Here is a 114901-nt window from a genome sequence, read left to right on the forward strand (position 1 = left end):
TAAGCCGTCACGCCTGACGCGAAACGCAAAGTGAACGGAATTTACCACTGAACCAAACATTCCACCAAACCGAACTCACTGCGCCACCGCTGCCACCACCACCCCTGGCGCCTCCACCGTCGCACTCACCACCCGCTGGCTGCTCGCATTCTGTACCTTAATCACCTCCCCCTGATGCCCGCTTTTCAGCGCCACCCCGCTGGTCTGCGCGGTGATCTCCCCGTTGCGCGACACCAGCGTCACCGCCTGATCCCGCTTCACCCACAGCGGCCGATCCACATCATTCGCCTTCACCGGCGTATTCACCCGCAGCGCATGGCGGGCCGTCAGGCCGAGCACATCTTCCACCTTCATCACCAGCTCACCACGTTGGTTGCTGATATTGAATTTTTTCAGCGTCAGCGCGTCAGCGGTCAGGCTTTCGCCACGCGCGATCTCACGCGCGGGCATCACTACCGGCAGGTAAATATCGGCTTTCACGGTCAGGGTAAAGCGCCAGCCCGCAGCGCCAGGACAGAGCACGCTGTAGCCGAGGCGCGGCAGCGTTTTCGCGCTGGCGGTAAAGATCGGCGGTTGCGGGCAGGGGGCCGCGCTGGCGACGGCGGCGGGCATAAAGACGTTGAAGCGGGAATGGTAATCGGGCCACTGCTTTTGCGCGGCCAGGTTCTTTACCGTCTGCTCAGCAAGCCGGATCGCGCCCTGGTTAATTTGCTGTCGCGCGCTGTCGGTTATCACCGCGCAGGCGGGGAATGTCAGCAGCAGCAGGGCCGCCGTCAGGGCTTCCGCCAGCGGAAAAGGAAGGCGGAAAAAGGCTTTCCGCGGCGACGGGGTATTCTTCATAAAAACTTTACCTTTCAATAAATTAAAAAATTGGCACGCCAATTGCTTTAAGGGCCAGCCAGTCAGAATTTAGTGAAGGAGAGTTGCAGAAGAATGGGCATCAGTTTTCAGCAAGCATTTGGTGTACATCCGCAGGCAGTGGCGTTACGTCTTGAGAGGACCGAGCTAATCACCGCCAACCTGGCAAACGTGGATACGCCAAATTTCAAGGCTAAAGATATTGATTTTGCCGCCGAGATGCAACGGGCAAATTTTCACCAGCCTGCGGCAAAGGCGGTGGCGATGTACCGCGTGCCCCTGCAACCGAGTCAGGACGGTAATACCGTCGATCTGGACGCGGAGCAGGCGCGGTTTTCGCAAAACAGTATGGATTATCAGAGCAGCCTGACTTTTTTAAATCTGCAAATCAGCGGCCTGCGCGCCGCTATTGAAGGGAAGTAACCATGTCTTTTGCTGACATTTATCAGATTTCGGGTTCGGCGATGAGCGCCCAGACGGTGCGTCTGAACACCGTCGCCAGCAACATCGCTAACGCCGATTCGCCTGCCGCCAGCGAGGCCGCCACCTACAAAGCCCGCAGCCCGGTGTTTGCGGCGGAGTACCACAGCAGCCTGGCGGCGGCGGGGCATCATGAGATGACCGGCGCCAGCGTGCGGCTGGAGGATGTGGTGGAAACCGGCACCGCCGTGCGTCGCTACGAGCCGCATCATCCGATGGCGGATGAGAACGGCTACGTCTGGTATCCGGACGTGAACGTCGTCGAACAGATGGCCGACATGATGTCCGCGTCGCGGGATTTTGAAACCAACGTCGATGTGCTCAATAACGTGAAAAGTATGCAGCAAAGCCTGCTGCGTCTGGGAGAAAACGCATGAGCGCCACGGCGGTAAGCAGCACCCAACCGGGCGCAACGACGCAGGAAAGTGCTGCAACGGTGAGCAGTAACCCTGGTGACCAGACCACCACCTCCACCAGCAGCTCGATGGCGGACACCTTTCTGACCCTGCTGGTGGCGGAGATCCAGAACCAGGATCCGACCAATCCGACCGACCCGACGGAATACATCACCCAGCTGTCGTCGATGGCGCAGGTGGCGATGGCGGAGGAGATGTCGGTGCAGATGAATACTAACGCGGTGCTGATGAGCAACATCCAGGTGATGGCCCTCGGCAATCTGGTGGGCGATCCGATCATGGTGCAGACCTCCACGCTGAGCGTTGACGACAGCGCCATTCACGGTCGCGTAACCATTGATGATGCCTGTACCACCGTCGATCTCCATTTCACCGACGAAGCCGGTAACGACTACGTGGTGCCACTCGGCACGCAGTCGCCGGGCCAGGTGAGTTTCGATATCGATCCGGCGGATTACGGCATTCCTCCCGGTGATTACGAAGTCTCGGTGGTGACCAACACCGGCGAAGAGGAAGTGCCGATTGAGGTGGCGGGCGTGGTCAACGATGTGCGCATTCCGCTCGACGGCAGCACGCCGGTGCTCAACGTCAGCGGCATCGGCGAGGTGCCTTTCACCATGATCAGCCAGTTCGGCGTGCCGGATGATGTCGCGCCTGCCGACGACGTTTTGGTTTAACCCTTAGGAACACAGGATTATTTTATGAGTTATGAAATTGCAGCAACCGGGCTGAACGCGGTTAACGAACAGCTGGACGGCATCAGTAACAATATCGCCAACGCCGGGACGGTGGGCTACAAATCCATGACCACCGAGTTCTCGGCGATGTATGCCGGCAGCCAGGCGATGGGCGTCAGCGTCAGCGGTACGGCGCAGAGCATCTCCCGCGGCGGTTCGATGGTGTCCACCGGCAATGCGCTGGATCTGGCGATTAATAACGACGGCTTTTTCGTCACCTGCGACAGCGCGGGCAACGTCTGTTACACCCGCTCCGGCTCATTTACCACCGATAAAGACGGCTATATCGTCAACACCTCCGGCGACTATTTGCAGGGTTGTCCGGTGGATGACAGCGGCACGCTGCAAACAGGTACGGTAACCGATCTGCAAATCCAGACCGGCAATATCCCGGCGAAAGCTACTGACAGCGTGAGCTTCGGCGCGAACTTCGACGCCAGCGACGAGGCCATCGACACCGCTGCGGTGCCCTTTGATGCCACCAATGCCGCGTCTTACAACGACACCTACACCACCACGGTTTACGACTCGCTGGGCAACGAGCACACCGTCAGCCAGTACTTCACCAAAACGGCGGATAACACCTGGCAGGTGCATTACAGCTTTGATGGCGAAACGCAAAGCACCACCACCGAACTGGCCTTCGACAGCGCCGGTAAGCTCACCAGCCCGACCACGCCGGTGGCACTGAGCTTTGACGTGCCGGGTGCGGATCCGCTGACCCTGACCATGGATTACGGCACCTGTACCCAGTTCGGTTCGGAATTCGCTGTCAGTACCAACAGCGCCAACGGTTACGCCTCGGCGGAGCAGAACGGCGTGCAGGTGGACAGCGACGGCAAAGTTTATGCCACCTACAGCAACGGCGAGCGCATGTTGCAGGGGCAGGTGGTGCTGGCGACCTTCCCGAACGAAAACGGCCTTGAAGCGGTGAGCGGTACCTCATGGGTACAGACCGGCGAATCCGGCACCCCGCTGCTGGGCGTGCCCGGATCCGGGGCCTGCGGCACGCTGAGCACCGGCATGCTGGAAGGTTCGAACGTCGATATTACCGGCGAGCTGGTGGCGCTGATGTCGGCGCAGCGTAATTATCAGGCCAACACCAAAGTGATCTCCACCAGCACCCAGCTGGATCAGGCGCTGTTCCAGGCGATGTAAGACATGGACCGTTTACTTTTTACCGCCATGAGCGGAGCGACCCATGCGTTGCAGGGGCAGGCGATCAGCGCCAATAACCTGGCGAACGCCAGTACCACAGGTTTTCGCGCCGATCTGGCGCTGTCGCAAAGCCTGCCGGTGAACGGCAACGGTTTCGCCACTCGCGTGATGAGCCAACAGACGCCCGGCGGGGTGAACAGCGCCACTGCCGATGCTCAGGAAACCGGTCGGCCGCTGGACGTGGCCATTCAGGGCGATGGTTACATCGCCGTGCTGGATGACGACGGCCAGGAGGTCTACACCCGCAACGGCAATATCCAGCAGAACGACCAGGGCGAGCTGACCATCGACGGACATCCGGTGCTCGGCGATGGCGGCCCCATTGTGCTGCCGCCGAACGCCATCGCCTCCTTTGGCAGCGACGGCACCCTGTCCATCACTCCGGACGACGGCGATGTTACCGCCACCATGGATATCGACCGCCTGAAGCTGGTGACCATTGCGCAAAACAACCTCAGCAAAAATGAGCGCGGCATGATGATCACCCGCGACGGCCAGCCCGCGCAGCCCGATGAAAACGTCAGGGTCAGCGGCGGCTTTCTGGAGGGCAGCAACGTCTCCGCCGTCGCGGAAATGCTGGCCTCCATTTCCTTAAACCGCCAGTTCGAAGCGCAGATCAAAATGATGAAGGCGGCGGAAGAACTGAGCGAATCCGGTAACCGTTTACTTCGTGGCTCCTGAGGGGCCGCGTGATCAGGATAAAAAATGAACGCAGCTTTATGGATCAGTAAAACCGGTCTGGCGGCGGAAGACGCCGAAATGAGCGCTATCGCCAACAACATCGCCAACGTCAACACCAACGGCTTCAAGCGTGACCGGGTGATGTTTCAGGATCTGTTTTATCAGAATCAGCGTGCGCCGGGGGCAATGCTCGATCAGAACAACATTGCGCCCACCGGCATTCAGTACGGCAGCGGCGTGCGCGTGGTCGGCACGCAGAAAACCTTCACCGAAGGCAATATCCAGACCACCGAAAATCCGCTGGACGTCGCCATTATGGGGCAGGGCTTTTTCCAGGTGCAGAAGGCCAACGGCGACAGCGCTTACAGCCGTGACGGTAATTTGCAGGTTAACGCCGACGGCGTGCTGACCAACGCCCAGGGCCTGCCGATCCAGCCGGAAATCGACGTGCCCGCCAACGCCACTGACATCACCATCGCCGAAGATGGCACGGTGATGGCGATGATGCCGGGCGAAGCCGAGCCGACCGAACTGGGGCAGATCACGCTGGTGAACTTTACCAACCCGGCGGGGCTGATGGCGGAAGGGGACAACCTCTATCTGGAAACTGCCGCCAGCGGCCAGCCTACGGAAGGCACGCCGGGCGAGGACGCGCTGGGCACCCTGAAGGCCGGGGCGCTGGAAGGCTCTAACGTCGACATCGTTAACGAAATGGTGGCGATGATCACCGTCCAGCGGGCCTATGAGATGAACGCCAAAATGGTCTCCGCCGCCGACGAGATGTTGCAGTACATCAATCAGAACATGTAGGGCTAAGGGCCGCCTGCACGCGGCCCGTCTGAAGTAACAGGAACGAAAGTGAAAAAATATTTGTGGTTAATCATGGCATTGCCGCTGTTAAGCGGCTGCGAATCGCAGGCGATGCTGGTCAGCAAAGACGACGCCGCCTTTGCGCCGCCCGACGCGGCGGTAGCGCCGACGCCGGAAGGGCGCGCGGGCGGGGTCTTTCAGGCGGGCTATAACTGGTCGCTCACCGCGGATCGCCGCGCTTACCGGGTGGGGGATATTCTGACGGTGATCCTCGATGAGTCCACCCAGTCCAGCAAACAGGCGAAAACCAATTTCGACAAGAGCAGCAGTCTGGATATCGCCGCCCCCACGATTTTTGGCAAAACCAAAGACAACCTGGAAAGCGCCGCTGACGCTGACCGCAGCTTTGATGGCGGGGCCAGCTCACAGCAGCAAAACAGTCTGCACGGCTCCATTACCGTGTCGGTTCATCAGGTTTTGCCAAATGGCGTGATGGAGATCCGCGGCGAGAAGTGGCTAACCCTCAATCAGGGGGATGAGTACATCCGCCTGAGCGGGCTGGTGCGTGCCGACGATGTGCAGAACGACAATACCGTTTCCTCGCAGCGGATCGGCAATGCACGCATTTCTTACGCCGGGCGCGGGGCGCTCAGCGATGCCAATGCCGCAGGCTGGCTGACGCGGCTGTTCAACCACCCTCTGTTCCCGCTGTAATCCGGAGTTGTTTATGAAGTGTTTTACATGTCCACAGGGGCGCTGGCTGCTGTTCATCACCCTGATGCTGACGCTGTTTACCGTCCATGCTCAGTCGCTGGAGTCGCTGGTGGATATTCAGGGCGTGCGCGGCAACCAGCTCATCGGCTACAGCCTGGTGGTCGGTCTTGACGGCACCGGCGATAAAAATCAGGTGAAGTTCACCAACCAGACCATCACCAACATGCTGCGTCAGTTCGGCGTGCAGCTGCCATCGAAAATCGATCCGAAGGTGAAAAACGTCGCCGCCGTGGCGGTGAGCGCCACGCTGCCGCCGATGTACGCCCGCGGACAGAATATTGATGTGACGGTGTCGTCCATTGGCGATGCAAAAAGCCTGCGCGGCGGCACGCTGCTGCTGACGCAGTTGCACGGCGCGGATGGCGAAGTTTACGCGCTGGCGCAGGGTAACGTGGTGGTCGGCGGCATGAACGCCAGCGGCGCCAGCGGATCCAGCGTCACGGTCAACACGCCCACCAGCGGGCGCATCCCTAACGGCGCGTCGGTGGAGCGGGAGATCCCCAGCGACTTCGGCATGAGCAATGCGGTGATGCTTAACCTCAAGCGTCCGAGCTTTAAGGATGCCAATAACATCGCGGCGGCCATCAACCGCGCTTTTGGCGGCGGTCTGGCGACGGCGAAAAGCTCCACCAACGTGGAAGTCATTGCCCCTATGGACGCGGGCGGGCGCGTGGCCTTTATGTCGCAGCTCGAGGATGTGCAGGTACAGGCGGAGCGGGTACGGGCGAAAGTGGTGTTTAACGCCCGTACCGGCACGGTGGTGATGGGTGACGGCGTGGCGCTGCATGCGGCGGCGGTGTCTCATGGCAATCTGACGGTGTCGATTTCGGAAACCACCCGCGTCAGCCAGCCGAACGCCATGTCCCGTGGCCGCACCGTGGCGTCGCCGGACAGCAACGTCAACGTCGATCATGCGCGTGCGCAAATGGTGACGCTGCCGGAGTCCACCAGCCTGAAAACCCTCGTCAGTGTGCTGAACGGTCTTGGCGCGTCGCCGGACGATGTGATGTCGATTTTGCAGGCGCTGCATGAAGCGGGCGCGCTGGATGCCGATCTGGAGGTGATTTAAATGGAAAACCTAAACGCCATTACCCACGCCCTGCGCGCCCCGGTCAGCCGCGATGCGGCGGCGGTGCGTGACCATGACATAAAAGAAGCGTCAGCCCAGTTTGAAGCGATTTTTATGCGCAGCCTGATGAAAGAGATGCGCAAGGTCAACGAACTGTTCGACTCGAAAGATAACCCCTTTAACAGCGATGCGGTGCGCACTATGCAGGGTTTTTACGACGACGCCCTGTGCGACGAACTGGCTAAACACCAGGGGATCGGCATCGCGGAGATGCTGGTCAAGCAGCTGTCGGCACAGCATCACGATTAAGGTTTAAGAACAGGCGCGGTCCGGTCGCTTTAGGTAGCAAACGCGAAATTTTTAGCCGGGCCTGACCCGACGAGGAGTACCAGATGGACATGATAAATATTGGTTACAGCGGGGCATCCGCCGCCCAGGTGCAGCTGAACGTCACGGCGCAGAACACCGCCAACGCCATGACGCCGGGCTATACCCGGCAGGTGGCGATGACCAGCACCATTGGCGCAAGCGGCGGCGCGGTAAACAGCGCGGGCAACGGCGTGCAGGTGGACAGCATCTGCCGTGTGTCGAATCAGTATCTGGTGAATCAGGTCTGGTATGCCGCCAGCGATAACGGCTTTTACAGCACCCAGCAGCAGTACCTGACGCAGCTGGAAACCGTGTTAAGCGATCCGAACAGCAGCCTGAGCGCCGGATTCGATAACTTTTTTGCCGCGCTTAATGAGGCGTCCGCCAACCCGGACGACTCCGCCCTGCGCCAGCAGGTGATCAGCGAAGCCGATGCGCTGGCGCTGCGCTTTAACAACACCTGCGACTACATTCAGTCCCAGAGCGATGAACTGCTCAGTCAGGAGCAGGCGACCATCGCGCAGATCAACAGCCTGACCTCCGGCATTGCGGGTTACAACCAGCAGATCGCCGAAGCAGAAGCTAATGGCGACAACGCCTCCGCGCTCTATGACGCCCGCGACCAGATGGTGCAGCAGCTGAGCGGCCTGGTGGACGTGCAGGTGCAAATTGACGATCGCGGTAATTACAACATCTCTCTGCCGAACGGCCAGCCGCTGGTCAGCGGCCAGGACTGCTCGACCATTGCGATGAGCAGCAATGCAGACGGCACGCCCTGCATGGAGCTGACCTTCGCCGGCACCACCTACACCATGACGGAGGAGACCGGCGGCGCGCTGGGGGCGCTCTTTACCTACCAGAGCGACGTGCTGGATCCGCTGACCGCCACCATCAACAGCATCGCCGAACAGTTTACGAATGCGGTCAACAGCCAGCTGGCGGCGGGTTACGATCTGAATGGCAATCCCGGCGCGCCGCTGTTTATTTACGATCCCACCAATCCGGACGGCCCGCTGCTGGTTAACCCGGACATCAGCGAAGACGAGCTGGCGTTCTCCGGCTCGCCGGACGAATCCGGCAACAGCGATAACTTACAGGCGCTGATAAACATCTCCACTGAACCGATGGAGATCGAGGGTCTCGGCAACGTTACCGTCGGCAACGCCTGCTCGACGCTGATCAGCAATATCGGTATCTACAGCCGTCAGAACCAGACGGAGGCACAGTCTGCCAGCAATGTTTACAACGAAGCGCAAAACCAGCAGATGAGCGTCAGCGGCGTCAGCATGGATGAGGAGGCCGTCAACCTCATCACCTATACCCAGATTTATCAGGCCAACCTGAAAGTGATTTCTACCGGTACGGAGATTTTTGATTCCGTACTTGAGATGTTCTGAGCAACCGGAAACGACAGACTATGCGCGTAAGCACTCAACAATCCTACAGCACCATGACCACCCGCTTCACTAACCTGTCGGCGCAGCTGGAGCATGTGGTGACGCAGATGGCCACCGGGCAACGCATTATATTGCCGTCAGACGATCCCATCGCCGCCGCGCGTATCACCCAGCTCGATCGCCAGCAGGCGGCCATCGAACAGTATCAGAGCAATATCAACAGCGTCTCAGCCAGTATGAGCCAGCAGGAGAGCGTGCTGGACGGCGTCAACAACAGCCTGCTGGCGATCCGCGATGATTTGCTGGAAGCGGCCAACGGCACCAATACCGCCGAATCCCTGGCGGGTTACGGCCAGGAGATCCAGTCGCTGACCGAATCCATGGTGGCGGCGCTCAACTATCAGGATGAAGACGGTCACTATATTTTTGGCGGCACGGTGAACGACACCCCGCCTATCACGTATGACGATACCGATGGCGACGGGGAAGGGGATGAATACGTCTATCACGGCAATATGAATCACCGCACCGCCACCGTCTCGAACGGCGTGGTGATGGACACTAACGTCTCGGTGGGGGAGATTTTTGGTCAGGGGCTGGCGCTTTTCAACACCCTTGATGACCTCGCGAAGGAGATGCAGGATCCCACGGTCGATCCCGTGGCGATGCAGGATGATATATCCCACGCCATCAACGTGATTGATGAAAGCGCTGACTCGCTGAACACCGCCATCGCCAGCCTCGGCGAGCGGCAGAACACCATGAGTATGCTGAGCGACGCCCAGACCGGCATTTCCGATGCCAATGCCGATTTGATTGGTCAGCTTGGCGATCTGGATTACGGCCCGGCCAGCATCACCTTTACCGGACTGGAAATGGCCATGGAAGCTACCATGAAGACTTACTCGAAAGTGAGTGAGCTGAACCTTTTTAGCGTTATTTAACGAATTCCACGCCCAGGATCATCATGCAGGTTGGTTTACAAACTTCAACGCATACCCGTACCGGCGGACTGACGTCTGCCGTTCGTCAGCCGGACGTCGTGCGCACCGCGCCCGTCAGCGATAAAGCGCCGTCTGGCGACTACCCGGCGTCGCCGCTCATCGCCACCCGTCCGCAGCGCTACAGCGTACAGCTTAACGATCAGCTCACCACGTTACAGCAGGCGGATCACTGGCTGGGGCAACTGGAGCGCGCGCTGGTGGATTATCGCCACGGCGGGCAGCGGGATCCCGCGACCGTGCAGTCGCTGCTCGACGGTCGTCTGGCGCTGACCGGCGGCGCGGTGGACCGGGAACTGCAACCGGTGCTACAGGGGCAGGCGCAGGTGCGCTTTCATGCGCCGCAGCTGAGCCAGGCGCTGGCGGCGGATGGCCCGCAGAAACTGCTGTTCAGCGTACAGCACGGGCGGAAAACCCTGCTGTCCGGGCTAAATATTAACGGCGACGGCGATGCCGGGCAGCGGGCGACGAAAATCAGCACCGCATTACGCCGCGTCGGCGTGCAGCCCCTGAAAGGACAGGAGGGCTTTACTGCCAGTGAGCAGCACTGGGCGCAGCTGCAAAACAGCTTCGCCGTGCAGCGGGAAGGGGCGGGGCAGAAAATCGCCATTGCGGTGGCGGCGCATCCGGCGCAGACGGAAACCCTTGCCGCCGCGCTCGCCAGCGGACAGCAGGCGCAGCGCGTGGTGCAGGAGACGCTCAGTCAGGTAAGCGCACAGCGTCAGCAGCTGGCGCTCCAGCAGGAGAAAGTCCGCCAGCGTATTGACGATATGTCGCGTTTTGCGCAGTCGCAGAGTGCGGTGGAGGCCTCCGCGCGGCTGGCGGGAACCCTGGATGCGGCCAGCCATAATTATGAGGTGCTGGCGCAGGCGATTAATGGCCAGGCGAATCTGTCGAAGCTGACGGTGCGCAGCCTGCTGGATTAACGTTTCGGGCAGGGCTGCCCGTCAGGTTGCAGCAGGCCTTTTTCGGTGATCAACATGGTGGCGCTGTCCTGATTAAACAGCAGCTGGCGAGCGTCGCCCAGCGGCACGCTCACACTTTGCAGATCGTTATCATTGATAAAGCCCAGCACCGGGAACAGCGTGGCGTCCGTGCCGGTGACATGAGCATTCTGCAGACGTAAAAACGATTCGCCGCTCTGCTCGCCGCCGGGGGCGGTACAGGCGATCAGCTGCATCTGCAGGGCAAAAGCCTCATCCCCTGGCCGGGTCAGGACCAGGCGCGCTCCCCGCTCCGCGGGGGCGGTGGTCAGGTTATAAACCGCGTGTTCAGCCGTTGCCAGATCGTAAATCCCGACCTGGGTGCGGGCAATAACGGGCGCGGCCTGAAGGCTACCGGCGATACCGGCGAGCAGCAGACCCGCGATAACATTACGAACAGGCAGGCATTTCATTAAGCGTGCGCTCCGTTTCCTTGTGAATTAATTGACCCAGTTTTTTAACATCCTGTTGCCAGCTGCGAATTTCCATTAACAACTGATATTCTTTACCGCACTGATTTTGCACCAGCAGGATCACCGACATTTTTTGTACCGCCCCGTAATAATAAATCGTCAGCGTTGCCTTATGCGCCGTAAGCAGCATATTGATGCCTTCCAGCGACTCCGCAATATGCGACGACAATACCGCGCCTGATGTATTCACCCCCGTGCGGTGCAGTCGAAATAATTTAATTTTGTCATTTTGCGGCGACAGCTCTTCTTTAATCGACAGACGGGAAGTGGCAAGCGGCGCAGAATTCTGACCCCCGGGGTAAATCAGCCAGATAAGCCCGCAGCCAAGCAGCAGCAACAGCGCCGCCAGGACAATCAGGCGGTGTTTATTGCGCGGCGCAGGCGCGCTGGCGGGCGGGGCATCCGTCACGTCGGCAACCGGTTCAGGATCGGGCTGAGTCAGGGGCTGGGACGCAGAGAGCGGCTCATCCGGCAGCAGGACGACAAAGTCTTTATTCAGCAGATAGCCTTTTTTCGGGATGGTTTTGATGATCTCCTGTACCCGGCCGTCGTCCCCCAGCGCTACCCGCAGAGCATAGACAGCGGTCAGCAGGCTGTTATTTCCGACGACGCGGTTTTTCCATACTTCGCTCATCAGAAAATCACGCGACACCACCTCCCCGGCATGATTAACCAGCGTTTCGAGCATAATAAAATGGAATTCACCAAGGCGGCGGATCTCCCCCGTTTCCCGGTGTACCAGACCGTTTAACGACGGCTCAACTTTCCAGTTATTAACAATGATCTGCATAGTGATTTGTTAATAAATTGGTGAGTATTAATTTATTTTTCACAACGTAAGCTTCCACTTAGCCGCAGGGAGGGTAAATGTATCGGATGATTATCACCCCATCAATCTAAGAATAGTCTTAACTCATAAATTAATAATTAATTAATTTCTAAGCTAACGGATTGATAAAGCTTGCCGTCAGCGCCTGGGGGTATTAACGTCGCTGGTAATTGTAGACGATCGGCCCGCAAAGGCCGTCGCGACTGGCAAGTTTGATTAATGTAATGAGGTCATCATGTTTAAAGCCATTCAGATTGATAAAGCGGAAGGACAGTATTCGGCATCCCTGGTGGAGCTGGACGAGCAGGCGTTGCCGGAAGGTGACGTCACCGTCGCGGTGGAATACTCCTCCATTAACTATAAAGATGCGCTGGCTATTACCGGTCGCGGCCCGATTGTGCGCCAGTTCCCTATGGTGCCGGGTATTGATTTCGCCGGGACCGTAACCGCCAGCGACAGCGCGGCGTTTGCCGTGGGCGACCGCGTGCTGCTGACCGGCTGGGGCGTGGGCGAACGTCACTGGGGCGGACTGGCAGGCAAGGCGCGGGTCAAAAGCGAATGGCTGACGAAAATGCCGTCCGGCGCGGATGCAAAACAGGTGATGGCTATCGGTACGGCGGGCTTTACCGCCATGCTGTGCGTGCAGGCGGTGCTGGATCACGGCGTGAAGCCTGAAGACGGCCCGGTGCTGGTGACCGGCGCGGGCGGCGGCGTGGGCAGCTGCGCGGTGATCATTCTTTCTGCCATGGGCTATCAGGTGGTGGCGTCGACCGGCCGTCCGCAGGAAGCCGGATGGATGCGCGAACAGCTGGGGGCCAGCGACATTATCAACCGTGATGAGCTGAGCGCGCCGGGTAAACCGTTACAGAAAGAGCGCTGGGCGGCGGCGATCGATACCGTCGGCAGCCATACGCTGAGCAACGTCTGCGCCAGTGTCCGTTATGACGGCATAGTCGCGGCGTGCGGCATGGCGCAGGGTATGGATCTCCCGGCGACAGTGGCGCCTTTCATTCTGCGCGGCGTTACGCTGCGCGGTATCGACAGCGTGATGGTGAGCAGCGAAAAACGTCCGGCGATCTGGGAGAAAGCCTGTCAGTATTTAACGCCTGCGGCGCTGGAAAAACTGAGTGCCACTTATCCGCTGAGCGATGCCATTGACGTGGCGGAAAAACTGCTGAACGGGCAGATCCGTGGCCGTGCGGTGATTGAGATTTAATTCTGGCGGGGTTGCCGGGTGGCGCTGACGCTTACCCGGCCTACAATATAACGCAGGCCCGGCAAGCTTGCGCCGTCGGGCAATGTGCAGCAACGTTATTTGCGAATATCGTGTGCGGTGTCGTTTTCGCGGCAATCGCCTTCAGCGCAGTGGCCGTAGAGGTAAAGGCTGTGGTTGGTCAGGCGGATCCCGTGCTGAGCGGCGATTTCACGCTGACGTAATTCAATAGAATCATCGCTGAATTCAATCACTTTGCCGCAGTCGAGGCAGATCAGGTGATCGTGGTGATGCTGCTGCGTCAGTTCAAAAACAGATTTACCGCCTTCGAAATTATGACGGGTCACAATACCGGCGTCATCGAACTGGTTAAGCACGCGGTAGACCGTCGCCAGGCCAATCTCTTCGCCCATGTCGATCAGTCGTTTGTATAAATCTTCCGCACTGACATGGTGGTTGTCAGGTCCCTGGAGTACCTCAAGGATCTTTAACCGAGGAAGCGTGACTTTCAGGCCAGCCTTCTTTAGTGCGGTGTTATTGTCAGTCATGCGGAATCTGTCCTGTAGCTAAACGATTCACTTCCAAAATGGAAGTTAATGAGAATGACGTTGAGTTAATGCGTCTCATTATAGAACTGCCATGCCTAAATGAAAACTGCAAGTCCTCAAGCAAAGTATGCGTATAAAACGTGGTGTCACTAACAAACCCGTAAGCAATCACGTTCAATCAGGGGATATTGTACAGGTATGCGTGCGAAAGTTAAAAAATTGTAGCAATTATTTTGATTGGTTATATCTATTAATGCGGCGCAGCCAACAGGTTACGCCGCACAAAAATCAGGCGTTGATGATCTCATCTAAATGAAGTTCTTCAGAAATCTGCTTCACCCATTTTTCCACGCGCTCAGCGGTCAGTTCCGGCTGGCGGTCTTCATCAATGGCCAGACCGACGAAGTGGTCGTCGTCCGCCAGACCTTTGGAGGCTTCGAAATGGTAGCCCGCGGTCGGCCAGTGACCGACGATAGTCGCGCCGCGCGGCTCAATGATGTCGCGGATGGTGCCCAGCGCATCGCAGAAATATTCCGCGTAGTCTTCCTGGTCGCCACAGCCGAACAGGGCGACTAATTTGCCGTTAAAATCGACCTCTTCCAGCGTCGGGAAGAAATCGTCCCAGTCGCACTGCGCTTCACCATAGTACCAGGTCGGGATGCCCAGCAGCAGAATATCGTAACCTTCGAGATCTTCTTTGCTGCTTTTGGCGATGTCATGCACGTCCGCAACATCTTTACCAAGCTGCTTTTGGATCATTTTCGCGATATTTTCGGTATTACCCGTGTCGCTGCCGAAAAAAATGCCTGTGATTGCCATGAGTAAAATAACCTCTTGAAACTTAATGATATGGTGGTGGCGCAATGCCCACGGATAAGGGCAATCATAGCAGAACAGAGAAGGACGCGGAAACTGCAAACGCCTCAGACTGCACTCTGTGCTACATGAAAGTGATATTTAGCGGGATTTTCAGACTATCCCCTGGCCGCGCAGCAGCGCGAGCTGGGCCATTAAAAGCTCCTCAATCAGCTCGCTACGGCTGATGTCACGATCCTCGGCCAGTTCATTTAAGGCTTCGACGGCGTCCGCGTTCAGTTTTAGCTCGACGCGTTTGAGTCCACGAACCTTATCGCGTTTCAGCTGATTCCGCTTATTAATGCGCAACTGTTCGTCACGCGAATGCGGATTCGTTTTCGGTCGTCCTGGGCGACGATCATTCGCGAACAGATCGAGTGTCGTGCGGTCCGTTTGTTCTTTAGCCATGATTTTGAGTGACGTCGGGGGAAAAACAAGCTGCCTGGTGGAGGCCCTGCGCAATTAGCGCGCCATCATACATCAGGGAGAGGGGCACGCCAACGACCGGGCGCGTCGCGGCGCTCGGTCGCCGGGTTTTTAATCAACTGGCATTATCAGCAAGATAGCGACGGATCGCCCGCAGTACGGCATCGGGTTTTTCCGCATGCACCCAGTGCCCGGCACCGGCGACCACATGCGCCCGCGCCTGCGGGAATTGCGCCAGCAGCGCATTACGGTACGCATCGGTCACGTAAGAGGAATTGCCGCCGCGAATAAACAGGGCTGGTTTATCGAAGGCAGGGACGGTTGTCCAGCCGATGATGTTCTCATACTGGTCCCAGAGTACCGGCACGTTAAAGCGCCACCCGCCGTCGGCCCAGGATTTAAGCAGAAACTGGATCACGCCTTCTTCATCCAGATGTTCGCGCATCACGGCGGCGGCCTGCTGGCGGGTACTCACCTGCGCCTGTGTCACCGCATTGATAGCGGTAAAAATCTCGTCGTGGCGGCGCACCTGGTAATCCACCGGGGCAATATCAATCGCCACCAGCCTGTCGATGCGTTCGGGGGCCAGCGCGGTCAGCGCCATCACCGCTTTACCGCCCATGGAGTGACCAATAAAGGTGGCTTTTTCGATCCCTGATTCGTCAAGGGTATCCAGCAGATCCTGCGCCATCGCCGGGTAGGTCATCTCCGGCGAACGCGGGGAAAGACCGTGGTTGCGCATATCCACCTGTACCACGTCGTGGTCGCTAATCAGATCGCGGGCTAAGATCCCGAGGTTATCCAGGCTGCCAAACAGGCCGTGAACAAGGACGATGGGAGAATTGTTGTGCGATTGTTGTGCAGTTTGCGCGCGGGCATTCAATTTCATGGCAAAGTTCTTTTTTTCGCTCTCTCAGGTTAGGGTATCATGTTGACCATTCTGCCGCCCGGCTGCAAGGGATCATCTTTATCTGACTTTTGCGTCAGAAAAGCCTGGCCGCTATCCGCTGTTGAGATTTGCCCCTATAATCTCAATGACTTGTATTCAGAAAAGTGACCTCACTGGATTAAGATGAAAACGATCGAAGTTGATGATGAACTCTATACCTACATTGCCAGCCACACGAAACACATTGGCGAGAGTGCATCCGACATTTTAAGGCGCATGCTGAAGTTTTCAGCCGCCGCGCAGTCTGCGGCCCCTGTGACCAAAGCCGCGCCGGCTGCCGCTGTCAGCCCTGCCCCTGATGTCGTCTCCAACCCGGTAAAAGATAAAGTCCGCGCCATGCGTGAACTGCTGCTCTCTGACGAATATGCCGATCAGAAGCGCGCGGTTAATCGTTTTATGCTGGTGCTGTCTACACTGTATTCACTGGATGCAAAAGGTTTCGCCGACGCCACCGAGTCATTACATGGCCGTACGCGCGTCTACTTTGCAGCAGATGCGAAGACGCTGCTGCAAAGCGGAAACCAGACCAAACCCAAAGAAGTGCCAGGCACACCTTACTGGGTGATCACTAACACTAATACGGGCCGTAAATGCGGCATGATCGAACACATCATGCAGTCGATGCAGTTCCCGGCGGAATTGATCGAAAAGGTTTGCGGCACAATTTAATCCTTGCATAAGAAGGACCAGGCAATGGCTAACCACCCCCGTGCAGGACAACCTGCACAGCAGAGCGATCTGATTAACGTCGCCCAACTTACCTCTCAGTACTATGTGCTGAAACCGGAAGTGGGTCATGCAGAACATGCGGTCAAATTCGGCACATCAGGCCACCGTGGCAGCGCTGCCCGTCACAGCTTTAACGAGCCGCACATTCTGGCTATCGCCCAGGCGATTGCGGAAAACCGCGCGAAAAACGGCATTACCGGTCCCTGCTATGTGGGTAAAGATACCCACGCGCTGTCAGAGCCTGCGTTTAACTCCGTGCTGGAAGTGCTGGCAGCCAACGGCGTGGACGTGGTGGTGCAGGAAAATAACGGCTATACGCCGACGCCTGCCGTATCCAATGCGATCCTGGAGCATAACAAAAAGGGTGGCGCTCAGGCCGACGGCATCGTCATCACCCCGTCGCACAACCCGCCGGAAGATGGCGGCATCAAATACAATCCGCCTAACGGTGGCCCGGCCGATACCAACGTCACCAAAGTGGTGGAAGATCGCGCCAACCAGCTGCTGGCCGATGGCCTGAAAGACGTGAAGCGCCTGTCGCTGGATGCGGCGATGGCGTCCGGTCATATTAAAGAACAGGATCTGGTGCAGCCGTTTATCGAAGGGCTGGCGGAGATCGTGGATATGGCGGCGATCCAGAAAGCGGGCCTGACGCTGGGCGTCGATCCGCTGGGCGGCTCCGGTATCGAATACTGGAAACGCATCGCCAGCCACTACAATCTGAACCTGACCATCGTGAACGATCAGGTCGATCAGACCTTCCGCTTTATGCACCTTGATAAAGACGGCGCGATCCGTATGGACTGCTCCTCTGAGTGCGCGATGGCGGGCTTGCTGGCCCTGCGCGATAAGTTCGATCTGGCGTTTGCCAATGACCCGGACTATGACCGTCACGGTATCGTCACGCCTGCTGGCCTGATGAACCCGAACCATTATCTTGCTGTCGCCATCAACTACCTGTTCCAGCATCGCCCGCAGTGGGGCCAGGATGTTGCCGTCGGTAAAACCCTGGTCTCTTCGGCGATGATCGACCGCGTGGTGGACGCGCTGGGCCGTAAGCTGGTGGAAGTGCCGGTGGGCTTTAAGTGGTTCGTGGATGGTCTGTACGACGGCAGCTTCGGCTTCGGCGGCGAAGAGAGCGCGGGCGCGTCCTTCCTGCGCTTCGACGGCACGCCGTGGTCGACGGATAAAGACGGCATCATCATGTGCCTGCTGGCGGCGGAAATCACCGCGGTAACGGGTAAAAACCCGCAGCAGCATTATGACGAGCTGGCCGCGCGCTTTGGTGCGCCGAGCTACAACCGTTTACAGGCGTCTGCCTCTTCAGCGCAAAAAGCGGCATTGTCGAAGCTGTCGCCGGAAATGGTCAGCGCCGACACCCTGGCAGGCGATCCGATCACTGCGCGTCTGACCGCGGCGCCGGGTAACGGCGCGTCCATCGGCGGGCTGAAAGTGATGACCGAAAACGGCTGGTTTGCGGCGCGTCCGTCCGGTACGGAAGATGCGTACAAGATTTACTGCGAAAGCTTCCTCGGTGAAGAGCACCGTAAGCTGATCGAGAAAGAAGCGGTAGAGATTGTCAGCGAAGTTCTGAAAAACGCGTGATCCTGTTGCCGGGTGGCGCTGCGCTTACCCGGCCTACATGGCTGAAAAACGCGTGATCTTGTTGCCGGGTGGCGGCTTCGCCTTACCCGGCCTACATAATTACGACGACATCCCGTAGGCCCGGCAAGCCTGCGCCGCCGGGCGAACAACACCAAAGCCTCCCTTTACCGGGAGGCTTTTTTTCAGCCGTGCTTATCTTTGAGCTCAAAGCGCGGCGACACCAGCCCGTACAGCGTCCAGCCCATAAAGGTCACGATCGCGCCATACAGCATCGCTTCCGGCCCGGAGGAGTAGAGCGCATAGAAGCTGTAGAGCGCGCCCATCAGCGCCACCACGTTAGCGGCCTTCGCTTTACGCGGATCCACCTTCGCCACCTTCTGAATGATCACCAGTGCCGCCATCGACAGAATATACGGAATGATGTTGGTCACCACCGCCAGATTCACCAGCACGTTGAACTGTTTGTTCAGCGACGGGCTGATGGTCATCAGCGACAGTCCACTCTGAATAATGACAATGGTCAGCATTCCTTTTACCGGCGCATCCGCTTTACTCACCTTCGAGAAGATTTTCGGGAAATAGCCTTCATCAGCGGAAGATTTGAACACCTGCGCGATAGTGAACTGCCAGCCAAGCAGCGAACCGCAGCAGGACATCACCATCAGCCCCATGATCACTTTCCCGACGCCGGGCGTGAACATCTGCGAAAAAGCCAGCCCGAACGGGGCAGTGGAGTTTGCCAGATCCATATTCGGCACAATTCCCGCGATGACGTTGGTGGAGACGACATAAATTACCGCCGCCCCCAGGGTGCCGCCCATCACCGCGATGGGCACGTTGCGCTCCGGGTTTTCCACCACCTCGGTATTAGCGCAGGCGGATTCCAGCCCCAGAAAAGCCCACAGCGTCATGGCAATGGACGACCCCACGGCATCAAAGAACGGCACCTGATGCGGGTTCCAGGACTGAGCGTACATCTCCGGGCTGAACCAGAACCAGCCGATCACCGACAGACCGATCACCGGAATGATCACTCCCCAGATGGTGATACTGCTGAGCTGCCCGGTAATGCGCGCGCCGCCAAAGTTCGCCACCGTGCAGATCCACAGTACGCAAATGGTGGCGATACCGATCTGCACCGGGCTGAGCGTGGCGCCGAGCAGTTCGCTGCCGTAGCCGACGGCGGAAATAGCGATGGCGACGTTAGCAATCAGCAGCGATACGCCATAGGTGTAGTTCGCCATAAAGTTGCCGGACTTGCCGAAAGCGTACTCCGCGTAACCGCCCATTCCCCCGGACTTGCGGCTGAACATCCCGCATTTGGCGAACGCCCACGCCAGCGCCGTGGAGCCGACTGCCGTCACCAGCCAGGAGATAATCGAGATGGTGCCCACTTCCGCAAGCTTGGTGGGCAGCATAATAATGCCGGAGCCCATCATATTGACCATCGTCAGAATGGTGAGCGGCACAACGCCCATCTTGTTGGATTTGCTCATAATGTTTCCCCTTTCAACAGCGCCGGTTCAGCGGTTTGCGGCTTAATGACGTAGCACCACACCTGTTTACGTCCGTCGATCTCTTTGATGTAGACACCCTGGAGTTCCGGCGCAAAGCCAGGCAGCAGATTGATGCCTTCTTCCAGCGCGGCGAAGTAACGCAGCACCGCGCCGCCCCAGATCTCGCCAGGCACCACGCACAGCACCCCCGGCGGGTAGGGGAGCGCCCCTTCCGCGGCGATCCGCCCCTCGGCATCGCGCAGCGTCACCAGCTCCACTTCGCCACGGATATAGGCGTAGTTTGCCGCCTGCGGATTCATCTTCACCGGCGGGAAGTGATCTTTTCGGAACATCTCTTTTTGCAGCTGTTTGACGTTGTTACGCGCATAGAGATCGTGCATCTCCTGACACAGCTGGCGCAGCGTATAGCCTTCATAACGCTGCTGATGCTGGCGATAGAGCGACGGCAGCACCTCCTGCATCGGCGCATCGTTTTCCAGCAGTTTCTCGAACTGCACCAGTTGCGATACCAGTTGCTGAAGTTTGCCCATGCCTTCCGCCGGGGTGAGCAGGAAGAGGATCGAGTTCAGATCGCACTTCTCTGGCACGATGGCGTTCTCACGCAGATAGTTCGCCAGAATGGTGGCCGGGACGCCAAAGCTCTCGTACTCGCCGGTACGGGCGTTGATGCCCGGCGTGGTGAGCAGCAGTTTGCAGGGATCGACAAAATACTGATGCGGCGCGTAGCCTTCGAAGGCGTGCCAGTTTTCCCCCGGCACGAAATGGAAGAAGCGCAGATCGCGGCAAATGTCGTGCGTCTCGAAGGTTTCCCACGGACGGCCATCGACGGTGGCGGGCACAAAGGGGCGGATGAACTTGCAGTTTTGCAGGATCATTTTGCGCGCTTCCACGCCCTGTTCGACGCAGCGCATCCACATCCGCCTGCCGCTTTCGCCTTCATGCATCCGGGCGTTAACGTCCAGCGCGGCAAACAGCGGATAAAACGGGCTGGTGGAGGCGTGCATCATAAAGGCGTTATTGAGGCGCTTATGGGGCACATAGCGCGGCTGGCCTTTGATATGGCTGTCTTTTTTATGGATCTGCGAGGTCTGGGAAAATCCGGCCTGCTGTTTATGCACCGACTGGGTAACGAGAATGCCCGGATCCTTTTCATTCAGTTCCAGCAGCAGCGGCGAGCAGTCGGCCATCATCGGGATAAACTGCTCGTAGCCGACCCAGGCCGAATCAAACAGGATGTAATCGCACAGATGCCCGATCTTATCCACCACCTGACGCGCGTTATAAATGGTGCCGTCATAAGTGCCAAGCTGGATCACCGCCAGGCGGAACGGGCGGGGCGTATTCCTGTGTTGCGGGGCAACTTCCGCAATCTGCTCGCGCAGATAGTTTTCTGCAAAACAGTGGGCGTCTATGCCGCCGATAAAACCGTAGGGGTTACGCGCCGTTTCCAGATACACCGGCGTCGCCCCGGCCTGCAACAGCGCGCCGTGGTGGTTGGATTTGTGGTTATTACGGTCGAACAGCACCAGATCCCCCGGCGTCAGCAGCGCATTGAGCACCACTTTATTCGCCGATGAGGTGCCGTTAAGCACGAAATAGGTTTTATCGGCATTAAAGACTTTTGCCGCGTGCTGCTGGGCAATGCAGGGTGCGCCTTCATGGATCAGTAAATCGCCCATAGCCACATCGGCATTACAGAGATCCGCGCGGAACAGCGTCTCGCCGAAGAAATCGACAAACTGATTACCGGCAGGATGGCGGCGAAAGAATTGTCCGCCCTGATGGCCGGGGCAATCAAAGGCGCTGTTTCCCTGTTTTACGTAATCCACTAACGCGCTGAAAAACGGCGGACGTAAGGCGCGCTCATATTTTTGCGCGGCGGCTTCGAGCTGGCGGCCATAATAATCATGGCAGGCATCCTGATATTCAAATACCCCCTGAATGCGCGCCAGATACTCCGACGGCACAAATTCCCCTTCATGGCTGACGACAAAAAGCGGAATACCAAAACCGGTTTCCTCTATTTCTTCGACGAACCCTTTATAAATATCGTTAATGGATAATACGACCGCGGCGACATCCATATAATCGGTGTCGTTAACATTTACTATTTCACGCTGGGTGGTAAAACAGTCCGGACAGGCGCGGCTGACCGCAATTTTTAAGCGTTGCATAATCTTTCCTTGTTTAAATGGACAGGGCGTCCAGCAACTCCCGTAAGGGGAATTGATATGATTTTTAAATAAGCGTCAGCGCCGGAAAATAAACTCCGGGGAAAACGTTATTTTTATTTATGTTGGGTATGCACGAAACCAGACGTCAGCTAACTCGCTGAAATCAGGAAAAGAAGGCAGACCCGAAACCAGAACGGTTATCGGGCGTTAAAGAAATGGAAGTCGAAGCTGTTACGGTGGGCAAACATCATAATATGGGTGGTGCGTCTTATATGGGGCATCAGCCTGCTGTTGTTTTCCATAATAAAATCCTTTTGCTGTTTGAAAGCGCGGTCATTTTATCCTGGAAATACGGGTAGTCTGTGAGGGCGATCAACAAAAACAGCGCAGATCAGAAATATTTAGTCGGTAAAAGTGAATAATGCAGTACGGATCGCCTGGTGGCATTAGAAAGTTAATTAGATGTTATAAAGCTGCTTTTAATATATTTTTGCTTTTTTATTCAGTTGCTGGAAATAAATGGCCTGTGGGCCACAGATAAATGAATAAAGCGGGCAGGATTGCGTCTTTTTATTCAAACGCAAGAGAAGACGTGTTAACAGGGACGCTTACAGCATAAAACGATAGCCGATGCCGGTTTCCGTTAACAGGTGACGCGGGCGCGCCGGATCGCTTTCCAGCTTCTGCCGCAGGTGGCCCATATAGATGCGCAGATAGTGGCTGTGCTCAACGGCATTCGGCCCCCACACCTGGCTTAGCAGCTGGCGCTGGGTCAGCACTTTGCCGTGATTATTTAACAGCACCGCCAGCAGGCGAAACTCAATGGGCGTGAGGTGGATCTCTTCGTCATTACGGGTAATGCGCCGCGCCGCCAGATCGACCTGAATATCGGAAAAACTGACCAGCGGATCGCTTTGCCGCGCCCCGGCATGACGGCGCAGCGCCACCCGCAGGCGCGCCTGTAACTCGCCAATGCCGAACGGCTTGCTGAGATAATCGTCGGCACCGGCATCGAGGGCGGCGATCTTGTCGCTCTCCTCAATGCGCGCCGACAGCACCAGTACCGGCACCTGGCTCCACTGGCGCAGATCGCGAATAAAATCAATGCCGTCGCCGTCCGGCAGGCCGAGGTCAAGGATCACCAGGTCGGGCTTGCGCGTGGCGGCTTCGAGCAGACCGCGCTGTAAGGTTCCGGCATCGTAAACGCGCAGGCCATCGGCCTCCAGCGCGGTGCGCAGAAAGCGGACAATGGCCTGTTCATCTTCAACAATGAGTACGCTTATCACAGATCCTCGGGGAGTTCAGTCAGGGCCGGGGGCGATCCCTGCGGCAGTGTAACACAGAAGCAGGCCCCGCCTTCCGGGCGGTTAGCGGCGGTAATAGTGCCGCCGTGCACGCTGACAATCGCCTGGCAAATGGCCAGCCCCAGCCCGACGCCGGGAATAGCCGACTCTTTATGACCACGGGCAAATTTATCAAAAATACTCGCCTGTTGCCCCTCCGGAATGCCGGGGCCGTTATCCCATACCGCCAGCCGGAATTCCTCTTTTTCGACACGGGCGGAAATGCCGATCTGCGCCGTCGGCCCGGCGTATTTCAGGGCGTTTTCCAGCAGATTGATCAGCACCCGCTCAAACAACGGCCCGTCGATATGCACCAGCATCAGCGGATCCGGCATCTCAAGGGCGATCTGCCGGCTGCCGGGCAGCGCCTCCATGGTGCGTAGCGCGCTGCCGATCACTTCTTCCAGCGTCAGCCACTCCTTTTTAAGATTAAAGCCGCCGGACTGAATACGCGCCATATCCAGCAGATTATTCACCAGCCGCGTGGTGTTCAGCACATGCTGACGGATTTCACTGGCCTGGGTGGCGTGGGGCGAGCCTTCGCTGGCCAGATCCAGCGTCAGGATCTCCGCCTGGCCGAACAGCACCGTCAGCGGCGTACGCAGGTCATGGGACAGCGCCGCCAGCAGCGCATTGCGCACGCTCTCCCGCTCGCTCGCCAGCCGCGATTGCTGTTCGCTGGCGGTGAGCGCCAGCCGCTCCAGGGCGTTCGCCACCAGCAGGGTGAAGGTTTCCAGCAACCGCTGCTGTTCAGGGATCATCAGCTGGCGCAGGCTGGTGGGCTCCACCACCACCAGGCCGCGGGTTTTATCGGCGCTGTTCAGCGGCAAAATTTGATAGGGCACGCCGGGCAGCGTATCGGTGCCCGCGCCCGCAGGCTGGCCTTTGGTAAAGCTCCACTGTGCGATGGCGTCATCCCAGGGCGTCAGCCCCGGCTGGCGGGTGAGGGCGGTCAGCGCGCCGTCCGGTCCGGCGATCAGCAGCTGGCTTTGCGCGTGAAAGGTGGAGCGGATAAAGGCTTCGCTGGTGGCGGCGATATCTCGCTCGTTACGTCCGGCGGCCAGCGCTTTCGACAGCTCATACAGATGCCGGGTACGCTGCTCGCGGTAACGCGCCACCCGCGCCTGGTAACGCACGCCCGCGGTGAGATTACCGATCACCAGCCCGACGGTGAGCATGACGCCGAAGGTCAGCAGATACTGCACGTCCGACACCGCCAGGGTGCCGCGCGGGGCGATGAAAAACAGATCGAAGCTGACCACGTTAATCACCGTCGCCAGCACCGACGGCCAGCGGCCATAAAACAGCGCGACTATCACCACGCCCAGCAGGTAGAGCATCACCAGGTTAGCGGCGTCAAAGGCCATCAGCCACTGGCTGGCGATCAGGGTGATCAGCGCGCACAGCCCGACGGCCACCAGCGTACCGGTGAGCTGCACGCGCCAGCGATCCAGCCACGGCCGGGTGTCCGTCGTACGGGCGGCGGCAGGGGCGGGTTTATCTTCCAGCGCGACGATCATCAAATCCAGATCGGGAGCCAGCCGCGCCAGCCTTTCGGCAAAGGTTTCATGCTGCCAGAAACGGCGCGACGCGCGGCGGCCGGTGATAATTTTGCCGAGATTATGCTCACGGGCGTAGCGGACAATCGCTTTTTCCTGCTGCGGATCCGCAAGGGTGGCGGTTTCCGCGCCCAGTTCCTGAGCTAAACGTAACGCGCTGAGAATAGCGCGGCGCTGCGCTTCCGGCAGTTTGTGCAGAGTGGGGGTTTCAACATATACCGCATGCCATTCGCTGCCGAGTTTGGCCGCCAGACGCGCGGCAGTACGCACCAGTTTTTCATTGCCGGTACCGTGACCGATGCACAGCAAAATGGCGTCCCGCGTATGCCAGACTTTCTCCTCGCCGGGGCGACCGCGAAAGGCGCGCATCTGCGAATCCACCCGGTCGGCGGTGCGGCGCAGCGCCAGCTCGCGCAGGGCGATCAGATTGCCTTTACGGAAAAAGTGTTCGATGGCGCGCTCGGCCTGGCCGCCGAAGTAGACTTTGCCGTCGTGCAGGCGCTGGCGCAGATCGTCCGGCGGCAGATCCACCAGCACCACTTCGTCGGCGGCATCAAAAAAGGGATCCGGCACGGTTTCCCGCACCTGGATCCCGGTGACGCCGCTGACCACATCGTTAAGGCTTTCCAGATGCTGCACATTGACGGTGGTGAACACATCGATGCCCGCTTCCAGCAGCTCCTCGACATCCTGCCAGCGTTTTGGATGGCGTGAGCCGGGCGCATTGGTGTGCGCCAGCTCATCCATTAAGATCAGCGCCGGACGCCGCGCCAGGGCGGCATCCAGGTCAAACTCATCCAGCTCCCGCCGACGGTGAGCGATACGGCGGGGCGGCAGCGTCGCCAGCCCCGTCAGCATCGCCGCGGTTTCCGGGCGGCCGTGGGTTTCCACCACGCCGATTAAAATATCCAGCCCCTGCGCCCGCAGGCGCTGCGCTTCCGCCAGCATGGCGAAGGTTTTGCCGACCCCGGCGCAGGCGCCAAAAAACACCTTCAGCTTGCCGCGATGGGGGGCAGCAGCCTGCTCCAGCAGGCGGTCGGGATCCGGGCGCAACGGCTCGTCTGTCATTCAGGATTATCCTTAAGCGCGTCCAGCGCGAGGTTTAACTCAACGATATTCACCACCGGCTCGCCGCTAAACGCGATGAGCGGCTGCTGCGTATGGCGTTCGACCAGCTGCGACAGCACCTGTGCCGACAGCCCACGGGCCTGCGCCACGCGCGGGATCTGCCAGCGCACCGCCGCAGGGCTGAGACCATAATCCAGCCCGCTCGACGAGGCGGTGACCAGCTCTACCGGCACGCGCTGATCCGCCTGCGGGTTGGCCGCCCGCAGCGCGGCGACGCGCTCACGGATCGCCGTATCCAGCGCCGGATTGCTGGCCGCCAGATTACTGCCGCCGGACGCCAGCGGATTATAAGGCGAATCTGAAGTTACAGAAGGGCGACCGTGAAAATATCCCGGCGCGCTAAAGTTTTGCCCGATCAGCCGCGAGCCACGAACCTCATCTTCCACGCGGATCAGCGAGCCGTTCGCCTGGTCGCGGAACCACCACTGGCCCAGCACGGTAGTGACCAGCGGGTACAGCCCGCCGGTGATCAAGGTTAAGAATAACAACAGCAGAACAGCAGGACGTAAAACAGCCATTTTCAGGATCCTTACACCAGACCGGTGAGCGACAACAGCAGGTCAATCAGCTTGATGCCGATAAAGGGCACCACCAGGCCGCCGAGACCGTAAATCCACAGGTTACGGCGCAGCATGGCGGAGGCGCTCAGGGGCTTATAGCTCACGCCTTTCAGCGCCAGCGGAATGAGAAACACGATGATCAGCGCGTTAAAGATCACCGCGCTTAAAATCGCCGACGCCGGGGAGTGCAGGTGCATCACGTTCAGCGCGTTCAGCTGCGGATAGGTCACCGCGAACGCCGCCGGGATAATGGCGAAATACTTCGCCACGTCGTTGGCGATACTGAAAGTGGTGAGCGAGCCGCGCGTCATCAGCATCTGTTTACCGATATGCACCACTTCGATGAGCTTGGTGGGGTTGGAGTCCAGATCCACCATGTTACCCGCCTCTTTCGCGGCCTGGGTACCGGAGTTCATCGCCACCGCCACATCTGCCTGCGCCAGCGCCGGGGCGTCGTTGGTGCCGTCGCCGGTCATCGCCACCAGGCGGCCATCGGACTGATACTGACGGATCAGCGCCAGTTTCGCTTCCGGCGTCGCTTCCGCGAGGAAATCATCGACGCCCGCTTCGGCGGCAATAGCCGCAGCGGTCAGGCGGTTATCGCCGGTGATCATCACCGTTTTGATACCCATGGCGCGCAGCTGGGCGAAACGCGCCTTGATGCCGCCTTTGACGATATCTTTCAGGGCGATGACGCCGAGCACCGTGGCGCCGTCTGCCACCACCAGCGGCGTGGAGCCCTGACGGGCGACGGTTTCCACCAGCGCGTCGACATCCGGCGGAAAGTGGCCGCCGTTAGCCTCGATATGGCGGCGCAGCGCATCCACCGAGCCTTTACGGATCAGGCGATCCTGAATATTGATGCCGCTCATGCGCGTCTGGGCGGTGAAGGGCACGAAAGTCGCATTCAGGCTCTGAATATCCCGCTCGCGCAGATTAAAGCGCTGACGGGCGAGGATCACGATGCTGCGGCCTTCCGGCGTTTCATCCGCCAGCGAGGAGAGCTGCGCGGCGTCTGCCAGCGCCCGTTCTTCCACCCCTTTTACCGGCAGGAAGGCGGAGGCCTGACGGTTGCCGAGGGTGATGGTGCCGGTTTTATCCAGCAACAGCACATCGACATCGCCCGCCGCTTCCACCGCGCGCCCGCTGGTGGCGATCACGTTTGCCCCCAGCATACGGCTCATCCCCGCCACGCCGATGGCGGATAACAGCCCGCCGATGGTGGTCGGTATCAGACAGACCAGCAGCGCCACCAGCACCGTCACGCTGACCGCCGTGCCGCCGTAAGCCGAGAACGGCCACAGGGTCGCCGTCGCCAGCAGGAAGACGATGGTCAGCGCCACCAGCAGAATGGTCAGCGCGATTTCGTTCGGCGTTTTGCGGCGTTGCGCGCCTTCCACCATGGCGATCATGCGATCAAGGAAGGTTTCGCCAGGGTTAACGCTGCACTGGATCACCAGCCAGTCAGAAAGAATGCGTGTGCCGCCGGTCACCGAGGCAAAATCGCCGCCGGATTCGCGGATCACCGGCGCGGATTCACCGGTAATGGCGCTTTCATCCACCGACGCGCCGCCTTCGATCACTTCGCCGTCGCAGGGGATAATGTCACCGGCTTCCACCAGCACAATATCGCCCTTGCGCAGATCGGCTGCGGGCACTTGATCCTGCTGCGCATCGTGACGCGGGGCGCGCAGCTTGCGGGCAAACGCCGTTTTCTGCACCCCTTTCAGGCTGTTGGCCTGGGCTTTACTGCGGCCCTCCGCCAGCGCTTCGGCAAAGTTGGCGAACAATACGGTAAACCACAGCCAGAGGCTGATGGTGCCGGTAAATCCGGCGCTGCCCGACATCTGCCCGGTGGCCATCGCCACACACAGCAGGGTGGTGAGCAGACTGCCCAGCCAGACCATAAACATCACCGGGTTGCGCCACTGCGCACGCGGGCTTAATTTGCGGAAAGAATCTAAAAGTGCCTGACGAACCAGCGCGGGTTCGAGCAGGGCAAGTTGCTTGCGGCTCATTGTGTGCGCCTTAACGTAAGGAAAGATGTTCTGCGACCGGGCCTAAGGCCAGCGCGGGAATAAAGGTCAGCGCACCCACCAGCAGCACGGTGCCGATCAGCAGACCGACAAACAATGCGCCGTGCGTGGGCAGGGTGCCGTTACCGGCGGGCTGGCGTTTTTTCATCACCAGCGATCCGGCGATAGCCATGACCGGGATGATCACCCCGAAGCGCCCGGCGAACATGCAGACCGCCAGCAGGCAGTTCCAGAACGGGGTGTTGGCGCTCAGTCCGGCAAAGGCGCTGCCGTTGTTGTTCGCGGCAGAGGATACCGCATACAGCACTTCGCTGAAGCCGTGGGTGCCGGGGTTTAACATGCCTGCGCGTCCGGCCTCGGTCATCATCGCCAGCGCGGTGCCGAGCAGCACCAGCAGCGGGGTGACGAGGATTGCCAGCGCGGTCATTTTCATCTCGCGGACATCGATTTTTTTGCCGAGGTATTCCGGCGTGCGGCCAATCATCAGCCCGGCGATAAACACCGCCAGCAGGACGAACAGCAACATGCCGTACAGACCGGATCCGACGCCGCCGAACACCACTTCGCCGATCTGCATCAGCCACAGCGGGATCATGCCGCCCAGCGCAGTGAAAGAGTCATGCATGGCGTTCACCGCGCCGCAGGAGGCCGCCGTGGTGACCACTGCATACAGGCTGCTCGCCAGAATGCCGAAGCGACTCTCTTTGCCTTCCATATTGATATGACTGTCTGCGCCGAACGCCGTAAGGTTTGCGTTACCGTGCAGCTCGGCCCACATCACCAGCGCAACGCAGACCACGAAGATGATCGACATCGCCCACAGGATCATATGACCCTGGCGTTTATCGCCGACCGCGTCGCCAAAGGCGAAGCAGAGCGCGGCGGGGATGATAAAGATCGCCAGCATCTGCACCAGGTTGGTCAGCGCGGTGGGGTTTTCGAACGGATGCGAGGAGTTGGCGTTAAAGAAACCGCCGCCGTTGGTGCCCAGCAGTTTAATGGCTTCCTGCGAGGCCACCGGCCCCATCGGCAGCATCGACTTCGCCCCTTCCAGCGAAGTAAAGGGGTGATAGGCATCGACGTTTTGCAGCACGCCCTGTTGCATAAAGAACAGCGCCAGCAGCAGCGAGAGCGGCAGCAGGATCCACAGGGTAATGCGCGTCAGATCGACCCAGGCGTTACCCAGCGTATTAACGCTTTGTCGGGCGAACGCGCGGATCAGCGCAAAAAGCACCGCGATGCCGGTAGCGGCAGAGAGGAAGTTCTGTACCGTCAGCCCGACCATCTGGCTGAAATAGCTGAGCGTGCTTTCACCGGCATATGACTGCCAGTTGGTGTTAGCCACAAAACTCACTGCGGTATTCAGCGCCAGATGCCATGACAGGCCAGGCAGTTGCTGCGGGTTCAGCGGCAGATGATCCTGCACCATCAGCATCGCGAACAGCAGCGCCAGCCCGCAAATATTGATCGCAAGAATGGCGAACAGATATTGCCGCCAGTTCATCGGCGAGGGATTAATGCCCAGCCCGCGCCACAGCAGGTTTTCAACGCCCCCTGTGCCTGCAAGGGGCGCACCGCGCACCATTTTTGCCAGTACGCCGCCCAGCGGTCGTGCCAGCACCATCAGCACCAGCATAAAGCTGGCGATCAGTAAAAACGCCTGAGCCGCCATCAGAAGGCCTCCGCGTTTATCAGGGCGTAAACCAGATAGCCCAACAACAGGAAAACCAGTACCACACCGGTTATTACGCCTGCACTCACAATCCACCTCCAGGTGTCTTTTGTTAACGCAGTGAAGGTAGGATTTTCGGTGCAAAGATTTCGCAAAAATCAGGCGGGCGGGTGTAAAAAAAGTATAAAAATGAAAAATGGCACAATTTAACTAAGGGTTAGTATTTATTTAACTATTTTGTAACTTAATTACGGCGGGTTCTGTAAATATTGTCTAAACAGGTGAAAAATAGTGGTCGGATGAGTAGTAAAATTACAAACAAAACGGTACTATTTTAACCAGTTCAGCAGATTCATTTTTACGGTGAATGTTACCGACCAACAAAAGGGGGAAGCTTATGTCTTTATATCGGGAATATCCTGCACACGTCATTTTCGTACGCCGCGCTTTCGCCGTTGCGGCAGGCATCATCGCATTACCGGTGATGTTGTTCTGGAAAGATCGTGCACGTTTTTACAGCTATCTGCATCGCGTCTGGGCGAAAACCAGCGATAAGCCGGTGTGGATGGATCAGGCCGAGAAAGTCGCCTGCGATTTCTACTAAGAAGCAAAGCGCACACAGCAAACTATAAGCCCATGCGGCAAAAAAAGAAAAACCGCCAAATCTGATTTGGCGGTTTTTTTATGCCCCGGGGATTCGCGGTCCGTTGGGGCGGTACAAGCACTATTCCGTGCGAAGATTGTTGCGTAAGCAGGCCGCTGGATCAAGGCGCAAACTCTAAATGAATTCCTAAAAAGCTGCTCACTCCCTTACCGATACATGTGACGTTCATTATGATTCGTCGTCCCTTTCCGCCATCTCGCAAATGGGCACCGATCCAGGGAAAGGATTAACCACAACCGTTGACAGGCATCTCTCGTGCTTGCATCCGCCGAACGATCATCGGTGGTGAGACGGTGGAGCGGTTATCAGCAAGGACCGCATGATGAAACGTTACTTTTGTATCGTGTTCATTGTTACCAGCGTGCTGGTGGTAAAAGGCGATAAGCAACCTGACATGGTTATCGCTGCCACTATCTCGCAGGTCAAGTAGCGCCCAGGGCCGCCTCGTGCGGCCTTTTTTATCTGGCAGAAGACATAAAAAAACCGCCAAACAGAATTTAGCGGTTTTTTGCGCCCCCCGGGATTCGCGGTCCGTTGGGGCTCTGACAAGCATCTCTCTGCCGCAGATTTTCGCGCATAAAGCCTCCATAATCAAACCTCTTTGGCCTGAATGAATTCCTAAAAACCACGATCATGCTTTCGCCGGGCGATGCAGTTGCTGCTTTTACCAGCAGTCAGCTGTTCATCACGTGTTCCACGCAAACCGGCGCGGTATTTTTTGATGTTCTCAGGCTACACTCATTTTACGGGCTAAAAGGAGTCGTTATGAGTGAGAAAATCCCTGTTGGCATCAGCGCCTGTCTGTTAGGGGAACAGGTGCGTTTTGATGGCGGCCATAAGCGTCTGGCGTTTGCGGTTGAAGAGTTATCGCCGCTGATGAAATTTGAGCCGGTATGCCCGGAAATGGCGATTGGCCTGCCGGTGCCGCGTCCGGCGCTGCGGCTGGTAAAAAAGGATACGGGTGACCTCTCGCTGCGCTTCAGCGACGGGCGCGAAGGCGACCTGACGCAGGACATGATCGACTTTGCGGAAAAACGCATCAGCCAGTTTGACCGCCTGTGCGGTTATATCGTCTGCGCCAAATCCCCCAGCTGCGGCATGGAGCGGGTGCGCGTCTACGAACCGGAAAACAATAATAACCGTAAAGCCGGGCGCGGCATCTATACCGACGTGCTGATGAAAACTTTCCCCTGGCTGCCGGTGGAAGAAGACGGGCGGCTGCACGATCCCATGATCCGCGAAAACTTCGTCGAGCGCGTTTATGCGTTGCATGAGCTGAACAGCGTGCGCGAGCGCGGCCTGTCGCGCGGCGAGCTTATCGCCTATCACAGCCGCTACAAACTCCTGCTGCTGGCTCATTCACAGCCCAAATACCGCGAACTCGGACGCTTTGTGGCGGCTATACATGAATGGTCATCACTGGAGGAGTGGTTTGTCGAATATCGTCTGCGGCTGATGGATCTGCTTTCCCATCAGGCCACGCGCCGCAACCACACAAACGTGCTGATGCACGTGCAGGGCTATTTCCGCAAACAGCTTAACGCGCGCCAGCGCGAAGAGCTCTCCTCGCTTATTGACCGCTACCGTCAGGGCACGCAGCCGCTGCTCGCCCCGGTCACCTTGCTTAAACATTATATGGCTGAATACCCGGACGCTTATCTGTCGGGACAGCGCTATTTTGATCCCTGGCCGGAAACGCTTCGTCTTCGCTACGGACATTAATTCAGGAGAGTTATGACCACGCATCTGGTCTGGTTTCGCGCGGATCTCCGCGTGAACGATAATTTTGCGCTCGCGGCGGCCTGCCGCAATCCCCATGCCCGCGTACTGGCACTCTTTATCGCCACGCCACAGCAGTGGGAAAATCACCTGATGGCGCCCCGTCAGGCAGCCTGTATGCAGGCGCAGTTAAACGATCTGCAACAGTCGCTGGCGGAGCGCGGCATTCCGCTGATTTTTAAAGAAGTGGATGACTTTGCTGCCAGCCAGCAGGTAGTAAAAGAACTCTGCGAGGCGCAGCAGGTCACGCATCTTTTTTATAATTATCAGTATGAAATCAACGAGCACCAGCGCGACCGCGCGATGGAAAAACTGCTGCCGGAGGTAGTGTTTCAGGGCTTCGATGACAGTGTGCTGCTTGCTCCGGGCAGCGTCGTCACCGGCAATCATCAGATGTACAAAGTCTTCACGCCCTTTAAGAACGCCTTTTTACGGCGGCTGCGTGAGGATCTCCCCGAATGCGTCCCCACGCCAAAAGTACGTGAAGGCGGCGCACTCAGCGACCCTCTCACGCCTATCGAGCTGAACTATCCGCAGCAGGATTTTGATCGTGAGCTGTTCCCGTGCAGCGAAAAAGCCGCCATCGCCCGTTTGCGGGAATTCTGCCAGCAGGGGGCAGGGGAATATGAGGCGCGGCGGGATTTTCCGGCTATCGACGGCACCAGCCGCTTATCCGTTTGTCTGGCGATTGGCTCGTTATCGCCGCGCCAGTGTCTGCATCGCCTGCTGAAAGAGCAGCCCGATGCGCTGGGCGGCGGCGCGGGGGCGGTATGGCTCAGCGAGCTGATCTGGCGCGAGTTTTACCGCCATCTGATGACCTTTCACCCGGAGTTGTGCAAGCACCAGCCCTTTATCGACTGGACGCGTCGCGTACAGTGGCAGGATAACGACGCGCATTTCCGGGCGTGGCAGGAGGGTAACACCGGTTACCCGATTGTCGATGCCGCCATGCGTCAGATGAATGAAACCGGCTGGATGCACAACCGGCTGCGCATGATCACCGCCAGTTTCCTGGTCAAAGACTTACTTATCGACTGGCGCGCCGGAGAGCGGTACTTTATGTCTCAGTTGATTGACGGCGATCTGGCGGCCAATAACGGCGGCTGGCAGTGGGCGGCCTCCACCGGCAATGATTCCGCGCCGTACTTTCGTATTTTTAACCCCACGACGCAGGGCGAGCGATTCGATAAAGACGGTGAATTTATTCGCCGCTATATTCCGGCGCTGGCGAAGGTGCCCGCCACCGCGCTGCATGAGCCGTGGAACTGGGCCGATAAACAGGGCGTGACCCTCGATTATCCTCGCCCCATTGTCGATCATAAAAAGGCCCGCGTTGCCACGCTGGCGGCGTACGAAGCCGCGCGAAAATCGTAAAGGAGAGGCACGATGAAAAATAGCGATCTGGAAAAACTGATCAACGACAAACTCAACAGTGGCGCGTTCAGCGATTACGGCCCGAACGGACTCCAGGTTGAAGGGCGCGACAGCGTACAAAAAATTATTACCGGCGTCACCGCCAGCCAGGCGCTGCTGGATGAAGCCGTGCGCCTGGGCGCGGACGCGGTGATCGTGCATCACGGCTATTTCTGGAAAAACGAAGCGCCGATCATTCGCGGCATGAAGCGTAACCGCCTGAAAACCCTGCTGGCCAACGACATCAACCTCTACGGCTGGCACCTGCCGCTGGACGCGCACCCGGAGCTGGGCAACAACGTGCAGCTGGCGAAGCTGCTCGGCATCACGGTGATGGGTCAGGTGGACGATCTGGTGCCCTGGGGCGAGCTGGCGATCCCGGTGCCTGGCCCGGAGCTGGCGTCGTGGATCGAAGCGCGTCTGGGGCGCAGGCCGCTGTGGTGTGGCGACACCGGGCCGGAGGAGATCCGCCGTGTCGCATGGTGCACCGGCGGCGGTCAGGGCTTTATCGACAGCGCCGCGCGTTTTGGCGTGGATGCCTTTATCACCGGCGAAGTTTCGGAGCAGACCATTCACTCCGCCCGTGAGCAGGGCCTGCATTTCTATGCGGCGGGTCATCACGCCACCGAGCGCGGCGGTATTCGCGCCCTGAGCGAATGGCTGACGGAAAATACCGATCTGGACGTCACCTTTATTGATATTCCTAATCCAGCCTGATGCGAGGAGCGAAAGTGCAGCGAGCGCGTTGTTATCTGTTAGGTGAAACGGCTGTCGTGCTTGAACTTGAGCCGCCGGTCACGCTGGCCAGCCAGAAGCGGATCTGGCGACTGGTTCAGCGGGCGATGACCATCCCCGATGTGGTGGATGTCATTCCCGGTATGAATAATGTCACCGTGGTATTGCGCGATCCCCAGGGAAACGCGCTGGATGCCATTGAGCGTTTACAGCGCTGGTGGGAGGAGAGCGAGGCGCTGGAGCCGGATCCGCGCTTGATTGAAATCCCGGTGATCTACGGCAAAGCGGACGGTCCCGATCTGCCGCACGTCGCCAGCCACTGCGGCCTGAGCGAAAAACAGGTGGTGGAGCTGCACGCGTCGGTGGATTACCAGGTCTGGTTTCTCGGTTTTCAGCCGGGCTTTCCCTATCTTGGCAGCCTGCCCGCACAGTTAGCGACCCCGCGCCATGCGGAGCCGCGTCTTAGCGTGCCTGCCGGATCGGTGGGCATCGGCGGCGAGCAGACCGGCATCTATCCGCTGCCGACGCCCGGCGGCTGGCAGCTGATTGGCCGCACGCCGCTGGCGCTCTTTGATCCGCACAGCGCTGAACCTGTTCTGCTGCGCCCCGGCGACACCGTGCGTTTTGTGCCGCAAAAGGAGGGCATATGCTGAAGATTATTCGCGCGGGGATGTATACCTCCGTACAGGCCGGAAAACGCAAAGGGCTGCGCCAGTCCGGCATCAGCTATAGCGGCGCGATGGACGGCCCGGCGCTGGAAATCGCCAATGCGCTGGTGGGCAACGAGGCCGACGCCGCCGCGCTGGAAATTACGCTCGGCCAGTGCGAAATTGAATTCACCCACGACGGCTGGTTTGCGCTGACCGGCGCAGGCTGCGACGCGCAGCTTGACGGCAAAGCGGTGTGGACCGGCTGGCGTCAGGCGATGAGCGCAGGGCAGCGTTTGACCCTGAAAAGCCCGCAGCGTGGTATGCGCAGTTATCTGGCCGTGGCGGGCGGGATCGATGTTCCGGAAGTGATGGGATCGCGCAGTACCGATTTAAAAACCGGCACCGGCGGCTTTCAGGGCCGGTTGCTGAAAGAGGGCGACGTGCTGCCGGTGCTGCCCGCGTCGCGGCAGTTCAGCGGTCCGCAGGGCGTCAAACAGTTACTCTGGGGCAACCGCATCCGCGTGCTGCCGGGGCCGGAATATCACTCCTTCGATAAAAACTCCCTTGAGGCGTTCTGGCGCTTACCCTGGCAGTTAAGCCCGCAGAGTAACCGCATGGGCTATCGTTTACAGGGGGCGCAGCTGACCCGCACCGACACCCGCGAGCTGCTGTCCCACGGGCTGATCCCCGGCGTCATTCAGGTGCCGCATAACGGTCAGCCGATTGTGCTGATGAACGACGCCCAGACCACCGGCGGCTATCCGCGTATCGGCTGTGTGATCGAAGCGGATATGTATCATCTGGCGCAGATCCGCCTCGGCGATCCGATCCATTTTGTGCCCTGCACGTTAGAAGAAGCGCTGAAGGCGCGACGCGAGCAGCGGCTGTTCCTTGACCAGCTGGCTTACGGAGTGCGCGGTGATCGTTGATCTTAATGCCGATCTGGGGGAGGGCGCGGGCTGTGACGCCGCGCTGCTGCAACTGGTTTCTTCTGCCAACATCGCCTGCGGTTTTCACGCCGGTAACGCGCAGATGATGCAGGACGCGGTACGGGAAGCGCTGAAAAACGGCGTCGCCATTGGCGCGCACCCCTCCTTCCCGGATCGGGAAAACTTTGGCCGCACGGCGATGACGCTGCCTGCGGACACCGTTTATGCGCAGACGCTGTATCAGATCGGCGCGCTGGCGGCCATTGCCAGGGCGCAGGGCGGGCAGGTGCAGCACGTCAAACCCCACGGCATGCTCTATAACCAGGCGGCGCAGGACGCGGTGCTGGCGGATGCCATCGCCCGCGCGGTGCACGATCTGGATCCGACGCTCATTCTGGTGGGGCTGGCGGGCAGCAAGCTCATCGACGCGGGCAGGCACTATGGCCTGCCAACGCGCGAAGAAGTCTTTGCCGACCGGGGATATCAGGACGACGGCACTCTGGTGCCGCGCTCGCAGCCCGGCGCGCTCATCAGCGATGAAGAGCAGGCGCTGGCGCAGACGCTGACCATGATCCAGCAGGGCCGGGTGAAAAGCATTCGCGGCAATTGGGTGAAGGTGAACGCGCAAACCGTCTGTCTGCATGGCGACGGCGATCATGCGCTGGCCTTTGCGCGCCGCCTGCGGCAGGCGTTTGAGGCGCAAAACATTACCATTTCGGCGGTGCATCATGCCTGAAGGTCCGGAGATCCGCCGGGCGGCGGATACCCTTGAAGCAGCTATCGGCGGGCAACCGCTGACCGATGCCTGGTTCGCCTTTGATCGTCTGCAACCCTACGCCGCTGATCTTATCGGCCAGCATGTGACCCATATGGAGACGCGCGGCAAAGCGCTGCTGACGCATTTTTCCGGCGGCCTGACGCTGTACAGTCACAATCAGCTGTACGGCGTCTGGCGCGTGGTAAAAGCGGGGGAAACGCCGCAGACGACGCGCATTCTGCGGGTGAAGTTGCAGACCGCTGAGCGCGCGATCCTGCTCTACAGCGCCTCGGACATTGAGATGCTGACCCCGGAGCAGCTGGCAAGCCATCCGTTTTTACAGCGCGTCGGCCCTGACGTGCTGGACATGAGCCTGACGGCGGAGGAGGTGAAAGCGCGGCTGTGCTCGCCGAAATTCTGCCGCCGACAGTTTTCCGGTCTGCTGCTGGACCAGGCGTTTCTCGCCGGGCTGGGAAATTATCTGCGGGTGGAGATCCTCTGGCACAGCGGGCTTGCGCCAACGCATAAAGCGGCGCAATTAAGTGACGCGCAGCTGGACGTGCTGGCGCAGGCGCTGCTGGATATTCCCAGGCTCTCGTACCAGACGCGCGGCAAGGCTAAAGAAAATAAACATCACGGGGCGCTGTTTCGCTTTAAGGTGTTTCATCGGGCCGGGAAGAAATGTGAGCGGTGCGGGGGGATCATTGAGAAAACCACGCTGTCGTCGCGGCCGTTTTACTGGTGTCCGGGGTGTCAGGTTTGATGTGAAAAGCCGGGTGGCGCTGACGCTTACCCGGCCTACGTCTACGTTTTTCCGCAATGCCGGGTGGCGGCTGCGCCTTACCCGGCCTGTGGTTACTGGCTGAATTCGTAGGCCCGGCAAGCGAAGCGCCGCCGGGCGCCACAAACCTTAGCGGTTCGTCAGTTCCGATTTGAAATCACGCTGCTCGTAACCGGTGTACAGCTGGCGCGGACGGGCGATCTTGATGCCGTCGTCGTGCATTTCGTTCCAGTGAGCGATCCAGCCAACGGTACGGGCCATCGCGAAGATCACCGTAAACATGGAAGACGGAATACCCATCGCTTTCAGGATGATACCGGAGTAGAAATCCACGTTCGGATAGAGTTTACGCTCGATGAAGTACGGGTCGTTCAGCGCGATGTGTTCCAGCTCCATCGCCACTTCCAGCAGATCATCTTTGGTGCCCAGCTCTTTCAGCACTTCGTGGCAGGTTTCACGCATTACGGTGGCGCGCGGATCGTAGTTTTTGTAAACACGATGCCCGAAGCCCATCAGACGGAACGAATCGTTCTTGTCTTTGGCGCGACGCACGAATTCCGGAATGTGCTCAACGGTGCTGATCTCTTCCAGCATTTTCAGCGCAGCTTCGTTCGCGCCGCCGTGTGCCGGTCCCCACAGGGAAGCGATACCTGCCGCGATACAGGCAAACGGGTTCGCGCCGGAGGAGCCTGCGGTACGTACGGTAGAAGTGGAAGCGTTCTGCTCATGATCCGCGTGCAGCACGAGGATACGATCCATAGCGCGTTCCAGCACCGGGTTCACTTCGTACGGCTCGCACGGCGTGGAGAACATCATATGCAGGAAGTTACCGGCATAGGAGAGATCGTTACGCGGATAAACAAACGGCTGGCCGATAGAATATTTGTAACACATAGCGGCGACCGTCGGCATTTTGGACAGCAGACGGAATGCAGCGATGTCACGGTGGCGCGGATTGTTGACGTCCAGCGAGTCATGATAGAAAGCCGCCAGCGCGCCGGTCACGCCGCACAGCACGGCCATCGGGTGTGAATCACGACGGAAACCGTGGAACAGTCGGGTGATCTGCTCGTGGATCATAGTGTGACGGGTGACGATGGTGCGGAAATCGTCATACTCTTCCTGGCTCGGTTTTTCACCGTACAGCAGGATGTAGCACACTTCCAGATAGTTGGATTCAGTGGCTAACTGATCAATCGGGAAACCGCGATGGAGCAGGATACCTTCGTCACCGTCGATAAAGGTGATTTTGGATTCGCAAGATGCGGTAGAGGTGAAACCAGGGTCAAAAGTAAATACCCCTTTCGAACCCAGACTACGAATATCAATAACATCCTGACCGAGCGTGCCTTTTAGCACATCCAGTTCAATAGCATCTTCACTATTGTAAGTGATGGTTGCTTTCTTATCAGCCATTTACGGTCTCCTTAGCGCCTTATGCTTAAGACTGCACAGAAGCCGGATTTGCATTCATAGCGAAAATCAATGTTACCAATTTGTTATTTGGCACGACACTCTGCAGAGAGGTGGTACCAGGGTACAGAGCGATGGGCGCTGGCAGGCAAACATTGAAAAACCAGTGAAACAACAGCAAATCAGGGTCTTAGCAGTCCGAATTTGTCAAATCTGTCTATCACTAATAACTGTACTGATAACGTCGGTCAATCCTTCTCACTCTTACATAACTAAATCTCAGGTGAAAGAGAGACCCCATAACTTTTACGAATTATATGCCTTTTCGGCTGTCGTTTGTAACAATAATGTTTAACTATTGTCAAATCCCATGGTTAAAAATTAAAAATATGTTGTTATCGTGATGACGGTCACTGTTCCGCATAAAACCCGACAAACTATATGTAGGTTAATTGTAATGATTTTGTGAACATCCTATACTGCCGCCAGGTCTCCGGAATCCTCTGCCGTCCCGAGCCACCCAGCGTTGTAACGTGTCGTTGAGCATCTGGAAGCGATGTTATTTGCATAACGTGCGGTTATTGAAAGGACGCTGTCTGACCCGCCTGCAGACCGGAGGAAAGGAACTATAAGAACAGCATGTGGGCGTTATTCATGATAAAAAATGTCAAAAAACAAAGACCTGTCAATCTGGATCTGACAACGATCCGGTTTCCTGTTACGGCTATAGCGTCCATTCTGCACCGTGTTTCTGGCGTCATCACTTTTGTGGCGGTCGGGATCCTGCTGTGGTTGCTGGGCCTGTCGCTCTCCTCTCAAGAAGGCTTCCAGTCAGCCGCCGCCATCATGGACGGCTTCTTCGCTAAATTCATCATGTGGGGCATTCTCACCGCGCTGGCGTATCACGCCGTCGGTGGTATTCGTCATGCATTGATGGATGTGGGCTATCTTGAAGAGACCTTCGAAGCCGGGAAACGCTCTGCCTGGGTCGCTATTGGTATTACTGTCGTGCTTTCAATTCTCGCAGGAGTCCTCGTATGGTAAGCAACGCCTCCGCATTCGGACGCAACGGCGTACATGACTTCATTCTGGTTCGTGCTACCGCCCTCGTTCTGACGCTTTACATCATCTATATGGTCGGTTTTTTCGCCATTTCCGGCGAGATCACTTATGACGTCTGGACGGGTTTCTTCTCATCCGCCTTTACCAAAGTCTTCACCCTGCTGGCGCTGTTCTCCACGTTAATTCATGCCTGGATTGGCATGTGGCAGGTGCTGACCGACTACGTTAAATCAACGGGCCTGCGTCTTGGTCTGCAACTCGCCATTGTGGTTGCGCTGCTGGTTTACGTTATTTATGGATTTGTTGTGGTGTGGGGTGTGTGATGAATTTACCAGTCAGAGAGTTTGATGCAGTCGTCATTGGTGCCGGCGGCGCAGGTATGCGCGCGGCGCTGCAAATTTCCCAGAGCGGCCAGACCTGTGCGCTGCTCTCCAAAGTATTCCCGACCCGTTCCCACACCGTATCTGCGCAGGGCGGTATTACCGTTGCGCTGGGTAACACCCATGAAGATAACTGGGAATGGCACATGTATGACACGGTGAAAGGTTCCGACTATATCGGTGACCAGGACGCCATTGAATATATGTGTAAAACCGGCCCGGAAGCGATTCTGGAGCTGGAACATATGGGTCTGCCGTTCTCCCGTCTGGAAAACGGCTCCATTTATCAGCGTCCGTTTGGCGGCCAGTCGAAAAACTTCGGCGGCGAGCAGGCGGCACGTACCGCCGCAGCGGCTGACCGTACCGGCCACGCGCTGTTGCATACCCTTTATCAGCAGAACCTGAAAAACCACACCACCATTTTTTCCGAATGGTATGCCCTTGACCTGGTGAAAAACCAGGATGGCGCGGTGGTAGGTTGTACTGCGCTGTGCATCGAAACCGGCGAAGTGGTGTACTTCAAAGCTCGCGCTACCGTGCTGGCGACCGGCGGCGCAGGCCGTATTTACCAGTCCACCACTAACGCTCACATCAATACCGGCGACGGAGTTGGCATGGCGCTGCGCGCTGGCGTGCCGGTGCAGGATATGGAAATGTGGCAGTTCCACCCGACCGGCATCGCCGGTGCAGGCGTTCTGGTGACAGAAGGCTGCCGTGGTGAAGGTGGTTATCTGCTGAACAAACACGGCGAGCGCTTTATGGAGCGTTATGCGCCGAACGCCAAAGACCTGGCGGGTCGTGACGTGGTGGCGCGTTCCATCATGATCGAAATCCGTGAAGGTCGCGGCTGCGACGGTCCGTGGGGTCCGCACGCGAAACTGAAGCTCGACCACCTGGGTAAAGAAGTGCTGGAATCCCGTCTGCCGGGCATTCTGGAACTTTCCCGCACCTTTGCGCACGTCGATCCGGTGAAAGAGCCGATCCCGGTGATCCCGACCTGTCACTATATGATGGGCGGTATTCCGACCAAAGTGACCGGCCAGGCGCTGACCGTTAACGCCCAGGGCGAAGACGTGGTGATCCCGGGCCTGTTCGCGGTAGGCGAAATCGCCTGCGTATCGGTACACGGCGCTAACCGTCTGGGCGGCAACTCGTTGCTGGACCTGGTGGTATTTGGTCGCGCGGCCGGCCTGCACTTACAGGAGTCTATCGCTGAGCAGGGCGCACTGCGCGATGCCAGTGATTCTGATATTGAAGCTTCCCTGACGCGCGTGAATCGCTGGAACAACACCCGCAGCGGTGAAGATCCGGTGACCATTCGTAAAGCGTTGCAGGAATGTATGCAGCATAACTTCTCGGTATTCCGTGAAGGGGATGCGATGGCGAAAGGGCTGGAGCAGCTGAAAGAGATCCGCGAGCGTCTGAAAACCGCGCGTCTGGACGATACCTCCAGCGACTTCAACACCCAGCGCGTCGAGTGCCTTGAACTGGATAACCTGATGGAAACGGCTTACGCCACGGCGGTATCGGCGAACTTCCGTACCGAAAGCCGTGGAGCGCACAGCCGCTTTGACTTCCCGGATCGTGACGACGAAAACTGGCTGTGCCACTCCCTGTATCTGCCTGAATCGGAATCCATGACGCGCCGTAGCGTCAATATGGAACCGAAACTGCGTCCGGCATTCCCGCCGAAGATTCGTACCTATTAATGCGGAGACAGGATAAATGAAACTCGAATTTTCGATTTATCGCTATAACCCTGATGTCGACGACGCGCCGCGTATGCAGGATTACACCCTGGAAGGCGAAGAAGGCCGCGACATGATGCTGCTTGATGCGCTGATGCAGCTGAAAGAAAAAGATCCGACGCTGGCGTTTCGTCGCTCCTGCCGTGAAGGCGTGTGCGGTTCCGACGGCCTGAACATGAACGGCAAGAATGGCCTCGCCTGCATCACGCCGATTTCGGCTTTGGGTAACGGCACGAAGAAAATTGTCATCCGCCCGCTGCCCGGTTTGCCGGTCGTCCGCGATCTGGTGGTGGACATGGGGCAATTCTATGCCCAATATGAGAAGATTAAGCCTTACTTGTTGAATAATGGACATAATCCGCCAGCTCGCGAGCATCTTCAGTCGCCAGAGCAGCGTGAAAAACTGGATGGGCTGTACGAGTGTATTCTCTGTGCATGCTGTTCCACATCCTGTCCGTCATTCTGGTGGAACCCGGACAAGTTCATCGGCCCGGCGGGTCTGCTGGCTGCCTATCGCTTCCTGATCGACAGTCGCGATACCGAAACCGATCAGCGCCTCGAAGGGCTGAGCGATGCTTTCAGCGTATTCCGCTGCCATAGCATCATGAACTGCGTCAGTGTGTGTCCGAAGGGGCTGAACCCGACGCGCGCCATCGGCCATATTAAGTCGATGCTGCTGCAACGTAGTGCATAAGTAAGATTGCCGGATGGCGCTGCGCTTATCCGGCCTACAGTTTAGTAGGCCCGGTAAACGCAGTGCCACCGGGCAAACCGAGTGAAAATGCAGGAAACCTCTAAAAACTGCCCTGACAGAGAGACAGTTTTTAAAGGTTCCTTCGCGGGCCAACTCAGTGAAAAGAGCTCGCAAGTGAACCCTGGTACGTGCGCCTGGCGGTGTACGGTGTAGTTATCCACGGCGAATAAGCATACCAATGCTTAAGGGATCACGATGCAGAACGGCGCAATGAAAGCCTGGCTGGACTCTTCTTACCTCTCTGGCTCCAACCAGAGCTGGATAGAACAGCTCTATGAAGACTTCTTAACCGATCCTGATTCGGTAGATGAAAACTGGCGCTCTATGTTCCAGCAGCTACCGGTGACCGGTATCAAACCGGACCAATTCCATTCCAAAACACGTGATTATTTCCGTCGTCTCGCGAAGGATGCCTCACGTTATACCTCTTCAGTTTCTGACCCTGACACCAACGTGAAGCAGGTTAAAGTCCTGCAATTGATCAACGCCTACCGCTTCCGCGGCCACCAGCATGCGAATCTCGATCCGCTGGGACTGTGGAAACAAGAGCGCGTGGCCGATCTCTCCCTTGATTATCACGACCTGACCGAAGCCGATCTGGAAGAAAGTTTCAACGTGGGATCTTTTGCCATCGGCAAAGACACCATGAAACTGGGCGAGCTGTTAGAAGCGCTGAAACAAACCTATTGCGGTTCGATTGGCGCGGAGTACATGCACATCACCAGCACCGAAGAGAAGCGCTGGATCCAGCAGCGTATCGAATCGGCAGCGGGTCATGGCATTTTCAGCGCCGAAGAGAAAAAACGCTTCCTCAGCGAACTGACGGCGGCGGAAGGGATGGAGCGCTATCTGGGCGCGAAATTCCCTGGCGCGAAACGCTTCTCGCTGGAAGGCGGCGACGCGCTGGTGCCGATGCTCAAAGAGATGATCCGTCATGCCGGTAAGAGCGGCACGCGCGAAGTGGTGCTGGGTATGGCGCACCGCGGACGTTTAAACGTGCTGATCAACGTGCTGGGCAAAAAATCCCAGGATCTGTTTGACGAATTCGCCGGTAAGCATAAAGAACATCTGGGCACGGGCGATGTGAAATACCACATGGGCTTCTCCTCGGATATCGAAACCGAAGGCGGCCTGGTGCACCTGGCGCTGGCGTTCAACCCGTCGCACCTGGAGATCGTCAGCCCGGTGGTAATGGGCTCTGTGCGCGCCCGTCTGGATCGTCTGGACGAGCCGAGCAGCAACAAAGTTCTGCCGATCACCATTCACGGCGATGCGGCGGTAACCGGCCAGGGCGTGGTGCAGGAAACCCTGAACATGTCCAAAGCGCGGGGCTACGAAGTTGGCGGTACCGTGCGTATCGTGATCAACAACCAGGTGGGCTTCACCACCTCTAACCCGCTGGATGCCCGTTCCACGCCGTACTGTACTGACATCGGTAAAATGGTGCAGGCGCCGATTTTCCACGTGAATGCGGACGATCCGGAAGCCGTTGCTTTCGTCACCCGTGTGGCGCTGGATTTCCGTAACACCTTTAAGCGCGACGTATTTATCGACCTGGTGTGCTACCGCCGTCACGGCCATAACGAAGCCGACGAGCCAAGCGCAACCCAGCCGCTGATGTACCAGAAAATCAAAAAACATCCGACGCCGCGCAAAATCTACGCCGACAAGCTGGAGCAGGAAAAGGTCGCCACCCTGGAAGATGCCACCGAAATGGTCAATCTTTACCGCGACATGCTCGATGCGGGTGAATGCGTGGTGAAAGAGTACCGTCCGATGAACATGCATTCGTTCACCTGGTCGCCGTATCTGAACCACGAGTGGGATGAAAGCTACCCGAACAAGGTAGAGATGAAACGTCTGCAGGAGCTGGCGAAGCGCATCAGTACGGTGCCGGACGCCATCGAAATGCAGTCCCGCGTGGCAAAAATTTACGGCGATCGTCTGGCGATGGCGGCAGGCGAGAAGCTTTTTGACTGGGGCGCGGCGGAAAACCTCGCTTACGCGACCCTGGTTGATGAAGGCATCGCGGTGCGTCTGTCCGGCGAAGATGCCGGTCGCGGCACCTTCTTCCACCGTCATGCGGTGATCCATAACCAGACCAACGGCTCCACCTGGACGCCGCTGCATCATGTCCATAATTCACAGGGCTCTTTCCGCGTCTGGGACTCCGTGCTCTCTGAAGAAGCGGTGCTGGCGTTCGAATACGGCTACGCGACTGCAGAACCTCGTACCCTGACCATCTGGGAAGCGCAGTTCGGCGACTTCGCTAACGGCGCGCAGGTGGTGATCGACCAGTTCATCAGTTCCGGCGAGCAGAAATGGGGCCGTATGTGCGGTCTGGTGATGCTGCTGCCGCACGGCTATGAAGGTCAGGGTCCGGAGCACTCTTCCGCCCGTCTGGAGCGTTACCTGCAACTCTGTGCAGAACAAAACATGCAGGTCTGCGTACCGTCTACACCGGCGCAGGTGTACCACATGCTCCGCCGCCAGGCGCTGCGCGGTATGCGCCGTCCGCTGGTGGTCATGTCGCCGAAATCGCTGCTGCGTCATCCGCTGGCGGTATCCAGCCTTGACGAACTGGCGAACGGCACCTTCCTGCCTGCCATTGGCGAGATCGACGATATCGATCCGCAGGGCGTGAAGCGGGTCGTGCTCTGTTCTGGTAAGGTTTATTACGACCTGCTTGAGCAACGTCGTAAGAACGACCAGAAAAACGTCGTCATCATCCGTATCGAACAGTTGTATCCGTTCCCGCACCAGGCGGTGCAGGAAGCCTTAAAACCTTATGCCCATGTGCATGATTTTGTCTGGTGCCAGGAAGAGCCGCTGAACCAGGGCGCATGGTATTGCAGTCAGCATCATTTCCGCGAAGTGATCCCGTTTGGGTCCGCTCTGCGTTATGCCGGTCGTCCGGCCTCCGCCTCTCCGGCGGTAGGGTATATGTCCGTTCACCAGAAACAGCAGCAAGATCTGGTCAATGACGCGCTGAACGTCGATTAATTAAAGGATAAATAATGAGTAGCGTAGATATTCTTGTTCCCGACCTGCCTGAATCCGTTGCAGACGCGACTGTAGCGACCTGGCACAAAAAACCAGGCGATGCGGTTACCCGTGATGAAGTGCTGGTAGAAATCGAAACTGACAAAGTGGTACTGGAAGTACCGGCGTCGGCCGACGGCATTCTGGACGCGGTGCTGGAAGAAGAGGGGACAACCGTCACCTCCCGCCAGATCCTGGGCCGTCTGCGCGAAGGCAACAGCGCAGGTAAAGAGAGCAGCGCGAAGTCTGACAGCAATGAGTCCACCCCGGCTCAGCGCCAGCAGGCATCCCTGGAAGAACAGAATAACGAGGCCTTAAGCCCGGCGATCCGTCGCCTGCTGGCTGAACATGGCCTTGAAGCGGGTGCAATCAAAGGCACCGGCGTGGGTGGCCGTCTGACCCGCGAAGATGTTGAAAAACATCTGGCGAAAGCGCCTGCCGCGAAAGAAGACAAAGCGCCGGCTGCACCGGCACCTGCCAGCGCGCCGTCCCAGTCTGCGCCAGCGCTGGGCAACCGCTCCGAAAAACGCGTGCCGATGACCCGTCTGCGTAAGCGCGTGGCCGAGCGTCTGCTGGAAGCGAAAAACTCAACCGCCATGTTGACCACGTTCAACGAAGTCAACATGAAGCCGATTATGGATCTGCGTAAGCAGTACGGTGACGCCTTCGAAAAACGTCACGGTATCCGTCTGGGCTTTATGTCCTTCTACGTGAAAGCCGTGGTGGAAGCCCTGAAACGCTTCCCGGAAGTGAATGCCTCCATTGATGGCGATGATGTGGTGTACCACAACTATTTCGACGTCAGCATGGCGGTGTCCACCCCGCGTGGTCTGGTAACGCCAGTACTGCGTGACGTTGACGCGCTGGGCATGGCCGACATTGAAAAACGCATCAAAGATCTGGCGGTGAAAGGTCGCGACGGCAAACTGACCGTTGAAGATCTGACCGGCGGTAACTTCACCATCACCAACGGTGGTGTGTTCGGTTCCCTGATGTCCACGCCGATCATCAACCCGCCGCAAAGCGCCATTCTGGGCATGCATGCCATCAAAGATCGCCCGATGGCGGTGGATGGCAAGGTTGAGATCCTGCCGATGATGTATCTGGCGCTGTCGTACGATCACCGCCTGATCGATGGCCGTGAATCGGTGAGCTTCCTGGTGGCCATTAAAGAGCTGCTGGAAGATCCGACGCGTCTGCTGCTGGACGTGTAGTAATAAGAAGATCACCTGCTCCGTAGGCCTGATAAGACGTGACAACGTCGCCATCAGGCGTTGCACCATCGCCGGATGGTGGCGTTACCGCCTTATCCGGCCTACGGATCTAAAAAACGATTACCTGAAAAGTGGATAGAACACATGAACTTACATGAATACCAGGCAAAACAACTTTTTGCCCGCTATGGTTTGCCCGCGCCGGTAGGCTATGCCTGCAACACTCCGCGCGAAGCCGAAGAAGCCGCGTCTAAAATCGGTGCCGGTCCGTGGGTGGTAAAATGTCAGGTTCACGCCGGTGGCCGCGGTAAAGCGGGCGGTGTGAAAGTGGTGAAGAGCAAAGAAGAGATCCGTGCTTTTGCTGAGCACTGGCTGGGCAAGCGTCTGGTGACCTACCAGACAGACGCCCACGGTCAGCCGGTTAACCAGATCCTTGTGGAAGCCGCAACCGACATCGATAAAGAACTGTATCTCGGCGCGGTAGTGGATCGCAGCTCCCGTCGCGTGGTGTTCATGGCGTCTACTGAAGGCGGCGTGGAAATCGAAAAAGTGGCGGAAGAAACCCCGCACCTGATCCATAAAGTGGCGCTGGATCCGCTGGCCGGCCCGATGCCGTACCAGGGACGCGAACTGGCGTTCAAACTGGGTCTGCAGGGCAAACAGGTTCAGCAGTTCACCAAGATCTTTATGGGTCTGGCGAACATCTTCCTGGAGCGCGATCTGGCGCTGATCGAAATCAACCCGCTGGTGATCACCACCCAGGGCGATCTGATTTGCCTCGACGGCAAACTGGGCGCTGACGGCAACGCGCTGTTCCGCCAGCCGGATCTGCGTGAAATGCGTGACCACTCTCAGGAAGACGCCCGTGAATCTCAGGCGGCACAGTGGGAACTGAACTATGTGGCGCTCGATGGCAACATCGGCTGCATGGTGAACGGTGCGGGCCTGGCAATGGGCACCATGGACATCGTTAAGCTGCACGGCGGCGAACCGGCTAACTTCCTTGACGTGGGCGGCGGCGCGACCAAAGAGCGCGTAACCGAAGCGTTCAAAATCATCCTCTCTGACGACAAAGTGAAAGCCGTTCTGGTTAACATTTTCGGCGGCATCGTACGTTGCGACCTGATCGCTGACGGCATCATCGGTGCGGTTGAAGAAGTGGGCGTGAACGTGCCGGTCGTGGTTCGTCTGGAAGGTAACAACGCCGAACTGGGCGCGAAAAAACTGGCTGACAGCGGCCTTAATATTATCGCAGCGAAAAGTCTGACGGATGCAGCACAGCAGGTTGTTGCCGCAGTGGAGGGGAAATAATGTCCATTTTGATCGATAAAAACACCAAAGTGATCTGCCAGGGCTTCACCGGCAGTCAGGGCACGTTCCACTCTGAGCAGGCGATTGCCTACGGTACGCAGATGGTTGGCGGCGTGACGCCAGGCAAAGGCGGTACCACGCACCTCGGCCTGCCGGTGTTCAACACCGTGCGCGAAGCAGTAGAAGCCACCGGCGCGACCGCGACCGTGATCTACGTTCCGGCGCCGTTCTGCAAAGACTCCATTCTGGAAGCTATCGACGCAGGCATTAAGCTGATCATCACCATCACCGAAGGCATCCCGACGCTGGATATGCTGACCGTGAAAGTGAAGCTCGACGAAGCGGGCGTGCGCATGATCGGCCCGAACTGTCCGGGCGTGATCACGCCGGGCGAATGCAAAATCGGCATCATGCCGGGCCACATTCACCAGCCGGGTAAAGTGGGCATCGTTTCCCGCTCCGGTACCCTGACCTATGAAGCGGTTAAGCAGACCACCGACTACGGCTTCGGCCAGTCCACCTGTGTGGGCATCGGCGGCGATCCGATCCCGGGCTCTAACTTCATCGACATCCTGAAGCTGTTCCAGGAAGATCCGCAGACCGAAGCGATCGTTATGATCGGTGAGATCGGCGGCAGCGCAGAAGAAGAAGCGGCGGCGTACATTAAAGATCACGTCACCAAACCGGTTGTCGGCTACATCGCAGGCGTGACCGCGCCGAAAGGCAAACGTATGGGCCACGCAGGCGCGATCATCGCGGGCGGCAAAGGCACGGCGGATGAGAAATTCGCAGCGCTGGAAGCAGCAGGCGTGAAAACCGTACGCAGCCTGGCAGACATCGGCGAAGCGCTGAAAAGCATCATCTGATCTTACTGAAGTAAGACAATAATAACGTTCGACATGGTTGGCCATCGCAAGATGGCCTTTTTTATTGCCGCCGTTTTGCCACCAGCGTGAATTTATAGTCGTCGCTTTTGAACAGATTGCGGCTGTACTCGAACACTTCCCCGCTTTTCAGAAAACCGCGTGAGATCTTCTCAAGGATCGGTCTGGCAGGATCAATCCCCAGCGCGGCGACCGCCTCCTCGTCGGGCATCACCGGCACGATCTCCTGCTCGCTGCGATCGATAACCCGCTTTTTCACCTGCTCGATAAAATGGTATTTGGAGTTTTCCATCACCTCCCAGGTGAGATCAGGAAAGAGCGCAAGCGGCATCCAGGTCTCTTCCAGCGCCACCGGCTTTTGCCTGATAAAACGCACCCGCTTCACATGCCAGGCTTTATCACCCACGGTAATATGCAGCCGCGCCGCCAGTGTTTCATCGGTCTTAATCACTTCGAACACCTGCACTTCGCTGTGCGTATCGGCATGGCGATCGCCGAGCTTTTCCGAAAAGCTGGTCAGCTGATAGATGTCGTAATTCACGCGCTCCTCTTTCACATAGGAGCCGCTGCCCTGAATGCTTTCAATAATTCCCTGTTCCGTGAGCTGTTTCAGCGCCTGGCGTACCGTGACCCGGCTGACGCTAAACTGCGCCTGTAGCGCCGACTCGGTAGGCAGCGCATCCCCCGGCTTCAGTTCGCCGCTTTCGATTTGTGTACGGATCGCCCCGGCGATCTGGCGATACATCGGTTGTCTGCTCATCAGCGCCTCGTGTTGTACCAGACAAATATCGTCGATTATGCCCGTCGTCACAGGGATGTAAATGATACAAATGCAATACAACTATTCATTAAGTTGAATTTGATCGCAAAATTGTATGGTTATATCCCGCAGAATGCCTTCGTCTGAAGCCGTCATGGTGGCGGCTTACCCAGGACTCAATGAGGAAGAGATGAACCTGACGGCATTAACTCACCCGGACGCCTGCCTGATCCAGACGCAGTTCGCCTGCCGGGACGACGCCATTCATGCGCTGGCGGCGCGGCTGCATCAGTTGGGCAAACTGCGCAATCTGAATGATTTTGTGAAGGAAGTGCTGCATCGTGAAGCCGATGGCCCAACCGCTCTCGGCGAAGGGCTGGCGGTGCCGCACGGCAAAACCGACGCGGTTGTAGAGGCGGCCTTCGCTGTCGCCACCCTGCGCGAGCCGCTGCTGTGGGAGGGCATCGATGGCCCGGAACCGGTGACGCTGATTGTTCTGCTTGCCATTCCCTGCGCCGAAGCCGCTACCACCCATATGCAACTGCTGACCCGGCTGACCAGTCTGCTGGCGGATGACGCCCTGCGCGAACAGGTGCAGGGGGCAGACAACGCCGGTGAACTGCTGGCGCTGCTGGCAGAGGCACCCGCAGAGAAAACGCCGCTAACCCTGCGCGATGCGCCAACGGTGGTCTGCGTCACCGCCTGTCCGGCGGGCATCGCCCACACCTATATGGCGGCGGAATATCTGGAAAACGCCGGGCGCAGGCGCGGCATTCAGGTGTATGTCGAAAAGCAGGGGGCGAACGGCATTGAGGGGCGCTTAACCAGCGAGCAGCTGAAAGCCGCCCGCGCCTGTATCCTGGCGGCTGATGTGGCGGTAAAGGACGCCGAACGCTTTCAGGGTATCCCGACGCTGGCGGTACCGGTGGCGGAACCCATTAAACAGGCCGATGCGCTGCTTACCCGGGCGCTGGCGCTTGATGCCAGCACCGAACCCCGGACGGCGGCACCCCTTAGCGTTAAAACCGAGCTGAAGCAGGCGCTGCTGAGCGGTATTTCCTTTGCCGTGCCGCTCATCGTCGCGGGCGGAACCGTGCTGGCGGTGTCGGTGCTGCTGGCGCAGATTTTCGGTCTGCAACACCTGTTTGATCTGGAGAACTCCTGGCTGTGGCTGTACCGCAAACTGGGGGGCGGCATGCTCGGCACCCTGATGGTGCCGGTGCTGGCGGCCTACACCGCGTATTCGCTGGCGGATAAACCGGCGCTGACCCCAGGCTTCGCGGCGGGGCTGGCGGCCAATATGATAGGCGCGGGCTTTCTGGGCGCGGTGGTGGGCGGGCTTATCGCCGGTTATCTGATGCGCCAGGTGAAAACCCATATCCGGCTCGGCAGTCACTACAACGGCTTTCTGACCTTTTATCTCTATCCGGTGCTCGGCACGCTGGGGGCGGGCAGCCTGATGCTGTTTGTCATCGGCGAGCCGGTGGCCTGGCTGAACCAGAGCCTGACCGTCTGGCTGAACAGTTTGTCCGGCGCGAATGCGCTGCTGCTCGGCGCGATCATTGGCTTTATGTGCTCCTTTGATCTGGGCGGCCCGGTCAATAAAGCCGCCTATGCCTTCTGTCTGGGGGCGATGGCGAACGGCGTTTACGGGCCTTATGCCATTTTCGCCTCGGTAAAAATGGTTTCGGCTTTTACCGTCACCGCCTCGACCCTGCTTGCTCCCCGCCTGTTCAGAGCATTTGAAATCGAAACCGGTAAATCCACCTGGCTGCTGGGGCTGGCGGGGATCACCGAAGGCGCGATCCCGATGGCGATTGACGATCCGCTGCGGGTGATCGGTGCTTTTGTGATCGGATCGCTGGTGACAGGGGCGCTGGTGGGTAGCGCGGGCATCGGGCTGTCGACGCCGGGGGCGGGAATATTCTCGCTGTTTTTACTGCATGACAACGGGCTGGGGGGCGTGCCCGCCGCCGCCATCTGGTTTGCCGCGGCGCTGCTGGGCGCGGCGATTTCCACCGCTATTTTGCTGGCATGGCGTGCTCACGCGGTGCGTAGCGGCGCATATCTTACCGATCGCCATTAAAGGACAGGACAATGAAAAAGATTTCGCGCGTGCACATCACGCCGCATATGCACTGGGATCGTGAATGGTACTTCACCAGCGAAGAGTCGCGCATTTTACTGGTCAACAATATGGAGGAAATCCTCACCCGCCTGGAGCAGGATGCAGAGTACAAATACTACGTGCTCGACGGGCAAACGGCGGTGCTGGAAGATTATCTCGCCGTTAAACCGCAGAACGCGCCGCGCATAAAAGCGCAGGTCCAGGCGGGAAAATTGATCGTCGGCCCCTGGTATACCCAGACTGACACCCGTATCGTGGCGGGGGAGTCGACTGTGCGCAATCTGTTGTACGGCATGCGCGACTGCCGGGCCTTTGGCGAGCCGATGAAAATTGGCTATCTGCCGGACTCCTTCGGCATGTCCGGCCAGCTGCCGCACATCTATAACGGTTTTGGCATTACCCGCGCCATGTTCTGGCGCGGCTGTTCAGAGCGCCACGGCACCGATAAAACCGAATTTATCTGGCAAAGCCGCGACGGCAGCGAAGTCATCGCCCAGGTGCTGCCGCTGGGCTATGCGATCGGCAAATATCTGCCGGAAGACGAAGCGGGTCTGCGCGAGCGGCTGGAGAGTTACTTTGCGGTACTGGAAAAGGCCTCGCTGACCGGGGAGATCCTGCTGCCAAACGGCCATGACCAGATGCCCATCCAGCAGAATATTTTTGCCGTGATGGAAAAAATGCGCCAGCTCTGGCCGCAGCGTGAATTTGTGATGAGCCGCTTCGAAGAGGTTTTTGAACTGATCGAACAGCAACGGGAGAGGCTGCCGCGACTGCATGGCGAGTTTATCGACGGCAAATACATGCGCGTGCATCGCACCATTGGTTCGACGCGCATGGACATTAAACTGGCGCACGCGCGTATCGAAAATCGCATCGTTAACCTGCTGGAGCCGCTGTGCGCCATCGCCTGGCGGCTGGGCTTTGAGTATCCGCACGGGCTGCTGGAGATGATGTGGAAAACGATTTTAAAAAATCACGCCCACGACAGCATTGGCTGCTGTTGCAGCGATAAGGTGCATCGCGAAATCCTGGCGCGCTTTCAGCAGGCGGAGGACATGGCAGAAAATCTGCTGCGCTTCACCCAGCGCAAAATCGCCGACGGCCAGCCCGGCGATGGCGACAAGCTGGTGCTCTTCAACCTGATGCCGTACCCGCGCGAAGAGGTGATCAACACCACCCTGATTTTACGCGCCAGCCAGTTCCGCCTGCGGGATGTCGACGGGCGTGAGGTGGCGTATTTTATTCGCGGTAAGCGGGAGATCGATCCGGGGCTGATTGACCGGCAAATCGTCCATTATGGCAATTACGATCCCTTTATGGCCTTTGACATACAGCTGATACAGACGCTGCCCGCCATGGGCTACAGCACGCTGTTTATCGAGCCTGACGTGCCCGGCATGCTGGCCGCGCCGCTCGCATCCCCGCGCACGGCGCTTATGGAAAACAGCTTCTGGGAAATCAGCCTGAATGACGATGGCACGCTGCATCTGCGCGATAAAGCGAACGGGCAGGTTTATGACCGGGTGCTGACCCTTGAAGAAAGTTCTGACGACGGCGATGAATATGACTACTCCCCGGCGCGCAAAGAGTGGCTGCTCACCTCTTTACAGTCGACACATACCCATGAGGTGATCCACGAGGCCTGGCAGAGCAGGGCGGTTATTCGCGTCGCGCTGGCGGTTCCACTTAACCTGGACGAGCGGGCGGCGCGTCTTACCAGCGGGTCGCTCGGGGCGGAATTCCATGTCACGTTAAGTCACAACAGCCGCCGTATCGACATTGAGGTACAGCTGGATAACCAGGCGGATGACCACCGCGTGCGGGTGCTGATCCCCACACCTTTCGTCACCGATCACGTGCTGGCGGATACGCAGTTCGGTACGGTTTCACGCCCGGTCAATGACAGCGCGATGGCGGACTGGCAGGCGCAGGGATGGAAAGAAGCGCCGGTGCCGGTGTGGAATATGCTCAGCTATACCGTGCTGCAACAGGCGGAGCACGGGCTGGCGCTGTTCAGCGAAGGGCTGCGTGAATTTGAAATTGTCGGGGAAGGGGAGAAAACCTTCGCCCTGACGCTGCTGCGCGGCGTGGGAATGCTTGGCAAAAGCGATCTGCTGCTGCGCCCCGGCAGACCGTCGGGCATTGGGCTGCCGGTCCCCGACTCTCAGCTGCGCGGGCGGCTGCAAAGCCGGTTCAGCCTGTGGAGCTTCAGCGGCGATCCCCTTGATGCCGGGGTGGCGCAGCAGGCGCGCCGCTGGCTGACGCCGGTGCAGTGCTACAACAAAATCCCGAGGAACGCGATGAAGCTCAACCCTTCGCCGCAGGTGACGCCGGCGCATTACAGCCTGCTGACTCTGCCGCCGCATAGCTGCCAGCTGAGCGCGCTCAAAAAAGCAGAAGATCGGGACAGGTTAATCATCAGGCTGTTTAACCCGTCCGCGACCACCCGCTGCGGGACGCGGCTGGCCTTCAGCGATCCGGTTAGCCTGCGCGAAACCGGTATGGATGAGCATCCCCGTGAGCGGGGTGAAGAGGAATGGCAGCGCTTATCGCCGGGACAGTCCGTGACGCTGGAGGTGGCATTTCCTGAATAAGCTCATTCTCATCTCGTATTAATTATCGGTTTTTTAACATTCATCCCTTTATAAAAGTCGCGCCCCGGGAAATTATTTTCGTGGCGCGAACACCTCGTTGTGAAATTAAAAATTACGTTGTGCGAAATTTATTATTAAAATGCAGGAATCAGGTAAATATTGACTCCTTTTATAAACATAATTTTAACATGGTTTTTACCAATACATTCATTGGTGACACAACGTTAACAAACGCGCCAAAAATTGATTTAAATCAATATTTAAATCGTGGAAAAAGACTTCAAAAAACGTTAAATTGCTCCCGATCAAATTGGTTGAAAAGTAGTAGAATGCCGATAAATTGATCCCCGTCGAAAAACTCAAAAGAGCATCAATAAAAACCTGTTTATTGTAAGGGTTTTGCGGCGTAATATATTGCGGGATCAATTTAGGGTGTTTTTTAACGTATCTTTAACTTTTCTTTGCGCCTGTCACTTTCATTCGAATAACAGCGACAAAGAACAGCGCGGATATTTTTGTAATGGGGCATGTGTGTAAATCCGTTTGCCGGGTTTACTCCCGAAGTCTTCATGCGTTGAGCAAGGAGTCATGATGTTAGATATAGTCGAACTGTCGCGCTTACAGTTTGCCTTGACCGCGATGTATCACTTCCTTTTTGTGCCACTGACGCTCGGTATGGCGTTCCTGCTGGCGATCATGGAAACGGTGTACGTCCTCTCCGGCAAACAGATTTATAAAGATATGACCAAATTCTGGGGCAAGTTGTTTGGTATCAACTTTGCGCTGGGTGTGGCAACCGGCCTGACCATGGAGTTCCAGTTCGGGACTAACTGGTCTTACTATTCCCACTATGTGGGCGATATCTTCGGTGCGCCGCTGGCCATTGAAGGTCTGATGGCCTTCTTCCTCGAATCCACCTTTGTAGGTCTGTTCTTCTTCGGTTGGGATCGTCTGGGTAAAGTTCAGCACATGGCCGTTACCTGGCTGGTGGCGCTGGGCTCTAACTTATCCGCATTGTGGATCCTTGTTGCTAACGGCTGGATGCAAAACCCTATCGCGTCGGATTTCAACTTCGAAACCATGCGTATGGAAATGGTGAGCTTCTCCGAGCTGGTGCTGAACCCGGTCGCGCAGGTGAAATTTGTTCACACCGTAGCCTCGGGTTACACCTGCGGCGCCATGTTCATCCTCGGCATCAGCGCCTACTACCTGCTGCGCGGCCGCGATGTCGCCTTTGCCAAACGCTCTTTTGCCATTGCAGCGAGCTTCGGTATGGCGGCGATCCTCTCTGTGATCGTGCTGGGTGATGAATCCGGTTACGAAATGGGCGACGTGCAGAAAACCAAACTGGCGGCGATTGAAGCCGAGTGGGAAACGCAACCGGCTCCGGCGGCATTTACCCTGTTTGGTATTCCCGATCAGGAAACCCAGGAAAATAAATACGCCATCCAGATCCCGTATGCGCTGGGCCTTATCGCCACGCGTTCCGTTGATACGCAGGTTATCGGCCTGAAAGATCTGATGGTGCAGCATGAAGAGCGTATCCGTAACGGGATGAAAGCCTACCAGCTGCTGGAAGAGCTGCGTGCGGGTTCAACCGATCAGAACGTTCGTGACCAGTTCAACAGCATGAAGAAAGACCTGGGTTACGGCATGCTGCTTAAGCGCTATACCGAGAACGTCACTGACGCCACCGAAGCGCAAATTCAGCAGGCAACCAAAGATTCTATTCCGCGCGTTGCGCCGCTCTATTTCGCCTTCCGTATCATGGTAGGTAGCGGCATTCTGATGCTGTTTATCATTGGCTTCTCTTTCTGGACCGTCTGCCGCAACCGTATCGGTTCTAAACCCTGGCTGCTGCGCGCTGCCCTGTACGGTATGCCGTTGCCGTGGATTGCCATCGAAGCAGGCTGGTTTGTCGCAGAATATGGCCGTCAGCCGTGGGCGATTGGTGAGGTGCTGCCGACTGCCGTGGCGAACTCCTCGCTGACCATCGGCGATCTGCTGTTCTCGATGATCCTGATTTGCGGTCTGTACACGCTGTTTATGGTGGCGGAAGTATTCCTGATGTTCAAATTCGCTCGCCTTGGGCCGAGCAGTCTGAAAACAGGTCGTTACCATCACGAGCAGCCTACCGTGGCTTCTCAGCCGGCACGCTAAGACAGGAGTCGTCAAATGATCGATTATGAAGTATTACGTTTTATCTGGTGGCTGCTGGTTGGCATTCTGCTGATTGGTTTTGCGGTCACCGACGGCTTCGACATGGGCGTGGGGATGTTAACCCGCGTGCTGGGTCGCAGCGACACGGAACGCCGTATCATGATTAACGCCATCGCCCCGCACTGGGATGGCAACCAGGTGTGGCTCATCACCGCTGGCGGCGCGCTGTTCGCCGCCTGGCCGATGGTCTACGCCGCTGCGTTCTCTGGTTTTTATGTGGCGATGATCCTCGTACTGGCGTCGTTATTCTTCCGACCGGTTGGTTTTGACTACCGCTCGAAGATCGAAGACACCCGCTGGCGCAACATGTGGGACTGGGGCATTTTCATCGGCAGCTTCGTACCGCCGCTGGTCATTGGTGTGGCGTTCGGCAACCTGTTACAGGGCGTGCCTTTCCATATGGATGAATACATGCGCCTGTTCTACACCGGCAACTTCTTCCAGCTGCTGAACCCGTTTGGCCTGCTGGCCGGTGTGGTGAGCGTGGCGATGATCGTCACCCAGGGGGCAACCTATCTGCAAATGCGTACTGTCGGTGAACTGCATCTGCGTGTACGTGGCGTGGCGCAGATCGCCGCGCTGGTAACCCTGGTGTGCTTCGCGCTGGCAGGCGTGTGGGTAGTGTATGGTATTGACGGTTACGTGGTGACCTCGGTTATCGATCATCATGCCGCCTCTAACCCGCTGACCAAAGAAGTGGCGCGTCAGGCTGGTGCCTGGCTGGTGAACTTCAACAACACGCCGATCCTGTGGCTGGTGCCAGCGCTGGGCGTCGTGCTGCCGCTGATGACCACCCTGATGTCACGTCTTGAGAAACCGGCGTTTGCCTTCGTCTTCTCATCACTGACGCTGGCGTGCATCATCCTCACCGCGGGCATCGCCATGTTCCCGTTCATTATGCCGTCCAGCACGATGATGAACGTGAGCCTGACCCTGTGGGATGCGACCTCCAGCCAGATGACGCTGAATCTGATGACCTGGGTTGCGGCGGTGTTTGTACCTGTCATTCTTCTCTATACCGCATGGTGTTACTGGAAGATGTTCGGTCGCATCACCAAAGAAGACATTGAAAGCAACACTCACTCTCTGTACTAAGTAAGGAGCATACAATGTGGTATTTCGCATGGATTTTAGGAACGCTTCTTGCCTGCGCATTCGGAGTGATCACCGCCCTGGCGCTTGAGCACGTAGAAGCGACTCAGGCAGGTAAAGAAGAACACTGATGAACGCTATTATCGCAAAACTCTATGCGGTAATGGATAAGGGCCCGCTTCGGGCCCTTTCCTTAGTGATGGCGCTGGTGCTGGCAGGCTGCGTATTCTGGGATCCTGCCCGCTTTGCCGCGAAGACCAGCGACTACGAAATCTGGCAAGGTTTCCTGATGATGTGGGCCGTCTGTAGCGGCGTGATCCACGGGGTTGGTTTTCGTCCTGCTGCCGTTCACTGGCAGGGCATATTTTGCCCGCTCATCGCAGACATCGTGCTGGCTGCCGCGCTGTTTTATTTTTTCTTTTGACTAAGAACTGTCCGTTAACGTCATGGGCTTGTAAAAGCCCATAAATTTTTACTCTCCGTTCACCTGAACCCATTCCAAAGCAACATTCCCGCGCGTATAGTAGCAACGTTTTTGAGCGCTAACTTTTATTGCATTACCGGGATGTAAAGTGAATACAACGCTGTTTCGATGGCCGGTTCGTGTCTATTACGAAGACACCGATGCCGGTGGTGTGGTTTACCACGCCAGCTACGTCGCTTTTTATGAACGGGCACGCACAGAGATGCTGCGCCACCACAACTTTAGTCAGCAGGTTTTGCTGGCAGAGCGCGTCGCCTTCGTGGTGCGTAAAATGACGCTGGACTATTTTGCGCCCGCCAGACTCGACGATATGCTCGAAGTCCAATCGGAAATTACATCAGTGCGTGGAACCTCTCTGGTTTTCACGCAGCGGATCGTCAACGCAGAGAACACCGTGCTTAATGAAGCTGAAATACTGATTGTTTGCGTTGATCCACTCTTAATGAAGCCTCGTGCGCTTCCCAAGTCTATTGTCGCGGAGTTTAAGCAGTGACTGACATGAACATCCTTGATTTGTTCCTGAAGGCAAGCCTTCTGGTCAAACTTATCATGTTGATTTTGATTGGTTTTTCAATCGCATCCTGGGCCATCATCATTCAACGCACGCGCATACTTAACGCAGCCGGGCGTGAAGCGGAAGCCTTTGAAGACAAATTCTGGTCAGGCATCGAGCTGTCTCGTCTGTATCAGGAAAGTCAGGGCCGCCGCGAAACGCTCTCCGGTTCAGAACAGATGTTCTACAGCGGATTTAAAGAGTTTGCCCGTTTACATCGCGCCAACAGCCATGCGCCGGAAGCGATAGTGGAAGGGGCATCCCGCGCGATGCGCATTTCCATGAACCGCGAACTGGAAGCGCTGGAAACGCATATTCCGTTCCTGGGCACGGTCGGGTCCATCAGTCCTTATATCGGCCTTTTCGGTACGGTATGGGGGATCATGCATGCCTTTATCGCACTGGGTGCCGTTAAACAGGCCACGCTGCAAATGGTTGCGCCAGGTATCGCCGAAGCGCTGATTGCCACGGCAATCGGTCTGTTTGCGGCTATTCCGGCTGTTATGGCGTATAACCGCCTGAACCAGCGCGTGAATAAACTGGAACAGAATTACGACAACTTTATGGAAGAGTTTACCGCTATTCTGCATCGTCAGGCGTTTACCAGCAGCGAGAGCAACAAGGGGTAAGCCATGGCCAGAAAGCGTGGACGAGGAAGTCGCGAACTCAAGTCCGAAATCAACATTGTACCGCTGCTGGACGTCCTGCTCGTGCTGTTGCTGATCTTTATGGCAACCGCCCCGATCATCACCCAGAGCGTTGAGGTTGATCTGCCGGATGCGACAGAATCACAGAGCGTCAGTACCAATGATGATCCTCCGGTCATTATCGAGGTCTCTGGCGTGGGGCAGTACAGCGTGGTGATTGAAAAAGATCGTCTGGATCAACTGCCGCCTGAACAGGTCATTGCCGAAGCGCAGCGTCACCTGCAGGCGAATCCGAAAACGGTCTTCTTAATCGGTGGTGCGAAAGAGGTGCCATATGATGAAATCATCAAAGCGCTGAACCTGTTACACAGCGCGGGTGTGAAGTCGGTTGGCTTGATGACGCAGCCTATTTAATCCTGCATAACAGGCGAACAGTTTTTGGGAACCGATAGTGTCAAAGGCAACCGAACAAAACGACAAGCTTAAACGGGCGATAACCATCTCGGCGGTGCTGCATGTGATTTTATTTGCACTGCTGATCTGGAGTTCGTTCGATGAGCACATAGACGCCTCTGCTGGCGGCGGCGGTGGTTCGTCCATCGACGCCGTTATGGTCGATCCCGGCGCCGTTGTACAGCAGTACAACCGTGAGCAGCAGCAACAGGCGAGCGCGAAACGCGCTGAAGAACAGCGTGAAAAGCAGGCGCAACAGCAGGCGGAAGAGCTTCGCGAGAAGCAGGCCGCCGAGCAGGAGCGCTTAAAACAGCTCGAAAAAGAACGTTTGCAGGCGCAGGAAAACGCCCGCGAACAGGCACAACAGCAGAAACAGGCAGAAGAAGCGGCGAAGAAAGCGCAGGAGCAGCAAAAGCAGGCTGAAGAAGCCGCTGCCAAAGCTGCCGCCGATGCGAAAGCGCAGGCTGACGCCCAGGCGAAAGCCGCCGCGGATGCCGCGAAGAAAGCAGAAGCCGAGGCTGCCAAAGCCGCTGCCGCCGCCGCGAAGAAAGCGGAAGCAGAAGCCGCCAAAGCCGCCGCCGATGCTGCGAAAAAAGCCGAAGCAGAAGCTGCGAAAAAAGCGCAGCAGGACGCCGAGAAGAAAGCACAGGCTGAAGCCGCTAAAAAAGCTGCTGCGGCGAAAGCAGCCGCTGCTGAAAAGGCTGCCGCTGAGAAAGCTGCTGCCGCCGCCGAAAAAGCCGCGGCCGCGAAAGCTGCCGCTGCTGAAAAGGCCGCCGCTGATAAAAAAGCTGCAGCTGAGAAAGCCGCTGCCGATAAGAAAGCAGCCGCCGACAAAGCCGCAGCAGCAAAAGCCGCCGCTGCGAAAAAAGCCGCGGCAGAGAAAGCCGCCGCGTCTGATGTTGATGACCTGTTTGGCGACCTCAGCTCCGGTAAGAATGCGCCGAAAACCGGCGGTGGAGCGAAAGGAAGTAATGCAGCGCCAGCAGGAAGTGGTAACACTAAAAACAATGGCGCTTCAGGGGCTGATATCAGCAACTATGCTGGTCAGATAAAAGCAGCCATCGAAACCAAGTTCTATGATGCCGCATCCTATACTGGCAAGGTATGTACGCTGCGCATCAGGCTTGAGCCAGATGGTACGTTGAAAGATATTCAGTCTGAAGGGGGCGATCCCGCGCTTTGTCAGGCCGCACTTGCTGCAGCCCGTCAGGCGAAGCTCCCGAAACCGCCGACGCAGGCGGTGTATGAAGTGTTTAAAAATGCGCCACTGGACTTCAAACCTTAAGATACACTTTTCCACATAACGCCGGAAAAGGGACTATTTTAGTCACGGGGTTTCGATAGTTTTGTCTATTTGAGTTTGTTAACATTCTGCTAAATTATCGCAGGTTTTCAGCCTGGATAAGGGAGATATGATGAAGCAGGCATTACGTGTAGTGTTTGGTTTTCTGGTACTGTTTGCAGCGGCGCTGCATGCAGAAGTGCGCATTGAGATCACCCAGGGTGTCGACTCTGCGCGTCCTATTGGCGTGGTCCCGTTCAAATGGGCAGGTCCGGGCGCAGCGCCGGAAGATATCGGCGGTATCGTTGCCGCTGACCTTGCGAACAGCGGTAAATTCAATCCGCTGGATCGTTCTCGTCTCCCGCAGCAACCGGCTTCCGCTCAGGAAGTTCAGCCAGCCGCCTGGTCTGCGCTGGGTATTGACGCGGTTATCGTAGGACAGGTTACGCCTACTCCGGACGGCGGCTACAGCGTGTCTTATCAGCTGGTGGACACCGGCGGCGCGCCGGGTACCGTGCTGTCGCAAAACACCTTTAAGGTTAACAAACAATGGCTGCGCCTTGCGGGTCACACCGCCAGCGATGAAGTCTTTGAAAAGCTGACCGGGATTAAAGGCGCCTTCCGTACGCGTATCGCCTATGTGGTGCAAACCAACGGCGGTCAGTTCCCGTATGAAGTGCGCGTGTCCGACTACGACGGTTATAACCAGTTTGTTGTGCATAAATCACCGCAGCCGCTGATGTCCCCGGCCTGGTCACCAGATGGCAACCAGCTGGCTTACGTGACCTTCGAAAGCGGTCGTTCTGCGCTGGTGGTGCAGAATCTGGCAAGCACCGCAACGCGTCAGATTGCCTCTTTCCCGCGTCACAACGGGGCACCGGCTTTCTCGCCTGACGGCAAAAAACTGGCTTTCGCTCTGTCTAAAACCGGCAGTCTGAACCTGTACGTGATGGATCTTGCTTCTGGTCAGATCCGCCAGGTGACTGATGGTCGCAGCAACAACACTGAACCGACCTGGTTCCCGGATAGCCAGAACCTGGCGTTCACCTCCGATCAGGCTGGTCGTCCGCAGGTTTATAAAGTGAATATCAACGGCGGTACCCCGCAGCGTATTTCCTGGGAAGGTTCGCAGAACCAGGATGCTGACGTGAGTTCCGACGGCAAATTTATGGTAATGGTGACCTCTAACGGCGGTCAGCAACACATTGCCAAACAAGATCTGGTAGCGGGTGGCGTGCAGGTTTTATCGTCAACGTTCCTGGATGAAACGCCAAGTCTGGCACCTAACGGCACTATGGTTATCTACAGCTCTTCTCAGGGGATGGGATCCGTGCTGAACCTGGTTTCTACAGATGGGCGTTTCAAAGCGCGTATTCCGGCAACTGATGGACAGGTCAAATTCCCTGCCTGGTCGCCGTATCTGTAATAATAAATAATTGATTATTAAAGGAATCAAAGAAATGCAACTGAACAAAGTGCTGAAAGGGCTGATGCTCGCTCTGCCGGTTATGGCAATCGCAGCGTGTTCTTCTAACAAGAACGCAAGCAACGACCAGAGCGGCGAAGGCATGCTGGGTGCCGGCACTGGTATGGACGCTAACGGCGGCGGCAACATGTCTTCTGAAGAGCAGGCTCGTCTGCAGATGCAGCAGCTGCAACAGAACAACATCGTGTACTTCGATCTGGACAAGTACGACATCCGTTCTGACTTCGCTGCAATGCTGGACGCGCACGCTAACTTCCTGCGTAGCAACCCGTCTTACAAAGTCACCGTAGAAGGTCACGCTGACGAACGTGGTACCCCGGAATACAACATCTCCCTGGGTGAGCGTCGTGCTAACGCTGTTAAAATGTACCTGCAGGGTAAAGGCGTTACCGCTGACCAGATCTCTATCGTTTCTTACGGTAAAGAAAAACCTGCAGTACTGGGCCATGACGAAGCGGCTTACGCTAAAAACCGTCGTGCCGTACTGGTTTACTAAGAGAATTGCATGAGCAGTAACTTCAGACATCATCTGATGAGTCTGTCGTTACTGGTTGGCATAGCGGCCCCCTGGGCCGCTTTTGCTCAGGCGCCAATCAGTAGTGTCGGCTCAGGCTCGGTCGAAGACCGTGTCACCCAACTTGAGCGTATTTCTAATGCTCACAGCCAGCTTTTAACTCAGCTTCAGCAGCAACTTTCTGATAACCAGTCCGATATTGATTCCCTGCGCGGTCAGATCCAGGAAAGCCAGTATCAGCTGAGCCAGATGGTGGAACGCCAGAAGCAGATGCAGTCGCAGCTTGATGGTCTGAGCAGCGGTGGTGCCGCCGCACAGCCAGCGACAGGCGATCAAACAGGCGCAGCGACCGCGACGCCGGACGCCGGGGCGCAAACGCCATCAGCGCCGGTACAGAGCGGTGATGCCAATACGGATTACAATGCTGCTATTGCGCTGGTGCAGGATAAGTCCCGTCAGGATGAAGCCATTACCGCGTTCAGCAACTTCGTTAAAAATTACCCGGATTCCACTTACCAGCCGAACGCGAATTACTGGCTTGGTCAGCTGAATTACAACAAGGGTAAAAAGGATGATGCGGCGTTTTATTTTGCCTCCGTGGTGAAAAATTACCCGAAATCACCGAAAGCGCCGGACGCGATGTTTAAAGTCGGCGTGATCATGCAAGACAAAGGGGACACTGCGAAAGCCAAAGCGGTTTATCAGCAGGTGATCAGCAAGTACCCCGGCACTGAAGGCGCAAAACAAGCGCAAAAACGACTTAGCGCGATGTAATGAATGCTGCATGACCAGAAATCGCGGAATTTCTGGTCTTGTCGCATGAATCATAAGCAGTTAAGTGATCTATATCGAAATTTTTGTTGCGCCAGATTCATAAACCAGTAATATATGCCGCCGTTGCCACGGGATATGAGACATACCTGAAGCAGCGCAAAAAAGCGTTATAGTGGGTCGTTAGCTCAGTTGGTAGAGCAGTTGACTTTTAATCAATTGGTCGCAGGTTCGAATCCTGCACGACCCACCAATCTTTCGATTGAACGCAGTAGTAACAGAATGATGAGTAATTTGAGTGGGTGATTAGCTCAGTTGGTAGAGCATCTCCTTTACACGGAGGGGGTCGGCGGTTCGAGCCCGTCATCACCCACCACTCGGGTCGTTAGCTCAGTTGGTAGAGCAGTTGACTTTTAATCAATTGGTCGCAGGTTCGAATCCTGCACGACCCACCAATACTCAGGTGGAAAGCAGTAGTTAAACGTGAAGGATAACGTTGCGACAGCAACGGCCCGAAGGGCGAGGCGAAGCCGAGTCATCCTGCACGACCCACCAATCATTCTTGCCTGATTTAAATCTTCGAAGTCAACACCCTGAATGGGTCGTTAGCTCAGTTGGTAGAGCAGTTGACTTTTAATCAATTGGTCGCAGGTTCGAATCCTGCACGACCCACCAATTCATCGGTGGACCATGATAGTGAGACGTGAAGGATAACGTTGCGACAGCAACGGCCCGAAGGGCGAGGCGAAGCCGAGTCATCCTGCACGACCCACCACTTCGAAGAAAATCCCCTAAGGGGTCGTTAGCTCAGTTGGTAGAGCAGTTGACTTTTAATCAATTGGTCGCAGGTTCGAATCCTGCACGACCCACCACTCTTTAAGCAACAAAACAGTAATAAAGCGTGAAGGATAACGTTGCGACAGCAACGGCCCGAAGGGCGAGGCGAAGCCGAGTCATCCTGCACGACCCACCAATGTAGAAAGGCGCCCTAAAGGCGCCTTTTTGCTATGCGCGAAATGCAGGTTTTTTGCCGGGTGGCGCTGCGCTTACCGGGCCTACAGCGTACGTGTAGGCCCGGCAAGCTTGCGCCGCCGGGCGTATACCTCTTCCCGCAAAAAAACGTCCGCCAGCATCGTTATCTCTGTGACTTTCCCCTGCGAATCGGCTATCTTGTTTAGCATATAAAACACAGCTGGTTTTTGATAAGCAATTTATCGCTTTATGAACCGATATTTGTTAAGTCAGCAAAACGAGAAAGCCACATGAGCGTGATGTTCGATCCGGAAACCGCGATTTATCCCTTTCCGCCAAAGCCTGCGCCCTTAAACCATGATGAAAAACAGGCGTACCGCGAAGAAATTAAACGTCTTCTGAAAGCGCGGGATGCAGTGATGGTGGCCCATTACTACACCGACCCGGAAATCCAGCAGCTGGCGGAGGAAACCGGCGGCTGTATTTCTGATTCGCTGGAGATGGCGCGCTTTGGCGCAAAACATCCTGCCTCAACGCTGCTGGTCGCGGGCGTCCGCTTTATGGGTGAAACCGCCAAAATTCTCAGCCCGGAAAAAACCATCCTCATGCCAACCCTTCAGGCAGAATGCTCGCTGGATCTAGGCTGCCCTGCGGATGAATTCAGCGCCTTCTGCGACGCCCATCCGGATCGCACCGTGGTGGTGTATGCCAACACCTCTGCCGCCGTCAAAGCACGCGCCGACTGGGTGGTGACCTCCAGCATCGCCGTTGAGCTGATCGAGCATCTCGACAGCCTCGGAGAGAAAATCCTCTGGGCGCCGGACCGGCATCTCGGCAACTATGTACAAAAACAGACCGGCGCAGATGTGCTGTGCTGGCAGGGGGCCTGTATCGTACATGATGAGTTTAAAACTCAGGCGCTGGCGCGCATGAAAGGATTGTATCCGGATGCGGCGATCCTTGTGCATCCGGAATCCCCGCAGGCGGTGGTGGAGATGGCTGACGCGGTGGGATCTACCAGCCAGCTGATTGCCGCTGCGAAAACGCTGCCGCAAAAACAGCTGATTGTGGCCACCGATCGCGGGATCTTTTATAAGATGCAGCAGGCCGTGCCGGAAAAGGAACTGCTGGAAGCGCCGACCGCAGGCGAGGGGGCAACCTGCCGCAGCTGTGCGCACTGTCCGTGGATGGCGATGAACGGCCTGAAGGCTATCGCTGACGGCCTCAGAAGCGGTGGCGCTGAGCATGAGATCCATGTTGACGCCGCGCTGCGTGAAGGCGCTCTCAGGCCGTTAAACCGCATGCTGGATTTTGCAGCTACACTACGTTCATCAACGTAAACAATCATTTGGGGAAAAGATGGATTTTTTTAGCACGCAGAACATTCTGGTTCACATCCCGATTGGCGCGGGTGGCTATGATTTATCATGGATCGAGGCGGTGGGCACCCTGGCGGGATTGCTCTGTATCTGGCTCGCCAGCCTGGAAAAAATCAGCAACTACGCGTTTGGTTTAATCAACGTCACGCTGTTTGCGATTATTTTCTTCCAGATCCAGCTCTACGCCAGCCTGTTATTACAACTGTTTTTCTTCGCCGCCAATATTTACGGATGGTACGCCTGGTCACGGCAAACCACGCAAAACGAAGCCGTACTGCAAATCCGCTGGCTACCGCTGTCGAAGGCTATCACGTGGCTTGCGGTCTGCGTCGTCGCAATCGGTCTGATGACAGTGTGGATCAACCCGGTCTTCGCGTTCTTAACGCGTATCGCCGTGGCGCTGATGCAGAGCCTTGGGCTTAACGTGGCGATGCCTGAACTTCAGCCGGACGCCTTCCCGTTCTGGGATTCCTGCATGATGGTGCTGTCCATCGTGGCAATGATCCTGATGACGCGCAAGTACGTGGAAAACTGGCTGCTATGGGTGGTAATCAACGTCATAAGCGTGGTCATCTTCGCCCGCCAGGGCGTCTATGCCATGTCGCTGGAATATCTGCTGCTGACGTTTATTGCCCTGAACGGCAGCCGGATGTGGATCAAAAGCGCACGCGAGCGAGGCTCACGCGCGCTCAGCCACTAATGATGATGATGTGAATGGCCGGACTGCTGCGTATTCAGCTGGCAGTCCGGTCCGCTACAGGGCTGATACTCCATCTGCACGGTAGCGTGCTCAATCTCATAATGATGCGCCAGAAAGTGCTGAATACGCGACAGCAGCGCATCATGATCGTGCGGCGGTATCACCTGCACGTGCAGCGTCATCACCGTCTTTTCACCAATCGTCCACACATGCACATGGTGCGCGTCGCGAACTTCCGGTATATCCCGGCGCAGATGGCGCTTGAGGGCATTAATATCCAGCGACACCGGCGCGCCTTCCAGTAATTCATTGACGCTTTCCCGTAACAGCTGCCACGCGCTGCGCAACACCAGACAGGACACCAGCACCGACAGGATAGGGTCGGCAGGCGTCCAGCCCGTCCACAGGATCACCACCGCGGCAACAATTGCCCCGACCGAACCCAGCAGATCGCCCAGCACATGCAGGGCAGCGGCCCGCACATTCAGATTTTTTTCCGAACTGCCCCGGTGCAGGATCCAGAATGCCAGCAGATTGGCGACCAGACCGGCGACAGCAATCGCCATCATGGTGACGCCCGCTACCGGCTGCGGATGACGGAAACGCTGGTATGCTTCCCAGACAATAAGCAGAGTGATCACCACCAGCGCAATGGCGTTCACAAAGGCCGCCAGGGTGGTCAGCCGCAGCCAGCCAAAGGTGTGTCGGCCGCTGGGTGGCTTACGGGCAAATCCCACTGCCAGCAGGGCGAAGAGCAGGGCGGCGGAGTCGGTCAGCATATGCCCGGCGTCGGCAAGCAGCGCCAGCGAGCCGGAAACCAGGCCACCCACGACTTCAATGATCATAAACAGGGTGGTGACGCCAAACGCCAGCAGTAAACGGCTTCCGTTTTCATCGGCAGGCGGGTGAGAATGAGAGTGCGAATGCGCCATTTTTATAATTCCGGCATGGTTAATAATCAGCGCCTTACATCATTACAGATTTTTTTGTTTTCAGCACAAAAAAGGAGAGCCGAAGCTCTCCTCTTTATCAACTTATGGCTGTCAGTTACTGGGACGTGCCATCAGTTTTGGTGTTGGTATCGTTATTCACACCGTCGCCGGTCTGAACTTTTTCATTAATGTCCGGGCATTTGCCGTCTTTACACTGGGTATTTTTGTGGATGTCGTCTTTACTCATCGTCTCGCCAGAGGCGCTGGTGTTGCCGCCAGTCATACCCGGCGCTGTAGTACCGGTGGTGGTATTGGTGCCAGTTGCAGTATTGGTATTGCCGGTGTTGATGTCTTTATTACCCACACTGTTTGGCGCAACATTCTGATGAGCATCCGGGGCAACCTGACCCGCGCTCGCTGCCGCATTCGCGTTGCCGTTGTTATCGGAAGAAGCAGCATCCGCCGCCAGTGCTGCGCCGCTGGCCAGCGTTAATGTCGTCGTCAGGAAAAGTGCAGTTAATTTAGTCATTTTCATCATATTGCTCCTGTGCTCGTCATTTGATTGGACAATGGGTCCAACAGTGCAGATGTGATACGAATTCATCGCCCAGTGGTGAAAGATGCCAAATCCAGCCGGTAAGGCAGAATGGGATCTCGTTAAAACAAACAAATAAAGTGCTTACAGTAAAAAAGTTTAGCTACGAACCCGATGTTCGCTACTATCTGGAGCTTTTTAGCTGGTTTTCAGGAATTATCCGTATCAAGTGTAAAAGCGCGTTTACACTTTAATGCCGAGCAGTTAGATTGGGAGTATTGCAATCACTTCTATTTGTATGGCAAAGCTGGGATCCCCATGAATTATCAGAACGACGACTTACGTATTAAAGAAATCAACGAGTTATTACCCCCGGTTGCACTCCTTGAAAAATTTCCTGCGACAGAAACGGCTGCCAATACCGTCTCCCACGCCCGTAAAGCGATCCATAACATCCTTAGCGGTCACGATGACCGTTTGCTGGTGGTGATCGGCCCCTGTTCCATCCACGATCCCCAGGCTGCGAAAGAGTATGCCGCCCGCCTGCTGGCGCTGCGCGATGAACTGAAAGGCGAGCTGGAAGTGGTGATGCGTGTTTATTTTGAAAAACCGCGTACCACAGTGGGCTGGAAAGGGCTGATTAACGATCCGCATATGGACAACAGCTTCCAGATCAACGACGGCCTGCGTATCGCCCGTAAGCTGCTGCTGGATATTAACGACACCGGTCTGCCGGCGGCGGGGGAGTTTCTGGATATGATCACGCCGCAGTACGTGGCGGATCTGATGAGCTGGGGCGCTATAGGCGCGCGTACGACGGAATCCCAGGTGCACCGTGAGCTGGCATCGGGTCTTTCATGTCCGGTGGGCTTCAAAAACGGCACCGACGGTACCATTAAAGTGGCCATTGACGCCATTAATGCCGCCGGTGCGCCGCACTGCTTCCTGTCTGTGACCAAATGGGGTCATTCGGCGATCGTGAACACCAGCGGTAACGGCGACTGCCATATCATTCTGCGCGGCGGCAAAGAGCCGAACTACAGCGCGCGCCATGTGGCTGAAGTGAAAGAGGGGCTGGTTAAGGCCGGGCTGCCGCCGCAGGTGATGATCGACTTCAGTCACGCCAACTCCAGCAAGCAGTTTAAACGTCAGATGGACGTGGGTGCAGACGTCTGCCAGCAAATTGCGGGCGGTGAAAAAGCCATTATGGGCGTGATGATCGAAAGCCATCTGGTGGAAGGGAATCAGAGCCTGGAAAGCGGCGAACCCCTGGTATATGGCAAGAGCGTTACCGATGCCTGCATCGGTTGGGAAGATACCGGCGTGGTGCTGCGTCAGTTAGCGGAAGCGGTGAAAGCGCGTCGCGGCTGATCGGCCAATCTGCACTCTGCAGACCCGGCGCCTGCCGGGTTTTTTATATTCGCACCCCAAGCACGGGTGGGCGAAAAATGATAATTGTGAAAATTATCATATTGCCATGTCAAAGAATGATAATAGCCGTGCCCCAGTGATTATCACCTTTTGCTGCCTTCAGATACTCTTGAGTTAATTCACAGGAAGGGACACGCCATAAATATCCTTTCTGCTGAATGACCGCATTAATTACTGTTTCCGGTATCAGGGATCTTATAAGGATATTTATGATGAGCGGTGCAATGAGTGCTTTAGAAAAAGTGATATTGCCGGTGGCGATAAAGCTGGGAAAACAGGTTCACGTTAACGCCATAAAAAATGGTTTTATTCGCTTAATGCCGTTAACGCTGGTGGGGGCGATGTTTGTCCTGATTAATAATGTGTTACTGAATTTTGGCGAAGGGTCGTTTTTCTGGTCGCTGGGGATCCATCTGGATCAGGAAACGATAACCCGGCTTGATGCATTTAAGGTGATCGGCGGCAGCGTTTATAACGGTACCCTGGGCATTATGTCGCTGTTAACGCCGTTCTTTATCGGCATGGCGCTGGCGGAGGAACGAAAGGTGGATGGACTCGCCGCCGGGTTGTTATCGATTGCGGCGTTCATGACCGTAACGCCTTACCAGGTCGGTGACGTGGCTGCGATTGGCCCGGGCTGGCTCGGTGGCGCGAATATTATTTCCGGGATGATTATCGGCCTTGCGGTTGGCGAAATGTTCGCTTTTATCATTCGCCGCCAGTGGGTTATCACCCTGCCGGACAGCGTTCCGGCTTCCGTGGCGCGGTCGTTCACGGCGTTGGTGCCCGGATTTATCATTTTACTGATCATGGGGCTGATAAGCGGCGGATTATCGCTGGCGGGTACGCATTTTCACCAGATCATTATGAGTATGGTTTCCACGCCTCTGGCCTCTCTGGGCGGCATAGTCGGCTGGGCATATGTCATCTTTAACTCTTTGCTGTGGTTTTTCGGTGTTCACGGTGGGCTGGCATTAACTGCGCTGAACAGTGGTATTCTTGGGCCGTGGGGTATGGAAAATATGGCCATTTATACCGAATATGGTTCTGTAGAGGCGGCACTGGCGGCGGGCAAAACCTTCCATTTCTGGACAGGGCCGATGATGGAATCCTATGTTTATCTGGGCGGTACGGGGGCCACGCTGAGCCTTATTTTTGCCATCTTTATTGCATCGCGGCGGGCAGATTATCGGCAGGTAGCGAAACTGGCATTACCTTCCGGCCTGTTCAATATCAACGAGCCTATTCTCTTTGGTCTGCCGATCATTATGAATCCGGTTCTGATGCTGCCTTTTGTGCTGATCCAGCCGTTGCTGGCGGGGATTACGCTTGCCGCTTATTCGCTGGGTTTGATCCCGCCCTCAACCAATTTTGCACCCTGGACGATGCCGCCAGGCTTAGGCGCTTTCTTTAATTCCAATGGCAGCATAGCGGCATTAATTCTCGCGCTGGTAAACCTGGTGTTGGCCACGCTGGTGTATTTACCTTTTGTTATTATCGCCAATAAGGCGCAGGGCGTGATTGCCGAAGAAGAAAGCGAGACCGACATCAGGGCAGCGCTGCAATTTTGAGGAAACGGTGATGGAAATTAATACCGTACAGGAAAGCCAGTTTTTGAAGGGTAATGATTTTTATTTTTTTATCCTTGATAAATCGACAAGCGTGAGCGGGCTGCACCAGCATGATTATTATGAATTTACGCTGGTACTGACTGGCCGCTGCCGTCAGGTCATTAATGGCAAATCAGTTTCTTTAAAGCGTGGTGACGTGGTTTTTATCCCGGTCGGATCGTCACATCAGACATTTTATGATTACGGCGTCGCGCGCATTTTAAATATGGGGATTGGTCGGCGCTATTTCGAAGCGCACTATTCCGCGATGCTACCGGTGTGTTTTGTGGCCTCGCAAAGTTATGCCATTGCACCAGCTTTTTTAACTTATATCGAATCCACGTTATCGTCTTTAAGTTTACAGCCGGGTGAATGTGATGAATTTAATAAGTTGTTGACCTATTACGTAGTGAATCATTTGCATCATTATGAACATCCTCAGTGTCAGCAGGATATTCCGGCGTGGCTGACGCGAGTGATCCGTGAGATGCATAATAAAACGCTGTTTGCCGATAACGCTCTGAAGAATATGGTGCGCCTGGCAGGGAAAACGCAGTCCTATCTGACGCGGGCTACGCAGTTTTATTATCACAAAACGCCAGGCCAGATCATTAATGAAATCCGCATCAATTTTGCTAAGCAGCAACTGGAAACCACTAATTTCTCGGTGGCCGATATTGCTTTCGATGCCGGATTCAGCAGCCCCGGCATTTTTATCAACAATTTTAAAAAAATCACCTCCTTCACGCCGGGACATTACCGTCGACAATTGGCAGGCCAGCCGACTAACGGAGCAACAGAGGAATAAGGATGAATAAATTAAAAGTAGTGACCATCGGTGGCGGCAGTAGTTATACCCCGGAATTAGTCGAAGGGTTTATCCGGCGCTATCATGAATTACCGATCGATGAGCTATGGCTGGTGGATATTGCCGAAGGAAAGGAAAAACTCGCGATCATCTGTGAGCTGTGTCAGCGCATGGTAGCCCGTGCCGGGCTGCCCATGAAAATCGTTCAAACTCTTGATCGCCGGGAAGCGTTGCGCGATGCCAGTTTTATCACTACCCAGTTTCGTGTCGGCCAGTTAGCGGCACGGGAAAAGGACGAACGCATCCCGCTTTCTCATGGTTATTTAGGCCAGGAAACCAACGGGGCGGGGGGGTTATTTAAAGGGCTACGCACCATTCCGGTGATTGTTGATATCATCAAGGATATTGAGGAAATCTGCCCCGATGCGTGGGTCATTAATTTCACTAATCCGGCGGGTATGGTCACTGAAGCGGTATATCGTCATACTCATTTCCGCCGCTTTATCGGTGTCTGTAATGTGCCGGTAGGAATGCACAGGTTTATTCAGGATATTTTATCCCTTGGCAAAACCGATCACCTCTCTCTTGATCTCTTTGGTCTTAACCATCTGGTATTTATCAAAGATGTTCTCGTTAATGGTCATTCCCGTTTTACGGAGGTGATCGACAAAGTGGCTTCCGGTAACTTTAGCGGCAGCACGGTAAAGAATATTTTTAGCCTGCCTTTTGCGGGAAGCCTTATCCGGGGGCTGAATTTACTGCCCTGTTCTTATCTTCTCTATTACTTTAAACATAAAGAGATGCTGGCCATTGAGCTTGGCGAATATTACAAAGGCGAAGTGCGCGCGCAGGCAGTGCAGAAACTTGAACGCCAGTTATTTAAGATCTATCAGGATCCAACCCTTGCAGTAAAACCCGCCGAACTGGAGGCGCGTGGCGGAGCGTATTATTCCGATGCCGCCTGTGAAGTGATTAATGCCATCTATAACGATAAGCAAAGTGAACATTATATAAACCTGCCGCATAACGGCCACGTTGAAAACATTCCTGATGACTGGGTGGTGGAAATGACCTTTCTGCTGGGGCGCAACGGAGGAACACCGCACCCGCGCCTTACCCGTTTTGACGATAAGACCATGGGGCTTATCCACACCATCAAGGGCTTTGAAATCGCCGCCGCCCGCGCCGCGCTGAACGGCAACCTCAATGATCTGTTACTCGCGCTCAACCTCAACCCACTGGTGAATTCTGACAGCGACGCCGAATTACTGGCGCGGGAGATGCTGCTGGCGCATCAGTCATATTTGCCGCAGTTTGCCGATGCTATCGCAACCTTTACTGCAACAAGGGAGGCGTAATGTGACGAATCTGTTAATTGTGAACGCCGACGATTTTGGCCTGAGCCAGGGGATTAACTACGGCATTATTGAAGCTCATCGTCACGGGGTGGTCAGTTCCACCACGGCTATGATGAATGCGCCTGCGATCGAACACGCAGCAGAAATCAGCGCAGATTTTCCGGCATTAGGCGTGGGGCTGCATTTCGTGCTCAGCTTTGGCGTGCCTCTAACGCCCATGACTTCGCTCGTCCGTGAAGGGCAGCTGGGCAAATGGCTGGTGCAACAGGCAACGCTGGGGCTGCTCGCCAGTGATGAGATTGCGGCGGAATTGCAGGCGCAATATCAGCGCTTTATCTCCTTGTTTGGTTATCCACCAGTGCATATCGACAGCCATCATCACGCCCATTTTATCCCTCCGGTCTGGGCACAGGTGGTGTCGTTTGCCCGTGAGAAAAACATCCCGCTACGCATCGATCGCGAGGCGCTTCACCGGCAGGGGATCGTCCCGCAGGGTGTGCGCAGTACCGACGGTTTTATCGGTGATTTTTATGCTGATAACGTTTCAGCGCAGGCTTTTCTCTTAGCGCTGTCGCAGTCAAAAGCGCGCGGTGAGCGTTCAGTTGAGCTGATGTGCCATCCGGGTTATGTGGATCAAGGGGTCAAACAGAGCCGCTATTGCGATCAGCGGCTGGACGAACTGGCGGTATTGACCACAGCGTCACTCAGGCAAGCCGTGGAAGCCCAGGGTTACTGGCTGGGAAACTATGGTGATCTGGCGCAGATCGATGCATGAGACGGCAACGAAACCGGATAGCCATGCGGTTTGTAAATAACGCTTATAACAGGTAATGCCGTCGCTAAAAAAGCGTGGGAAGGTCCCACGCTTTTTTTATTACTTCGCTTTACCCTGGTTAGCGACTGCCGCCGCTTTTGCAGCGATTTCGTCAGCGTTACCCAGGTAGTAGCGTTTCAGCGGTTTGAAGTTCTCGTCAAACTCATACACCAGCGGTACGCCGGTCGGGATGTTCAGTTCGAGGATCTCGTCTTCGCTCATGTTATCCAGGTATTTCACCAGCGCGCGCAGGGAGTTACCATGCGCCGCAACGATCACACGCTCACCGGACTTCATGCGCGGCAGAATGGATTCGTTCCAGAACGGGATCACGCGATCGATGGTCAGCGCCAGGCTCTCGGTGGTCGGCAGTTCTTTGTCAGTCAGTTTTGCGTAGCGCGGATCGTGGCCCGGGTAACGCTCATCATCTTTGGTCAGCTCCGGCGGGGTTACCGCAAAGCCGCGACGCCACTGCTTAACCTGCTCGTCACCGTATTTTTCAGCGGTTTCAGCTTTGTTCAGGCCCTGCAGCGCACCGTAGTGACGCTCGTTCAGTTTCCAGGATTTTTCAACCGGCAGCCAGGCCTGGTCGAGCTCGTCCAGTACGTTCCACAGGGTGTGGATCGCGCGTTTCAGCACAGAAGTGTACGCAAAGTCGAAGCTGAAGCCTTCGCTTTTGAGCAGTTTACCTGCTGCTTTCGCTTCGCTGACGCCTTTTTCGGACAGGTCCACATCGTACCAGCCGGTAAAGCGGTTTTCGTTGTTCCACTGGCTTTCGCCATGACGAACCAGAACAAGCTTAGTAACTGCCATACTCTACTCCTCCAAAAACTGATTGAATGATAACAATTCTCATTATATTGCCCTGAGGTCGTCAGCGGCAACGCATAACCTTAACCATAGCGAAAATAGTCGCGCAGTGTAAGGTGCATGTGAATGCAGGGTTATGTTTTTGTCGGTAAACGGCGTTTATTTCAGCGATATGCGCAAAAAAGTTACGACAAAAAAGGGAAAGCCCGGCAGGCGTAACGCCGCCGGGCAAAGCGAACGGATCACGACGGAATAAACTGGTACTCGGTAATACTCAGATATTCCTCGCCCGGACGCAGAATACAATCCGGCTGCGGCCACTCCGGATGATTCGGGCTGTCCGGCAACAGCTCGCTTTCCAGCGCCAGCCCCTGCCAGGCCTCATACGCTTTCAGCTCGCGCGACGGCGTCCCTTCGAGGAAGTTACCGGAATAGAACTGCAACGCCGGGGCGGTGGTATAGACCGACATCTGCAGGCGGTTATCGCTGGACCATAAATGCGCCGCAGGCTGGCTGAGGTCGCCTTTCGCCTGCAGTAAAAAGGCGTGGTCGTAACCCTTCACCTTTTTCTGATCGTCATCGCTGAGGAAATCCTGCGCCAGGGTTTTAGGGCGGCGGAAATCAAAGCTGGTCTGATCAACGGCTTTCAGGCCACTCTCCGGAATGCCGTCTTCGCCCACCGGCAGATAGTGATCCGCCAGCAGTTGCAGGCGGTGCTGACGCACGTCTCCCTGCGCGCCATCCAGATTGAAATACGCGTGGTTAGTGAGGTTCACCGGGCACGGCTTGTCGGTCGTCGCACGATATTCAATGCGGATACGGTTGTCGTCCGTCAGACGGAACAGGGCGCTGGCGGTGAGATTGCCGGGAAAACCCTGATCGCCGTCCGGCGAGTCGATGGAGAACAGCACTTCGCTGTCGTTCTGCCGCACAATGCGCCAACGGCGCTTGTCAAAGCCCTGCGGCCCGCCGTGCAGCTGGTTTTCGCCCTGGCTTGGCAGCAGTTGATATTCCTGCCCGTCGAGGCGGAAACGGCTTTTGCTGATGCGGTTAGCATAGCGTCCGACAGACGCGCCCAGATAGGCGGTCTGCTCCGGGTAGGTCTGCGGCGTACGGCAGCCGAGCAGGGTTTCACGCACCGAGCCATCCGGCAGCGGCACGCGCGCGGAGAGCAGGGTTGCGCCCCAGTCCATCAGCGTCACCACCATCCCTGCGCCATTGCGCAGGGTGATCAGACGATAAGCCAGCCCGTCCGGGGCCAGCGCAGGCGTTTCGTTTAGCACTGTCCTGCCCCCTGTGATGCTTTGCAAACGTAGAAGGTTTCTTTGATGCCGGTTTTCGCTTCGTACTGTTCCGCCACGGCTTTCTGCACTTCCGGCACCATCGCTTCCGGTACCAGCGCCACGATGCAGCCACCGAAGCCGCCGCCGGTCATACGCACGCCGCCTTTGTCGCCAATGGTCGCTTTGACGATGTCCACCAGGGTGTCGATCTGCGGCACGGTGATTTCGAAATCGTCACGCATAGAGGCATGGGATTCCGCCATCAGCTCACCCATACGGGTCAGATCGCCTTTTTCCAGCGCGCTGGCCGCTTCCACGGTACGCGCGTTTTCAGTCAGCACATGGCGAACGCGTTTCGCCACCAGCGGATCCAGTTCATGGGCCACGGCATTAAACTGCTTCAGCGAGACATCACGCAGTTTCGGCTGCTGGAAGAAACGCGCGCCGATTTCACACTGCTCGCGGCGGGTGTTGTACTCGCTGCCCACCAGTGTGCGCTTGAAATTACTGTTGATGATGACCACCGCCACGCCTTCCGGCATGGAGACGGCTTTGGTGCCCAGCGAACGGCAGTCGATCAGCAGCGCGCTGCCTTCTTTACCCAGGGCAGAGATCAGCTGATCCATAATGCCGCAATTACAGCCGACAAACTGGTTTTCCGCCTCCTGACCGTTGAGCGCGATTTGCGCGCCATCAAGGGGCAGGTGATACAACTGCTGGAATACGGTGCCGACCGCCACTTCCAGCGAGGCCGATGAACTCAGGCCCGCGCCCTGGGGCACGTTGCCGCTGATCACCAGATCCGCGCCGCCGAAGCTGTTGTCACGCTGTTGCAGATGCTTCACCACGCCGCGCACATAGTTAGACCACTGCTGGCTGTCGTGGGCCACAATGGGCGCATCCAGGGAAAATTCATCTGACTGATTGTCGTAATCGGCGGCAATTACCCGCACGGTACGATCCTGACGCGGCGCGCAGCTGATCACCGTCTGGTAATCAATGGCGCACGGCAGCACGAAGCCATCGTTATAGTCGGTGTGCTCCCCGATCAGATTCACGCGGCCCGGCGCCTGAATGGTATGAGTTGCAGGGTAGCCGAATTTTTCAGCAAACAGGGATTGTGTTTTATCTTTCAGAGGCATTGTTATTCTCCGGATGCACGAAAATGGATATCACTGACCGCGCGCAGACGTTCGGCGGCCTGTTCAGCCGTCAGGTCACGCTGGGTTTCGGCCAGCATTTCATAGCCGACCATAAACTTACGCACCGTCGCGGAGCGCAGCAGCGGCGGATAGAAGTGCGCATGCAACTGCCAGTGTTGGTTTTCTTCACCGTTGAACGGCGCGCCGTGCCAGCCCATGGAGTAGGGGAAAGAGCACTGGAACAGGTTGTCGTAACGGCTGGTCAATTTCTTCAGGCACAGCGCCAGATCGCTGCGCTGGGCGTCCGTCAGGTCGGTAATACGCAGAACGTGCGCTTTTGGCAGCAGTAACGTCTCGAACGGCCATGCCGCCCAGTAGGGCACCACGGCCAGCCAGTGCTCGGTTTCCACCACGGTGCGGCTACCGTCGGCCTGTTCGCGCTGCACATAATCCAGCAGCATCGGCGACTGGCGCTCGTCGAAATAGGCTTTCTGCAGGCGATCTTCCCGCTCCACTTCGTTCGGCAGGAAGCTGTTCGCCCACACCTGGCCGTGCGGATGCGGGTTAGAGCAGCCCATGGCCGCGCCTTTATTTTCAAACACCTGCACCCACGGGTAGTTTTTTCCCAGATCGGCGGTCTGCGCCTGCCAGGTTTTGACCACCTCTTCCAGCGCCGGCAGGCTTAACTCCGGCAGCGTTTTGCTGTGATCCGGCGAGAAGCAGATCACCCGGCTGACGCCGCGCGCGCTCTGGGTGCGCATCAGCGGATCGGTACTTTCCGGCGCTTCCGGGGTATCGCTCATTAGTGCGGCAAAATCGTTGGTAAACACGAAGGTGCCGGTGTACTGCGGGTTTTTATCCCCCGTCACGCGCGTGTTGCCCGGACAGAGGAAGCAGTCAGGATCGTGAGACGGCAGGGTTTCCTGCGACGGCGTCTCCTGTGCGCCCTGCCACGGACGTTTGGCACGATGCGGTGAAACTAAAATCCATTGCCCGGTAAGCGGGTTATAACGTCGATGCGGATGATCGACCGGGTTAAATTGCGTCATCACTATTCCTTAATCTGCATATCCCTGCGGATGGCGTGACTGCCAGCGCCAGGTATCTTCAGCCATTTCGTCCAGTGTGCGGGTGACTCGCCAGTTCAGTTCTTTATCAGCACGGCTGGCATCGGCCCAGTAAGCGGGAAGATCGCCATCGCGACGCGGGGCAAAGTGGTAGTTAATGGGTTTACCGCAGGCTTTGCTGAAAGCGTTGACCACGTCCAGCACGCTACTGCCGACGCCCGCGCCGAGGTTGTAAATATGCACGCCGGATTTACCTGCCAGCTGCTGCATGGCCGCCACATGACCGTCTGCCAGATCCATAACGTGAATGTAATCGCGCACGCCGGTACCGTCTTCCGTCGGGTAGTCGTTACCGAAAATCGCCAGCGACTCGCGACGGCCTACCGCCACCTGGGCGATGAACGGCATCAGGTTGTTCGGTATACCCTGCGGATCTTCCCCCATATCGCCCGACGGATGCGCGCCGACCGGGTTGAAGTAGCGCAGCAGCGCGATGCTCCACTCCGGCTGCGCTTTTTGCAGGTCGGTGAGGATCTGCTCCACCATCAGCTTGCTCTTGCCGTACGGGCTTTGTGGCGTGCCGGTGGGGAAGCTTTCAACATAAGGGATTTTAGGCTGGTCGCCGTAGACGGTGGCCGACGAGCTGAAAATGAAGTTTTTGACATTGGCCGCGCGCATGGCGCTAATCAGGCGCAGGGTGCCGTTGACGTTGTTGTCATAATATTCCAGCGGTTTGGCAACGGATTCGCCCACGGCTTTCAGACCGGCAAAGTGGATCACCGTATCCACGGCGTGATCGTGCAGGATCTCGGTCATCAGGGCTTCGTTACGAATATCCCCTTCAACGAAGGTAACGGATTTGCCCGCCAGCCGCTCGATCACCGGCAGCACGCTGCGCTTACTGTTACATAAGTTGTCGAGAATAATGACCTCGTGGCCGTTTTGCAGCAGTTGCACACAGGTGTGACTCCCAATGTAACCGCTACCACCAGTAACCAGAACTCGCATATGACACTCCATCAGGCGTATGTTATGTAATAAACATAGCATAACAGAGCGGGAAAAAGTGTGACATGACCGAAAATAGTGGAATCGTTTACACTAACGCATTTCAGGATCGCCGGCGCGTCAAAGGCTACTATAAATCAATAAGATAGTGGGGTGGCGCTGTAATTTGTCTGAAAGTGAGCGCCTGCCGGACAGCAGGCGCGCAAAGGTCAGCGCACGGCGGCGAGATGGTAACGGTATCCCTCGCCATCCGGCACAAATTCCAGCCGGTGCGTAATGCAGGCCGGGGCATCCGCGGCATGGTGGGAGACAAACAGTAACTGCGTTTCCCCTTCGCTAATCAGCACGTCCACAAAACGGCGCACCAGCTGGCGGTTAAGCGGATCCAGTCCCTGAAGCGGTTCATCCAGGATCAGCAAGGTTGGATGTTTCACCAGCGCACGCACGATCAGCGCCAGCCGCTGCTGCCCCCATGACAGGCTATGAAAGGGCGCGTCGGCGGTGCGGGCGTCAAAGCCCAGAATATCCAGCCACGCCTGCGCCAGCTTATGCTGCTTGTCCGACACCGCCTGATAGATGCCGATGGAATCAAAATAGCCGGACAAAATCACATTGCGTACGTTGGTGCTGACGCGGTAATCCAGATGCAGGCTGCTGCTGACATAGCCGATATGCTTTTTAATATCCCAGATGGTTTCGCCGCTGCCGCGACGCACGCCGAACAGCGTCAGATCGTTGCTGTAACCCTGCGGATGATCGCCGGTGATCAGATTCAGCAGCGTCGATTTACCAGCGCCGTTAGGCCCGGTGATCTGCCAGTGCTCGCCCGGTTTCACTGTCCAGCTCAGATGATTAATGATCGGCCTGTCATCATAAGAGACCACGCCGTCCCTGAGCACGATGCGCGGCGCTTCCGGCGGCAGGGCGTGGCGGGCGGAGGGGGCATCCGGCGGCGGCAGGGCGATGCCCTGTAGCCGTTCACTGTGCGCGAGCTGGGCGATCAGCGCCTGCTGCAACAGCGTCGCCTTTTCGCCGGTTTCCGCCAGCGCGCAGTCCACCACCACCCCGGCGTGCTGCACAAATTCGGGGATCTCATCAAAGCGGTTAAGCACCAGCACCAGCGTAATGCCCTGGCCGTTCAGCAGGGCGAGGTGTTCCGCCAGCTGTGCGCGGGATGCCACATCCAGCCCGTCAAAAGGCTCATCCAGGATCAGCAGTTCAGGGGAGGCCATCAGCGCCTGGCAGAGCAGGGTTTTTCGCGTCTCGCCGGTGGAAAGGTATTTGAAACGGCGATCGAGCAGGCCGCTGATGCCAAACTGCGCCGCCAGCGCTGCGCAGCGTTCGCTGTCTTTGATCTCGTCCTGGATGATGTCCGCGGTGGTGCGCCCGGTATCGGTCTCATCGGGACTTTGCATGTCGGTGTTATTGCGCTGCCACTCGTCGCTGACCAGTTTTTGCAGCTGTTCAAAGGAGAGACGGGTGACGCGGGCGTAGTCGCACTGGCGCTCGCCTTTCAGCAGCGGCAGTTCACCTGCCAGCGCGCGGGCAAGGGCGGATTTGCCGCTGCCGTTGCTGCCGACAAAGGCCCAGCTTTCCCCGGTGTGCAGGCACAAATCGGCGATCTGTAAGGTGCGGGTGTCGCTAATGCGAAACGTGCCTTGCGAAATATGCAATAAAGACATTGTGTATCCCGTTTTTTGCAGCAGAAAAATACAGAAATACGTGGCAGCGGACGCTTTGTCAATGCACTCAGCACAATGTCGCGACAATCACCTGGTCGGCGGCAAAACAGGCGATGACCTCGCTGTTTTCAGCCAGATCCTTCGCCTGTGCCTGGGGCAGGGTGGCGCACAGCGTCTGCCCGTCCGGGAGTGTCATCAGCACTTCGCACTGGGTTTCCCCGCGTTCGATATGGCTGACAGTCGCGGGTAGCTGATTATCCATGCCAGCCGCCACCGCCGGATCCTGTGTCAGCTTCACCCAGGGCGCTTTCAGCAATACCAGCACCTCTTTACCTTCCACCAGCCCGAGCCGGGCGCTGCTTTGCGCGGTGATCGCTACTTTCAGACGCGTGCTGCCATCCGCCAGCAATACCTCAATGGCGTGCTGCACCTGGTGGGATTCGCGGGCGACCACGGTGCCGAACCACTGATTGCGGGCGCTGGTTTGCAGGGAAAAACGTGAGATGGCCGCCAGCAGGCTGTCCAGCGGCAGGGCATCGTCGTCGCTCAACACATCAAAGGCTTTTTGCTGGATCTGCGCCAGCAGATCATAAAGCGCGATCAGCCGCTGTCCGTAACGGGTAAGCAGCGCGCCGCCGCCGCCCTTACCGCCGGTGGCGCGTTCCACCAGCGTCTGTTCGCTCAGCTGGTTCATCTCGTTGATGGCATCCCAGGCGCTTTTATAGCTGATGCCGGCGTTCTTCGCGCCCTGGCTGATGGAGCCGGTTTCGGCGATCTGTTTGAGCAGGGAAATGCGGCGCGGATCGGCAAAAAGCCGTTGCTGAAGTTTGAGAGTGAGGAGAATTTCGGCCTGCATAACAATGTCCTGGCAAATAGGGTATTGTGACGGAATTCGCCCCTGGCGCAACGGGCACCGCACAAAAGGGACGTGTAATTTTCGTGGATCGGGTTAGAATAAACGCTTAACTCACTGTGGAGTCGACCATGTTAGAATTATTAAAAAGTCTGGTATTTGCGGTCATCATGGTACCGGTGGTAATGGCGATCATTCTTGGCCTCATCTACGGCCTCGGTGAAGTCTTCAATATCTTTTCCGGCATCGGCCACAAAGATAAATCCAGACAATCACATTGATTTCAAAAAAAGCGCCCGCTCAGCGGGCGTTTTGCTATTCAGGATTTGCCCCCGCCTGCCGATAATTTCTCTGCCGCCCCGTTAACACCAGAGTAGTACCAATTAGTCCTGTAAATTTGTATGGCTATCGTTATATCATAAAGTATATAACGAAATGCACAGGAGTTAAAAAATGATCCGTACCGGTTTACGTCTGCTGGCAGGCGCCACGCTCTCCCTCTCACTGGCGGGCGCTGCGCTGGCCGATGAAAGTAAAATCACCGTATTTGCTGCCGCCTCGCTGACCAACGCGATGCAGGATATTGCCACGCAGTACAAAAAAGAGAAAAACGTTGAGGTGGTGTCGTCCTTTGCCTCATCGTCCACGCTGGCGCGGCAAATCGAAGCCGGTGCGCCCGCCGATCTGTTTATTTCTGCCGATCAGAAATGGATGGATTATGCGGTGGAGAAAAAGGCGATTGAAACCGACAGCCGCGAAACGCTGCTGGGTAACAGCCTGGTGGTGGTGGCGTCGAAAGCCAGCGCTCAGGGGCCGATCGCCATTAACGCGCAAACACAGTGGACAACCCTGCTGAACGGCGGCCGTCTTGCGGTAGGCGATCCGGAGCACGTTCCGGCAGGCATTTATGCCAAAGAGGCGTTACAAAAACTGGGCGCCTGGGATACGCTGTCGCCCAAACTCGCCCCGGCGGAAGATGTCCGCGGCGCGCTGGCGCTGGTGGAGCGTAACGAAGCGCCGCTCGGCATCGTTTACGGCTCTGATGCGGTGGCCAGTAAAGGCGTGAAAGTGGTGGGGACTTTCCCGGAAGATTCACACAAAAAAGTGGAATACCCGCTGGCGATTGTCGACGGTCATAAGAACGCGACGGTGAGCGCGTTTTACGACTATCTCAAAGGCCCGCAGGCTTCTGAAATCTTTAAACGTTATGGATTTACAACGCACCAATGATACTGACCGATCCCGAATGGCAGGCGGTTTTGCTGAGCCTGAAAATCTCATCCCTGGCCGTACTCTTTAGTCTGCCCTTTGGGATCTTCTTTGCCTGGCTACTGGTGCGCTGCACCTTTCCGGGCAAAGCGCTGCTCGACAGCCTGCTGCATCTTCCTCTTGTCCTGCCGCCGGTGGTGGTGGGCTATCTGTTGCTCATCAGCATGGGGCGGCGCGGGGTGATCGGCGGCTGGCTGCACGACTGGTTCGGCATCACCCTGGCGTTCAGCTGGCGCGGGGCGGTGCTGGCGGCAGCCGTGATGTCCTTTCCGCTGATGGTGCGCGCCATTCGCCTCGCGCTGGAAGGGGTGGACATCAAGCTGGAGCAGGCCGCCCGTACGCTGGGCGCCGGGCGCTGGCGTGTCTTTTTTACCATCACCTTACCGCTGACGCTGCCCGGCATTATCGTCGGTACGGTGCTGGCCTTTGCCCGTTCGCTGGGGGAATTTGGCGCGACTATCACTTTCGTCTCCAACATTCCCGGCGAAACGCGCACTATCCCTTCCGCCATGTACACGCTGATCCAGACGCCGGGCGGGGAAAGCGCCGCCGCGCGGCTGTGCGTGATCTCCATTGTGCTGGCGTTAATTTCACTGTTGATTTCTGAATGGCTGGCGCGCGTCAGCCGCGAACGGACGGGGCGCTGATCATGCTGGAACTTCACTTTACCCAGACGCTGGGCACGCACCGTTTAGAGATTAACGAAACCCTGCCTGCCCGCGGTATTACCGCCATTTTTGGCGTTTCCGGGGCCGGTAAAACCTCGCTGATTAACGCCATCAGCGGCCTGACGCGTCCGCAGCAGGGGCGCATTGTGCTGAATAATCGCGTGCTCAACGACGCCGAAAAGGGCATTTTCCTCGCCCCGGAAAAACGCCGCGTGGGTTATGTTTTTCAGGATGCGCGTCTGTTTCCGCACTATAAGGTGCGCGGTAATCTGCGCTACGGCATGGCGAAAAGCATGGCCGGACAGTTCGACAAGCTGGTGGAACTGCTCGGCATTGCGCCGCTGCTCGATCGGCTGCCGGGCACGCTCTCCGGCGGTGAAAAACAGCGGGTGGCGATTGGCCGCGCGCTACTCACCGAGCCGGAGCTGCTTCTACTCGACGAGCCGCTGGCCTCGCTGGATATGCCGCGCAAGCGTGAGCTGCTGCCCTACCTGCAACGGCTGGCACGGGAAATTCACATTCCGATGCTCTACGTCAGCCACTCGCTGGATGAGATCCTGCATCTGGCGGATAAAGTGATGGTGCTGGAGGGCGGGGCGGTGAAAGCCTTCGGCTCGCTGGAAGCGGTCTGGGGCAGTCGGGTGATGAATCCCTGGCTGCCGCCGGATCAGCAAAGCAGCGTGCTGAAGGTCAGCGTGCTGGAACATCATCCGCATTATGCGATGACCGCGCTGGCGCTGGGCGATCAGCATTTATGGGTCAACAGGCTGGATCGCCCGTTGCAGTCCACGCTGCGCATACGTATTCAGGCGACGGATGTTTCGCTGGTGCTGCAGCCGCCGCTAAACAGCAGCATTCGTAATATCCTGCGCGCGAAGGTGTTGCAGTGTCTGGACGATCAGGGGCAGGTTGAAGTGCAACTGGAGGTGGGCAGCCGGACGATCTGGGCGCGCATCAGCCCGTGGGCCAGGGATGAACTGGCGATCAAACCCGGCCTCTGGCTGTACGCGCAAATCAAAAGCGTGTCGATAACCGCCTGATCACAACAGATGTTTGTAGAGGTATTCGGCGATAGTCTCAGTGCTGTTATCGCCGATCACCACGTCCGCCCGCGCTTTAACCTCATCATCGGCATTGCCCATAGCGACGCCGGTGCCCGCCGCTTCCAGCATACTGATGTCATTATAGTTATCGCCAAAGGCGATCACGTCCTGCATGGACAGACCCTGCGCCGCCACCCACTGGGCAAGGCGTTTGCCTTTACTGTTGCCGCGCCGGGCGATATCCACCTGATCGTGCCATGAACGCTCGCACTCCAGCCCCAGCGTCTGCTCCACATGCAGCGCGAAGGCATTTAACTTATCGCTGTTTTCATCGGTCAGGGCGAATTTCCAGATGGCTTCCACCTCCTGCGCCGTCTGTTTCAGGGAGGCCACCTGCGTGAAGGTCGGGCGCTGGGCTTCCGGTAGGTTCAGCGCCCAGTTGCGGGTGCGGATCACATGGCCGGTGGGCTTTTCATACACCATCGCATCGTCAACATACATCAGGGCGTGCACCTCATGCTCATTCAGCATATCTATCAGTTGCAGCGCCTGATCGACCGGCAGCGGATCGGACTCCAGCACCTTTTTTGCATGATAATCATACAAGTAAGTGCCATTACAGCAAATTGCAGGTGTATCCAGCGCCAGTGCCTGATAAAAAGGATGGATGGCAACATGATGGCGACCGGTCACGATAATTAACTGATACCCGGCGGCTTTCGCACGGTTCATCGCCTCAAGCGTGGCGGGAAGCAGGGTTTTGCCGGGGGATAGTAAGGTGCCGTCTAAATCAAGAGCGATAACGCGCGAGGTCATGTCGTATTCCATATGAATGATGAGAAATCAGCTGCCGGAATGGTACACCCGATACGCGGGTGGACAAAATGCACGCGCAGAAATCCAGCATTCCCTGTTAAAAAAGACTATCCTGGTAATCTACTTCACTGCTTTGTGATCAAGGAGAATTCATGAAACAAACCGTTTATACCGCCAGCCCGGAAAGCCAGCAGATCCACGTCTGGCGTCTTAATCCGGAAGGCGCGCTGACGCTGGTCCAGGTTGTTGATGTGCCGGGGCAGGTACAACCGATGGTCGTAAGCCCGGATAAACGCTTTTTGTACGTCGGTGTGCGCCCGGAATTTCGCGTGCTGGCGTACCGCATCTCAGCGGAAGACGGCGCGCTGACCTACACCGCCGAAGCGCCGCTGCCGGGCAGCCCAACGCATATCTCCACCGATCACAGCGGTCGCTTCCTGTTCAGCGGCTCCTATAACGCGGGCTGCGTCAGCGTGACGCGTCTGGATGACGGTATTCCGGGTGAAACCGTGACGGTCGCTGAAGGGCTGGAAGGCTGCCACTCCGCGAATATCTCCCCGGACAACCGCACGCTGTGGGTCCCGGCGCTGAAACAGGATCGTATTTGTCTGTTCTCGCTGGGCGAAGATGGTTCGCTGACGGCACAGGAGCCGGGAGAAGTGAAAACTGTGGAAGGGGCCGGTCCGCGCCATATGGCGTTTCACCCGAACCAGCAGTTCGCTTACTGCGTGAACGAGCTGAACAGCAGCGTCGATGTCTGGCAGCTTAGTAACCCGCACGGCGAGATCGAATGCGTACAGACGCTGGATATGATGCCGGCCGATTTCGCCGATACCCGCTGGGCGGCGGATATTCATATCACCCCGGACGGACGTCATCTGTATGCCTGTGATCGTACCGCGAGCATTATCACCGTGTTCAGCATCTCGGAAGACGGCAGCGTGCTGGCGATCGAAGGCTATCAGCCGACGGAGACCCAGCCGCGCGGCTTTAACATCGATCACAGCGGTAAATTCCTGATTGCTGCTGGGCAGAAGTCACACCATATCGCGCTGTATGAAATCAGTGGCGCGCAGGGCTTACTGGAAGAGAAGGGCCGTTATGCGGTCGGCCAGGGCCCGATGTGGGTGGTGGTTAACGCGTACTAAACCGGACGAAAAAAAAGCCCGCCATCTGGCGGGCTTTTTTATTACTCATAGGTTACTGCTTCGGCTCTGCCACAACCTGACTGCCCACGCCGCGGTTGTTGAACTCCCACATGCGGTTGAACTGCGCATCGTTCAGATCGCGCGTCACGTTGCCTTTGTCATCCACGCTGCCGGTGTTACCCGCAAAGGCGCGCTGCGTACCTGCGGCCGCGGCCCAGGGTTTCGCCACGTTAAAGCCTTCGTTGATCACGCTGTCGCGGATCACTACCTGACCGTTGGTCGCGGAGTCAATATCCAGCGAGCGGCCCAGCTGCGCCACGCCTTCACCGGCGGCGCTGAAGCGGCTGTTCACTGCCAGGAAACCGTAGAAGATGTTCGCCTGAGTAGCCGGCGCGAAGACATAGCCTTCCTGCTGGGTGCGGGAATTCACTACGCGGAAATCGGTGTTATCAAAGACCACCGCGCCGCGACCGGCAACCAGATCCACATCGCCCTCAACGTAGCTGTCTTTCACCAGCGTACGGGTCTGACGATCGGTACGCAGGGTATTATCCACGCTGCTGTTGGTGACGAAGAAGGTGTTCTGGCGACCCAGAATGTTCACCTTGTTGATCTGCACTTTATCGCCATCGCTGCGCAGAGCCACCGCCTGGTGGTTACCCGCGTCGACGCTGTCGCCCAGGCTGTTCTGGATGGTCAGGTTTTGCAGTTGCAGGCCATTGTTCTGTGACCAGACGACCGCCGAGCACATCACGCCCACGGTGGCGTTACGCTTGCTCTGACAGGCGTCAAACATGTACCAGGCAGGTTTACCCGGCATATATTTCCCGGCCGGATTCACCAGACGACGCCAGGTGTTGGTGTCCATTTCGGAATCCACTGCAAGGCCGATTTTCACGTCCAGCGGCTTTTCGCCAGTGCCGTACAGCGTCAGGCTGCCCGGGGCGGCCGGAATATACACGGTGCCTTCGTATTCGCCCGGCAGAATCGCAATGTACTGGCGCTCGCTGGTGTGTTTATTGATAGCCGCATCCACGGCGGCCTGGATGGTGGTGTGCGTTACACCGGCAGTGCCAGCCGGGCCGACGACAAAGTTCGCCTGTTCCGGCAGACGAATGCCGGACGGACTCCATGGCGCGGCGTTCGGATCCATAGACGCGAAATAGCGCGCCGGGACAAAATTCTGTGCTTCATTCGCAGACAATACCGGACGGGAGGCAGTCCCCGGCGCGGCTTGCGTGGAAGGTTGTTGGTCCGGTGGCGTTGAGCTGCATGCAGTCAGTGTCACGCCAAAAGCCAGTGCCAGCGTCAGACGGGAAACCGAAAATGTGTTCAAGGGATGCTCCAGGCTATCAGGTTAAAATGAATTCCTTAGAAGCCTGCTTTTTTATACTAAGTTGAGCGAAACGGGAAGCCGATTGTTTAAATCGGCTGCAATATCCCGAAATATTTACCCAATTTTGCACGCCGCCCGTTATGGCAGGAAATGTTCCGGCTCCCGAACCGCATCGCACACCGCCCGCGTCAGCTGCGTCAGCTGTTGCGGGGTGATGATATAAGGCGGCATCAAATAGATCAGCCGACCGAATGGCCGCACCCATACGCCGCGTGACACAAAGAAGCGCTGCAAGGCCGCCATATTGACCGGCTGGCGGGTTTCGACAACGCCGATCGCGCCCAGTACCCGCACGTCCGCCACCGCATCCGCCTCACGGATCTCTGCCAGTTCACGGATTAACTGGGTTTCGATAGCCGCCACCTGTTCGCGCCAGTCGCCGCTCTCCAGCAGTTGCAGGCTGGCATTCGCCACCGCGCAGGCCAGCGGATTACCCATAAAGGTAGGGCCGTGCATAAAACAACCCGCCTCGCCGTTGCTGATGGTTTCTGCCACTGCGCGGGTGGTCAGGGTGGCGGAGAGCGTCATGGTGCCGCCGGTCAGCGCCTTGCCGAGGCAGAGAATATCCGGCGCAATACCAGCGTGTTCGCAGGCGAACAGTTTGCCGGTGCGCCCGAAGCCGGTGGCGATCTCATCGGCGATCAGCAGAATGCCTTCGCGATCGCACATCTTACGGATACGTTTTAACCACTCCGGGTGATACATTCGCATCCCGCCCGCGCCCTGCACGATGGGTTCAAGGATCACCGCGGCGATCTCGTGACGGTGCGCCGCCATCAGCCGGGCAAACGGCACCATGTCCAGTTCATCCCATTCGCCGTCAAAACGGCTCTGCGGCGCAGGGGCAAAGAGGTTATCCGGCAAATATCCCTGCCACAGGCTGTGCATGGAGTTATCCGGATCGCATACCGACATCGCGCCAAAGGTATCGCCGTGATAGCCATTGCGGAAGGTGAGGAAACGCTGGCGCGGCTCGCCTTTCGCCTGCCAGTACTGCAACGCCATCTTCATCGACACTTCAACCGCCACCGAGCCGGAATCCGCCAGAAACACGCACTCCAGCGGCTCCGGCGTCATCGCCACCAGCCTGCGGCATAAATCCACCGCGGGCTGATGGGTAATGCCGCCGAACATCACATGGGACATCTCATCAATCTGCGCTTTCATCGCCGCATTGAGCTGCGGATGGTTATAGCCGTGGATCGCCGCCCACCAGGACGACATGCCGTCCACCAGTCGTTCGCCTGTCGCCAGATGCAGCTCACAGCCTTGGGCAGACTGCACCGGGTAGACCGGCAGCGGGGTGGTCATGGAAGTGTAAGGATGCCAGATATGGCGCTTATCAAAGGCGAGATCGTTCGGTGTCATAATCGACTTGTAAACCAAATTAAAAACATTTAGGTTTACGAGTCTACACCAAATCAAAACGTAACACACCTTTGGAGACGCCCCATGGCTCACCGCTGGACTTTGTCGCAAGTCACCGAACTCTTTAATAAACCGCTGCTCGATCTGCTGTTCGAGGCGCAAACCGTACACCGTCAGCATTTCGACCCGCGTCAGGTGCAGGTCAGTACGCTGCTGTCGATCAAAACCGGCGCCTGTCCGGAAGACTGCAAATACTGCCCGCAAAGCTCGCGCTATAAAACCGGGCTGGCCACCGAGCGCCTGATGGAGGTGGAGCAGGTGCTGGATTCGGCCCGTAAAGCCAAAGCGGCCGGTTCGACACGCTTCTGCATGGGCGCGGCGTGGAAAAACCCGCACGAGCGCGATATGCCCTATCTGGAGCAGATGGTGCAGGGCGTGAAGGCGATGGGGCTGGAAGCCTGCATGACGCTCGGCACCCTCGAAGACAGCCAGGCGCAGCGCCTTGCCGCCGCCGGGCTGGATTACTACAACCACAACCTCGACACCTCGCCGGAATTTTACGGCAACATCATCACCACCCGCACCTATCAGGAGCGTCTCGACACCCTGGATAAAGTGCGCGATGCGGGGATCAAAGTCTGCTCCGGCGGTATCGTGGGCTTAGGTGAAACCGTCACCGATCGCGCCGGTCTGCTGCTGCAACTGGCGAACCTGCCGACGCCACCGGAAAGCGTGCCGATCAACATGCTGGTGAAGGTGAAAGGCACGCCGCTGGCGGATAACGACGACGTGGACGCTTTCGATTTTATCCGCACCACCGCCGTGGCGCGCATCATGATGCCCACCTCCTTTGTGCGCCTTTCCGCCGGGCGCGAGCAGATGAATGAGCAAACCCAGGCGATGTGCTTTATGGCCGGCGCGAACTCCATTTTCTACGGCTGCAAACTGCTGACCACGCCGAACCCGGAAGAGGACAAAGACGTGCAGCTGTTCCGCAAGCTGGGCCTCAATCCGCAGCAAACCGACGTCATCAATGGCGATAACGAGCAGCAGTATCAGCTTGAACAGCAACTGCGTAACGCCGACACCGACCAGTATTACAACGCGGCGGCGGTATGAGCTGGCAGACGCGCATCGATACGGCGCTCGACAAACGTCGCGCGGCGCAGGCGCTGCGCACCCGGCGCGTGATGGAGCAGGGGGCCGGGCGCTGGCTGACGCACGACGGCGAGCGCTTTTGTAACTTTTCCTCCAATGACTATCTGGGCCTCAGCCAGCATCCGCAGGTGATCCGCGCCTGGCAGCAGGGCGCGGAACGCTATGGCGTAGGCAGCGGCGGCTCCGGGCATGTCAGCGGCTACACCGTGGCGCATCAGGCGCTGGAAGCGGAACTGGCGGACTGGCTGGGCTACCCGCGCGCGCTGCTGTTTATCTCCGGTTTCGCCGCCAACCAGGCGGTGATCGCCGCGCTGGCGGGTGAGGATGACCGGCTGGTCGCCGACAAGCTCAGCCACGCCTCGCTGCTGGAAGCAGCGGCCTTAAGCCCGGCGCAGCTACGGCGCTATGCGCACAATGACGTGCAAAGCCTGACGGGGCTGCTGGATAAGCCCTGCGCCGGACAACAGCTGGTGATCACCGAAGGGGTGTTCAGCATGGACGGCGACAGCGCGCCGCTGGCGGAGATTGCCGCCGCCGCGCAAAGTGCGTCCGCCTGGCTGCTGGTGGATGACGCCCACGGCACCGGCGTCACCGGGCCGGAAGGACGCGGCAGCTGTCACGCCGCAGGGATCCGCCCGGAACTGCTGATCGTCACTTTCGGCAAAGGTTTTGGCGTCAGCGGCGCGGCCGTATTGTGCAGCGAGGCGCTGGCCGATTACCTGGTGCAGTTTGCCCGCCATCTGATTTACAGCACCGCCATGCCGCCCGCCCAGGCGATGGCCATCAGCGCCTCGCTGGCGGTGATCCGCCAGGCCGACGGCGCTGCCCGGCGGGAAAAACTCGGCGCGCTGATTGACCGTTTTCGCGCAGGCGCGCAGGCGCTGGATGTCAGCATGACCGCGTCACAGAGCGCCATTCAGCCGCTGATCGTCGGCGATAACGCCCGGGCGCTGGATCTGGCCGCGCGGCTGCGGCAGGCAGGCTGCTGGGTGACGGCGATCCGCCCGCCCACCGTGCCGCCGGGCACCGCGCGTTTGCGGCTGACCCTGACGGCAGATCATGAACCGCAGGACATTGATCGTTTGCTGGAGGCGCTGCATGACGCCGGTGAATAAACCTGCGGTCGCCGCCGCCTTTGGCCGCGCCGCTCAGGGCTACACCCGCCACGACCAGTTACAGCGGCAAAGCGCGGAGCTGCTGCTGGCGATGACCGGTGAACGATCCGTTGAACGGGTGCTCGACGCCGGTTGCGGACCGGGAACCCTCAGCCGTTACTGGCGTGAGCAGGGCGCGCAGGTGACTGCGCTTGATCTCTCCGCGCCCATGCTTGACGAAGCCCGCCGCCGGCAGGCCGCGCATCACTACGTGCTGGCAGATATTGAGGCTATGCCCTTTGACCACGCGCAGTTTGACCTGGCGTGGAGCAATCTGGCGGTGCAGTGGTGTGACGATCTGCATCAGGCATTAAGCGAACTTTATCGCGTAGTGCGTCCCGGTGGCGCGGTGGCCTTTACCACGCTGGCGGCAGGCTCCCTGCCGGAGCTGAATCAGGCCTGGCAGGCGGTGGATCATCACCCGCACGCCAATCGTTTTTTACCGCCGCAGCAGCTGACCGACACGGTGAGTCGCTGGCACGGCCGCAGCGGGATCGCGCATATCACGCTGGATTTTGACGATGCGCTCAGCGCCATGCGTTCGCTGAAGGGCATCGGCGCCACGCATCTGCATGAAGGGCGTCAGGCCCAGGCGCTGACCCGCGGACAACTGCAACGCCTGCAGCTGGCGTGGCCGCAACGCGCGGGACGCTATCCGCTGACTTATTCACTTTTCTGGGGAGTAATTGAACGTGACTGAACGCTATTTTGTCACCGGTACGGACACCGAAGTGGGGAAAACCGTCGCCAGCTGCGCGCTGTTGCAGGCGGCAACCGCGCGGGGAAAACGCACTGCGGGTTATAAACCTGTGGCCTCCGGCAGCGAGATGACCCCGGACGGGCTGCGCAACAGCGACGCGCTGGCCCTGCAACGCCACGCCAGCCTGACGCTGGACTATGAGGCGGTGAATCCCTATATCTTTGCCGAGCCGACCTCGCCGCATATCGTCAGCGCCGATCAGGGGATCCCCATTGATTTTGGCGTGATGTCAGCAGGCTTACGCGCGCTTGAAACACAGGCGGACTGGGTGCTGGTGGAAGGCGCTGGCGGCTGGTTCACGCCGCTGACAGAACGCCAGAGTTATGCGGACTGGGTGAGACAGGAAGCGCTGCCGGTAATACTTGTGGTTGGCGTAAAGCTCGGCTGTATTAACCACGCGATGCTTACCGCGCTGGCGGTGCGTCAGGCGGGGTTACGGCTGGCAGGCTGGATCGCCAACGACGTGCAGCCGCCGGGCAAACGTCATGCGGAGTATCTGGAAACGCTGCGACGCGTGCTGCCCGCCCCTTTTCTGGGGGAGATCCCCTGGCTGGCAGACGCGCCGCTGGAACGGCAAAACGGTCATTATCTTGATCTCAGCGGTCTTGATCCTGCGTCATCCAGTGGGAAATAAGCTGGTCATCTAACTGATGCACATGCCCCTGCGCCACGTTGCGCCCGCGATGCAGCAGGCAGAAGCGGTCGGCAACGCGGCGGATAAACGACAAATGCTGCTCCGCCAGCAGGATGGTCATGCCGAGATCCTGATTCAGCCTGACCAGTAAATTACCGAGCTTATGGATAAAGGCCTGGCCCGCGCCCCGCGTCGGTTCATCAAGGATCAGCAGGCGCGGCTGGGTGACGAGCGCGCGGGCCAGTGCCAGCTGATACTGGTCGTCTTCGGACAAGCCCGCGCCCTTTACCTGGCGCAGCGCGTACAGTTCCGGAAAGAGATCGTAGATCGCCGGTGTCACCGCACAGCCCGGCTCGCCTGCCGCCAGCATCGCAATATGCAGATTTTCCTCGACCGTCAGCTGGGAAAAGATCCGCCGATCCTGCGGCACATAACCAATCCCCATCGCCGTGCGGTGCGCCGCCGTCACCTGTAACAGATCCAGCGGCGGGGCGCTGGCTTCCTGCCAGATAATGCTGCCGCTCTCTATGGGCAAATTGCCGGTGATACAGTTCACCAGCGTGGTTTTACCCATCCCCTGTAAGCCCATCACCGTGGTACAGGTGCCGGGCACTAAATCTAAATCCACGTTCCACAGCGTATGCTGATCGCCGTAATACTGATTTACTGCGCGTAGACGTAACATCGGGCTTCTCCTGTTGCTGGGGGCTGCTGGCACTTACTCTGTAAACGAGATGTTGCAAAACACTTGCCACCTCCAACAAAAGTCGTATTTTTCGGAGCAGGATGAACAAAAAGACGGGAATTTACCGCACGCTGAGATTACCGCAGAAAATCCTGCACGCTGTGAGTGCGTGGCAGGCGAAAAAGGTGCATCAGCGGAGCGGTTTGGTCACCGAATCGCCAGGCTTTTACCCGACGGCACACTTTGTTCCACGCAAAATTTAGTGATAAAAATTTTTTGTTATTGCCGTCTGGCCTGAAATCGGGAATTTGCTGAGCGGCAGGGGATATGGCCTGGCGGGAGTTATCCACTATTCCTGTGGATAACCATGTGCATTAGAGTTAGAAAACACGTGAGAAGCGAGAGTTCATGCGGCCTGGACATGAATTGATGCGAAACGCGGCTTTTCAGTATATTTATTTAATATCAATAACTTGTATAAAAGCAATGCCTGTAAAAAAAGTGTCACTGACTGCCACAAAACTTTCATGACATCACTTGACAAATGTTAAATAGGAAAACTTTTTGGGGATAACCTTTTTAGCGCAGCGTTTTATGCCGCAGGCAGGATAAAGTCCCGCCCGTTGTGCGCGCAGGTTTACGCTTCCACTTTCATAAACTAGCCCGATACTGGTTTTTCATCCAGTATTTTTTATTGGCAAAAATCGCCGTCGCGAGTAAAATTAATCACCTGCCCGCTCATTCCTCCACCAGGTAGCCGTTCATGAGTAAACCGTTCAAACTGAATTCTGCGTTTAAACCTTCTGGCGATCAGCCAGAGGCCATCCGTCGCCTGAAAGAAGGGCTGGAAGACGGACTGGCGCACCAAACCTTGCTGGGGGTAACCGGTTCAGGGAAAACGTTCACCATCGCTAATGTGATCGCCGACCTTCAGCGTCCGACCATGGTGCTGGCGCCTAACAAAACCCTGGCCGCGCAGCTCTATGGCGAAATGAAAGAGTTCTTCCCGGATAACGCCGTGGAGTATTTCGTCTCCTACTACGATTACTACCAGCCGGAAGCCTATGTGCCGAGCTCTGACACCTTTATCGAAAAGGATTCGTCGGTGAACGAGCACATCGAACAGATGCGTCTGTCGGCGACCAAAGCGCTGCTGGAGCGTCGTGACGTGGTGGTGGTGGCTTCCGTATCGGCCATTTACGGTCTGGGCGATCCTGACCTGTATCTGAAAATGATGCTGCATCTGACCACCGGTATGATCATCGATCAGCGCGCCATCGTGCGCCGCCTGGCGGAGCTGCAGTACACCCGTAACGATCAGGCGTTCCAGCGCGGCACCTTCCGCGTGCGCGGCGAAGTGATCGATATTTTCCCGGCGGAATCCGACGATATGGCGCTGCGCGTCGAACTGTTCGACGAAGAGGTGGAGCGCCTGTCGCTGTTTGATCCGCTTACCGGGCATGTGGAATCGTCTATCCAGCGCTTTACCGTGTATCCGAAAACGCACTATGTAACGCCGCGCGAACGTATCGTGCAGGCGATGGAAGAGATCAAAGTCGATCTCGCCGACCGCCGTCAGACCCTGCTTGCTAATAATAAACTGCTGGAAGAGCAGCGCCTGACGCAGCGCACCCAGTTTGACCTCGAAATGATGAACGAGCTGGGCTATTGCTCCGGGGTGGAAAACTACTCCCGCTACCTTTCCGGTCGCGGGCCGGGGGAAGCGCCGCCAACGCTGTTTGACTATCTGCCTGCGGATGGCCTGCTGGTGGTGGACGAATCCCACGTCACCATCCCGCAGATCGGCGGCATGTACCGTGGCGACCGCGCGCGAAAAGAGACGCTGGTGGAATATGGCTTCCGTCTGCCGTCGGCGCTGGATAACCGCCCGATGAAATTTGAAGAGTTCGAAGCCCTGGCGCCGCAGACCATCTACGTGTCGGCGACGCCGGGTCCTTACGAGCTGGAAAAATCAGGGGAAGATATTGTCGACCAGGTGGTGCGTCCGACCGGCCTGCTGGATCCGATTATCGAAGTGCGCCCGGTGGCGACCCAGGTGGACGATCTGCTTTCCGAGATCCGCAAGCGCGTCGCCATCAACGAACGTGTGCTGGTCACCACGCTCACCAAACGTATGGCCGAGGATTTGACCGAGTACCTCGAAGAGCACGGCGAGAAGGTGCGTTATCTGCACTCAGATATCGATACCGTGGAGCGTATGGAGATCATCCGCGACCTGCGTCTTGGCGAATTTGACGTGCTGGTGGGCATTAACCTGTTGCGTGAGGGGCTGGATATGCCGGAGGTGTCGCTGGTGGCGATCCTTGATGCCGACAAAGAAGGCTTCCTGCGTTCTGAACGCTCGCTGATCCAGACCATCGGTCGCGCGGCGCGTAACGTTAACGGTAAAGCCATTCTCTACGGCGACCGCATCACCGCGTCGATGGCAAAAGCCATCAGCGAAACCGAACGTCGCCGCGAGAAACAGCACCAGTACAACATCGAGCACGGCATTACGCCGCAGGGTCTGAACAAAAAAGTGGTGGATATTCTGGCGCTGGGCGAGAACATCGCGAAAACCAAAGCGAAAGGCCGCGGTAAGTCCCGCTCGCCGGTGGTGGAAGAGAGCCTGGAACGCCTGCTGACGCCAAAAGCGATGCAGCAGAAGATCCACGAACTGGAAGCGCAGATGATGCAGCACGCGCAAAATCTGGAGTTCGAAGAAGCCGCCGCCGTGCGCGACCAGCTGCACCAGTTGCGGGAATTGTTTATCGCGGCGTCCTGATACCAATCGCGCTATGCCGCTATGGTATAGCGCGGTTTGTTTATTGCGCCTCAGCATATGCCAGGCATATACTTCTCTGAATGCAGTTTGTCCCTGCCCGGGAGGAGTAAAAGATGAGAACGGTATCGATATTCAAAAATGGCAATAACCGTGCAATACGTTTGCCCCGTGATCTGGATTTTGACGGCGTGAATGAACTGGAAATCATAAGGGAAGGCGACACCATCATCCTGCGACCAGTTAAACCCTCCTGGGGTTCATTTTCGCAGGAAGAAAAAGCCGACAAGGATTTCATGCAGGAGCGTGAAGATATCGTCAGCGACGAGGGACGTTTTAAATTATGAGCATGACCTACATGCTGGATACCAATATTTGCTCATTTATTATGCGTGAGCAGCCAGCGTCGGTATTAACACGGCTGGAGCAGGCTGTAATGCGCCGCAACCGTATTGTGGTATCCGCTATTACCTACGCAGAAATGCAGTTTGGCGCTATCGGTAAAAAAGCCTCACCGCGGCACGGGCATCTGGTGCAGGCGTTCTGCGCCCGCCTCGATGCCATACTGCCCTGGGATCGCGCTGCCGTTGATGCCACCACCAGGATCAAGGTTGCGCTGGCGGCGGCGGGTACGCCTGTTGGTGCCAACGATGCCGCTATCGCAGGACATGCTATCGCCGCCAATGTTATTCTGGTGACTAATAATATACGTGAATTTGCGCGGATACCGGGTTTGATCCTTGAAGACTGGGCGGAATAATAATGTTACATAATATTATTTACCGCTCTTATTAATCCCATTAATTAACCCCAATCCCTATTTTTAATTGCTGTGATCTGAATAACGCTGATCTTTGCATAAATGCCTCCCTTCATTAATTGATGGCAAAATAAACAGGATCTTTTCTGCGCTTTTTTATTAAGCTGGTTTTTATTATCCCTCCCGTAAAAACCAGGAAAAGAGAATGGAATCGGTAAAATGTCTGTTAAGAGAAAATGAATATGCCATGGAAGATGTTCTTACCTGTTCAGGTATTAACGAGGAACATCATAAAAATTATGGCGCGGTCAGCCCACCGCTGGTTAAAACCAGTTTATTCGTGCAGCAGGATTATCAGCGCTATTGTGACGACATGCAGCACGAGGCGGAGCGTTATATTTATTCCCGCGGGCTGAACCCCACCACGGAACTGCTGGAAAATAAACTCGCCGCCCTTGAGCGGGGCGAAGCCTGCAAAGCCTTTGCCTCCGGTATGGGGGCGATTGCCGCCACGCTGTTCGCGCTGTTGCGCAGCGGGGATCACATTATCCTCGCTAATAACGTCTATGGTCCGACGCTGGCACTGGTTAAGCAAATGCAGGCGCGATTTAACATTGCCTTTGACGTGGTACTGAGCGGCGAAGCGGCAGACATCGCGGCAAAAATCCGCCCCGGCACGCGGATGATCTATACCGAATCCCCCGGCACCATGACCATGCGGGTGGTGGATCTGCGCGCCATCGCCCGGCTGGCAAAAGCGCACGGCATTATCACCGTTATTGACAACACCTGGGCCACGCCGCTGTTCCAGAAGCCGCTGACGCTCGGCTTCGATCTGACGCTGCACTCCTGCACCAAATACATTGGCGGCCACAGTGATTTAACCGCCGGGGCGGTGGTGGGCCGCCGCGAGCATATTGACGCGATCCGCGATTTTTCCCATCAGCTGCTTGGCGCGGTGCTGGCACCGGACAGCGCCTGGCTGGTGATCCGCGGTCTGCGCACGCTGCCGCTGCGCATGAAGCAGCATCAGGAAAATACGCTGGCGGTACTGGCCTGGCTGTCGGACTACGAAGAAGTGGAAAAACTCTGTCACCCGGCGGTGGCGGATACACGCAGCCAGGAATTAATTGCCGCGCAAATGTACGGGCTCTCCGGTTTATTCAGTTTTGAATTACGTGACGGCAGCTTTCAGAAAGTAAAAACCTTTATTGATAGTTGTAAAATCTTCAAACCCGGATGCAGCTGGGGCGGTTATGAAAGCCTGATTATTTCCCCCAATCGCGGTTATAACGAGGAAGATATTGCCCGCGACGGTATGGCGGCAGGATTAATCCGTATTTCTGTCGGCCAGGAAAGTCCGCAATTATTGATTGCCGATTTGCATCGCGCTTTTAGCGCCATTAAAAACTGCTAAATATACAGGAAAGATGATGAACGCTAACAGGGAACCGGGCTTTACCGCTGCGATGCTGTTATTAGCGGTAGTCTTTATCGTATTTTTTACCGGCATCGGTATGTTAAATTATCCGGTGGAATTTATTCTTATTATCATCACTATTGTGTCCGGCTTTTTTGCCCGCTATTACGGGGCAGGCTGGCAGGAGATCATGCAGACGTTTATCGGCAAAATAAAAGATGCCGTGCCGGCAATGCTGATCCTGCTTACCATCGGCATGTTAATTGGTTGCTGGATGGTCAGCGGCACCATTCCGCTGATGGTGTTTTACGGCCTGGAAATTATTAATCCGGCCTATCTTTACCTGACGGCCTTTCTGGTGACGGTGTGCATCTCAACCTTTACCGGTACCTCATGGGGATCGGCGGGCACCATTGGCGTGGCGCTGGTGGCGGTGGCGGCCGCCATGAACGTCTCGTTGCCGGTGACCGCCGGGGCGGTGATCTCCGGCGCTTACTTTGGCGATAAGCTCTCGCCGCTGTCCGATACCACCAATATGGCGGCGCTGGCGGCCGGAGCGGAGTTGTACCAGAGCATCCGCCACATGATGTACACCTCGGCCCCGGCATTCCTGTTAGCCTGCCTCGGCTTCTGGATTGCCGGTTCGGATTTGCAGGCGACAGAGGCGCTGCAACTGGACACCATTCCGGTCATGAAAAATGCCCTTGAACAGCTGTTCTGGCTGAACCCACTGCTGATGGTCCCGGCGCTGCTGGTATTTGTCGGTGCCATGCGCAAATGGGACACCGTGATTGTGCTCGTCGCCTCGTCGTTTATGGCGCTCGGTCTTGCCGCTTTTGCGCAGCCGTTCGCGCTGGCGGATCTGGTGAAGGCGGCGATTAATGGCTTTCACACCAGCATGATCCCGGATTTCAGTTTGGTGCCGATGAACGAGGCGACCAGTAAAAATATCAACACGCTGCTTAACCGGGGCGGGATGTATTCGATGGTCAGCCCGATAGTGGTGATGCTGTGCGCATTTCTGTTTGCCTCGGCGCTGGAGGTCTCCGGCGGACTCAACGTCATTTTGCAGCGGCTGGTGAACAAACTGACCTCGGTGACCAGCACCGTGCTCGCCACTATGCTGACCAGTTCACTGCTGGTGGCCTGCACCGGCAATGCGGTGATCAGCTTTTTCCTCGTCAAAAACATGTACGATCCCTGCTTTAAAACCAAAAAGCTGCATATGGTAAACATGTCCCGCGCCATGGAGTCCGGCGCGACGCTGCTGGAAGGGCTGTTCCCCTGGACCATTTCCGGGATGTTTATGGCGAAAACCCTTGGTGTGGCGACGCTGGAGTATGCGCCCTGGGTGCTGTTTAATCTGAGCTGCTTCGTGATGGCGGTACTGTACGCGGTGCTGGCGCGCTGGTCCGCATTCGGAACGCGTTACGAAACGGAGAATGAGAGGGGCATCACATCGTAACGCATTTATTCATGCGGCTTAATCTAACCTTAATCTTGCGCAGCGACACTGTCCTCAGCTTAATGAGGACAGTGCCATGCAAAAAATAACTTCCGTACAAATACTCGCGCTTGCCGCCACGCTGATGATTATCGCCAGCTTTCTGCATACCTGGTTTACCGTCTGAGCGCCGCCTGAGCGCGGGCATCCGGAAACCGTACCCCTGCACGCAGCCCAGGTCCGGGATGGCGATTATGCAAAAATAACTCCCCGTCATGTAACTGGGCGATACGGCTGACGATACTCAGACCCAGCCCCATGCCGCCGTAACGGCTGTCCATACGCACAAAGGCTTTGCTGAGCTCGTGGCTGGAGGCTTCATCAATGCCGGGGCCTTCATCTTCAACGGCCAGTACAGGGGCGTCGTCATCGCTGACGGTGAGGGTAATGGTGGCCTGCTCCGGGCTGTAACGGTGCGCGTTTTCCACCAGATTTCTCAGTAGTACGCGCAGTTGTGGCGCATCGCCGCTCACCGCGATATCTTCGGCGTTTTCCGGCCACACCAGTTTCTGCTGGCGTGTACTCAGCATGGTGAGCAGTTCGTCCTGCAAGGGCTGCATCACATCGCGGATCAGCATCACCTGCTGATAGCTTCCCGCCGAGAACGACTGCGCCACCCGCGCCAGTTGCAGCAACTGCGAGACGTTTTCCGTCATCTGCTCAATACGTAAAATGAGATGGCTGACGTCAATAGCATGGCTTTTTGACAACAATTCCAGATGCAGCCGCAGACCGGCGAGGGGCGTGCGCAGCTCGTGGGCCACGTCCGCGGTGAACAGGCGCTCCCGATCAAGAGTCACCGTCAGGCGGGCCACCAGCTGGTTAATCGCCGTGGTCACCGCCTCCACCTCCGGCACGGGGTGCTCCAGCGCGATGGGTTGCAGATTGTCCGGCGTGCGGATCTCCAGTTCATGCTGCAAATCTTTCAGTGGCCGGGTAATGCGTTTGATCGCCTGCATACAGAGCAGAAGCGCAAGGCCGATAATGATCAGGCTTGGGATCAACAGGCTGGCGACCGCTTCGTGCACTTCATGTGTGATGTTGCTGTGATTGTTGGCTTTGTAGATCTCGCTTTCCACAATCAGCTGGATCTGCTCTTTGCTTTCATGCCACAGCCAGAACACGCTCACCAGCTGGCAGACCACCAGAATGGTGCCAATGGTCAGCAGCAAGCGACGCCGCAGCGTCCAGTGTCGGAAATTCATGCTTTACTGCTCTCCCGGCGTTTTTACCAGCAGATAGCCGAAGCCCCGCACCGTACGGATGCGATCTTTACCCACTTTGTCGCGCAGATTATGAATATGCACTTCCAGGGTGTTGGTGGCCGGTTCGTTATCCCAGCTGTAAATATCGTTGTATAGAATTTCCCGGTGCACCGCGTTGCCTGCTTTTAACATCAGGCGCGAAAGCAGGGCGTACTCTTTCGGCGTCAGCTCCAGCGGCCTGCCCGCCAGCTTCACCTGACGGTTATTCACATTCAGTTGCAGATCGCCCACCGTCAGTTCGCTGTCGCCCTGATTATGCTGACGGCGCAGCAGGGCGCGGATGCGGGCGTTAAGCTCCTCCAGCGCGAAGGGCTTCATCAGATAGTCATCCGCGCCCGCATCCAGTCCCGATACGCGATCCTCAACGGTATCGCGCGCCGTGAGCACCAGCACCGGCAGGGCGCATTTTTCGCGGCGGAGTCGCTGCAAGAAATGCACGCCGTCTTCATCGGGCAGTCCCAGATCCAGTACGATCAGGCTGTAATGCCCCATCGCCAGGCTCTGCGAGGCCTCCCGCGCCGTAGAGACGCCATCGCAGGCGTAACCTTCGGACTGCATCGCCAGCAGCAGGCCCTGCAATAACAGGGTATCGTCTTCCACCACTAAGATTTTCATCAGCCTTACCCCCTGCACGGCGCGAGAATATCATCTGCCGCATGATACTCGCTGGTTTGTACGCCCACTAACCCTAACATCGTTGAGAACAGATTATCCTGGGAAAACGCTTCCGTGCTGGCACGTTTTTTCAGGCAGCTGTAATTCACGGCATGACGTTTCTGGTACTGCTCCGAAAGCCAGATCACCATCGGAATATGCTTTTGCGAATCCGGCGCGATGGAATACGGCAGGCCGTGCAAATAAACGCCATTTTCACCCAGGGATTCGCCGTGATCGGAAAGATACATCAGGCTGGTGGTGACGTTATACGGCTGCGCCTGCAATAATTTAATCGCCTTATCGATAATATAATCCACATACAGCACGGTATTATCATAGGTGTTAACCAGCTGCTCGCGGGTACAGGTCTGAATTTCATTGGTGTCGCAGGTCGGGGTGAATTTGCGGAACTGCGACGGATAGCGGTTATAGTAGGTCGGACCATGGCTGCCGATAGTATGTAATACGATCAGCCCGTCACCGTGCACGCTGTCGATATACTTTTGCAGGTCGTGAAACAGAATTTCATCCTGGCATTCCCCCTCAAGGCAATAATCCGCCAGATTCAGTTTTGTCATATCCTGATGCGGCACGCGGTCGCAGGCGCCTTTACAGCCGCCGTCATTTTCATTCCACAGCACCGAAATCCCCGCCCGCTGCACAATATCCAGTAAACCTTCCCGATGATGCGCGAGCTGTTCATTGTAATTTCTCCGCGGCATGCCGGAAAACATGCAGGGCACCGAAATCGCCGTCGCCGTGCCACAGGAGGTGGTTTTCGGGAAATAGACCACATTATCTTTCGACAGCAGCGGATTGGTATCACGGGGATAACCTGACAGCGCGAAGTTATCCGCCCGCGAGGTTTCGCCGACGATCAGAATGGTGAGGTGTTTGGTCTGCGGCTTGTGCATCGCCGGGTTAAGTGTTGCGTCCTCGCCCAGCCGGACCAGCGGCAGATTATCCATACGGTGATGGACATCATAAGACAGGAGCGCGCTGATGCTGTTCGACGGGCCAAGGGATTTCACCAGCTCTTTATTATTGCGAAACAGCGAGGCGTAGTCTTTATAAAAGCAGGCGGCGATAAGCAATATTATCGCCACAGACGCGAGAATATTCACACAGCGCATAGCGGCGCTATGTACACGCGTACGGCTTTTTTTGAATTTCACCACAAAGGCGAGGATCGCCATGGCAATACCGGAAAGGCCTATGGTCAAAATTAGCTGCGGCGTCATCAGGGCGAAGGATTCCGCTGGCGTGGTATCCAGCATATTGGCAATCATCGAGCGGTCAATAATGATGCCGTAGGTCCAGATGAAATACTGCGTGGCGGCGCTGAGCAAAATAAACACCGCGATCACCAGCCGATCCAGCCACAGAAAAGAAGCCAGCGTTGCGATGATATTAATCACGCTGAACGCCACCAGCGGCATCGACAGAAACACCGCCAGATTGTAAGCCGAGTTAACGGGTAACAGGGCCCAGGCCTGACGGTAATAAATGAGGTTGAGGAAAACAGCAATATAAACAGAAAACAGCAGCAAAAAAGTCAGGCGACTCATTGCAGGGCGGCGAAGCGGAATACGGCGCATAGTGAAGATCCTGTGAGAATATACCAGGCATGTTCACAGACAAGGGTTAAGCCAACCTTAAGAACTTAAGAAAGCGCTGAGTAAAGTGTTTCCCCTCGTAACAGGCGAGGGGAAAGCTGTCAGCCAAGGCTTTGCACCGCACGCTCCAGCGCCGCGCGCAGCAGGCGGCGGTCATGGCGGTAGGGCACGTCGCTGGCTTCCAGCACGTCCTGGATCACGATGCGGTCTGTCACCGACGAAACGTCCACCGTCGGGCCAACCACCACCGCGTCAATAATGCGTTTGCCGACGTACTGCTCCATCAGCGCCAGCTTGTCGTTCAGGCTGAGGCTGGCGGCGGCGACGCTGAGTTCTTTGCCAAGATTACCGATATAAACCACCGGAGCCGGAGTGCGGCGCAGCGCCTGCGCCAGATTGTCGAGCAGCAGCAGCGGCAGCAGGCTGGTGTAAAAACTCCCCGGCCCGATTAAAATCAAATCCGCTTCGGCAATAGCCTGCACCGCCTCGCGGGTGGCCTGGGCGCTGGGGAACAGCATCAGCTCCTGCACCGGCTGCGTCAGCTGATCGATATTCACTTCGCCATATACCGCATGGCCTTCGCTGTCGAGCGCCATCAGATCCAGCGGCTGCTCCGACATTGGGATCAGAAAGGCGTCCACCTTCAGCAGATTACGGATCAGGTTAATGGCCTCCAGCGGCCGGACGCTGAGATGATCCAGTGCTTTCAGCATCAGGTTGCCCAGGTTATGCCCCGCCAGTTCGCCGTTGCCGGTGAAGCGGTATTCGAACATCGCCGAGGCGACGCTTGGCTCGGTGATCAGCTGGTTAAGACAGTTACGCATATCGCCCCAGGCGATGCCGCCTTCAGAGCGACGAATGCGTCCGGTCGAGCCGCCATTATCGGTGGTGGTCACGATGCCGGTTAAACGGGAGCCGAGCGAGGAGAGGGAAGACATCACCCGTCCCAGCCCGTGCCCGCCGCCGAGGGCGACAACCCTGTCGAGATCCGCAAGAGTACGGTTGCGCATAGCCAGTCCTTATGTCGAAAAAATCACGTTACGTTAGCCGAAATACCCCTTTATGACGATGTCACGTCGGGGGGGAAGATGACACATATCAATGCAAGGCCGGGATTATCGCGTAGTCTGTAATGAAAATGCACGATTATGTCGCTATGTAGTTAATTATATAGCGCTATGCAAGGATGGCGGAACAGGTCGTATCGCGATATTATCGCCTGAGCTTGCTAACTAAACACACTCTAGCCTCTGCGCCTACGTCTTAATGATAGGGTGCTTTGGCCGTGGCGAACCGCCACCAGGGTGCAGGAAGAAATGACTGCACCTCCCGTATCTGGAAAGGTGTACATGGCCTCACAACTTACCGATGCATTCGCGCGTAAGTTTTATTACCTGCGTTTGTCTATTACCGACGTGTGCAATTTTCGTTGCACCTATTGTCTGCCCGATGGCTACAAGCCGGGTGGCGTGACGAACAAAAGCTTTCTCAGCCTCGACGAAATTCGTCGCGTCACCCGTACCTTTGCCGCGCTCGGCACGGAAAAAGTGCGTCTGACCGGCGGGGAACCCTCGTTGCGCCGCGATTTCACCGACATTATCGCCGCGGTACGCGAAAACGCCGCTATCCGCCAGATTGCGGTGACCACCAACGGTTATCGTATGGCGCGCGACGTGCAGAACTGGCGCGATGCCGGGCTGACGGCGATCAACGTCAGCGTTGACAGCCTCGATGCCCGCCAGTTTCACGCTATCACCGGCCAGGATAAATTCCACCAGGTGATGGACGGCATTGACGCGGCTTTTGCGGCGGGCTTTGAGAAAGTCAAAGTGAATACCGTGCTGATGCGCGATGTTAACCATCACCAGCTGGATACCTTCCTGGCGTGGATCCAGTCGCGTCCCATCCAGCTGCGCTTTATCGAACTGATGGAAACCGGCGAGGGTAGCGAGCTGTTCCGCAAACATCATCTTTCCGGCATGGTGCTGCGCGATGAACTGCTGCGCCGTGGCTGGATCCAGAAGCTCCGTCAGCGCAGCGACGGCCCGGCGCAGGTGTTCTGTCACCCGGATTATGAAGGCGAAATCGGTCTCATTATGCCGTATGAGAAAGACTTCTGCGCCACCTGCAACCGTCTGCGCGTCTCGTCCGTCGGCAAATTGCACCTGTGCCTGTTCGGCGACGGCGGCGTCAGCCTGCGCGATCTGCTTGCCGATGACAGCCAGCAGGCGGCGCTGGAGGCGCGAATTTCAGAGGCGCTGACGCATAAAAAGCAGACCCATTTCCTGCATCAGGGCAATACCGGTATTACGCAAAATCTGTCGTACATCGGCGGGTAACACCGAATAAGGAGATCCTTTATGAGTCAGGTCAGTGCAGACTTTATCCCGACCCGTATCGCCATTTTAACCGTCACCAGTCGTCGCACCGAAGAGGACGATACTTCCGGCCACTATCTGCGCGACGCCGCGCAGGAAGCCGGGCATCACATCGTCGATAAAGCGATCGTTAAAGAGAACCGCTACGCCATTCGCGCGCAGGTTTCCGCGTGGATCGCCTCGGACGATGTGCAGGTGGTATTGATCACCGGCGGCACCGGATTCACCTCCGGCGATCAGGCCCCGGAAGCGCTGCTGCCGCTGTTTGACCGCGAAGTGGAAGGTTTCGGGGAAGTGTTCCGTATGCTGTCGTTCGAAGAGATCGACACCTCGACGCTGCAATCCCGCGCCATTGCGGGCATCGCCAATAACACGCTGATTTTTGCCATGCCCGGCTCGACGAAAGCCTGCCGCACCGCCTGGGAAAATATCATCGCCCCGCAGCTCGACGCGCGCACCCGTCCGTGCAATTTTCACCCTCATTTAAAGAAATAAACCATGTCTCAGTTGACCCACATTAACGCCGCAGGCGAAGCGCATATGGTGGATGTGTCCGGCAAGGCCGAAACCGTGCGTGAAGCGCGCGCCGAAGCCTTTGTCACCATGCGCCCGGAAACGTTACAGATGATCATCGATGGCAGCCATCACAAAGGCGATGTGTTTGCCACCGCGCGCATTGCGGGCATTCAGGCCGCCAAGCGCACCTGGGATCTGATCCCGCTGTGCCATCCGCTGATGCTCAGCAAAGTGGAAGTGAATCTCAGTACCGAACCCGAACATCACCGTGTGCGCATTGAGTCCCTCTGTCGGCTGACCGGAAAAACCGGCGTCGAAATGGAAGCGCTGACGGCCGCCTCCGTGGCGGCGCTGACTATTTACGACATGTGTAAAGCGATACAGAAAGATATGGTGATCGGCCCGCTGCGCCTGCTGGCAAAAAGCGGCGGTAAATCCGGTGACTTCAGGGTGGATAGCGATGATTAAGGTGCTGTTTTTTGCGCAGGTGCGCGAACTGGTGGCCTGCGACGGGCTGGACGTTAAGGCCGAATATGCAAGCGTAGAACAGCTGCGTGCGGCGCTGGCGGCGAAAAGCGATCGCTGGGCGCTGGCGCTGGAGTCCGGCAAGCTGCTGGCGGCGGTCAATCAGACGCTGGTGGATTTTAACCACCCGCTGCGCGATGGCGACGAAGTGGCCTTCTTCCCGCCGGTAACCGGAGGATAAGCTGATGGAAAATACCCGTATCCGCGTCGGTCATGAAAATTTCAGCGTCGGCGACGAATATCAGTGGCTGGCCGCCTGCGATGAAGACGGAGCGGTGGTCACCTTTACCGGCAAAGTGCGTAATCATAATCTGGGCGACAGCGTCAGCGCGCTGACCCTTGAACACTATCCCGGTATGACCGAGAAAGCGCTGGCTGAGATCGTCAGCGACGCCCGCGCGCGCTGGCCGCTGCAACGGGTATCCGTTATTCACCGCATCGGGGAATTATGGCCGGGCGATGAAATCGTGTTTGTCGGCGTCACCGGTGCGCACCGCAGTTCCGCCTTTGAAGCCGCGCAGTTTATTATGGATTATCTGAAAACCCGCGCGCCGTTCTGGAAGCGTGAAGCCACGCCGGAAGGCAGCCGCTGGGTGGACGCGCGTGACAGCGATAAGCAGGCCGCCGAACGCTGGTGACCCGCTTTCGCAGGGATGTGTTAACCTTATAGTCTCTTCACTTAATCAGGAGTTAATCATGGACAGATACCCAGGAAGCGGTTCGATTGTTGAGGCGCGCAGCGGGCTGCAAACCTATATGGCGCAGGTGTATGGCTGGATGACCTGCGGTCTGCTGTTGACCGCCTTTATTGCCTGGTATTCTGCGAATACCCCGGCGGTAATGATGTTCGTCTTCTCCAGCAAAATAACCTTTTTCGGGCTGGTGATTGCGCAGCTGGCGCTGGTGTTCGTGCTTTCCGGCATGGTGCATCGCCTGAGCGCGGGTATGGCCACCACGCTGTTTATGCTCTATTCGGCGCTCACCGGGCTGACGATTTCCAGTATTTTTATCGTCTACACCTACTCCTCTATTGCCAGCACCTTTGTGGTGGCCGGCGGGATGTTTGGCGCGATGAGCCTCTACGGTTACACCACTAAGCGTGATTTGAGCGGCTTCGGCAACATGCTGTTTATGGCGCTGATCGGTATCGTGCTGGCCTCGCTGGTTAACTTCTGGCTGAAAAGCGAAGCGCTGATGTGGGCGGTGACTTATATCGGGGTGATTGTGTTTGTGGGGCTGACGGCCTATGACACGCAGAAGCTGAAAAACATCGGCGAGAATATCGATACGCGCGACAGCACTAACCTGCGTCGTTATTCGATCCTCGGCGCGCTGACGCTGTATCTGGACTTTATTAACCTGTTCCTGATGCTGCTGCGGATTTTCGGTAACCGCCGCTAAGTATCATAGTGCCGGATGGCGGCGTGAAAACGCCTTATCCGGCCTACGTGCACGCCGGGCGGCACGTTGTTTGCCCGGCCTACAGAGCGCGTAGGCCCGGTAAGCGCAGCGCCACCGGGCGATACTAATCTTACTTCGCCATCGCCTTCTCGTTCTTCGCCCGTAGCTTCTTCGCCCGGCCTTCCAGCAGCAGATAACACACCAGCGCCAGCAGCAGCGGGATAAAGTAATACAGCATACGGTAAGCGAGCAGGGCGGCGATGATTGCCCCTTTAGACGTATGTTCCCCCGCCAGCAGCGCAATAAACACCGCTTCCAGCACGCCGATACCCGCCGGGATATGAATGATCACCCCTGCGATACTGCTCACCAGCAGGACGCCCAGCACGAAGAAATAGTTCACTTCCTGGCCCAGCAGCAGCCAGATAATAGCCCCCATCGCCATCCAGTTGGCGCTGGAGATCGCCATCTGCGCCAGCGCAAACTTCCATGACGGCAGCACCAGCTTCTGGCCTTTGATGGTGGCATGGCGACGTTTGGCAAAGGCGCAGAACCACATATAGGCGGCGATAAACGCCAGCAGCACCACGCCCGCAATACGCAGCGTACCTTCGTCGATATACCAGTGGGCGGGCAGTTCCACCACGCCAAAGGTGAAGATAATGCCGCCGAGCAGAATATAGCCCAGCCAGTTCGTGGTGATACTCAGGGAGAAAATACGCGTGATGGTGCTGCCCGGCAGCCCCAGGCGGGAATAGAGCCGGTAGCGCATGCCGATACCGCCAACCCAGGTGCTTAACGTCAGGTTAAAGGCATAGCAGACAAAGGACACCAGCATCACCTGCCGCGCCGCCAGCTTATGCCCGCAGTAGGTGCGCGCCAGCAGATCGTAACAGCCGTAGAGCAGATAGCTCACCACCACCAGACCCAGCGCAATCAGCAGCGTCGTGCGGTTATAGTTGCGGATCACCTCCCAGACATCTTCCCAGTTCACCGTGCGCGCATACACCACCAGCAGAACCGCCATGGCGATAAAAAACACCCATGTCAGGATTTTTTTGGCAAGACGCCACTTCGGATGCGATTTTGCCATCAGGGTTTTACCTCAGAGTTTTCGGGAGTGACGCGATCCTGGGTTTCGATTTCCGGCTGTACCGGCGCGGGCACCTGCGCCAGCCGCGGCGTATGGGCTGGCAACCATCCCACCAGCGCCGGGAATTTACGCAGGAAGTGGAACACCACCACGTTGATGGCCAGGTTCCACCAGGTGCGCTTCGGCGCCATGGTTTCATCCACGCGCTTACAGTCATTAGCGATAATCGCGTTGAGATTCTCGCGTAGCGTCTGGTTGAACTCGCGGTCATGAATAATCAGGTTGGCTTCCAGATTCAGCGACAGGCTGAGCGGATCGAGATTACTGGAGCCGACGGTTGCCCAGTGGTCATCCATCAGCGCCACTTTGCCATGCAGCGGGCGACGACGGTATTCATAGACCTGCACGCCGCCTTTTAGCAGATAGTTGTACAGTAGTTCCGCGCCCACTTTCACAATCGGCATATCGGGTTCGCCCTGTACGATCAACTTCACCCGCACGCCGCGCCGTGCCGCATTGCGCATGGCATGCAGCAGTCGATAGCCGGGGAAGAAATAGGCGTTGGCGATGATCACTTCGCGTTTGGCATTGGCCAGCATTTTCAAGTAGTGACGCTCAATGTCGTCCCGGTGATCGTCGTTGTCGCGCCAGACAAACAGCGCCTGCGCCTCGCCTGGCGTGCGGTTTTCCTCCGCCAGATGACGACGACGCTGCTGCCACCAGCGGCGGGTTTGCGCGTTCTGCGGCAGGTTTTCCAGTTCAAATTGCAGAATATCCTGCACCACCGGGCCTTCCACCCGTACTGCGTAATCCTGTTTGGCTTCTGGTCCGTAATCGGACATATGTTCTGCAGAGTAGTTGATGCCCCCGACAAAGGCGATGGTATTGTCGATCACCACGATCTTGCGGTGCATTCGGCGGAACACGTTGGTGCGCATGCCCATCAGCGGAGGGCGCGGATCGTAATAGCGGAACACCACGCCCGCAGACGTCAGTTGACTGACAAATTCGTCGCTCAAATCCGGTGAGCCGTAGCCGTCCAGCAGCACTTCCACATCCACGCCGCGCTGCGCCGCGCGCAGGATCACCGCGTGCAGCTGTTTGCCGACCTCATCCTCAAACCAGATAAAGGTTTCGAGGATCACTTTGCGCTGTGCATGATCGATTGCATCAAACACCGCGGGATAATATTCGTCACCGTTTTCCAGAAGCTGGATACGGTTCCCTTCTCGCCAGCCACATTTCATAAATGGATCTCCGCGCTCAGCGGCGCATGATCGGACAAATGACGCCAGTTGCGCAGCGGAAGCGCCGTGGGCGCGCTGGCACTGGCATTTTTCACATAAATACGATCAAGACGTAGCACCGGGAAACTAACCGGAAAAGTACGCGCCGGACGGCCATGCGCCCGCGTAAAAATCTCTTCCAGTCCGGCCTTCGTTTGCAGGGGACGATTGGCCTTTTGCAGCCAGTCGTTAAAATCACCCGCCACCAGCACCGGCTCACCTTCCGGGAAGGCATTTACCCACTCAGCCAGCATATCCAGCTGCGCCTGCCGATGCGCCTCGCGCAGGCCCAGATGGACGCAAATCACGTGGATTGGCCGGTCATATTGCGGCGGCACAATGCGGCAGTAGAGCAGACCGCGATTTTCGCTGCCCTCCACCGACACATCACGGTTTTCATAGTGTTCTATCGGGTAGCGCGACAGCACGGCATTGCCGTGGTGCCCTTCAGGGTAGACCGCATTGCGGCCATAGGCAAAGTCGCTCCACATGGTATCGGCGAGGAATTCATAATGCGTGGTATCCGGCCAGTTCTCGACGTGTAACGGGTGTACTTCGTGCGCGCCCATCACCTCCTGGAGGCAGACGATATCTGCGCTGACAGTGCGCACCGCATCGCGCAACTCAGGCAAAATGAAGCGTTTATTAAATGCTGTGAAGCCCTTGTGCGTATTAATGGTGAGCACTTTCAAAGAAAACTGTCGGGTTTGTTGCGTCATTTTTATCCTTCCCGCGTCACTATCCTGATGAAAATAAAGTGTAGTCCTTGTCACAAAAAGATGCGGCCTTACGGATTTTTCCGTAAAGTCCGGTACTCTCAATACAGTTAGATATCCGTTAAGGAGATAAGCCATGAGATGGCAACAACGTATTCGTGTCGCAACAGGCTTAAGTTGCTGGCAGATTGTGTTGCATTTAATGGTCGTCGCAGTGCTGATAATGGGCTGGATGAGCAAGTCGCTGGTGCATGTCGGCCTGGGGCTGTGCGTGGTCTATGGCGTCACCGTGCTGCTGATGCTGGCGCTGCAACGTCACCATGAGGCGAAATGGCGCGAGCTGGGGGATTTCCTCGAAGAGCTGACCACCACCTGGTATTTTGGCGCGGCGATGATCGTGCTGTGGCTGCTCTCCCGCGTGCTGCAAAATAACCTGCTGCTGGCGCTGGCCGGCGTGGTGATCCTCGCCGGTCCGGCCATCATTTCGCTGCTGATGAAAGATAAAAACTCAGGCCACTTTACGACGAAACATCGCGTACGCCGCTGAACCTGTCGTGGCCGTTATCACCAGTAGCGGCCATAAACTTCCCCATACGATCCCCAGACTCGCATCCTTGAGATAAATTTGCTTGGTTATGTCGGTGAAATGGCGGATCGGATTCACCCACGTCAGATTCTGCAACCAGACAGGCATGTTTTCCACCGGCGACACATAGCCGGAGAGCAAAATCGCCGGCATCATAAACACGAATACGCCGATAAACGCCTGCTGCTGGGTGGCGCAGAGCGACGAAATCAACAGCCCGAAGCCCACCAGCGACAGTCCGTAAATCACCATGGTGAAATAAAACAGCAGCAGCGATCCGGCAAAGGGGATCTGATAGGCAAAAATACCGATGGCCAGCACGATGGTGGCCTGGAAGGTGGCGACGATTAACGCCGGTACCGCCTTGCCGACGAAGATCTGCCAGGTTGCCAGCGGCGACACCAGCAGCTGATCCAGGGTGCCCTGTTCCCGCTCGCGCGCCACCGACAGCGAGGTGACAATCATCACGCCGATGGTGGTGATCATCGCAATCAGAGATGGCACGACAAACCATTTATAGTCCAGATTCGGGTTATACCAGTTGCGCACCACCAGTTCGCTGTTATTCGGTTTTGGCCGATCCCCCAGCAACTCCTGCTGATAGTCTTTGACGATTTGCTGTAAATAGTTGGCGGCGATCTGTGCGCTGTTGGAGTTGCGCCCGTCGAGGATCAGCTGCATCGGCGCAGGCTGGAAGCTATCCAGATTGCGCGAGAAATCCGCCGGGAAGCGGACCAGCAGCAGGGCTTTTTGCTGGTCGATGGTCGGCTTGATCTCCTGCGGACTGTTGAGCATGAGGACGTGCGTAAAGGCTTTCGCCCGCGCAAAACGCTGGGTCAGCTCGATGGCATGTTTGCCGTTGTCTTCGTTATAGATGGCAATGGTGGCGTTGGTCACTTCCAGAGTGGCGGCAAAGGGAAACAGCAGCACCTGGATGAGCACCGGCAGCACGAGAATGGCGCGGGTTTGCGGCTCGCGCAGCAGCGATTGCAGCTCTTTACGGA

Annotated in this window: 111 protein-coding genes, 5 tRNA genes and 1 riboswitch (1 of these 117 cut by a window edge); of the genes, 77 read left to right on the forward strand and 39 right to left on the reverse strand. The window is 57.1% G+C overall.

Annotated features, from left to right (window positions below):
- Positions 1–75: 75 nt before the first annotated feature.
- The gene (gene flgA / locus ACQUTD_RS17915) at positions 76–840 is read right to left on the reverse strand and encodes a flagellar basal body P-ring formation chaperone FlgA (RefSeq protein WP_473276894.1); all 765 of its coding nucleotides are present in this window, start codon (positions 838–840) and stop codon (positions 76–78) included.
- 93 nt (positions 841–933) lie between these two features.
- Between flgA and ACQUTD_RS17920 the strand changes: the two genes are divergently transcribed.
- The 12 genes from ACQUTD_RS17920 to ACQUTD_RS17975 all read left to right on the forward strand — a co-directional run bounded on the left by ACQUTD_RS17920 (position 934) and on the right by ACQUTD_RS17975 (position 10736).
- A complete protein-coding gene (locus ACQUTD_RS17920; RefSeq protein WP_072567799.1) occupies positions 934–1281 on the forward strand; it encodes a flagellar basal body protein in 348 nt (115 codons plus the stop codon).
- Between the two features lie 2 nt (positions 1282–1283).
- Positions 1284–1715 (forward strand): flagellar basal body rod protein FlgC, encoded by a 432-nt coding sequence (gene flgC, locus ACQUTD_RS17925; protein WP_072567800.1) that lies wholly within the window; start codon positions 1284–1286, stop codon positions 1713–1715.
- Positions 1712–2431 carry a flagellar hook capping FlgD N-terminal domain-containing protein gene (locus tag ACQUTD_RS17930; RefSeq protein ID WP_473276896.1) on the forward strand — a complete coding sequence of 240 codons (720 nt, stop codon included), beginning with the start codon at positions 1712–1714 and terminating at the stop codon, positions 2429–2431. The genes flgC and ACQUTD_RS17930 overlap by 4 nt, the downstream gene beginning before the upstream one ends.
- A 24-nt stretch (positions 2432–2455) precedes the next feature.
- On the forward strand, positions 2456–3649 hold the full coding sequence (flgE, locus tag ACQUTD_RS17935; RefSeq protein ID WP_473276897.1) for a flagellar hook protein FlgE: 1194 nt from the start codon (positions 2456–2458) through the stop codon (positions 3647–3649).
- 3 nt (positions 3650–3652) lie between these two features.
- Positions 3653–4390, forward strand: coding sequence for a flagellar basal body rod protein FlgF (locus tag ACQUTD_RS17940; RefSeq protein ID WP_072567803.1), 738 nt, complete (start codon positions 3653–3655; stop codon positions 4388–4390).
- 24 nt (positions 4391–4414) lie between these two features.
- On the forward strand, positions 4415–5200 hold the full coding sequence (gene flgG, locus ACQUTD_RS17945; RefSeq protein ID WP_473276900.1) for a flagellar basal-body rod protein FlgG: 786 nt from the start codon (positions 4415–4417) through the stop codon (positions 5198–5200).
- A gap of 48 nt (positions 5201–5248) precedes the next feature.
- Positions 5249–5914 (forward strand): flagellar basal body L-ring protein FlgH, encoded by a 666-nt coding sequence (gene flgH / locus ACQUTD_RS17950; RefSeq protein WP_318376564.1) that lies wholly within the window; start codon positions 5249–5251, stop codon positions 5912–5914.
- Between the two features lie 64 nt (positions 5915–5978).
- Entirely contained in the window at positions 5979–7043 is a 1065-nt protein-coding gene (locus ACQUTD_RS17955; protein WP_473277008.1) for a flagellar basal body P-ring protein FlgI, read from the forward strand.
- Positions 7044–7352 (forward strand): rod-binding protein, encoded by a 309-nt coding sequence (locus ACQUTD_RS17960; protein ID WP_473276902.1) that lies wholly within the window; start codon positions 7044–7046, stop codon positions 7350–7352.
- Between the two features lie 83 nt (positions 7353–7435).
- On the forward strand, positions 7436–8809 hold the full coding sequence (gene flgK, locus ACQUTD_RS17965) for a flagellar hook-associated protein FlgK (RefSeq protein ID WP_473276903.1): 1374 nt from the start codon (positions 7436–7438) through the stop codon (positions 8807–8809).
- Positions 8810–8829: 20 nt separating this feature from the next.
- Positions 8830–9753 (forward strand): flagellar hook-associated protein FlgL, encoded by a 924-nt coding sequence (gene flgL, locus ACQUTD_RS17970; RefSeq protein WP_473276905.1) that lies wholly within the window; start codon positions 8830–8832, stop codon positions 9751–9753.
- Between the two features lie 23 nt (positions 9754–9776).
- Positions 9777–10736: a flagellar hook-associated protein gene (locus ACQUTD_RS17975; RefSeq protein WP_473276907.1), complete on the forward strand. Its 960-nt coding sequence runs from the start codon at positions 9777–9779 to the stop codon at positions 10734–10736.
- On the opposite strand, the gene ACQUTD_RS17980 is transcribed toward ACQUTD_RS17975, so the two are convergent.
- Positions 10733–11206 carry a hypothetical protein gene (locus ACQUTD_RS17980; RefSeq protein ID WP_473276909.1) on the reverse strand — a complete coding sequence of 158 codons (474 nt, stop codon included), beginning with the start codon at positions 11204–11206 and terminating at the stop codon, positions 10733–10735. The genes ACQUTD_RS17975 and ACQUTD_RS17980 overlap by 4 nt on opposite strands.
- Positions 11184–12056 carry a winged helix-turn-helix domain-containing protein gene (locus ACQUTD_RS17985; protein WP_473276911.1) on the reverse strand — a complete coding sequence of 291 codons (873 nt, stop codon included), beginning with the start codon at positions 12054–12056 and terminating at the stop codon, positions 11184–11186. Before ACQUTD_RS17985 ends, ACQUTD_RS17980 begins: the two co-directional genes overlap by 23 nt.
- Before the next feature lie 274 nt (positions 12057–12330).
- On the opposite strand from ACQUTD_RS17985, the gene acuI reads away from it, so the two are divergent.
- Positions 12331–13311, forward strand: coding sequence for an acrylyl-CoA reductase (NADPH) (gene acuI / locus ACQUTD_RS17990; protein ID WP_473276913.1), 981 nt, complete (start codon positions 12331–12333; stop codon positions 13309–13311).
- Positions 13312–13406: 95 nt separating this feature from the next.
- On the opposite strand, the gene fur is transcribed toward acuI, so the two are convergent.
- The 4 genes from fur to ybfF all read right to left on the reverse strand — a co-directional run bounded on the left by fur (position 13407) and on the right by ybfF (position 16026).
- Entirely contained in the window at positions 13407–13856 is a 450-nt protein-coding gene (fur, locus tag ACQUTD_RS17995) for a ferric iron uptake transcriptional regulator (protein ID WP_072567814.1), read from the reverse strand.
- Between the two features lie 288 nt (positions 13857–14144).
- Positions 14145–14675 (reverse strand): flavodoxin FldA, encoded by a 531-nt coding sequence (gene fldA / locus ACQUTD_RS18000; protein ID WP_181683537.1) that lies wholly within the window; start codon positions 14673–14675, stop codon positions 14145–14147.
- Between the two features lie 150 nt (positions 14676–14825).
- Positions 14826–15119: a LexA regulated protein gene (ybfE, locus tag ACQUTD_RS18005; protein ID WP_072567816.1), complete on the reverse strand. Its 294-nt coding sequence runs from the start codon at positions 15117–15119 to the stop codon at positions 14826–14828.
- A gap of 133 nt (positions 15120–15252) precedes the next feature.
- Entirely contained in the window at positions 15253–16026 is a 774-nt protein-coding gene (gene ybfF, locus ACQUTD_RS18010) for an esterase (RefSeq protein ID WP_473276915.1), read from the reverse strand.
- A gap of 183 nt (positions 16027–16209) precedes the next feature.
- Between ybfF and seqA the strand changes: the two genes are divergently transcribed.
- Both seqA and pgm read left to right on the forward strand, forming a co-directional pair.
- Positions 16210–16755: a replication initiation negative regulator SeqA gene (seqA, locus tag ACQUTD_RS18015; RefSeq protein WP_072567818.1), complete on the forward strand. Its 546-nt coding sequence runs from the start codon at positions 16210–16212 to the stop codon at positions 16753–16755.
- A gap of 24 nt (positions 16756–16779) precedes the next feature.
- The gene (gene pgm, locus ACQUTD_RS18020) at positions 16780–18420 is read left to right on the forward strand and encodes a phosphoglucomutase (alpha-D-glucose-1,6-bisphosphate-dependent) (protein WP_473276916.1); all 1641 of its coding nucleotides are present in this window, start codon (positions 16780–16782) and stop codon (positions 18418–18420) included.
- 182 nt (positions 18421–18602) lie between these two features.
- Here pgm and potE read toward each other — a convergent pair whose 3' ends face one another.
- The 9 genes from potE to kdpF all read right to left on the reverse strand — a co-directional run bounded on the left by potE (position 18603) and on the right by kdpF (position 30498).
- The gene (potE, locus tag ACQUTD_RS18025; RefSeq protein WP_318373187.1) at positions 18603–19916 is read right to left on the reverse strand and encodes a putrescine-ornithine antiporter; all 1314 of its coding nucleotides are present in this window, start codon (positions 19914–19916) and stop codon (positions 18603–18605) included.
- The gene (speF, locus tag ACQUTD_RS18030) at positions 19913–22111 is read right to left on the reverse strand and encodes an ornithine decarboxylase SpeF (RefSeq protein ID WP_473276918.1); all 2199 of its coding nucleotides are present in this window, start codon (positions 22109–22111) and stop codon (positions 19913–19915) included. The genes potE and speF overlap by 4 nt, the downstream gene beginning before the upstream one ends.
- 197 nt (positions 22112–22308) lie before the next feature.
- Positions 22309–22413, reverse strand: a complete 105-nt coding sequence (gene speFL, locus ACQUTD_RS18035; RefSeq protein WP_110510109.1) for a leader peptide SpeFL — start codon at positions 22411–22413, stop codon at positions 22309–22311.
- Between the two features lie 306 nt (positions 22414–22719).
- Positions 22720–23397 (reverse strand): two-component system response regulator KdpE, encoded by a 678-nt coding sequence (kdpE, locus tag ACQUTD_RS18040; protein WP_318364618.1) that lies wholly within the window; start codon positions 23395–23397, stop codon positions 22720–22722.
- A complete protein-coding gene (gene kdpD, locus ACQUTD_RS18045; RefSeq protein ID WP_473276921.1) occupies positions 23394–26081 on the reverse strand; it encodes a two-component system sensor histidine kinase KdpD in 2688 nt (895 codons plus the stop codon). The genes kdpE and kdpD overlap by 4 nt, the downstream gene beginning before the upstream one ends.
- Positions 26078–26659, reverse strand: coding sequence for a potassium-transporting ATPase subunit KdpC (gene kdpC / locus ACQUTD_RS18050; protein WP_318364616.1), 582 nt, complete (start codon positions 26657–26659; stop codon positions 26078–26080). The genes kdpD and kdpC overlap by 4 nt, the downstream gene beginning before the upstream one ends.
- 11 nt (positions 26660–26670) lie before the next feature.
- A complete protein-coding gene (gene kdpB, locus ACQUTD_RS18055) occupies positions 26671–28719 on the reverse strand; it encodes a potassium-transporting ATPase subunit KdpB (protein WP_072567825.1) in 2049 nt (682 codons plus the stop codon).
- 10 nt (positions 28720–28729) lie between these two features.
- Positions 28730–30409 (reverse strand): potassium-transporting ATPase subunit KdpA, encoded by a 1680-nt coding sequence (gene kdpA / locus ACQUTD_RS18060; RefSeq protein WP_473276925.1) that lies wholly within the window; start codon positions 30407–30409, stop codon positions 28730–28732.
- Positions 30409–30498, reverse strand: coding sequence for a K(+)-transporting ATPase subunit F (gene kdpF, locus ACQUTD_RS18065; RefSeq protein ID WP_042392117.1), 90 nt, complete (start codon positions 30496–30498; stop codon positions 30409–30411). The genes kdpA and kdpF overlap by 1 nt, the downstream gene beginning before the upstream one ends.
- A 308-nt stretch (positions 30499–30806) precedes the next feature.
- Here kdpF and ACQUTD_RS18070 point away from each other — a divergent pair, with 308 nt between their 5' ends.
- The 8 genes from ACQUTD_RS18070 to nei all read left to right on the forward strand — a co-directional run bounded on the left by ACQUTD_RS18070 (position 30807) and on the right by nei (position 38099).
- Complete coding sequence (locus ACQUTD_RS18070; protein ID WP_072567828.1) at positions 30807–31013, forward strand: YbfA family protein; 207 nt, start codon at positions 30807–30809, stop codon at positions 31011–31013.
- 825 nt (positions 31014–31838) lie between these two features.
- Positions 31839–32795: a DUF1722 domain-containing protein gene (locus tag ACQUTD_RS18075; RefSeq protein WP_473276926.1), complete on the forward strand. Its 957-nt coding sequence runs from the start codon at positions 31839–31841 to the stop codon at positions 32793–32795.
- 12 nt (positions 32796–32807) lie between these two features.
- The gene (gene phrB, locus ACQUTD_RS18080) at positions 32808–34226 is read left to right on the forward strand and encodes a deoxyribodipyrimidine photo-lyase (RefSeq protein WP_473276927.1); all 1419 of its coding nucleotides are present in this window, start codon (positions 32808–32810) and stop codon (positions 34224–34226) included.
- A gap of 12 nt (positions 34227–34238) precedes the next feature.
- Positions 34239–34982: a type 2 GTP cyclohydrolase I gene (locus ACQUTD_RS18085; protein ID WP_072567831.1), complete on the forward strand. Its 744-nt coding sequence runs from the start codon at positions 34239–34241 to the stop codon at positions 34980–34982.
- Positions 34983–34996: 14 nt separating this feature from the next.
- Entirely contained in the window at positions 34997–35653 is a 657-nt protein-coding gene (gene pxpB, locus ACQUTD_RS18090; protein WP_473276929.1) for a 5-oxoprolinase subunit PxpB, read from the forward strand.
- Positions 35647–36579 (forward strand): 5-oxoprolinase subunit PxpC, encoded by a 933-nt coding sequence (pxpC, locus tag ACQUTD_RS18095; protein ID WP_321987128.1) that lies wholly within the window; start codon positions 35647–35649, stop codon positions 36577–36579. Before pxpB ends, pxpC begins: the two co-directional genes overlap by 7 nt.
- Positions 36569–37315, forward strand: coding sequence for a 5-oxoprolinase subunit PxpA (gene pxpA, locus ACQUTD_RS18100; protein ID WP_473276930.1), 747 nt, complete (start codon positions 36569–36571; stop codon positions 37313–37315). The genes pxpC and pxpA overlap by 11 nt, the downstream gene beginning before the upstream one ends.
- Positions 37308–38099: an endonuclease VIII gene (nei, locus tag ACQUTD_RS18105; protein WP_473276931.1), complete on the forward strand. Its 792-nt coding sequence runs from the start codon at positions 37308–37310 to the stop codon at positions 38097–38099. Before pxpA ends, nei begins: the two co-directional genes overlap by 8 nt.
- A gap of 147 nt (positions 38100–38246) precedes the next feature.
- Here the strand turns inward: nei and ACQUTD_RS18110 are convergent, their stop codons facing one another.
- Positions 38247–39533: a citrate synthase gene (locus tag ACQUTD_RS18110; protein WP_072567836.1), complete on the reverse strand. Its 1287-nt coding sequence runs from the start codon at positions 39531–39533 to the stop codon at positions 38247–38249.
- A 636-nt stretch (positions 39534–40169) separates the two neighbouring features.
- Here ACQUTD_RS18110 and sdhC point away from each other — a divergent pair.
- The 8 genes from sdhC to sucD all read left to right on the forward strand — a co-directional run bounded on the left by sdhC (position 40170) and on the right by sucD (position 49907).
- Positions 40170–40574: a succinate dehydrogenase cytochrome b556 subunit gene (gene sdhC / locus ACQUTD_RS18115; protein WP_072567837.1), complete on the forward strand. Its 405-nt coding sequence runs from the start codon at positions 40170–40172 to the stop codon at positions 40572–40574.
- Positions 40568–40915 (forward strand): succinate dehydrogenase membrane anchor subunit, encoded by a 348-nt coding sequence (gene sdhD / locus ACQUTD_RS18120; RefSeq protein ID WP_072567838.1) that lies wholly within the window; start codon positions 40568–40570, stop codon positions 40913–40915. Before sdhC ends, sdhD begins: the two co-directional genes overlap by 7 nt.
- Positions 40915–42681, forward strand: coding sequence for a succinate dehydrogenase flavoprotein subunit (gene sdhA / locus ACQUTD_RS18125; RefSeq protein ID WP_473276932.1), 1767 nt, complete (start codon positions 40915–40917; stop codon positions 42679–42681). The genes sdhD and sdhA overlap by 1 nt, the downstream gene beginning before the upstream one ends.
- 16 nt (positions 42682–42697) lie before the next feature.
- Positions 42698–43414 (forward strand): succinate dehydrogenase iron-sulfur subunit, encoded by a 717-nt coding sequence (locus ACQUTD_RS18130; RefSeq protein ID WP_072567840.1) that lies wholly within the window; start codon positions 42698–42700, stop codon positions 43412–43414.
- 255 nt (positions 43415–43669) lie between these two features.
- The gene (gene sucA / locus ACQUTD_RS18135; RefSeq protein WP_318364607.1) at positions 43670–46477 is read left to right on the forward strand and encodes a 2-oxoglutarate dehydrogenase E1 component; all 2808 of its coding nucleotides are present in this window, start codon (positions 43670–43672) and stop codon (positions 46475–46477) included.
- 14 nt (positions 46478–46491) lie between these two features.
- Positions 46492–47730 (forward strand): 2-oxoglutarate dehydrogenase complex dihydrolipoyllysine-residue succinyltransferase, encoded by a 1239-nt coding sequence (odhB, locus tag ACQUTD_RS18140; protein ID WP_318373171.1) that lies wholly within the window; start codon positions 46492–46494, stop codon positions 47728–47730.
- Positions 47731–47874: 144 nt separating this feature from the next.
- Entirely contained in the window at positions 47875–49041 is a 1167-nt protein-coding gene (sucC, locus tag ACQUTD_RS18145; protein WP_072569416.1) for an ADP-forming succinate--CoA ligase subunit beta, read from the forward strand.
- The gene (gene sucD / locus ACQUTD_RS18150; protein ID WP_072567843.1) at positions 49041–49907 is read left to right on the forward strand and encodes a succinate--CoA ligase subunit alpha; all 867 of its coding nucleotides are present in this window, start codon (positions 49041–49043) and stop codon (positions 49905–49907) included. Before sucC ends, sucD begins: the two co-directional genes overlap by 1 nt.
- A gap of 61 nt (positions 49908–49968) precedes the next feature.
- Here the strand turns inward: sucD and ACQUTD_RS18155 are convergent, their stop codons facing one another.
- On the reverse strand, positions 49969–50685 hold the full coding sequence (locus tag ACQUTD_RS18155; RefSeq protein ID WP_473276934.1) for a GntR family transcriptional regulator: 717 nt from the start codon (positions 50683–50685) through the stop codon (positions 49969–49971).
- 190 nt (positions 50686–50875) lie between these two features.
- Between ACQUTD_RS18155 and mngA the strand changes: the two genes are divergently transcribed.
- The 20 genes from mngA to pnuC all read left to right on the forward strand — a co-directional run bounded on the left by mngA (position 50876) and on the right by pnuC (position 67960).
- Positions 50876–52771 carry a PTS 2-O-a-mannosyl-D-glycerate transporter subunit IIABC gene (mngA, locus tag ACQUTD_RS18160; protein WP_473277009.1) on the forward strand — a complete coding sequence of 632 codons (1896 nt, stop codon included), beginning with the start codon at positions 50876–50878 and terminating at the stop codon, positions 52769–52771.
- An 11-nt stretch (positions 52772–52782) separates the two neighbouring features.
- Positions 52783–55407, forward strand: a complete 2625-nt coding sequence (gene mngB, locus ACQUTD_RS18165; protein ID WP_473276935.1) for a mannosylglycerate hydrolase — start codon at positions 52783–52785, stop codon at positions 55405–55407.
- A gap of 591 nt (positions 55408–55998) precedes the next feature.
- Entirely contained in the window at positions 55999–57567 is a 1569-nt protein-coding gene (gene cydA, locus ACQUTD_RS18170; RefSeq protein WP_072567847.1) for a cytochrome ubiquinol oxidase subunit I, read from the forward strand.
- 15 nt (positions 57568–57582) lie between these two features.
- Positions 57583–58722, forward strand: a complete 1140-nt coding sequence (gene cydB, locus ACQUTD_RS18175) for a cytochrome d ubiquinol oxidase subunit II (RefSeq protein ID WP_072567848.1) — start codon at positions 57583–57585, stop codon at positions 58720–58722.
- A 14-nt stretch (positions 58723–58736) separates the two neighbouring features.
- On the forward strand, positions 58737–58850 hold the full coding sequence (cydX, locus tag ACQUTD_RS18180; RefSeq protein ID WP_072567849.1) for a cytochrome bd-I oxidase subunit CydX: 114 nt from the start codon (positions 58737–58739) through the stop codon (positions 58848–58850).
- Complete coding sequence (ybgE, locus tag ACQUTD_RS18185; protein ID WP_072567850.1) at positions 58850–59143, forward strand: cyd operon protein YbgE; 294 nt, start codon at positions 58850–58852, stop codon at positions 59141–59143. The genes cydX and ybgE overlap by 1 nt, the downstream gene beginning before the upstream one ends.
- A 148-nt stretch (positions 59144–59291) precedes the next feature.
- Positions 59292–59696, forward strand: a complete 405-nt coding sequence (gene ybgC / locus ACQUTD_RS18190; RefSeq protein WP_473276936.1) for a tol-pal system-associated acyl-CoA thioesterase — start codon at positions 59292–59294, stop codon at positions 59694–59696.
- On the forward strand, positions 59693–60385 hold the full coding sequence (tolQ, locus tag ACQUTD_RS18195; RefSeq protein WP_072567852.1) for a Tol-Pal system protein TolQ: 693 nt from the start codon (positions 59693–59695) through the stop codon (positions 60383–60385). The genes ybgC and tolQ overlap by 4 nt, the downstream gene beginning before the upstream one ends.
- A 3-nt stretch (positions 60386–60388) precedes the next feature.
- Positions 60389–60817, forward strand: coding sequence for a colicin uptake protein TolR (gene tolR / locus ACQUTD_RS18200; protein ID WP_072567853.1), 429 nt, complete (start codon positions 60389–60391; stop codon positions 60815–60817).
- 37 nt (positions 60818–60854) lie between these two features.
- Positions 60855–62141, forward strand: a complete 1287-nt coding sequence (gene tolA, locus ACQUTD_RS18205; protein WP_473276938.1) for a cell envelope integrity protein TolA — start codon at positions 60855–60857, stop codon at positions 62139–62141.
- Between the two features lie 130 nt (positions 62142–62271).
- On the forward strand, positions 62272–63564 hold the full coding sequence (gene tolB / locus ACQUTD_RS18210; protein WP_072567855.1) for a Tol-Pal system beta propeller repeat protein TolB: 1293 nt from the start codon (positions 62272–62274) through the stop codon (positions 63562–63564).
- Positions 63565–63598: 34 nt separating this feature from the next.
- On the forward strand, positions 63599–64120 hold the full coding sequence (pal, locus tag ACQUTD_RS18215) for a peptidoglycan-associated lipoprotein Pal (RefSeq protein ID WP_072567856.1): 522 nt from the start codon (positions 63599–63601) through the stop codon (positions 64118–64120).
- A gap of 9 nt (positions 64121–64129) precedes the next feature.
- The gene (gene cpoB / locus ACQUTD_RS18220; protein WP_318364602.1) at positions 64130–64912 is read left to right on the forward strand and encodes a cell division protein CpoB; all 783 of its coding nucleotides are present in this window, start codon (positions 64130–64132) and stop codon (positions 64910–64912) included.
- A 174-nt stretch (positions 64913–65086) separates the two neighbouring features.
- Positions 65087–65162, forward strand: a tRNA-Lys gene (locus ACQUTD_RS18225).
- Positions 65163–65209: 47 nt separating this feature from the next.
- A tRNA-Val gene (locus ACQUTD_RS18230) sits at positions 65210–65285 on the forward strand.
- A 3-nt stretch (positions 65286–65288) separates the two neighbouring features.
- Positions 65289–65364 (forward strand) — tRNA-Lys (locus ACQUTD_RS18235).
- A 144-nt stretch (positions 65365–65508) separates the two neighbouring features.
- Positions 65509–65584, forward strand: a tRNA-Lys gene (locus ACQUTD_RS18240).
- A gap of 121 nt (positions 65585–65705) precedes the next feature.
- Positions 65706–65781 (forward strand) — tRNA-Lys (locus ACQUTD_RS18245).
- A 390-nt stretch (positions 65782–66171) separates the two neighbouring features.
- Positions 66172–67221: a quinolinate synthase NadA gene (gene nadA, locus ACQUTD_RS18250; RefSeq protein WP_473276939.1), complete on the forward strand. Its 1050-nt coding sequence runs from the start codon at positions 66172–66174 to the stop codon at positions 67219–67221.
- Between the two features lie 19 nt (positions 67222–67240).
- Entirely contained in the window at positions 67241–67960 is a 720-nt protein-coding gene (gene pnuC, locus ACQUTD_RS18255; RefSeq protein WP_318377676.1) for a nicotinamide riboside transporter PnuC, read from the forward strand.
- On the opposite strand, the gene zitB is transcribed toward pnuC, so the two are convergent.
- Positions 67957–68892 (reverse strand): CDF family zinc transporter ZitB, encoded by a 936-nt coding sequence (gene zitB, locus ACQUTD_RS18260; RefSeq protein ID WP_473276941.1) that lies wholly within the window; start codon positions 68890–68892, stop codon positions 67957–67959. The genes pnuC and zitB overlap by 4 nt on opposite strands.
- A 115-nt stretch (positions 68893–69007) precedes the next feature.
- Positions 69008–69427: a protein YbgS gene (locus ACQUTD_RS18265; RefSeq protein ID WP_321988755.1), complete on the reverse strand. Its 420-nt coding sequence runs from the start codon at positions 69425–69427 to the stop codon at positions 69008–69010.
- A 318-nt stretch (positions 69428–69745) separates the two neighbouring features.
- On the opposite strand from ACQUTD_RS18265, the gene aroG reads away from it, so the two are divergent.
- The 5 genes from aroG to chbG all read left to right on the forward strand — a co-directional run bounded on the left by aroG (position 69746) and on the right by chbG (position 75409).
- Positions 69746–70798, forward strand: a complete 1053-nt coding sequence (aroG, locus tag ACQUTD_RS18270) for a 3-deoxy-7-phosphoheptulonate synthase AroG (protein WP_473276944.1) — start codon at positions 69746–69748, stop codon at positions 70796–70798.
- Between the two features lie 272 nt (positions 70799–71070).
- Complete coding sequence (gene chbC, locus ACQUTD_RS18275) at positions 71071–72429, forward strand: PTS N,N'-diacetylchitobiose transporter subunit IIC (RefSeq protein ID WP_072567864.1); 1359 nt, start codon at positions 71071–71073, stop codon at positions 72427–72429.
- A gap of 10 nt (positions 72430–72439) precedes the next feature.
- Entirely contained in the window at positions 72440–73276 is an 837-nt protein-coding gene (chbR, locus tag ACQUTD_RS18280; protein WP_072567865.1) for a transcriptional regulator ChbR, read from the forward strand.
- Positions 73277–73278: 2 nt separating this feature from the next.
- Positions 73279–74634, forward strand: a complete 1356-nt coding sequence (locus ACQUTD_RS18285) for a family 4 glycosyl hydrolase (protein ID WP_473276945.1) — start codon at positions 73279–73281, stop codon at positions 74632–74634.
- A 1-nt stretch (position 74635) separates the two neighbouring features.
- Positions 74636–75409: a chitin disaccharide deacetylase gene (gene chbG / locus ACQUTD_RS18290; protein WP_473276946.1), complete on the forward strand. Its 774-nt coding sequence runs from the start codon at positions 74636–74638 to the stop codon at positions 75407–75409.
- Between the two features lie 99 nt (positions 75410–75508).
- On the opposite strand, the gene gpmA is transcribed toward chbG, so the two are convergent.
- The 7 genes from gpmA to modE form a co-directional block, all read right to left on the reverse strand.
- Positions 75509–76261, reverse strand: a complete 753-nt coding sequence (gene gpmA / locus ACQUTD_RS18295) for a 2,3-diphosphoglycerate-dependent phosphoglycerate mutase (RefSeq protein WP_318376157.1) — start codon at positions 76259–76261, stop codon at positions 75509–75511.
- 239 nt (positions 76262–76500) lie between these two features.
- Entirely contained in the window at positions 76501–77541 is a 1041-nt protein-coding gene (gene galM, locus ACQUTD_RS18300) for a galactose-1-epimerase (RefSeq protein WP_473276948.1), read from the reverse strand.
- Positions 77535–78683 (reverse strand): galactokinase, encoded by a 1149-nt coding sequence (gene galK, locus ACQUTD_RS18305; RefSeq protein ID WP_473276950.1) that lies wholly within the window; start codon positions 78681–78683, stop codon positions 77535–77537. The genes galM and galK overlap by 7 nt, the downstream gene beginning before the upstream one ends.
- A gap of 2 nt (positions 78684–78685) precedes the next feature.
- On the reverse strand, positions 78686–79732 hold the full coding sequence (galT, locus tag ACQUTD_RS18310) for a galactose-1-phosphate uridylyltransferase (RefSeq protein WP_473276952.1): 1047 nt from the start codon (positions 79730–79732) through the stop codon (positions 78686–78688).
- A 9-nt stretch (positions 79733–79741) separates the two neighbouring features.
- Positions 79742–80758, reverse strand: coding sequence for a UDP-glucose 4-epimerase GalE (gene galE, locus ACQUTD_RS18315; RefSeq protein ID WP_072567872.1), 1017 nt, complete (start codon positions 80756–80758; stop codon positions 79742–79744).
- Positions 80759–80967: 209 nt separating this feature from the next.
- Positions 80968–82440: a molybdate ABC transporter ATP-binding protein ModF gene (modF, locus tag ACQUTD_RS18320; protein ID WP_473276953.1), complete on the reverse strand. Its 1473-nt coding sequence runs from the start codon at positions 82438–82440 to the stop codon at positions 80968–80970.
- A gap of 67 nt (positions 82441–82507) precedes the next feature.
- Positions 82508–83296 carry a molybdenum-dependent transcriptional regulator gene (gene modE / locus ACQUTD_RS18325; RefSeq protein ID WP_473276955.1) on the reverse strand — a complete coding sequence of 263 codons (789 nt, stop codon included), beginning with the start codon at positions 83294–83296 and terminating at the stop codon, positions 82508–82510.
- A gap of 128 nt (positions 83297–83424) precedes the next feature.
- Here modE and ACQUTD_RS18330 point away from each other — a divergent pair, with 128 nt between their 5' ends.
- The 4 genes from ACQUTD_RS18330 (at position 83425) to modC (ending at position 86270) form a co-directional block, all read left to right on the forward strand.
- Positions 83425–83574: an AcrZ family multidrug efflux pump-associated protein gene (locus ACQUTD_RS18330; protein WP_072567875.1), complete on the forward strand. Its 150-nt coding sequence runs from the start codon at positions 83425–83427 to the stop codon at positions 83572–83574.
- Between the two features lie 172 nt (positions 83575–83746).
- Positions 83747–84523: a molybdate ABC transporter substrate-binding protein gene (gene modA / locus ACQUTD_RS18335; protein WP_473276959.1), complete on the forward strand. Its 777-nt coding sequence runs from the start codon at positions 83747–83749 to the stop codon at positions 84521–84523.
- Entirely contained in the window at positions 84520–85209 is a 690-nt protein-coding gene (gene modB, locus ACQUTD_RS18340; protein WP_321987146.1) for a molybdate ABC transporter permease subunit, read from the forward strand. The genes modA and modB overlap by 4 nt, the downstream gene beginning before the upstream one ends.
- Positions 85210–85211: 2 nt before the next feature.
- Positions 85212–86270 carry a molybdenum ABC transporter ATP-binding protein ModC gene (gene modC / locus ACQUTD_RS18345; RefSeq protein ID WP_473277010.1) on the forward strand — a complete coding sequence of 353 codons (1059 nt, stop codon included), beginning with the start codon at positions 85212–85214 and terminating at the stop codon, positions 86268–86270.
- On the opposite strand, the gene ACQUTD_RS18350 is transcribed toward modC, so the two are convergent.
- A complete protein-coding gene (locus ACQUTD_RS18350; RefSeq protein ID WP_473276961.1) occupies positions 86271–87089 on the reverse strand; it encodes a pyridoxal phosphatase in 819 nt (272 codons plus the stop codon). It lies immediately after the preceding gene.
- A 152-nt stretch (positions 87090–87241) separates the two neighbouring features.
- Between ACQUTD_RS18350 and pgl the strand changes: the two genes are divergently transcribed.
- The gene (gene pgl, locus ACQUTD_RS18355; RefSeq protein ID WP_318373402.1) at positions 87242–88237 is read left to right on the forward strand and encodes a 6-phosphogluconolactonase; all 996 of its coding nucleotides are present in this window, start codon (positions 87242–87244) and stop codon (positions 88235–88237) included.
- Between the two features lie 52 nt (positions 88238–88289).
- Here the strand turns inward: pgl and ACQUTD_RS18360 are convergent, their stop codons facing one another.
- Both ACQUTD_RS18360 and bioA read right to left on the reverse strand, forming a co-directional pair.
- A complete protein-coding gene (locus ACQUTD_RS18360; RefSeq protein ID WP_473276964.1) occupies positions 88290–89573 on the reverse strand; it encodes a putative acyl-CoA thioester hydrolase in 1284 nt (427 codons plus the stop codon).
- A 138-nt stretch (positions 89574–89711) separates the two neighbouring features.
- Positions 89712–91001, reverse strand: coding sequence for an adenosylmethionine--8-amino-7-oxononanoate transaminase (bioA, locus tag ACQUTD_RS18365; RefSeq protein ID WP_473276965.1), 1290 nt, complete (start codon positions 90999–91001; stop codon positions 89712–89714).
- A gap of 84 nt (positions 91002–91085) precedes the next feature.
- Between bioA and bioB the strand changes: the two genes are divergently transcribed.
- Genes bioB through bioD form a run of 4 tightly spaced genes read left to right on the forward strand, consistent with a single transcriptional unit; the run spans position 91086 to position 94707 of the window.
- Positions 91086–92120, forward strand: coding sequence for a biotin synthase BioB (gene bioB, locus ACQUTD_RS18370; protein ID WP_473276966.1), 1035 nt, complete (start codon positions 91086–91088; stop codon positions 92118–92120).
- Positions 92117–93274 (forward strand): 8-amino-7-oxononanoate synthase, encoded by a 1158-nt coding sequence (gene bioF, locus ACQUTD_RS18375; RefSeq protein ID WP_473276968.1) that lies wholly within the window; start codon positions 92117–92119, stop codon positions 93272–93274. Before bioB ends, bioF begins: the two co-directional genes overlap by 4 nt.
- A complete protein-coding gene (gene bioC, locus ACQUTD_RS18380) occupies positions 93258–94013 on the forward strand; it encodes a malonyl-ACP O-methyltransferase BioC (RefSeq protein ID WP_473276969.1) in 756 nt (251 codons plus the stop codon). Before bioF ends, bioC begins: the two co-directional genes overlap by 17 nt.
- Positions 94006–94707 (forward strand): dethiobiotin synthase, encoded by a 702-nt coding sequence (bioD, locus tag ACQUTD_RS18385; protein ID WP_318363602.1) that lies wholly within the window; start codon positions 94006–94008, stop codon positions 94705–94707. The genes bioC and bioD overlap by 8 nt, the downstream gene beginning before the upstream one ends.
- Here the strand turns inward: bioD and ACQUTD_RS18390 are convergent.
- Positions 94670–95392, reverse strand: a complete 723-nt coding sequence (locus ACQUTD_RS18390; protein ID WP_072567885.1) for an ABC transporter ATP-binding protein — start codon at positions 95390–95392, stop codon at positions 94670–94672. The genes bioD and ACQUTD_RS18390 overlap by 38 nt on opposite strands.
- 763 nt (positions 95393–96155) lie before the next feature.
- Between ACQUTD_RS18390 and uvrB the strand changes: the two genes are divergently transcribed.
- The 5 genes from uvrB (at position 96156) to nhaC (ending at position 101819) form a co-directional block, all read left to right on the forward strand.
- Positions 96156–98177 (forward strand): excinuclease ABC subunit UvrB, encoded by a 2022-nt coding sequence (gene uvrB / locus ACQUTD_RS18395; RefSeq protein WP_473276970.1) that lies wholly within the window; start codon positions 96156–96158, stop codon positions 98175–98177.
- A 113-nt stretch (positions 98178–98290) separates the two neighbouring features.
- A complete protein-coding gene (gene vapB, locus ACQUTD_RS18400) occupies positions 98291–98521 on the forward strand; it encodes a type II toxin-antitoxin system VapB family antitoxin (RefSeq protein WP_072567887.1) in 231 nt (76 codons plus the stop codon).
- Complete coding sequence (locus ACQUTD_RS18405; RefSeq protein WP_473276971.1) at positions 98518–98934, forward strand: PIN domain-containing protein; 417 nt, start codon at positions 98518–98520, stop codon at positions 98932–98934. Before vapB ends, ACQUTD_RS18405 begins: the two co-directional genes overlap by 4 nt.
- Positions 98935–99139: 205 nt before the next feature.
- Positions 99140–100351 carry an aminotransferase class I/II-fold pyridoxal phosphate-dependent enzyme gene (locus ACQUTD_RS18410; RefSeq protein WP_473276972.1) on the forward strand — a complete coding sequence of 404 codons (1212 nt, stop codon included), beginning with the start codon at positions 99140–99142 and terminating at the stop codon, positions 100349–100351.
- A 13-nt stretch (positions 100352–100364) separates the two neighbouring features.
- Positions 100365–101819, forward strand: a complete 1455-nt coding sequence (nhaC, locus tag ACQUTD_RS18415; RefSeq protein ID WP_473385730.1) for a Na+/H+ antiporter NhaC — start codon at positions 100365–100367, stop codon at positions 101817–101819.
- 155 nt (positions 101820–101974) lie between these two features.
- On the opposite strand, the gene pmrB is transcribed toward nhaC, so the two are convergent.
- From pmrB to yvcK, 4 genes are all read right to left on the reverse strand, one after another.
- Positions 101975–103063 (reverse strand): two-component system sensor histidine kinase PmrB, encoded by a 1089-nt coding sequence (gene pmrB, locus ACQUTD_RS18420; protein ID WP_473276974.1) that lies wholly within the window; start codon positions 103061–103063, stop codon positions 101975–101977.
- 3 nt (positions 103064–103066) lie between these two features.
- Positions 103067–103738: a two-component system response regulator PmrA gene (gene pmrA / locus ACQUTD_RS18425; protein ID WP_072569420.1), complete on the reverse strand. Its 672-nt coding sequence runs from the start codon at positions 103736–103738 to the stop codon at positions 103067–103069.
- Between the two features lie 5 nt (positions 103739–103743).
- Positions 103744–105378 (reverse strand): phosphoethanolamine transferase EptA, encoded by a 1635-nt coding sequence (eptA, locus tag ACQUTD_RS18430; RefSeq protein WP_473276975.1) that lies wholly within the window; start codon positions 105376–105378, stop codon positions 103744–103746.
- 119 nt (positions 105379–105497) lie between these two features.
- Positions 105498–106406: a uridine diphosphate-N-acetylglucosamine-binding protein YvcK gene (yvcK, locus tag ACQUTD_RS18435; RefSeq protein WP_072567892.1), complete on the reverse strand. Its 909-nt coding sequence runs from the start codon at positions 106404–106406 to the stop codon at positions 105498–105500.
- A gap of 217 nt (positions 106407–106623) precedes the next feature.
- A riboswitch (molybdenum cofactor riboswitch) is annotated at positions 106624–106758 on the forward strand.
- Between yvcK and moaA the strand changes: the two genes are divergently transcribed.
- The 6 genes from moaA (at position 106746) to ACQUTD_RS18465 (ending at position 110216) form a co-directional block, all read left to right on the forward strand.
- Positions 106746–107735 (forward strand): GTP 3',8-cyclase MoaA, encoded by a 990-nt coding sequence (gene moaA, locus ACQUTD_RS18440; protein WP_473276977.1) that lies wholly within the window; start codon positions 106746–106748, stop codon positions 107733–107735. Its footprint overlaps the riboswitch before it by 13 nt.
- Positions 107736–107756: 21 nt before the next feature.
- A complete protein-coding gene (gene moaB / locus ACQUTD_RS18445) occupies positions 107757–108269 on the forward strand; it encodes a molybdenum cofactor biosynthesis protein B (RefSeq protein WP_473276978.1) in 513 nt (170 codons plus the stop codon).
- A 3-nt stretch (positions 108270–108272) separates the two neighbouring features.
- Positions 108273–108758 (forward strand): cyclic pyranopterin monophosphate synthase MoaC, encoded by a 486-nt coding sequence (moaC, locus tag ACQUTD_RS18450; RefSeq protein WP_473276979.1) that lies wholly within the window; start codon positions 108273–108275, stop codon positions 108756–108758.
- On the forward strand, positions 108751–108996 hold the full coding sequence (gene moaD, locus ACQUTD_RS18455; RefSeq protein ID WP_318363593.1) for a molybdopterin synthase sulfur carrier subunit: 246 nt from the start codon (positions 108751–108753) through the stop codon (positions 108994–108996). Before moaC ends, moaD begins: the two co-directional genes overlap by 8 nt.
- 4 nt (positions 108997–109000) lie before the next feature.
- Positions 109001–109453: a molybdopterin synthase catalytic subunit MoaE gene (gene moaE / locus ACQUTD_RS18460; RefSeq protein ID WP_072567896.1), complete on the forward strand. Its 453-nt coding sequence runs from the start codon at positions 109001–109003 to the stop codon at positions 109451–109453.
- Between the two features lie 58 nt (positions 109454–109511).
- Entirely contained in the window at positions 109512–110216 is a 705-nt protein-coding gene (locus ACQUTD_RS18465) for a Bax inhibitor-1/YccA family protein (RefSeq protein WP_072567897.1), read from the forward strand.
- A 130-nt stretch (positions 110217–110346) separates the two neighbouring features.
- On the opposite strand, the gene ACQUTD_RS18470 is transcribed toward ACQUTD_RS18465, so the two are convergent.
- From ACQUTD_RS18470 to ACQUTD_RS18480, 3 genes are read right to left on the reverse strand one after another with little or no spacing between them, the layout of a single operon-like run.
- Positions 110347–111309, reverse strand: coding sequence for a lysylphosphatidylglycerol synthase domain-containing protein (locus ACQUTD_RS18470; RefSeq protein ID WP_321987163.1), 963 nt, complete (start codon positions 111307–111309; stop codon positions 110347–110349).
- The gene (clsB, locus tag ACQUTD_RS18475) at positions 111309–112556 is read right to left on the reverse strand and encodes a cardiolipin synthase ClsB (protein WP_072567899.1); all 1248 of its coding nucleotides are present in this window, start codon (positions 112554–112556) and stop codon (positions 111309–111311) included. The genes ACQUTD_RS18470 and clsB overlap by 1 nt, the downstream gene beginning before the upstream one ends.
- Positions 112553–113314 (reverse strand): endonuclease/exonuclease/phosphatase family protein, encoded by a 762-nt coding sequence (locus ACQUTD_RS18480; protein WP_072567900.1) that lies wholly within the window; start codon positions 113312–113314, stop codon positions 112553–112555. The genes clsB and ACQUTD_RS18480 overlap by 4 nt, the downstream gene beginning before the upstream one ends.
- Positions 113315–113447: 133 nt before the next feature.
- On the opposite strand from ACQUTD_RS18480, the gene ACQUTD_RS18485 reads away from it, so the two are divergent.
- Positions 113448–113858, forward strand: a complete 411-nt coding sequence (locus tag ACQUTD_RS18485) for a YbhQ family protein (protein ID WP_321987164.1) — start codon at positions 113448–113450, stop codon at positions 113856–113858.
- Here the strand turns inward: ACQUTD_RS18485 and ACQUTD_RS18490 are convergent.
- On the reverse strand, positions 113820–114901 hold the 3' portion of the coding sequence (locus ACQUTD_RS18490; RefSeq protein ID WP_072567902.1) for an ABC transporter permease. 25 nt of this gene lie beyond the right edge of the window; only the last 1082 of its 1107 coding nucleotides appear in the window; the start codon falls outside the window, past its right edge; the stop codon is at positions 113820–113822. The genes ACQUTD_RS18485 and ACQUTD_RS18490 overlap by 39 nt on opposite strands.

It is taken from the genome of Enterobacter sp. K510 (assembly GCF_055804875.1).

Coding starts and splice junctions, on each gene's coding strand:
- kdpD (WP_473276921.1), bottom strand. CDS start 26,081: ATGACAGACGAGCCGTTGCGCCCGGATCCCGACCGCCTGCTGGAGCAG.
- odhB (WP_318373171.1), top strand. CDS start 46,492: ATGAGTAGCGTAGATATTCTTGTTCCCGACCTGCCTGAATCCGTTGCA.
- pgm (WP_473276916.1), top strand. CDS start 16,780: ATGGCTAACCACCCCCGTGCAGGACAACCTGCACAGCAGAGCGATCTG.
- ACQUTD_RS18405 (WP_473276971.1), top strand. CDS start 98,518: ATGAGCATGACCTACATGCTGGATACCAATATTTGCTCATTTATTATG.
- pxpC (WP_321987128.1), top strand. CDS start 35,647: ATGCTGAAGATTATTCGCGCGGGGATGTATACCTCCGTACAGGCCGGA.
- potE (WP_318373187.1), bottom strand. CDS start 19,916: ATGAGCAAATCCAACAAGATGGGCGTTGTGCCGCTCACCATTCTGACG.
- moaE (WP_072567896.1), top strand. CDS start 109,001: ATGGAAAATACCCGTATCCGCGTCGGTCATGAAAATTTCAGCGTCGGC.
- ACQUTD_RS18470 (WP_321987163.1), bottom strand. CDS start 111,309: ATGGCAAAATCGCATCCGAAGTGGCGTCTTGCCAAAAAAATCCTGACA.
- ACQUTD_RS17930 (WP_473276896.1), top strand. CDS start 1,712: ATGAGCGCCACGGCGGTAAGCAGCACCCAACCGGGCGCAACGACGCAG.
- seqA (WP_072567818.1), top strand. CDS start 16,210: ATGAAAACGATCGAAGTTGATGATGAACTCTATACCTACATTGCCAGC.
- ACQUTD_RS18085 (WP_072567831.1), top strand. CDS start 34,239: ATGAAAAATAGCGATCTGGAAAAACTGATCAACGACAAACTCAACAGT.
- modE (WP_473276955.1), bottom strand. CDS start 83,296: ATGCAGGCCGAAATTCTCCTCACTCTCAAACTTCAGCAACGGCTTTTT.
- ACQUTD_RS18410 (WP_473276972.1), top strand. CDS start 99,140: ATGGAATCGGTAAAATGTCTGTTAAGAGAAAATGAATATGCCATGGAA.
- ACQUTD_RS18265 (WP_321988755.1), bottom strand. CDS start 69,427: ATGAAAATGACTAAATTAACTGCACTTTTCCTGACGACGACATTAACG.
- ACQUTD_RS18485 (WP_321987164.1), top strand. CDS start 113,448: ATGAGATGGCAACAACGTATTCGTGTCGCAACAGGCTTAAGTTGCTGG.
- ACQUTD_RS17975 (WP_473276907.1), top strand. CDS start 9,777: ATGCAGGTTGGTTTACAAACTTCAACGCATACCCGTACCGGCGGACTG.
- ACQUTD_RS18480 (WP_072567900.1), bottom strand. CDS start 113,314: ATGACGCAACAAACCCGACAGTTTTCTTTGAAAGTGCTCACCATTAAT.
- cpoB (WP_318364602.1), top strand. CDS start 64,130: ATGAGCAGTAACTTCAGACATCATCTGATGAGTCTGTCGTTACTGGTT.
- ACQUTD_RS17920 (WP_072567799.1), top strand. CDS start 934: ATGGGCATCAGTTTTCAGCAAGCATTTGGTGTACATCCGCAGGCAGTG.
- sucC (WP_072569416.1), top strand. CDS start 47,875: ATGAACTTACATGAATACCAGGCAAAACAACTTTTTGCCCGCTATGGT.
- flgA (WP_473276894.1), bottom strand. CDS start 840: ATGAAGAATACCCCGTCGCCGCGGAAAGCCTTTTTCCGCCTTCCTTTT.
- ACQUTD_RS18110 (WP_072567836.1), bottom strand. CDS start 39,533: ATGGCTGATAAGAAAGCAACCATCACTTACAATAGTGAAGATGCTATT.
- ACQUTD_RS18155 (WP_473276934.1), bottom strand. CDS start 50,685: ATGAGCAGACAACCGATGTATCGCCAGATCGCCGGGGCGATCCGTACA.
- fur (WP_072567814.1), bottom strand. CDS start 13,856: ATGACTGACAATAACACCGCACTAAAGAAGGCTGGCCTGAAAGTCACG.
- sucD (WP_072567843.1), top strand. CDS start 49,041: ATGTCCATTTTGATCGATAAAAACACCAAAGTGATCTGCCAGGGCTTC.
- mngB (WP_473276935.1), top strand. CDS start 52,783: ATGAAAAAGATTTCGCGCGTGCACATCACGCCGCATATGCACTGGGAT.
- cydA (WP_072567847.1), top strand. CDS start 55,999: ATGTTAGATATAGTCGAACTGTCGCGCTTACAGTTTGCCTTGACCGCG.
- ACQUTD_RS18130 (WP_072567840.1), top strand. CDS start 42,698: ATGAAACTCGAATTTTCGATTTATCGCTATAACCCTGATGTCGACGAC.
- nhaC (WP_473385730.1), top strand. CDS start 100,365: ATGATGAACGCTAACAGGGAACCGGGCTTTACCGCTGCGATGCTGTTA.
- kdpB (WP_072567825.1), bottom strand. CDS start 28,719: ATGAGCCGCAAGCAACTTGCCCTGCTCGAACCCGCGCTGGTTCGTCAG.
- modB (WP_321987146.1), top strand. CDS start 84,520: ATGATACTGACCGATCCCGAATGGCAGGCGGTTTTGCTGAGCCTGAAA.
- bioA (WP_473276965.1), bottom strand. CDS start 91,001: ATGACACCGAACGATCTCGCCTTTGATAAGCGCCATATCTGGCATCCT.
- zitB (WP_473276941.1), bottom strand. CDS start 68,892: ATGGCGCATTCGCACTCTCATTCTCACCCGCCTGCCGATGAAAACGGA.
- cydX (WP_072567849.1), top strand. CDS start 58,737: ATGTGGTATTTCGCATGGATTTTAGGAACGCTTCTTGCCTGCGCATTC.
- galK (WP_473276950.1), bottom strand. CDS start 78,683: ATGCCTCTGAAAGATAAAACACAATCCCTGTTTGCTGAAAAATTCGGC.
- tolB (WP_072567855.1), top strand. CDS start 62,272: ATGAAGCAGGCATTACGTGTAGTGTTTGGTTTTCTGGTACTGTTTGCA.
- ACQUTD_RS17960 (WP_473276902.1), top strand. CDS start 7,044: ATGGAAAACCTAAACGCCATTACCCACGCCCTGCGCGCCCCGGTCAGC.
- vapB (WP_072567887.1), top strand. CDS start 98,291: ATGAGAACGGTATCGATATTCAAAAATGGCAATAACCGTGCAATACGT.
- ACQUTD_RS18465 (WP_072567897.1), top strand. CDS start 109,512: ATGGACAGATACCCAGGAAGCGGTTCGATTGTTGAGGCGCGCAGCGGG.
- ACQUTD_RS17940 (WP_072567803.1), top strand. CDS start 3,653: ATGGACCGTTTACTTTTTACCGCCATGAGCGGAGCGACCCATGCGTTG.
- eptA (WP_473276975.1), bottom strand. CDS start 105,378: ATGCGCCGTATTCCGCTTCGCCGCCCTGCAATGAGTCGCCTGACTTTT.
- acuI (WP_473276913.1), top strand. CDS start 12,331: ATGTTTAAAGCCATTCAGATTGATAAAGCGGAAGGACAGTATTCGGCA.
- speF (WP_473276918.1), bottom strand. CDS start 22,111: ATGCAACGCTTAAAAATTGCGGTCAGCCGCGCCTGTCCGGACTGTTTT.
- gpmA (WP_318376157.1), bottom strand. CDS start 76,261: ATGGCAGTTACTAAGCTTGTTCTGGTTCGTCATGGCGAAAGCCAGTGG.
- sucA (WP_318364607.1), top strand. CDS start 43,670: ATGCAGAACGGCGCAATGAAAGCCTGGCTGGACTCTTCTTACCTCTCT.
- phrB (WP_473276927.1), top strand. CDS start 32,808: ATGACCACGCATCTGGTCTGGTTTCGCGCGGATCTCCGCGTGAACGAT.
- tolR (WP_072567853.1), top strand. CDS start 60,389: ATGGCCAGAAAGCGTGGACGAGGAAGTCGCGAACTCAAGTCCGAAATC.
- ybfE (WP_072567816.1), bottom strand. CDS start 15,119: ATGGCTAAAGAACAAACGGACCGCACGACACTCGATCTGTTCGCGAAT.
- chbC (WP_072567864.1), top strand. CDS start 71,071: ATGAGCGGTGCAATGAGTGCTTTAGAAAAAGTGATATTGCCGGTGGCG.
- cydB (WP_072567848.1), top strand. CDS start 57,583: ATGATCGATTATGAAGTATTACGTTTTATCTGGTGGCTGCTGGTTGGC.
- ACQUTD_RS18350 (WP_473276961.1), bottom strand. CDS start 87,089: ATGACCTCGCGCGTTATCGCTCTTGATTTAGACGGCACCTTACTATCC.
- speFL (WP_110510109.1), bottom strand. CDS start 22,413: ATGGAAAACAACAGCAGGCTGATGCCCCATATAAGACGCACCACCCAT.
- flgK (WP_473276903.1), top strand. CDS start 7,436: ATGGACATGATAAATATTGGTTACAGCGGGGCATCCGCCGCCCAGGTG.
- flgG (WP_473276900.1), top strand. CDS start 4,415: ATGAACGCAGCTTTATGGATCAGTAAAACCGGTCTGGCGGCGGAAGAC.
- sdhC (WP_072567837.1), top strand. CDS start 40,170: ATGTGGGCGTTATTCATGATAAAAAATGTCAAAAAACAAAGACCTGTC.
- galE (WP_072567872.1), bottom strand. CDS start 80,758: ATGCGAGTTCTGGTTACTGGTGGTAGCGGTTACATTGGGAGTCACACC.
- pmrA (WP_072569420.1), bottom strand. CDS start 103,738: ATGAAAATCTTAGTGGTGGAAGACGATACCCTGTTATTGCAGGGCCTG.
- moaA (WP_473276977.1), top strand. CDS start 106,746: ATGGCCTCACAACTTACCGATGCATTCGCGCGTAAGTTTTATTACCTG.
- pal (WP_072567856.1), top strand. CDS start 63,599: ATGCAACTGAACAAAGTGCTGAAAGGGCTGATGCTCGCTCTGCCGGTT.
- bioC (WP_473276969.1), top strand. CDS start 93,258: ATGACGCCGGTGAATAAACCTGCGGTCGCCGCCGCCTTTGGCCGCGCC.
- modA (WP_473276959.1), top strand. CDS start 83,747: ATGATCCGTACCGGTTTACGTCTGCTGGCAGGCGCCACGCTCTCCCTC.
- nei (WP_473276931.1), top strand. CDS start 37,308: ATGCCTGAAGGTCCGGAGATCCGCCGGGCGGCGGATACCCTTGAAGCA.
- ACQUTD_RS17985 (WP_473276911.1), bottom strand. CDS start 12,056: ATGCAGATCATTGTTAATAACTGGAAAGTTGAGCCGTCGTTAAACGGT.
- flgL (WP_473276905.1), top strand. CDS start 8,830: ATGCGCGTAAGCACTCAACAATCCTACAGCACCATGACCACCCGCTTC.
- ACQUTD_RS18330 (WP_072567875.1), top strand. CDS start 83,425: ATGTTAGAATTATTAAAAAGTCTGGTATTTGCGGTCATCATGGTACCG.
- pmrB (WP_473276974.1), bottom strand. CDS start 103,063: ATGAATTTCCGACACTGGACGCTGCGGCGTCGCTTGCTGCTGACCATT.
- mngA (WP_473277009.1), top strand. CDS start 50,876: ATGAACCTGACGGCATTAACTCACCCGGACGCCTGCCTGATCCAGACG.
- sdhD (WP_072567838.1), top strand. CDS start 40,568: ATGGTAAGCAACGCCTCCGCATTCGGACGCAACGGCGTACATGACTTC.
- ACQUTD_RS17955 (WP_473277008.1), top strand. CDS start 5,979: ATGCTGACGCTGTTTACCGTCCATGCTCAGTCGCTGGAGTCGCTGGTG.
- ACQUTD_RS18390 (WP_072567885.1), bottom strand. CDS start 95,392: ATGTTACGTCTACGCGCAGTAAATCAGTATTACGGCGATCAGCATACG.
- sdhA (WP_473276932.1), top strand. CDS start 40,915: ATGAATTTACCAGTCAGAGAGTTTGATGCAGTCGTCATTGGTGCCGGC.
- fldA (WP_181683537.1), bottom strand. CDS start 14,675: ATGGCAATCACAGGCATTTTTTTCGGCAGCGACACGGGTAATACCGAA.
- clsB (WP_072567899.1), bottom strand. CDS start 112,556: ATGAAATGTGGCTGGCGAGAAGGGAACCGTATCCAGCTTCTGGAAAAC.
- moaB (WP_473276978.1), top strand. CDS start 107,757: ATGAGTCAGGTCAGTGCAGACTTTATCCCGACCCGTATCGCCATTTTA.
- pgl (WP_318373402.1), top strand. CDS start 87,242: ATGAAACAAACCGTTTATACCGCCAGCCCGGAAAGCCAGCAGATCCAC.
- moaD (WP_318363593.1), top strand. CDS start 108,751: ATGATTAAGGTGCTGTTTTTTGCGCAGGTGCGCGAACTGGTGGCCTGC.
- ACQUTD_RS18285 (WP_473276945.1), top strand. CDS start 73,279: ATGAATAAATTAAAAGTAGTGACCATCGGTGGCGGCAGTAGTTATACC.
- moaC (WP_473276979.1), top strand. CDS start 108,273: ATGTCTCAGTTGACCCACATTAACGCCGCAGGCGAAGCGCATATGGTG.
- modF (WP_473276953.1), bottom strand. CDS start 82,440: ATGTCTTTATTGCATATTTCGCAAGGCACGTTTCGCATTAGCGACACC.
- galT (WP_473276952.1), bottom strand. CDS start 79,732: ATGACGCAATTTAACCCGGTCGATCATCCGCATCGACGTTATAACCCG.
- chbR (WP_072567865.1), top strand. CDS start 72,440: ATGGAAATTAATACCGTACAGGAAAGCCAGTTTTTGAAGGGTAATGAT.
- bioB (WP_473276966.1), top strand. CDS start 91,086: ATGGCTCACCGCTGGACTTTGTCGCAAGTCACCGAACTCTTTAATAAA.
- flgC (WP_072567800.1), top strand. CDS start 1,284: ATGTCTTTTGCTGACATTTATCAGATTTCGGGTTCGGCGATGAGCGCC.
- kdpC (WP_318364616.1), bottom strand. CDS start 26,659: ATGGCTGTTTTACGTCCTGCTGTTCTGCTGTTGTTATTCTTAACCTTG.
- flgE (WP_473276897.1), top strand. CDS start 2,456: ATGAGTTATGAAATTGCAGCAACCGGGCTGAACGCGGTTAACGAACAG.
- nadA (WP_473276939.1), top strand. CDS start 66,172: ATGAGCGTGATGTTCGATCCGGAAACCGCGATTTATCCCTTTCCGCCA.
- ACQUTD_RS18075 (WP_473276926.1), top strand. CDS start 31,839: ATGAGTGAGAAAATCCCTGTTGGCATCAGCGCCTGTCTGTTAGGGGAA.
- modC (WP_473277010.1), top strand. CDS start 85,212: ATGCTGGAACTTCACTTTACCCAGACGCTGGGCACGCACCGTTTAGAG.
- ybgE (WP_072567850.1), top strand. CDS start 58,850: ATGAACGCTATTATCGCAAAACTCTATGCGGTAATGGATAAGGGCCCG.
- pnuC (WP_318377676.1), top strand. CDS start 67,241: ATGGATTTTTTTAGCACGCAGAACATTCTGGTTCACATCCCGATTGGC.
- kdpA (WP_473276925.1), bottom strand. CDS start 30,409: ATGGCGGCTCAGGCGTTTTTACTGATCGCCAGCTTTATGCTGGTGCTG.
- ACQUTD_RS17980 (WP_473276909.1), bottom strand. CDS start 11,206: ATGAAATGCCTGCCTGTTCGTAATGTTATCGCGGGTCTGCTGCTCGCC.
- uvrB (WP_473276970.1), top strand. CDS start 96,156: ATGAGTAAACCGTTCAAACTGAATTCTGCGTTTAAACCTTCTGGCGAT.
- ACQUTD_RS18070 (WP_072567828.1), top strand. CDS start 30,807: ATGTCTTTATATCGGGAATATCCTGCACACGTCATTTTCGTACGCCGC.
- yvcK (WP_072567892.1), bottom strand. CDS start 106,406: ATGCGCAACCGTACTCTTGCGGATCTCGACAGGGTTGTCGCCCTCGGC.
- bioF (WP_473276968.1), top strand. CDS start 92,117: ATGAGCTGGCAGACGCGCATCGATACGGCGCTCGACAAACGTCGCGCG.
- aroG (WP_473276944.1), top strand. CDS start 69,746: ATGAATTATCAGAACGACGACTTACGTATTAAAGAAATCAACGAGTTA.
- ybfF (WP_473276915.1), bottom strand. CDS start 16,026: ATGAAATTGAATGCCCGCGCGCAAACTGCACAACAATCGCACAACAAT.